116 protein-coding genes and 4 tRNA genes (2 of these 120 cut by a window edge) are annotated in these 115,343 nt (G+C 34.1%); 39 read left to right on the top strand and 81 right to left on the bottom strand.

The features are described from left to right. From H611_RS0111105 to H611_RS0111095, 3 genes are all read right to left on the bottom strand, one after another. Positions 1-32, bottom strand: partial view of a SprT-like domain-containing protein gene (locus H611_RS0111105; protein WP_027138445.1) — the 5' portion only. Its footprint begins 577 nt before the window's first position; the window shows 32 of its 609 coding nt (coding positions 1-32); it begins with the start codon at positions 30-32; the stop codon falls past the left edge of the window. Positions 33-133: 101 nt separating this feature from the next. Next, a complete protein-coding gene (locus H611_RS0111100; RefSeq protein WP_027138444.1) occupies positions 134-769 on the bottom strand; it encodes an HAD family hydrolase in 636 nt (211 codons plus the stop codon). 2 nt (positions 770-771) lie between these two features. Further along, positions 772-1,455, bottom strand: coding sequence for an SDR family NAD(P)-dependent oxidoreductase (locus H611_RS0111095; RefSeq protein WP_027138443.1), 684 nt, complete (start codon positions 1,453-1,455; stop codon positions 772-774). A gap of 138 nt (positions 1,456-1,593) precedes the next feature. Here H611_RS0111095 and H611_RS0111090 point away from each other — a divergent pair, with 138 nt between their 5' ends. From H611_RS0111090 to H611_RS0111075, 4 genes are all read left to right on the top strand, one after another. Then, entirely contained in the window at positions 1,594-2,697 is a 1,104-nt protein-coding gene (locus H611_RS0111090) for a nickel-binding protein (protein ID WP_027138442.1), read from the top strand. 116 nt (positions 2,698-2,813) lie between these two features. Continuing rightward, positions 2,814-3,203 carry a DUF4242 domain-containing protein gene (locus tag H611_RS0111085; protein ID WP_245574792.1) on the top strand — a complete coding sequence of 130 codons (390 nt, stop codon included), beginning with the start codon at positions 2,814-2,816 and terminating at the stop codon, positions 3,201-3,203. Positions 3,204-3,317: 114 nt separating this feature from the next. Then, complete coding sequence (locus H611_RS0111080; protein ID WP_027138440.1) at positions 3,318-3,692, top strand: group I truncated hemoglobin; 375 nt, start codon at positions 3,318-3,320, stop codon at positions 3,690-3,692. Between the two features lie 19 nt (positions 3,693-3,711). Continuing rightward, entirely contained in the window at positions 3,712-3,984 is a 273-nt protein-coding gene (locus tag H611_RS0111075; RefSeq protein WP_027138439.1) for a DUF4242 domain-containing protein, read from the top strand. Between the two features lie 79 nt (positions 3,985-4,063). On the opposite strand, the gene H611_RS0111070 is transcribed toward H611_RS0111075, so the two are convergent. The 5 genes from H611_RS0111070 to porU all read right to left on the bottom strand — a co-directional run bounded on the left by H611_RS0111070 (position 4,064) and on the right by porU (position 12,619). Continuing rightward, positions 4,064-5,686 (bottom strand): pyruvate dehydrogenase complex dihydrolipoamide acetyltransferase, encoded by a 1,623-nt coding sequence (locus tag H611_RS0111070; protein WP_027138438.1) that lies wholly within the window; start codon positions 5,684-5,686, stop codon positions 4,064-4,066. A 3-nt stretch (positions 5,687-5,689) separates the two neighbouring features. Beyond that, positions 5,690-6,688 (bottom strand): pyruvate dehydrogenase (acetyl-transferring) E1 component subunit alpha, encoded by a 999-nt coding sequence (pdhA, locus tag H611_RS0111065; RefSeq protein WP_027138437.1) that lies wholly within the window; start codon positions 6,686-6,688, stop codon positions 5,690-5,692. Positions 6,689-6,906: 218 nt separating this feature from the next. After that, positions 6,907-7,389: a cytidine deaminase gene (gene cdd / locus H611_RS0111060; protein ID WP_027138436.1), complete on the bottom strand. Its 483-nt coding sequence runs from the start codon at positions 7,387-7,389 to the stop codon at positions 6,907-6,909. A 105-nt stretch (positions 7,390-7,494) separates the two neighbouring features. Beyond that, positions 7,495-8,697 carry a type IX secretion system outer membrane channel protein PorV gene (porV, locus tag H611_RS0111055; RefSeq protein ID WP_027138435.1) on the bottom strand — a complete coding sequence of 401 codons (1,203 nt, stop codon included), beginning with the start codon at positions 8,695-8,697 and terminating at the stop codon, positions 7,495-7,497. Positions 8,698-8,731: 34 nt separating this feature from the next. Next, positions 8,732-12,619, bottom strand: coding sequence for a type IX secretion system sortase PorU (gene porU, locus H611_RS0111050; protein WP_027138434.1), 3,888 nt, complete (start codon positions 12,617-12,619; stop codon positions 8,732-8,734). A 263-nt stretch (positions 12,620-12,882) separates the two neighbouring features. Between porU and gldJ the strand changes: the two genes are divergently transcribed. Then, entirely contained in the window at positions 12,883-14,577 is a 1,695-nt protein-coding gene (gene gldJ, locus H611_RS0111045; protein ID WP_027138433.1) for a gliding motility lipoprotein GldJ, read from the top strand. Positions 14,578-14,667: 90 nt separating this feature from the next. After that, entirely contained in the window at positions 14,668-15,939 is a 1,272-nt protein-coding gene (locus H611_RS0111040; RefSeq protein WP_027138432.1) for a UDP-N-acetylmuramoyl-tripeptide--D-alanyl-D-alanine ligase, read from the top strand. Between the two features lie 212 nt (positions 15,940-16,151). On the opposite strand, the gene H611_RS0111035 is transcribed toward H611_RS0111040, so the two are convergent. The 10 genes from H611_RS0111035 to H611_RS0110990 form a co-directional block, all read right to left on the bottom strand. Continuing rightward, complete coding sequence (locus H611_RS0111035) at positions 16,152-16,925, bottom strand: LuxR C-terminal-related transcriptional regulator (protein ID WP_027138431.1); 774 nt, start codon at positions 16,923-16,925, stop codon at positions 16,152-16,154. Between the two features lie 175 nt (positions 16,926-17,100). Beyond that, a tRNA-Val gene (locus H611_RS0111030) sits at positions 17,101-17,175 on the bottom strand. Between the two features lie 94 nt (positions 17,176-17,269). Then, positions 17,270-17,344, bottom strand: a tRNA-Val gene (locus H611_RS0111025). A gap of 63 nt (positions 17,345-17,407) precedes the next feature. Then, the gene (locus H611_RS0111020; RefSeq protein WP_027138430.1) at positions 17,408-18,625 is read right to left on the bottom strand and encodes a bifunctional folylpolyglutamate synthase/dihydrofolate synthase; all 1,218 of its coding nucleotides are present in this window, start codon (positions 18,623-18,625) and stop codon (positions 17,408-17,410) included. A 4-nt stretch (positions 18,626-18,629) separates the two neighbouring features. Then, complete coding sequence (locus H611_RS0111015) at positions 18,630-19,478, bottom strand: hypothetical protein (RefSeq protein WP_027138429.1); 849 nt, start codon at positions 19,476-19,478, stop codon at positions 18,630-18,632. A gap of 33 nt (positions 19,479-19,511) precedes the next feature. Next, complete coding sequence (locus H611_RS0111010) at positions 19,512-19,907, bottom strand: ExbD/TolR family protein (RefSeq protein WP_027138428.1); 396 nt, start codon at positions 19,905-19,907, stop codon at positions 19,512-19,514. A 2-nt stretch (positions 19,908-19,909) separates the two neighbouring features. Further along, positions 19,910-20,608, bottom strand: a complete 699-nt coding sequence (locus H611_RS0111005; protein WP_027138427.1) for a MotA/TolQ/ExbB proton channel family protein — start codon at positions 20,606-20,608, stop codon at positions 19,910-19,912. 52 nt (positions 20,609-20,660) lie between these two features. Further along, positions 20,661-22,052: a sodium:proton antiporter NhaD gene (gene nhaD / locus H611_RS0111000; RefSeq protein ID WP_027138426.1), complete on the bottom strand. Its 1,392-nt coding sequence runs from the start codon at positions 22,050-22,052 to the stop codon at positions 20,661-20,663. Between the two features lie 9 nt (positions 22,053-22,061). Next, positions 22,062-23,288, bottom strand: a complete 1,227-nt coding sequence (locus H611_RS0110995; protein WP_027138425.1) for a Glu/Leu/Phe/Val dehydrogenase dimerization domain-containing protein — start codon at positions 23,286-23,288, stop codon at positions 22,062-22,064. 168 nt (positions 23,289-23,456) lie between these two features. Then, positions 23,457-24,521: an anhydro-N-acetylmuramic acid kinase gene (locus tag H611_RS0110990; RefSeq protein ID WP_027138424.1), complete on the bottom strand. Its 1,065-nt coding sequence runs from the start codon at positions 24,519-24,521 to the stop codon at positions 23,457-23,459. Between the two features lie 95 nt (positions 24,522-24,616). On the opposite strand from H611_RS0110990, the gene H611_RS0110985 reads away from it, so the two are divergent. Together H611_RS0110985 and H611_RS0110980 are read left to right on the top strand one after the other, a co-directional pair. After that, on the top strand, positions 24,617-25,759 hold the full coding sequence (locus H611_RS0110985) for an acyl-CoA dehydrogenase (protein WP_027138423.1): 1,143 nt from the start codon (positions 24,617-24,619) through the stop codon (positions 25,757-25,759). A gap of 229 nt (positions 25,760-25,988) precedes the next feature. Beyond that, the gene (locus H611_RS0110980; protein WP_027138422.1) at positions 25,989-26,801 is read left to right on the top strand and encodes a purine-nucleoside phosphorylase; all 813 of its coding nucleotides are present in this window, start codon (positions 25,989-25,991) and stop codon (positions 26,799-26,801) included. 55 nt (positions 26,802-26,856) lie between these two features. Here the strand turns inward: H611_RS0110980 and H611_RS14240 are convergent, their stop codons facing one another. From H611_RS14240 to H611_RS0110960, 3 genes are all read right to left on the bottom strand, one after another. After that, positions 26,857-27,495, bottom strand: coding sequence for a hypothetical protein (locus tag H611_RS14240; protein WP_051238789.1), 639 nt, complete (start codon positions 27,493-27,495; stop codon positions 26,857-26,859). A 390-nt stretch (positions 27,496-27,885) separates the two neighbouring features. Continuing rightward, on the bottom strand, positions 27,886-28,371 hold the full coding sequence (locus H611_RS0110965; RefSeq protein WP_027138421.1) for an Mpo1 family 2-hydroxy fatty acid dioxygenase: 486 nt from the start codon (positions 28,369-28,371) through the stop codon (positions 27,886-27,888). Positions 28,372-28,441: 70 nt separating this feature from the next. Further along, positions 28,442-29,173, bottom strand: a complete 732-nt coding sequence (locus H611_RS0110960; protein WP_027138420.1) for a metallophosphoesterase family protein — start codon at positions 29,171-29,173, stop codon at positions 28,442-28,444. Positions 29,174-29,510: 337 nt separating this feature from the next. Here H611_RS0110960 and H611_RS0110955 point away from each other — a divergent pair, with 337 nt between their 5' ends. Together H611_RS0110955 and H611_RS0110950 are read left to right on the top strand one after the other, a co-directional pair. Further along, entirely contained in the window at positions 29,511-30,116 is a 606-nt protein-coding gene (locus tag H611_RS0110955; protein WP_027138419.1) for a hypothetical protein, read from the top strand. Next, entirely contained in the window at positions 30,113-31,603 is a 1,491-nt protein-coding gene (locus H611_RS0110950; protein WP_027138418.1) for a cellulose synthase family protein, read from the top strand. Before H611_RS0110955 ends, H611_RS0110950 begins: the two co-directional genes overlap by 4 nt. A 224-nt stretch (positions 31,604-31,827) precedes the next feature. On the opposite strand, the gene H611_RS0110945 is transcribed toward H611_RS0110950, so the two are convergent. The 19 genes from H611_RS0110945 to H611_RS0110855 form a co-directional block, all read right to left on the bottom strand. Next, positions 31,828-32,049 (bottom strand): hypothetical protein, encoded by a 222-nt coding sequence (locus H611_RS0110945; protein WP_027138417.1) that lies wholly within the window; start codon positions 32,047-32,049, stop codon positions 31,828-31,830. An 11-nt stretch (positions 32,050-32,060) separates the two neighbouring features. Further along, on the bottom strand, positions 32,061-32,387 hold the full coding sequence (locus H611_RS0110940) for a hypothetical protein (RefSeq protein ID WP_027138416.1): 327 nt from the start codon (positions 32,385-32,387) through the stop codon (positions 32,061-32,063). Between the two features lie 30 nt (positions 32,388-32,417). Continuing rightward, the gene (locus H611_RS0110935) at positions 32,418-33,392 is read right to left on the bottom strand and encodes a deoxyhypusine synthase family protein (RefSeq protein ID WP_027138415.1); all 975 of its coding nucleotides are present in this window, start codon (positions 33,390-33,392) and stop codon (positions 32,418-32,420) included. After that, positions 33,382-34,320: an agmatinase gene (speB, locus tag H611_RS0110930; RefSeq protein WP_027138414.1), complete on the bottom strand. Its 939-nt coding sequence runs from the start codon at positions 34,318-34,320 to the stop codon at positions 33,382-33,384. Before speB ends, H611_RS0110935 begins: the two co-directional genes overlap by 11 nt. Beyond that, a complete protein-coding gene (locus H611_RS0110925; protein ID WP_027138413.1) occupies positions 34,310-35,707 on the bottom strand; it encodes a type III PLP-dependent enzyme domain-containing protein in 1,398 nt (465 codons plus the stop codon). Before H611_RS0110925 ends, speB begins: the two co-directional genes overlap by 11 nt. A 476-nt stretch (positions 35,708-36,183) precedes the next feature. Beyond that, a complete protein-coding gene (locus H611_RS0110920) occupies positions 36,184-37,062 on the bottom strand; it encodes a pseudouridine synthase (RefSeq protein WP_027138412.1) in 879 nt (292 codons plus the stop codon). A gap of 58 nt (positions 37,063-37,120) precedes the next feature. Next, positions 37,121-38,026, bottom strand: coding sequence for a geranylgeranylglycerol-phosphate geranylgeranyltransferase (locus H611_RS0110915; RefSeq protein WP_027138411.1), 906 nt, complete (start codon positions 38,024-38,026; stop codon positions 37,121-37,123). A gap of 53 nt (positions 38,027-38,079) precedes the next feature. Continuing rightward, positions 38,080-39,009, bottom strand: coding sequence for a mevalonate kinase family protein (locus H611_RS0110910; RefSeq protein WP_027138410.1), 930 nt, complete (start codon positions 39,007-39,009; stop codon positions 38,080-38,082). 37 nt (positions 39,010-39,046) lie between these two features. Beyond that, positions 39,047-40,129 (bottom strand): diphosphomevalonate decarboxylase, encoded by a 1,083-nt coding sequence (mvaD, locus tag H611_RS0110905; protein ID WP_027138409.1) that lies wholly within the window; start codon positions 40,127-40,129, stop codon positions 39,047-39,049. A gap of 3 nt (positions 40,130-40,132) precedes the next feature. Further along, on the bottom strand, positions 40,133-40,669 hold the full coding sequence (locus tag H611_RS0110900) for a DUF1697 domain-containing protein (protein WP_027138408.1): 537 nt from the start codon (positions 40,667-40,669) through the stop codon (positions 40,133-40,135). Next, positions 40,670-41,902: a BaiN/RdsA family NAD(P)/FAD-dependent oxidoreductase gene (locus H611_RS0110895; protein ID WP_027138407.1), complete on the bottom strand. Its 1,233-nt coding sequence runs from the start codon at positions 41,900-41,902 to the stop codon at positions 40,670-40,672. After that, entirely contained in the window at positions 41,899-42,588 is a 690-nt protein-coding gene (locus tag H611_RS0110890) for a glycerophosphodiester phosphodiesterase (protein WP_027138406.1), read from the bottom strand. The genes H611_RS0110895 and H611_RS0110890 overlap by 4 nt, the downstream gene beginning before the upstream one ends. Then, positions 42,589-43,458, bottom strand: a complete 870-nt coding sequence (locus tag H611_RS0110885) for an acyl-CoA thioesterase (RefSeq protein ID WP_027138405.1) — start codon at positions 43,456-43,458, stop codon at positions 42,589-42,591. 309 nt (positions 43,459-43,767) lie between these two features. After that, the gene (locus tag H611_RS0110880) at positions 43,768-45,330 is read right to left on the bottom strand and encodes a protein adenylyltransferase SelO (RefSeq protein ID WP_027138404.1); all 1,563 of its coding nucleotides are present in this window, start codon (positions 45,328-45,330) and stop codon (positions 43,768-43,770) included. Then, entirely contained in the window at positions 45,330-45,869 is a 540-nt protein-coding gene (msrA, locus tag H611_RS0110875) for a peptide-methionine (S)-S-oxide reductase MsrA (RefSeq protein WP_027138403.1), read from the bottom strand. The genes H611_RS0110880 and msrA overlap by 1 nt, the downstream gene beginning before the upstream one ends. Beyond that, on the bottom strand, positions 45,859-46,320 hold the full coding sequence (gene msrB / locus H611_RS0110870) for a peptide-methionine (R)-S-oxide reductase MsrB (RefSeq protein WP_027138402.1): 462 nt from the start codon (positions 46,318-46,320) through the stop codon (positions 45,859-45,861). Before msrB ends, msrA begins: the two co-directional genes overlap by 11 nt. A 168-nt stretch (positions 46,321-46,488) precedes the next feature. After that, positions 46,489-47,145 (bottom strand): fructose-6-phosphate aldolase, encoded by a 657-nt coding sequence (gene fsa, locus H611_RS0110865; protein WP_027138401.1) that lies wholly within the window; start codon positions 47,143-47,145, stop codon positions 46,489-46,491. Between the two features lie 12 nt (positions 47,146-47,157). Continuing rightward, positions 47,158-49,200, bottom strand: coding sequence for a transketolase family protein (locus H611_RS0110860; RefSeq protein WP_027138400.1), 2,043 nt, complete (start codon positions 49,198-49,200; stop codon positions 47,158-47,160). Positions 49,201-49,617: 417 nt separating this feature from the next. Next, positions 49,618-49,699, bottom strand: a tRNA-Leu gene (locus tag H611_RS0110855). Positions 49,700-49,799: 100 nt separating this feature from the next. Between H611_RS0110855 and H611_RS0110850 the strand changes: the two genes are divergently transcribed. Further along, the gene (locus H611_RS0110850; RefSeq protein WP_027138399.1) at positions 49,800-51,188 is read left to right on the top strand and encodes a dipeptidase; all 1,389 of its coding nucleotides are present in this window, start codon (positions 49,800-49,802) and stop codon (positions 51,186-51,188) included. Positions 51,189-51,304: 116 nt separating this feature from the next. Then, positions 51,305-52,165 carry a DMT family transporter gene (locus tag H611_RS0110845; protein ID WP_027138398.1) on the top strand — a complete coding sequence of 287 codons (861 nt, stop codon included), beginning with the start codon at positions 51,305-51,307 and terminating at the stop codon, positions 52,163-52,165. Between the two features lie 14 nt (positions 52,166-52,179). Here H611_RS0110845 and H611_RS0110840 read toward each other — a convergent pair whose 3' ends face one another. Beyond that, positions 52,180-53,382 carry an NAD(P)/FAD-dependent oxidoreductase gene (locus H611_RS0110840; protein ID WP_027138397.1) on the bottom strand — a complete coding sequence of 401 codons (1,203 nt, stop codon included), beginning with the start codon at positions 53,380-53,382 and terminating at the stop codon, positions 52,180-52,182. Positions 53,383-53,548: 166 nt separating this feature from the next. Between H611_RS0110840 and H611_RS0110835 the strand changes: the two genes are divergently transcribed. Together H611_RS0110835 and H611_RS0110830 are read left to right on the top strand one after the other, a co-directional pair. Next, entirely contained in the window at positions 53,549-54,649 is a 1,101-nt protein-coding gene (locus H611_RS0110835; RefSeq protein ID WP_027138396.1) for a DUF4407 domain-containing protein, read from the top strand. Positions 54,650-54,699: 50 nt separating this feature from the next. Further along, the gene (locus tag H611_RS0110830) at positions 54,700-55,131 is read left to right on the top strand and encodes a YybH family protein (protein ID WP_027138395.1); all 432 of its coding nucleotides are present in this window, start codon (positions 54,700-54,702) and stop codon (positions 55,129-55,131) included. 6 nt (positions 55,132-55,137) lie between these two features. On the opposite strand, the gene H611_RS0110825 is transcribed toward H611_RS0110830, so the two are convergent. The 8 genes from H611_RS0110825 to H611_RS0110790 form a co-directional block, all read right to left on the bottom strand. Next, positions 55,138-55,716 (bottom strand): PhnA domain-containing protein, encoded by a 579-nt coding sequence (locus H611_RS0110825; RefSeq protein ID WP_027138394.1) that lies wholly within the window; start codon positions 55,714-55,716, stop codon positions 55,138-55,140. 111 nt (positions 55,717-55,827) lie between these two features. Beyond that, positions 55,828-56,622 carry a hypothetical protein gene (locus tag H611_RS0110820; protein WP_027138393.1) on the bottom strand — a complete coding sequence of 265 codons (795 nt, stop codon included), beginning with the start codon at positions 56,620-56,622 and terminating at the stop codon, positions 55,828-55,830. A 173-nt stretch (positions 56,623-56,795) separates the two neighbouring features. Continuing rightward, on the bottom strand, positions 56,796-57,158 hold the full coding sequence (locus tag H611_RS0110815; protein ID WP_027138392.1) for an MmcQ/YjbR family DNA-binding protein: 363 nt from the start codon (positions 57,156-57,158) through the stop codon (positions 56,796-56,798). After that, on the bottom strand, positions 57,158-57,766 hold the full coding sequence (locus tag H611_RS0110810; protein WP_027138391.1) for a DUF4230 domain-containing protein: 609 nt from the start codon (positions 57,764-57,766) through the stop codon (positions 57,158-57,160). The genes H611_RS0110815 and H611_RS0110810 overlap by 1 nt, the downstream gene beginning before the upstream one ends. 108 nt (positions 57,767-57,874) lie before the next feature. Then, a complete protein-coding gene (locus tag H611_RS0110805; RefSeq protein WP_027138390.1) occupies positions 57,875-58,624 on the bottom strand; it encodes a cyclase family protein in 750 nt (249 codons plus the stop codon). A gap of 3 nt (positions 58,625-58,627) precedes the next feature. Beyond that, positions 58,628-59,770, bottom strand: coding sequence for a radical SAM family heme chaperone HemW (gene hemW, locus H611_RS0110800; protein WP_027138389.1), 1,143 nt, complete (start codon positions 59,768-59,770; stop codon positions 58,628-58,630). Next, on the bottom strand, positions 59,770-60,324 hold the full coding sequence (gene ruvC / locus H611_RS0110795) for a crossover junction endodeoxyribonuclease RuvC (RefSeq protein ID WP_027138388.1): 555 nt from the start codon (positions 60,322-60,324) through the stop codon (positions 59,770-59,772). The genes hemW and ruvC overlap by 1 nt, the downstream gene beginning before the upstream one ends. A gap of 3 nt (positions 60,325-60,327) precedes the next feature. Continuing rightward, a complete protein-coding gene (locus tag H611_RS0110790) occupies positions 60,328-60,963 on the bottom strand; it encodes an outer membrane beta-barrel protein (RefSeq protein ID WP_027138387.1) in 636 nt (211 codons plus the stop codon). 35 nt (positions 60,964-60,998) lie between these two features. Here H611_RS0110790 and H611_RS0110785 point away from each other — a divergent pair, with 35 nt between their 5' ends. The 3 genes from H611_RS0110785 to H611_RS0110775 are packed head-to-tail and all read left to right on the top strand — an operon-like array spanning position 60,999 to position 64,021. Further along, positions 60,999-61,961 carry a lysylphosphatidylglycerol synthase domain-containing protein gene (locus H611_RS0110785; RefSeq protein WP_027138386.1) on the top strand — a complete coding sequence of 321 codons (963 nt, stop codon included), beginning with the start codon at positions 60,999-61,001 and terminating at the stop codon, positions 61,959-61,961. 2 nt (positions 61,962-61,963) lie between these two features. Beyond that, on the top strand, positions 61,964-63,088 hold the full coding sequence (locus H611_RS0110780; protein WP_027138385.1) for a glycosyltransferase: 1,125 nt from the start codon (positions 61,964-61,966) through the stop codon (positions 63,086-63,088). 51 nt (positions 63,089-63,139) lie between these two features. Beyond that, positions 63,140-64,021 (top strand): hypothetical protein, encoded by an 882-nt coding sequence (locus H611_RS0110775; RefSeq protein ID WP_027138384.1) that lies wholly within the window; start codon positions 63,140-63,142, stop codon positions 64,019-64,021. A gap of 2 nt (positions 64,022-64,023) precedes the next feature. Here H611_RS0110775 and H611_RS0110770 read toward each other — a convergent pair whose 3' ends face one another. Continuing rightward, a complete protein-coding gene (locus tag H611_RS0110770; RefSeq protein ID WP_027138383.1) occupies positions 64,024-64,500 on the bottom strand; it encodes a hypothetical protein in 477 nt (158 codons plus the stop codon). Positions 64,501-64,572: 72 nt separating this feature from the next. Further along, positions 64,573-64,908, bottom strand: a complete 336-nt coding sequence (locus H611_RS0110765; RefSeq protein WP_027138382.1) for a BlaI/MecI/CopY family transcriptional regulator — start codon at positions 64,906-64,908, stop codon at positions 64,573-64,575. 133 nt (positions 64,909-65,041) lie between these two features. Between H611_RS0110765 and H611_RS0110760 the strand changes: the two genes are divergently transcribed. Further along, the gene (locus H611_RS0110760) at positions 65,042-65,545 is read left to right on the top strand and encodes a DUF456 domain-containing protein (protein ID WP_027138381.1); all 504 of its coding nucleotides are present in this window, start codon (positions 65,042-65,044) and stop codon (positions 65,543-65,545) included. Positions 65,546-65,804: 259 nt separating this feature from the next. Here the strand turns inward: H611_RS0110760 and H611_RS0110755 are convergent, their stop codons facing one another. The 4 genes from H611_RS0110755 to H611_RS0110740 all read right to left on the bottom strand — a co-directional run bounded on the left by H611_RS0110755 (position 65,805) and on the right by H611_RS0110740 (position 70,104). Further along, on the bottom strand, positions 65,805-66,479 hold the full coding sequence (locus H611_RS0110755; protein WP_027138380.1) for a response regulator: 675 nt from the start codon (positions 66,477-66,479) through the stop codon (positions 65,805-65,807). A gap of 8 nt (positions 66,480-66,487) precedes the next feature. Then, positions 66,488-68,500: a tetratricopeptide repeat-containing sensor histidine kinase gene (locus tag H611_RS0110750; protein WP_027138379.1), complete on the bottom strand. Its 2,013-nt coding sequence runs from the start codon at positions 68,498-68,500 to the stop codon at positions 66,488-66,490. A gap of 108 nt (positions 68,501-68,608) precedes the next feature. Then, positions 68,609-68,755 (bottom strand): hypothetical protein, encoded by a 147-nt coding sequence (locus tag H611_RS14765; RefSeq protein WP_157515077.1) that lies wholly within the window; start codon positions 68,753-68,755, stop codon positions 68,609-68,611. A 350-nt stretch (positions 68,756-69,105) separates the two neighbouring features. Next, the gene (locus H611_RS0110740) at positions 69,106-70,104 is read right to left on the bottom strand and encodes a LacI family DNA-binding transcriptional regulator (protein WP_084158177.1); all 999 of its coding nucleotides are present in this window, start codon (positions 70,102-70,104) and stop codon (positions 69,106-69,108) included. Positions 70,105-70,246: 142 nt separating this feature from the next. On the opposite strand from H611_RS0110740, the gene H611_RS0110735 reads away from it, so the two are divergent. The 4 genes from H611_RS0110735 (at position 70,247) to H611_RS0110720 (ending at position 72,612) form a co-directional block, all read left to right on the top strand. Beyond that, positions 70,247-71,074, top strand: coding sequence for a Cof-type HAD-IIB family hydrolase (locus H611_RS0110735; protein WP_316928853.1), 828 nt, complete (start codon positions 70,247-70,249; stop codon positions 71,072-71,074). 304 nt (positions 71,075-71,378) lie between these two features. Next, positions 71,379-71,747 carry a DsrE family protein gene (locus H611_RS0110730; protein ID WP_035483767.1) on the top strand — a complete coding sequence of 123 codons (369 nt, stop codon included), beginning with the start codon at positions 71,379-71,381 and terminating at the stop codon, positions 71,745-71,747. Between the two features lie 22 nt (positions 71,748-71,769). Next, positions 71,770-72,138 carry a rhodanese-like domain-containing protein gene (locus H611_RS0110725; RefSeq protein WP_027138375.1) on the top strand — a complete coding sequence of 123 codons (369 nt, stop codon included), beginning with the start codon at positions 71,770-71,772 and terminating at the stop codon, positions 72,136-72,138. 84 nt (positions 72,139-72,222) lie between these two features. After that, on the top strand, positions 72,223-72,612 hold the full coding sequence (locus tag H611_RS0110720; protein WP_027138374.1) for a hypothetical protein: 390 nt from the start codon (positions 72,223-72,225) through the stop codon (positions 72,610-72,612). Between the two features lie 7 nt (positions 72,613-72,619). On the opposite strand, the gene H611_RS0110715 is transcribed toward H611_RS0110720, so the two are convergent. Then, on the bottom strand, positions 72,620-73,504 hold the full coding sequence (locus H611_RS0110715) for a helix-turn-helix domain-containing protein (RefSeq protein ID WP_027138373.1): 885 nt from the start codon (positions 73,502-73,504) through the stop codon (positions 72,620-72,622). Between the two features lie 286 nt (positions 73,505-73,790). On the opposite strand from H611_RS0110715, the gene H611_RS0110710 reads away from it, so the two are divergent. Beyond that, positions 73,791-75,272: a pyridoxal phosphate-dependent decarboxylase family protein gene (locus tag H611_RS0110710; RefSeq protein ID WP_027138372.1), complete on the top strand. Its 1,482-nt coding sequence runs from the start codon at positions 73,791-73,793 to the stop codon at positions 75,270-75,272. A gap of 258 nt (positions 75,273-75,530) precedes the next feature. On the opposite strand, the gene H611_RS14235 is transcribed toward H611_RS0110710, so the two are convergent. Then, positions 75,531-75,983, bottom strand: coding sequence for a hypothetical protein (locus tag H611_RS14235; RefSeq protein ID WP_157515076.1), 453 nt, complete (start codon positions 75,981-75,983; stop codon positions 75,531-75,533). Positions 75,984-76,254: 271 nt separating this feature from the next. Here H611_RS14235 and H611_RS0110700 point away from each other — a divergent pair, with 271 nt between their 5' ends. Together H611_RS0110700 and H611_RS0110695 are read left to right on the top strand one after the other, a co-directional pair. Further along, entirely contained in the window at positions 76,255-76,536 is a 282-nt protein-coding gene (locus tag H611_RS0110700) for a hypothetical protein (RefSeq protein ID WP_027138371.1), read from the top strand. Between the two features lie 413 nt (positions 76,537-76,949). Next, on the top strand, positions 76,950-78,815 hold the full coding sequence (locus H611_RS0110695) for a mucoidy inhibitor MuiA family protein (RefSeq protein ID WP_027138370.1): 1,866 nt from the start codon (positions 76,950-76,952) through the stop codon (positions 78,813-78,815). Positions 78,816-79,107: 292 nt separating this feature from the next. On the opposite strand, the gene H611_RS0110690 is transcribed toward H611_RS0110695, so the two are convergent. From H611_RS0110690 to dnaE, 8 genes are all read right to left on the bottom strand, one after another. Then, a complete protein-coding gene (locus H611_RS0110690) occupies positions 79,108-80,193 on the bottom strand; it encodes a hypothetical protein (protein WP_027138369.1) in 1,086 nt (361 codons plus the stop codon). 23 nt (positions 80,194-80,216) lie between these two features. Continuing rightward, positions 80,217-80,840, bottom strand: coding sequence for a porin family protein (locus H611_RS0110685; protein ID WP_027138368.1), 624 nt, complete (start codon positions 80,838-80,840; stop codon positions 80,217-80,219). 8 nt (positions 80,841-80,848) lie between these two features. Next, positions 80,849-81,370 (bottom strand): T9SS type A sorting domain-containing protein, encoded by a 522-nt coding sequence (locus H611_RS0110680; protein WP_169515997.1) that lies wholly within the window; start codon positions 81,368-81,370, stop codon positions 80,849-80,851. A 480-nt stretch (positions 81,371-81,850) separates the two neighbouring features. Next, positions 81,851-81,924 (bottom strand) — tRNA-Asp (locus H611_RS0110675). Positions 81,925-82,001: 77 nt separating this feature from the next. Further along, positions 82,002-82,931, bottom strand: a complete 930-nt coding sequence (locus H611_RS0110670) for a DUF58 domain-containing protein (protein WP_027138366.1) — start codon at positions 82,929-82,931, stop codon at positions 82,002-82,004. An 11-nt stretch (positions 82,932-82,942) separates the two neighbouring features. Then, positions 82,943-83,485 (bottom strand): ClpP family protease, encoded by a 543-nt coding sequence (locus tag H611_RS0110665; RefSeq protein WP_027138365.1) that lies wholly within the window; start codon positions 83,483-83,485, stop codon positions 82,943-82,945. 78 nt (positions 83,486-83,563) lie between these two features. Continuing rightward, positions 83,564-83,881, bottom strand: a complete 318-nt coding sequence (trxA, locus tag H611_RS0110660) for a thioredoxin (protein WP_027138364.1) — start codon at positions 83,879-83,881, stop codon at positions 83,564-83,566. 272 nt (positions 83,882-84,153) lie between these two features. Further along, a complete protein-coding gene (dnaE, locus tag H611_RS0110655) occupies positions 84,154-88,542 on the bottom strand; it encodes a DNA polymerase III subunit alpha (RefSeq protein WP_027138363.1) in 4,389 nt (1,462 codons plus the stop codon). A gap of 194 nt (positions 88,543-88,736) precedes the next feature. Here dnaE and H611_RS0110650 point away from each other — a divergent pair, with 194 nt between their 5' ends. The 3 genes from H611_RS0110650 (at position 88,737) to rimM (ending at position 91,099) form a co-directional block, all read left to right on the top strand. Continuing rightward, on the top strand, positions 88,737-89,801 hold the full coding sequence (locus tag H611_RS0110650; RefSeq protein WP_027138362.1) for a lactonase family protein: 1,065 nt from the start codon (positions 88,737-88,739) through the stop codon (positions 89,799-89,801). 116 nt (positions 89,802-89,917) lie between these two features. After that, entirely contained in the window at positions 89,918-90,418 is a 501-nt protein-coding gene (locus H611_RS0110645) for a 30S ribosomal protein S16 (RefSeq protein WP_027138361.1), read from the top strand. Between the two features lie 156 nt (positions 90,419-90,574). Beyond that, on the top strand, positions 90,575-91,099 hold the full coding sequence (gene rimM, locus H611_RS0110640; RefSeq protein WP_027138360.1) for a ribosome maturation factor RimM: 525 nt from the start codon (positions 90,575-90,577) through the stop codon (positions 91,097-91,099). Positions 91,100-91,153: 54 nt separating this feature from the next. Here the strand turns inward: rimM and H611_RS0110635 are convergent, their stop codons facing one another. Beyond that, positions 91,154-91,606: a hypothetical protein gene (locus H611_RS0110635; RefSeq protein WP_035483764.1), complete on the bottom strand. Its 453-nt coding sequence runs from the start codon at positions 91,604-91,606 to the stop codon at positions 91,154-91,156. A 240-nt stretch (positions 91,607-91,846) separates the two neighbouring features. Here H611_RS0110635 and H611_RS0110630 point away from each other — a divergent pair, with 240 nt between their 5' ends. The 3 genes from H611_RS0110630 to H611_RS0110620 all read left to right on the top strand — a co-directional run bounded on the left by H611_RS0110630 (position 91,847) and on the right by H611_RS0110620 (position 94,513). Beyond that, a complete protein-coding gene (locus H611_RS0110630; protein ID WP_051238830.1) occupies positions 91,847-92,506 on the top strand; it encodes a tRNA1(Val) (adenine(37)-N6)-methyltransferase in 660 nt (219 codons plus the stop codon). A gap of 106 nt (positions 92,507-92,612) precedes the next feature. Continuing rightward, positions 92,613-93,791 carry an acyl-CoA dehydrogenase family protein gene (locus H611_RS0110625; RefSeq protein WP_027138357.1) on the top strand — a complete coding sequence of 393 codons (1,179 nt, stop codon included), beginning with the start codon at positions 92,613-92,615 and terminating at the stop codon, positions 93,789-93,791. A 131-nt stretch (positions 93,792-93,922) separates the two neighbouring features. Further along, a complete protein-coding gene (locus H611_RS0110620; protein ID WP_027138356.1) occupies positions 93,923-94,513 on the top strand; it encodes a c-type cytochrome in 591 nt (196 codons plus the stop codon). Between the two features lie 63 nt (positions 94,514-94,576). Here the strand turns inward: H611_RS0110620 and H611_RS0110615 are convergent, their stop codons facing one another. From H611_RS0110615 to trmB, 6 genes are all read right to left on the bottom strand, one after another. After that, a complete protein-coding gene (locus tag H611_RS0110615; RefSeq protein ID WP_027138355.1) occupies positions 94,577-94,906 on the bottom strand; it encodes a 2Fe-2S iron-sulfur cluster-binding protein in 330 nt (109 codons plus the stop codon). A gap of 192 nt (positions 94,907-95,098) precedes the next feature. Then, positions 95,099-95,344: a NifU family protein gene (locus H611_RS0110610; protein ID WP_027138354.1), complete on the bottom strand. Its 246-nt coding sequence runs from the start codon at positions 95,342-95,344 to the stop codon at positions 95,099-95,101. After that, positions 95,345-96,484 (bottom strand): Mrp/NBP35 family ATP-binding protein, encoded by a 1,140-nt coding sequence (locus tag H611_RS0110605; protein WP_027138353.1) that lies wholly within the window; start codon positions 96,482-96,484, stop codon positions 95,345-95,347. A gap of 97 nt (positions 96,485-96,581) precedes the next feature. Continuing rightward, positions 96,582-96,914: an MGMT family protein gene (locus tag H611_RS0110600; RefSeq protein WP_027138352.1), complete on the bottom strand. Its 333-nt coding sequence runs from the start codon at positions 96,912-96,914 to the stop codon at positions 96,582-96,584. Position 96,915: 1 nt separating this feature from the next. Continuing rightward, positions 96,916-97,545, bottom strand: coding sequence for a LysE family transporter (locus H611_RS0110595; RefSeq protein ID WP_027138351.1), 630 nt, complete (start codon positions 97,543-97,545; stop codon positions 96,916-96,918). A 2-nt stretch (positions 97,546-97,547) separates the two neighbouring features. Beyond that, positions 97,548-98,222, bottom strand: coding sequence for a tRNA (guanosine(46)-N7)-methyltransferase TrmB (gene trmB, locus H611_RS0110590; protein WP_027138350.1), 675 nt, complete (start codon positions 98,220-98,222; stop codon positions 97,548-97,550). A 136-nt stretch (positions 98,223-98,358) separates the two neighbouring features. Between trmB and H611_RS0110585 the strand changes: the two genes are divergently transcribed. Continuing rightward, on the top strand, positions 98,359-99,417 hold the full coding sequence (locus tag H611_RS0110585) for a glycosyltransferase (RefSeq protein ID WP_027138349.1): 1,059 nt from the start codon (positions 98,359-98,361) through the stop codon (positions 99,415-99,417). On the opposite strand, the gene H611_RS0110580 is transcribed toward H611_RS0110585, so the two are convergent. Together H611_RS0110580 and H611_RS0110575 are read right to left on the bottom strand one after the other, a co-directional pair. Beyond that, positions 99,391-100,434 carry a sensor histidine kinase gene (locus H611_RS0110580; protein ID WP_027138348.1) on the bottom strand — a complete coding sequence of 348 codons (1,044 nt, stop codon included), beginning with the start codon at positions 100,432-100,434 and terminating at the stop codon, positions 99,391-99,393. The genes H611_RS0110585 and H611_RS0110580 overlap by 27 nt on opposite strands. After that, positions 100,434-101,114 (bottom strand): response regulator transcription factor, encoded by a 681-nt coding sequence (locus H611_RS0110575; RefSeq protein WP_027138347.1) that lies wholly within the window; start codon positions 101,112-101,114, stop codon positions 100,434-100,436. The genes H611_RS0110580 and H611_RS0110575 overlap by 1 nt, the downstream gene beginning before the upstream one ends. A 198-nt stretch (positions 101,115-101,312) precedes the next feature. Here H611_RS0110575 and H611_RS0110570 point away from each other — a divergent pair, with 198 nt between their 5' ends. The 3 genes from H611_RS0110570 (at position 101,313) to H611_RS0110560 (ending at position 104,829) form a co-directional block, all read left to right on the top strand. Then, positions 101,313-101,657 (top strand): T9SS type A sorting domain-containing protein, encoded by a 345-nt coding sequence (locus H611_RS0110570; protein ID WP_027138346.1) that lies wholly within the window; start codon positions 101,313-101,315, stop codon positions 101,655-101,657. A 109-nt stretch (positions 101,658-101,766) separates the two neighbouring features. Then, positions 101,767-103,767 carry a lamin tail domain-containing protein gene (locus tag H611_RS14540; protein ID WP_051238786.1) on the top strand — a complete coding sequence of 667 codons (2,001 nt, stop codon included), beginning with the start codon at positions 101,767-101,769 and terminating at the stop codon, positions 103,765-103,767. 81 nt (positions 103,768-103,848) lie between these two features. After that, complete coding sequence (locus H611_RS0110560; RefSeq protein ID WP_027138345.1) at positions 103,849-104,829, top strand: LuxE/PaaK family acyltransferase; 981 nt, start codon at positions 103,849-103,851, stop codon at positions 104,827-104,829. A 159-nt stretch (positions 104,830-104,988) separates the two neighbouring features. Here the strand turns inward: H611_RS0110560 and tyrS are convergent, their stop codons facing one another. Beyond that, positions 104,989-106,284 (bottom strand): tyrosine--tRNA ligase, encoded by a 1,296-nt coding sequence (gene tyrS / locus H611_RS0110555; protein WP_027138344.1) that lies wholly within the window; start codon positions 106,282-106,284, stop codon positions 104,989-104,991. 86 nt (positions 106,285-106,370) lie between these two features. On the opposite strand from tyrS, the gene H611_RS0110550 reads away from it, so the two are divergent. Further along, positions 106,371-107,381 (top strand): NAD-dependent epimerase/dehydratase family protein, encoded by a 1,011-nt coding sequence (locus tag H611_RS0110550; protein WP_027138343.1) that lies wholly within the window; start codon positions 106,371-106,373, stop codon positions 107,379-107,381. Here H611_RS0110550 and H611_RS0110545 read toward each other — a convergent pair. The 3 genes from H611_RS0110545 to H611_RS0110535 are packed head-to-tail and all read right to left on the bottom strand — an operon-like array spanning position 107,347 to position 109,941. After that, the gene (locus H611_RS0110545; protein ID WP_027138342.1) at positions 107,347-107,862 is read right to left on the bottom strand and encodes a DUF4296 domain-containing protein; all 516 of its coding nucleotides are present in this window, start codon (positions 107,860-107,862) and stop codon (positions 107,347-107,349) included. The genes H611_RS0110550 and H611_RS0110545 overlap by 35 nt on opposite strands. Before the next feature lies 1 nt (position 107,863). Beyond that, the gene (locus H611_RS0110540; protein ID WP_027138341.1) at positions 107,864-109,210 is read right to left on the bottom strand and encodes a dihydroorotase; all 1,347 of its coding nucleotides are present in this window, start codon (positions 109,208-109,210) and stop codon (positions 107,864-107,866) included. Positions 109,211-109,215: 5 nt separating this feature from the next. Next, positions 109,216-109,941 carry a polyprenol monophosphomannose synthase gene (locus H611_RS0110535; protein ID WP_027138340.1) on the bottom strand — a complete coding sequence of 242 codons (726 nt, stop codon included), beginning with the start codon at positions 109,939-109,941 and terminating at the stop codon, positions 109,216-109,218. A gap of 121 nt (positions 109,942-110,062) precedes the next feature. Here H611_RS0110535 and H611_RS0110530 point away from each other — a divergent pair, with 121 nt between their 5' ends. Continuing rightward, positions 110,063-110,710, top strand: coding sequence for a DUF4271 domain-containing protein (locus H611_RS0110530; RefSeq protein ID WP_027138339.1), 648 nt, complete (start codon positions 110,063-110,065; stop codon positions 110,708-110,710). Between the two features lie 29 nt (positions 110,711-110,739). After that, positions 110,740-111,489 (top strand): uroporphyrinogen-III synthase, encoded by a 750-nt coding sequence (locus tag H611_RS0110525; protein WP_027138338.1) that lies wholly within the window; start codon positions 110,740-110,742, stop codon positions 111,487-111,489. Between the two features lie 84 nt (positions 111,490-111,573). Here the strand turns inward: H611_RS0110525 and pckA are convergent, their stop codons facing one another. Further along, the gene (pckA, locus tag H611_RS0110520; RefSeq protein WP_027138337.1) at positions 111,574-113,190 is read right to left on the bottom strand and encodes a phosphoenolpyruvate carboxykinase (ATP); all 1,617 of its coding nucleotides are present in this window, start codon (positions 113,188-113,190) and stop codon (positions 111,574-111,576) included. Positions 113,191-113,262: 72 nt separating this feature from the next. Continuing rightward, positions 113,263-113,649: a DUF423 domain-containing protein gene (locus H611_RS0110515; RefSeq protein ID WP_027138336.1), complete on the bottom strand. Its 387-nt coding sequence runs from the start codon at positions 113,647-113,649 to the stop codon at positions 113,263-113,265. Between the two features lie 78 nt (positions 113,650-113,727). Between H611_RS0110515 and H611_RS0110510 the strand changes: the two genes are divergently transcribed. Next, positions 113,728-115,092, top strand: coding sequence for a saccharopine dehydrogenase family protein (locus tag H611_RS0110510; RefSeq protein WP_027138335.1), 1,365 nt, complete (start codon positions 113,728-113,730; stop codon positions 115,090-115,092). Between the two features lie 19 nt (positions 115,093-115,111). On the opposite strand, the gene H611_RS14225 is transcribed toward H611_RS0110510, so the two are convergent. Next, on the bottom strand, positions 115,112-115,343 hold the 3' portion of the coding sequence (locus tag H611_RS14225) for a S28 family serine protease (protein WP_051238785.1). 1,061 nt of this gene lie beyond the right edge of the window; only the last 232 of its 1,293 coding nucleotides appear in the window; its start codon lies off the right edge, out of view — the gene reads right to left on this strand; it ends in the stop codon at positions 115,112-115,114.

The following is a 115,343-nucleotide window of genomic DNA, read 5'->3' as shown; positions in this document are numbered from 1 at the left end:
TCAGAAATATATCCCTGCAGTTTTTGATGCATATACTCAAATTTAAAAGAATTACCCGATTATTAAAAGCTTTCGACATAGAAAACCACAATAATTACATTCTCGAAACTATTTTTGTTCTTTTTTAGAAAATCTAAAGTATTTCAATTAAATCTTCCATTTTCGAAAACGTTTTTGTTGCCAGGCCTTCCAATTCATTGTAATAATCGTGTTCGGTATAACCATATACATCAAACCCTCCATTTAAAGCACCTTGAACTCCAAGTTTACTATCCTCTACAACCAAACAATTCTCAGGACTATAGCCCATGGTTTTTGCAGCCAATAAAAAAATGTCTGGATCAGGTTTCCATTTCTGAATAGTATAACAACTGAATATCTTACCTTCAAAAGCATCTAAGAGACCTACCAGTCCTAAATTAAGTCGAATTTTTTCATCAGTACCACTAGAAGCCACACAAAAAGATACATCCAACTTTTCAATAACATTCTTAATACCTTTTATTGGTTTCACAGTGTCTTTAAACCGCTTATCCAATTCAGTTCTATAATCTTGTTCAAACGTTTCTGAAACTGACTTAGTGACTAAGGTCTTTATTAATTTCAAACAATCTCTAAAATGACTACCTTTAAAATGCTTCATAGCATAATCAAGATCGATGTTAGCCCCGTAGTCATTCGCCATTTCTACTAACAACTGATTACTTGTAACTTCGGTATCTACCAATACACCATCACAATCGAATATAATACACTTGTATTTCTTCATAATTAAGGCGTAGAATTAGAAACCTGTAACAATTTGCCGTTGTAATATTTATTCCCGTTTAAAGCAAAATCAGAAATATATTCTGCCATTTCCAATGCAGTAGTTGGTGCCTGGTAGCCGGGAAAAGCTTCCTCTAACATCTCTGTTTGAACAGCCCCTAACGCGAGCACATTAAATGAAATGCCACTTTCTTTATATTCTTCAGCCCATAACTCGGTTAAAGTTATAACAGCGCCTTTACTAGAGCTATAAGCGGCTAGGCCTGGAAATTTCATACTACCCTGTACACCACCCATAGAGCTTATAGTTACTACATGACTATTTTGTTTCATAAAAGGTAAAACTACTCGCGTAAGTTCTGCTACTCCAAATACATTGGTTTTATATACGGCTTCAAAATCGGCCATAGTAATTTCAGAGAATGGTTTGTTAACCAACATACCGGCATTGTTTATCAACACATCTACCTGCTCCCAATTTGCATTTATAAAATCCTCAACTTTAGAATAGGCATTCTCATCACTTAAATCGAAAGAAAATGTGGTTACATTACTTAAATTTAAATCATTAATAGGCCGCTCATTTCTGGAAAGCGCCAGAATTCGATGCCCTGCCTTTGCAAATAATTGTACTAATTCAAAACCTATTCCTCGACTTGTTCCGGTAATGATTATATTTTTCTGCATGGGTTTTTATTTGTGCTAAAGATAAAAAAGTTCAATACCCTAGTAAAACTATTAACAGATAATTTAAAATGAAGTCGGTCACCGATTAAAATTGCGTAAACCGCTATAAATCATTAATTTGTATGAAAATTTTGAATCATGCCTATATTTATGGATCGTCACGATGTCTCGGAAGGTGTTTCGGCTGAAGTGTTGGCAGAGATACATCAAGAAGACTTAAAAATTGAACACGAGTATGGTTGCCGTGGTTTTACCTATTGGTTCGACCAAAAGCGTAAAAATGTGTTTTGCCTTATTGAAGCTCCAAACAAAGAAGCTATTACACGCATGCACAAACACGCTCATGGCGATGTACCAAACACTATTATAGAGGTAGAACCTACCATTGTAGAATCTTTTTTGGGCAGAATTTCAGATCCTGAGAAAGACCAAAGTAAAGAACTCAATATTATTAACGACTCGGCTTATCGCATTTTAATGGCCATTAACTCTAATCGAATAATATACAAGCAAAATTCTACCGTTTCTAAATCGATTTCAAAAAACTTTGATACCGAAATTGTAAAATTAATTGAAAAACATCACGGTAATATTGTCAAAAGAAACACGAGCTTTTATTTAATTTCATTTAAATCTGCTGTAAACGCCATTAAGACCGCTTTAAAAATAGAATCGGACTTAAAGCCTAAATATTCAACCCCATCAACCCACATTAAAATAGCGATTGCCTCAGGAGAACCTGTAACGAATAAACCTCAAATTTTTGAAGATACTATTTCTTTAATTTCTCGAATGTGTGAAATAGTGGATGCCGATATAACTATTTCATACGAGGTGAAAACTCTCTTTAAAAGTGAACAGAGAAGTCTGATTTCTGATAATAGTCAAATTCGGGTGCTATCTCCTTCCGAAGAAACATTCCTTATTCAGTTAATGGATGAAGTTGAAATCTCCTGGCAAAATTCAGAATTTAATATCGATAATTTTAGTGAAAATCTTGGTTATAGCAAATCCCAGCTCTACAGAAAACTTACAACTTTAACAGGAAAATCTCCCAACGCTTTTATTAGAGATTACCGTTTAACTCAAGCTTTAAATTTACTAAACCTTGAAAAAGGCAATATATCCGAAATTGCCTTTGAAACTGGATTTAATAGTTTAGCATATTTTTCTAAATGCTTTAAAAATAAATTTAAAATACTTCCTTCAGATTACATTTCTAAGCACAAACACACTAACTAATTTATTTTCAATGCATTAAAACTTATAATATTTGAATTATTTGTGTAACTTCAATCAGAAATTAGAATATAATTTTAAAGTGCTATTAAATTTTTTAATCACTAAAATCAAACAGTATGAAAACTTTAAAATCATTCTTAATTTTAATCTTAATCAATATTTCAGCAATTACATTTGGTCAAGACAAATCTATTGCCGACTTATTACGAGATGAGGCGGCCACACCAAACCAACATATGTATGTTATAGAACGTGAAATGCCAGAAGTCGGTAAATTAACGAAAATAGAATTAAAACAAGCTAGTCTTAATTCTTGTAAAGTATTGCATAATTTAGGACCTGATATTAAATGGGTAAACAGCTTTATTACTGGCAATAAAATTTACTGTGTATATCTAGCAGCTAATAAAGATTTAGTAATTAAACATGCTAAGGATGCCGGTATTCCTGCTAATTCTGTATCTGAGGTGGTCAATATTATAGACCCAAGCACAGCTGAAATGTAAATAATCTATACCCAGCCCCAATATTAAGATTAAATAAAATTGAATTTAACATCTTATTAGCCTAAGTCCACCTACTCTTGGAGATATTTACGTGAAATTTAAAACAATTAACATATGGAAAAATCACTTTTTGAAAGATTAGGTGGAGACGAAGGCATCTCAACCATTGTAAAAAGAGCTATTAGTCTTCACATGGAAAACCCACATATCAACGCACGATTCCTTCCATACAAAGAAAGGCCTGAATATTTCAACACGGTAATACAGCATAGTATTAATTTCTTTAATTCAGGTAGCGGAGGTCCTGCTGTTTACTCAGGAAGAGATATGGAAACCACTCACAGGGGTATGAATATTAATCCTGAAGAATATATGCATGTGATAGATGATATTTTCATAGCATTGGATGAAAATGCTATTGATGAAAACACTAAAAAAGACGTCCTGGCCATTTTATGGTCACTTAAAGGAATGATCATTGCTAAATAAATAATTAAACTTTAAAATCATGCCAAAATATGTTATTGAAAGGGAGATTCCTGGAGCAGGAGAACTTTCTCCCGAGGAATTAAAATCGATCTCTATAACATCATGTGATGTGTTAAAAAATTTAGGCCCCGAAATAAATTGGGTACACAGTTATGTAACCGACAATAAAATATATTGTGTTTACATAGCGCCTAACAAAGAAATGGTACTGGAGCATGCCAAACAAGGTGGCTTTCCAGCTAATTTAGTAACAGAAGTATCAGCAATTATAGACCCTGTTACCTCAGAATAAAAAAAGCCGCAATTATTTGTAAATAATTGCGGCTTATAAAATTTATATATAAGTCTGAATTACCTATTCAGACTAAATATTATACAACCATTGTTAAAGGATTTTCAATATATCCTTTTAAGGTTTGAAGGAATTGCGCTCCAGTTGCCCCATCAATAGTTCTATGGTCACAAGCCAAAGATACTTTCATTGTATTTCCAACGACAATCTGCCCATTTTTCACAACAGGTTTTTGCACAATATTCCCAACTGATAAAATTGCCGAATTTGGTTGATTAATGATCGATGTAAATGTATCTATACCAAACATACCTAAATTAGACACGGTAAACGTACTGCCTTCCATATCGGCTGGCGTTAATTTTTTGTTACGTGCTTTTCCAGCCAATTCTTTAACTTCTGCCCCTATCTGCGGTAAAGATTGTTCGTTAGCAAACTTAACTACAGGCACTACCAATCCATCCGGTACTGCTACAGCAACACCAATATGCACATGGTTATTTAAACGCATTTTATCTGCAAACCATTGTGAGTTTACTTGTGGATGCTGCTTTAAAGCCAACGCACAAGCCTTCACCACCATGTCGTTATACGAGATTTTCGTATCTGGAATCGAGTTAAACTGTGCACGGAATGCTATAGCATTCTCCATATCGAACTCAACATTTAAGTAATAATGTGGCGCGGAGAACTTAGAATTTGTTAATGCCTTAGCTATCGCTTTACGCATTTGTGAGTTAGGCACATCTTCAAAATCTTCCTGTCCAGCTGGCACAAACTTACCAACTGAAGCAGCACCTTGAGCCGGCTCATAATTCTCAACGTCGTATTTTACAATACGTCCATTCTCACCTGTACCTTGAATTTTAGCTAAGTTAATACCCTTCTCTTCAGCTAATTTCTTTGCTAGAGGCGAAACAAATATTCTTCCACTTTCATTTTTGACAGGTTTTCTCTTTGGAGTTTCTTGTTTAGGAGCCTCCGTCTTTGGAGCCTCAGTTGCTTTTGAAGCTACTGACTTCGGTACAGATTCCTCTTTTACTGTGGCTACCGTTGATGACGCATTAAAATTAGCTGCCACACCAGAAACATCTGTTCCCGCTGGGCCTATAATAGCTAATAATGAATCCACTTTTGCCGACTCTCCTTCTTGTAATCCTATTTCTAAAAGTGTTCCTGACTGGAATGATTCAAATTCCATGGTGGCCTTATCTGTTTCAATCTCTGCCAAGATATCACCTTCTTCAACAGTATCTCCAACTTTTTTCAACCAGGTAGCAACCGTACCCTCTTCCATAGTATCACTTAAACGAGGCATCGTTACTACGATAACTCCCTCAGGCAATGAAACGGCTTCAGAAGTAGTTTCTGTTACTTCATTTGCCACTTCTTCAGTAGCTGCAGGCACTTCTTCATTAACTGAAGCCGAGCTCCCCCCACTTAGTAGAGCAGAAATATCTTCTCCTTCGTCTCCTATTATAGCTAAAAGCTCATCAACTTTTGTTGTTTCACCTTCCTGAACACCAATATGAAGCAAAGTTCCTTCATTAAAAGATTCGAACTCCATGGTGGCTTTATCAGTTTCAATTTCTGCTAAAATATCACCTTCTTCTATCTTATCTCCTACTTTTTTCAACCACGTTGCTACGGTACCTTCTTCCATAGTATCGCTTAAACGCGGCATATTTACTACTATTGCCATATTTTATAATTTGTGTTGGATAAATGGATAATCTTCTTGTTCATATACGACATCGTACATAACATTCTTTTCTGGCCATGGAGACTCTTCAGCAAACTTCTCACATTCAGAAACAAGATCCTTCACGCGTTTATCAATAACTTTAATATCTTCCTCTGAAGCATAATTATTTTCAAGAATAACATCCTTTACTTGAGTAATAGGGTCAATTTTCTTGTATTCTTCTACTTCGTCCTTTGTTCTGTAATGTTGCGCATCACTCATAGAATGTCCTCTATACCTATAGGTCTTTAGCTCTAAGAACGTTGGACCTCCACCTTTACGCGCGCGCTGAATAGCTTCATCGAACGCTTCGGCCACTTTAACCGGATTCATTCCGTCTACTGGCCCACATGGCATATCATAACCTAAACCTAATTTCCAGATTTCAGTGTGATTTGCAGTACGCTCTACAGACGTTCCCATAGCATAACCATTATTCTCACACACAAAAACTACCGGAAGATTCCATAACATGGCTAAGTTAAAAGTCTCATGCAAAGATCCCTGACGGGCAGCACCATCACCAAAACAGCATAAAGTTACTGCATCACTACCATGATATTTATCCCCAAAGGCAATACCTGCTCCTAAAGGAATCTGCCCTCCTACAATACCGTGACCACCATAAAAACGGTGCTCCTTAGAAAAGATATGCATAGAACCACCTAAACCTTGAGAGGTTCCTGTACCTTTTCCATATAATTCTGCCATAACACGTTTTGGATCAACACCCATACCTATTGGCTGAACGTGATTTCTATACGCAGTAATCATTTTATCTTTTGTCAAGTCCATAGCGTGCAGCGCTCCTGCTAACACTGCTTCTTGACCATTATATAAGTGAAGAAATCCTCTTACTTTTTGCTGTATGTAAACTGCAGCTAGTTTATCTTCAAACTTTCTCCAGAACAACATATCTTCATACCATTTGAGGTAAACCTCTTTTGTGATTTTTTGCATCGACTATAATTAGGTTTTACTTAAGCGAAATACAAAAGTAATACATTGAAAGCTATTGGGAAAACCTAAATTAATGAAAGTAAAAAAAATATTAAAAATTTGGTTTGAATTTGATAAATCTAACAATATTTTATCAAACCACAATACACGTTTCAATATTTGAAATAAACTTACTGATTAAAGATTATACTTTATTATCTAAAAATTGAAACGATAAGTTACAACAGTGAATTATTAAATGTCCAAGGTAACAAATTACTTAAAGAATTCGATTTCATCACCTTACCACTGTCGCCCATAAAATATATTTCAATATCGTAATTCTGACGAATTTCATATTCAGAAATCGCTTGTCGGCAGGCACCACAAGGTGGAATGGGCTCTATCGTTTTCTTTTTATTTGAAGCAGCCGAAATAACTATTTGAATAATTTTAGCTTCTGGAAATTTAGCGCCTGCATAATAAATTGCAGTACGTTCGGCACATAAGCCCGATGGATAGGAGGCATTTTCCTGGTTACTACCTATTATTACTTCACCATTATCTAATAAGCAAGCTGCACCAACTTGAAAATTAGAATATGGAGCGTAAGCCTGTTTTCTTGCTTCAATAGCCTTTTCCATTAAGTCTTGAACTGCCTTAGGAAGCTCACTTAAGGCTTCATACTCATACAGTACTAATACTTTTTTTAACTCCTTCATTCTTACGAAATAATCTTATGTTATTAAAAGTAAGAAAATATTAAACAAAAAAAACTATTGCATTTGGCAATAGTTTTTTTAATCTATCATTGTGAATAAATTTTTCTAATACTCGTAATAGGTTCCTTCTCCAATATTGAAGGTAAGCGAAAAACGTAATGTATTCTCTAAAGGACTTTGCACCTTCGATGCTGAAAATAGATAAGACAAGTCAATATTTACAATATTAGCTTTAAATCCTGCTCCCAATGCCAAAAATTTTCTAGCACCTTTTTCTTCACTCTCATTAAAATACCCCATTCTAAATGCAAATGAATCTTGATAAGAATACTCTGCTCCTAACGCCCATGTAAACTCTTTCATTTCTTCGCTAAATCCATCCGGAGCATCGGCCCAAGACTGAAACATACCTGTTAAAAAACTAACATCCGGATCTTTACCTTTTACAATAATTGTTGGCTCCTCACTACCTTGTTCACCATCTCCATCAGTATCTACAAAACCATAAATAGGTGGTGTTGGCACTAATAATTTTGTTACTTCGGCCGTTAAAGATACCGTGTTATAATTATCAAGAATAAAATCGAACCCTCCCCCTAAGCGCAAATTAGTAGGCTGAAAATTATCTTGTCCTCCTTGATCATACTTAAATTTAGGTCCTATATTTTGAATAGCAAATCCACCTCTCCAACGACCGTTAAAATCGGCATATGCTTCTTCTTCACTTTGATAATACCCTGAAATATCCACACCAAAAGTATTAGCAGGCGTAGCATCACCATCAACACCGTCTAAACGCAAATCGGAACGCAAATAACGCATACCTACCGACATGGCGAACTGATCTGATAATCTCAAAGCATAAGAGGCATCAATAGTTAATTCGTTAGGTCGTTGAATTAATGCTTCAGAAAATTCATCATTCACAAATTCAATATCACCTAAAGAAAAGTATCTGAAACTGGCTGCAAAAGAACTACGTTCATCCAGACGATTGAAATAGGTTACATTCCCAAGAAAAATATCATTAACTAATTTACTTAAATACGGAGTGTAACTTACTCCAATACCTGATTTAGTTTCTGAAAACACATATTTTGAAGAATTCCATTGTTGTGAGAAGGCATCTACCGACGTTGCAACCCCCATGTCTCCCATTGAAGCAGCACGTGCATCAGAAGCAATTAAAACGAAAGGCACTCCTGTTGTAATAACACGCCTCTCCTGATTTGGAAATATTATAGTTTCTTGAGCACTTAGTTTACAAACAAAAGCAAGCGCTAATAATAGCAATAGCTGGTTTTTCATGTATTAATTTTTAGTTAGCAAATATAATTTTTAATTAAAGGATTACAAGTTTTTCTATTTTTTCAACCTTTTTATTTAGACGAGTGGACTCTACTATTAGTTTATAAACGTAAACTCCTTTACCTATTTTATCTCCGAAATCATCGCGTCCGTCCCAAATAATATCTCTAGACAAAGAACTAGTTTCAACTCCTCCGCCTAAGGTTTCACCATTTAGGGTTCGTACTAATTTACCAGAAACGGTGAATATCTGTATAGAAACGTTTAAAGGTTCCGAACTATTGTGATTGAACCAAAATTCTGTATAATTAACAAAGGGATTCGGATAGTTAAGCACATTATTAATAACGAGTTCTTGGTCCTGATCGTAAACTATAAACTGTATTTCAGCAATGGATGAATTGTTATATACATCCCAGGCTTTAAGAGTTAATGTATGTAATCCTGGTTCCAAATCTCTAAACGGAAAACTTAAAACGCCTTTTTGGTAATCGTCTACTTCTGTTTGATAATAGTCATTTAAAATATACGGATTAGTCTCATCACCATCCAATATAGCCACTATATCATGACCTATTCCACTAGCCGTATTTATTCCATTAGCATCTTCTAACTTAGCTAAAAGTGTGGGTGATTCATTAGTAATGCCACCTGAAACAAAATTTTCATCATTCATATATAACGTGATAACAGGACCTATGTTATCCTCTGCAGCATCCTCATTCACTCCTCCAATTTTCACAGTATTGATATTAGCACCTGTTTGATCCTGAGTTAAATTGGTATCATTAGCATAAAAACTAACTTTACCAAAACCAACGGGAATACCAATATCTTTTGGTACTACAAAATCGAATTCGAACTGCCCATTTTCTATAGATGCCTGGCCTCTAAAAATAATTTCCCCTAATGTTTTAAAATCTAATTTCACCAATTCACCATTGAGCCGGGTTCCATCATTGGCTAAGGTTTGTCTTTCAATCTCCTTATCATAAATCGTTGTAGTAAGTGTCCCTTTATAATCAGTCAACAAATTACCATTTACATCGGTCACTTCACCAGCTAACTTAACATAACTCAGTGCTTTTAAAGTATCTGTAGATTGTCCAATAGGCACATCATTTATTTTTGTTAACCGAATATTAGGTTTTGCAAAAGCCAATTTCATAGCCGGATCACCAATAAAAAATATCAATCTTCGTTGACTCTGAAAAGAAATAGGGGACGTATTTTTTGTAAGGCGAAGTGCTTCTGCCATAGACGGATATTCATAATCGGAAAAATTATCGTCATCACTATACGAAAACAAATACTGCCCTAGTAAATTATTAAATGAGATAGCAAAATTAACAAAAATTTGTCTCGTTGTTGTAATTAATCCAATGGCTCCTGCTTGCTTATTCCAAAACATAAATTCACCAGCTGTTACCCTAAATGGGTTATCGAATTTTGTAAACTCACAAGTTACTGTCACAAAACAACTGAGCTTATTATAATTTCTAAAACTTTCTATGTCCGGCTTAGACAAAATACGTTCTTCTGCCAAACCATCCTCGCCACCATGACCAAAATAATTAATCACTATAGCTCCTTTATCAATAGCATTTACAAATTGCGTATTTACCTGGGGATATCTTTCTCCACCTGCCGACACTTCTTGCTTATAAGCATCAGAATGTATTTTTACGACATTCATAAAATGTTTCGAATCGGTCACTAAATTCCCAATATTATCAGTGGTTTCCTGTAAAATCCCCTCCCAGTCCTTATCGACATCATCAGAGACTACAACAAATTTATTACGCCAGGCTCCATGCGATTCCTTATTATAGTAGGATTCTATTTTATCCACCATTTCTTTTGCCCGCTGTGGCGTATCTGCCAAAATTCGTCCTACTGCCACATCAAGCATGTCGCTTGTCACCATGGTTCCTTCATTATCATCCATCATTCCATAAAAATCATCGGACACATAAGAACTGGTTAAGTTAAAACTTGCATAAGAATACCATGAAGGAACCACATTAGTATTATTAGGTATTCTATTCTTATAATCGAATGAAGTATCTCCAAAAAGACACAAATATTTTAATCTTTTATCTGGAGCACTGGCATTGTCATAAACATATTTCACCAAATTTCTTATGGCTGCCACATCCTTATTGCCCGTACTAAATTCATTATATATCTCACCTAAACTATAAACTTTGACATTATAGCCATATTGATTCCTGTTTATTTGTGCCATACGTTCGGCTTGATTTAACATATTCGTAGGTGTTACAATTAAATAATCGACATCTTGAAATTCACCTTGATTATTCTTAAAAACAGTACCTTTTATGTTTTGATTTACAACTATAGTTACACCATCAAATTTGGGTTCATAATAATCTGCTGAAGTAACCGCTTGATAGTTCTTAAGACTACCCATGTTTGTTTTAAAACTGAAATTTGGAATCTCCGTTTCATTAATATAAGAAAACACGTTATACTTATCTGTAACATCCCAAATCTCCTGTAAATTTGATGCATTCTGAATTATGTATTCTGCCACACCTGAGTTTATCGCTACAGCATTATTTTTAAATTGAAATTGTCTACCATTAAATTTCAATGCTCGAACGGCCTCAATCGATATATAATCTAAATAGCCTATAGCACTCGGATTACCTTGATTACTATATTTTAATTTCACAGCAATGTTTGACGAATTCACATTAACCGTATTATTATAACTTGCTTCACTAGCAAGTGTACTTCCTGATGTTCCTGATATTGATAAATTAGCAACTACGGCATTATTTACCGACACTTCCATATTTGTTGTATTCGAAGCGCTTGCAGCTGCATATACTTTCAGTTTAATGGGTTCCGAAACGACTAAATCTGGAAACTCAAATTGAAAAGTTTTTGAATTCTGAATATTAAACCGGTCACCAAACCATCGCCTTCCTAAAGAGGCAATATTATAGTCGTCGTTTTCATGAAACTGATAATCTTCAAACGTATTTATAGATAAATCTACAGGGCCCGTTGGCTGCGTCATAGTTTGTATGCGTTTACCCTGACCTGCACTCACATTAATATAATAATACGTTTTATCTGTATAACAATTTATGTTGGTATTACTTTCGGCATTGTACCCCTTTGGCCCCACAGCATAAAATAATATATGGTCATCATTATTAAATTGCCCATCAGATTCCCCTACAAATTTTATGGCATTTTCTTGAACATCATAAGCTTGTGATGCACTATTAGCATAAGGAATCATTTCACCGCCATTCCCATAGAGTTTTATAGTTCTTGGATCTACATTATTAACATCTACCCCCAAACGCTGCAAAAAACTCTTCGTTAATTTGTAAACTCCGGTGGTGTCAACATAAAAACGATACCACTGACCAGAACTTAAAACTGAATTTGAAATACTTTTTGCTCCGACAACTTTATTTAAACGATTTGCTTTACTGGCAATAGTTTCAAAAGTATAATTGATTCTAAAAGAAATCACCTTCTTATAACTTCCATTAGCATCTTTTACAATTGGTGATATTTGAAAATAGGCATATTTATTCTCTCGAGCGATAGAATTTCTTAAAACATATTTCAGCTCACTTGGAATAGTGGTCACATTTAAATCATGTAATTCGCGAGTAGAAACACCCTCGTATACTACATTGGTAACTTGTATAGAATTTTCATTCACCTCCTGATTTACACCCCATTGACTCACAAAACTAATTCCTTCTTCAAAGCTAAAACTATAGTTTATTTTATTAAATCCAGGTAAAACGATTGTTTCATTTGCAACTGTAATATGCTTTTCTGATTCCCAAATAAGACTAAAATCTTTTTGTTGAGAAAAACCTAATACGCTAAAAACAAACAAGGTAATAAGTAGTAATTTTTCTTTCATCGCTTAATAAACGGTTTTAACCAGCTGATATTATCAAATATCGAACAATTTTAAAAACTGAGTCAAAAATACAATAATAAATTAGTAAAAGACACGTTATTACAACACAAAAGAGAGTCAGAAAAAGCTAAAATCATCGACGAAATGCACAATAAATAGGGTGAAACGCTCGATTTTTTAGTCAAAATTAACAATTTAGCTTGCGATGTTGGGTTTAATTCTTATATTGCAGGACCAAAAATATTATTAGCTTACTTAAACGTATGGATATGAAAAAAGTATTAGCATTCAAGGTTTTATTAGTTTTAGCAGTCTCCATGGCTATAACTAGTTGTAAAAAATCTTCGAGTTCAAAGAACAGTTCTCGAGCTACAGGCTGGCAAATTAACTCGCGAGAAGGTGGGTTCCAATACAATACAGATTTTAAAGAACAGGAAACTGCTCCTGGTTTAGTATTCATTGAAGGAGGAACCTTTACTAAAGGTCGTGTTCAGGATGACGTGATGCACGATTGGAATAATACCCCGAACCAACAACACGTACAATCGTTCTATATGGACGAAACCGAAGTTACCAATGCTATGTATATGGAATACTTAGATTGGATTAAACGTGTATATCCGCCGTCGGACGAAAATTTTAGAGCTATTTATAATGGTGCTTTACCAGACACTTTAGTTTGGAGAAATCGTTTAGGCTACAATGAAGTCATGACAGAAAATTATTTACGTCACCCGGGATATGGTGAATATCCAGTTGTTGGTGTTAGCTGGATTCAGGCAGTTGAATTTGCTAACTGGAGAACAGATCGTGTTAACGAATATAAATTGGAACAAGCTGGATATTTAAAGCGTGATGCAAAAATCACTGACGTTAATGCCGATGCTACCTTTAATACAGACACTTATATTAATGCTCCTACTTTAACCTACGGTGGTAACGAAGAAATAATTAATGGTGACGGACGTAACCGCAGAAATGTTAGAACTGATGCCGATGGTAATGAAACTAACATCTATGCTACTAGAGAAACAGGACTTATTTCTCCAAAATACAGACTCCCTACAGAAACTGAATGGGAATATGCAGCCTTAGGCTTAAGTGAAATTAGAAGTTATAACCTGTATCGTGGTCGTAAAAAATATCCATGGGATGGACAATACACCCGTAATGGTAAACGTAAGTACAGAGGAGATCAATTAGCTAACTTTAAACAAGGAAAAGGTGATTACGGCGGAATTGCTGGATGGTCTGATGATGGAGCTGACATTACTAATGCCGTAAAATCATACGAACCGAACGACTACGGACTCTACGATATGGCAGGAAATGTTGCCGAATGGGTTGCTGATGTATACAGACCAATCATCGATGATCAATTTAACGACTTTAACTACTACCGTGGTAACGTTTACACTAAAAACGCTATCGATGAAGACGGTAATGTAAAAGTTGTTACCATAGACGATATTGTATACGACACCTTATCTAACGGAAAAGTAATAGCACGTAATCTTCCTGGAGAAATTTTACAGGTTCCTGTGGATGAAAATGAAACATACTTACGTACAAACTTTGACAAAAGTAATGAAATAAATTTCCGTGATGGCGACAGACGTTCATCTCGTTACTTTGATAATTTTGGTGATGAAGACAATGCAACAACGACAGCAGAAGCTGAAACGAGAAAAATGTATAACTCTCCTAAACATTCTATATCTAGGGACTCATTAGGTAATATCATTAGAGAATATGACAAGTCTAATAATAGAACTTCTCTAATTAACGATGAAGTTCGCGTATATAAAGGAGGATCTTGGAAAGACAGAGAGTACTGGTTAGATCCAGCTCAACGTCGTTACTTCCCACAAGATATGGCAACAGATTATATCGGATTTAGATGCGCCATGTCTCGTGTAGGCTCAAAAACTAAAGCAAAGCATAAAACAAAAAATTAAATAGAACATTTAATAAAAAAGCAAAAGTCCTAACAACTACGTTAGGACTTTTTTTGTTACTTTTAATTCCAAAATTAATATTCATTTCTTTTGACTATAGCCGAACTTCACACCGTTTTTTTAGAATGCAATTCAGTTTGTACCGACACCAGAAAACTGAATAAAAATGATATTTTTTTCGCTCTTAAAGGCGATACTTTTAACGGAAACACATATGCAGAACAAGCATTAAACACTGGAGCAAAGTATGCCATTATTGATGAACCTGAATACAACATATCATCGAATACCATATTAGTTAACAATGTACTCGAGACGCTTCAAAACTTAGCTTCTTATCACAGAAACTATTTAAACCTCCCGATAATCGCTTTAACTGGTAGTAATGGAAAGACAACCACAAAAGAACTCATAAACACAGTCCTTGCTAAGAAATACAATACCACAGCCACTATTGGTAATTTAAACAATCACATTGGTGTACCTTTAACCTTGCTATCCATGACAAAATCTACCGAAATAGGCATTGTAGAAATGGGTGCAAATCATTTAAAAGAAATTGAATTTCTATGTAAAATTGCTCAGCCTGATTTTGGCTATATCACTAATTTTGGAAAGGCACATTTAGAAGGATTTGGAGGTGTTGAAGGTGTTATAAAAGGTAAAAGCGAAATGTATGATTACCTTATTAAGAACAATAAGACCATTTTTGTAAATGGTAATGATGCCATTCAGCTAGAAAAAACACAGAATACAAATCCTTCTATCTTTAATTCAAAAGCAGGAGATATATCTATTAAATTCATAAGTGCACAACCTTTTGTTAGCTGTCAATATCAATCACAAAAAATAGAAAGTCATTTAATTGGTGAATACAACTTTAACAATATTAGTGCAGCCATAGCCATAGGACATTACTTTAAAGTAAAAGCAACTGATATTAAAGCGGCCATTGAAAATTATATTCCTTCAAATAACCGATCGCAAATACTAAATATAGGCACAAATAAAGTTATTTTAGATGCTTACAATGCCAACCCCACAAGCATGCAGGCTGCTCTACAAAATTTTGAAAACCAAGGTGGCAATAAAATTGCAATCTTAGGAGATATGTTTGAATTAGGGGCTGCCGCTAAAGAAGAGCATCAAATTATTCACGATTTATGTAATAACCTGAACATAAATAAGGTTTATTTAGTTGGTGAGAACTTCTATAAAACTAAAATTAATGATGACAAAATCAAACGCTACAAGACCTTTTCCGATTTTCAGGCGAATTTTAATATACACGAAATTAATAATACTACCCTACTTATTAAAGGCTCAAGAGGGATGGCATTAGAACGAATTTTAGACAACTGACAAACCTATATAACCAAAAAGTGCCTGTTCTAAAAAATAAAACAGACACTTGATGTAAATTCTCCCTAAGAACTAATTAATAGCAGTGTAAAATTGCAACATAATTAGTTTGTATGCAATACTCATTTTGAGTATTTTTAATAGTTTCATTATATAGAATACGTAATACATTCATAATTAATTACATAACTCTAATTATTTTTTGTTTAAAATTAAACAATTAAGTATTTATTAGACCTTAACATACCTATAAGCTCTCCAGTTGAAGATATATTCAGCTTTTTTAAAATATTTCGCCTATGTGTATCGACCGTATTAGCACTGATATTAAGTTTATCAGCAATGTCTTTACTCGAATTATTTAATAACAACAAGCGTATAATATCTCGTTCTCTATTGGTTATACCATCGGCAAGCAACTTTTGAGAAAAATTATTAAAATAAACCGTTTCATATTCATTGTTATCTTTCAATAATTTAGCCGAAGCACAAACTTGAAGCTCTATTTCAGGACTTAGCACCGTATAATGGGCAAGACCAATAATTGGCTTATCGCAATCATCAAAAACAAGGGGAGTGGTATTTTGAATAATATTAACATAATCACCAGCAGCATTCTTCAGCCTGTAATTCCAGGTATAACTCATTCGATCCCGATGTTCTAAATCAATCTCATTTAAAGTAAAAACCATTAACTCATTTAATGCTTGCAGCCATAACTCAACATCGTCAGGATGCATTCTACTCCAAAAATAACGCATACCATCTTTTTCAAAATCTTCCTTTTTTAAACCCAAACAAGCAAACATATTCTTACTGATATATTCGAATTTCAGATCCTGAGTATTGGTTACACAAAAAAAAGTAGAACTATAAGGCAAGTAAACATCTAGTTCAATAATCTTCCGCACATGTTCTTCCAGTGATGGATGATTATATGACTGGAACACATCCTTATAAACATCTCTAATTTCACTTATATTCATATTCAAAAGCAACAATTAATCAAACTACTTAAATAATAAGAACTTACAATTTACAGCTAATAATATTCAATTGATGAATATTTAGTTAAAAAGCAAAAAAAATAGAGCAAATTTGAATTTTAATATAAAAGTCTGGAAATAAAAAAACCCGATAGTATCTATCAGGTTTTCTCTGTGGGCGCGAAGGGATTCGAACCCCTGACCCCTTGGGTGTAAACCAAGTGCTCTGAACCAACTGAGCTACGCGCCCGAAAATTTTCGGGATTGTGCCTAATTTCTAATTGAAATAAGCCTCACAACATGTCACTAAAAAACCTGATTTTTAATCAGGCTCTAAATTGTTGTGGGCGCGAAGGGATTCGAACCCCTGACCCCTTGGGTGTAAACCAAGTGCTCTGAACCAACTGAGCTACGCGCCCTGCAATTAGGTGTGCAAATATAAGCTAGTTTTTCATTCTACAAAAACATTTTTTGTAAAAAATTTAAATTATTTCTGCCACCACAAACGTACTTCCTCCTACAAATACAAAATCATTTTCGGAGGCCTCGACTAAAGCCGATTTATACGCCTCATAAACAGAATCATAAACCATACCCACCAATCCATACGGCAATAAATTCGTCTGTAAAACATCTGCTTCTAAGCCTCGAGGTATATCCGGTTTACAGAAATAATAAGTTGCATTTTTTGGTAGTAGGTCTGCTATACTACTTAAATCTTTGTCATTAACAACACCAAATACCACATGCAATCTATCAAAATTTTCATTTTGAATTTGATTTATAACATATAGAAGTCCTTCTCTATTATGTCCAGTATCACAAACTACCTTCGGTTTGGCATTTAAAACTTGCCACCTGCCCAATAAACCAGTATTTTGAATAACGTGTAGCAATCCTTGTTCTATATGATTTGCTACTATTTTATATCCTAAAGCACTCAATTGTTTTATTGCTTGAACAACAGTAACGATGTTTTTCTTTTGGTAACTACCAATTAAATCGGATCTATATACCTGTGTTTCTTCTTGATCTGCAAAAATTATCCTAGAGTTATTCTGATTAGCAATACTATTAAAAACCTCTTTAGTTTCATTTTGAGTTTCACCAATAATTACAGGAATATTTGGTTTAATAATGCCTGCCTTTTCACGAGCCACAGCTTCTAATGTTGTTCCCAAAAACTGTGTATGATCTAATCCTATATTAGTAATTACCGAAACTTCAGGCGTAATAACATTCGTTGAGTCTAAACGACCACCTAAACCTACTTCGATAACCGCGATATCTACTTGTTCTTTTGAGAAGTATTCGAAAGCCATGCCAACTGTCATTTCAAAAAATGATAATGCATGAGTCTCAAAGAATAATTTGTTCTTTTCAATAAAATCGACAACAAAATCTTCTGAAACTTCCTTACCATTAATTTTTATGCGCTCCCTAAAATCTTTCAAGTGAGGCGAGGTGTACAATCCTACTTTATACCCAGCCTCCTGTAAAATCGATGCGAGCATATGACTTGTAGATCCTTTACCATTGGTGCCAGCTACGTGTATTGACTTAAATTGGAGATGCGGAAATTTTAAATGCTCGACAAGCTTTATAGTATTGGATAAATCTGACTTAAATGCTGTATTTCCTTGGCGTTGATACATTGGTAGTTGAGAAAACATCCAATCGAGCGTATCCTTATATGTCATAATGTTACTGACCTAATTCAAAGTTTACTCTTACAAATCCTTTTTGTCTAGCTGGTGCATTTGGGTCTGCCCGCCATTTATGAGATAAAGCTATTTTTTTTGCTGTATCTAACAAACATAAAGCCTTATTTGTAGTATATTTTACTCCTGGTGTCGCTTCAATAACATTGCCATTTTGGTTTACAACAATTTCAACGATGACCATTCCATATTCATTACATTCTTGAGTATAAGTAGTGAATTTAGCTTTACCTCTACCGTTTAGTCCGTAGCCTACACCTCCGCTTCCTGAACCACCAGATCCAAAATAGCTAGGAGCATAAGGATTTCCATCTAACTGACCTTTGTCTCCTGCACGAGTATCATCACCTTCACCCCCCGTTTGGTCTCCTTCAGATTTGCTCACACCACCTATTAGAGCATCTAATTTACGCTTCTTTTCCTCAAGTTCACGCTGTTCTTTAGCAATGCGGTCTGCTTCTGCTTTAGCTTTGGCTTCCGCAATAGCCTTTGCTTTTGCCTCAGCTTCCTTTTGCTTTTTAATCGCAATTGCTTCAGAATTGTCCTCCGTCAACACTTCCTCTTTAGCCTCTACCGCCTTTGTAGGTTCAACCTTTGTTACTTCAGGTTCGGTAGGTTTTTCGATGTCTCGCGGTTCAGATTTTATAGGTTTCATTGGCTGTACATCACCACTTCCAAAATTTGAAGTTCCAAAATTAACAGCTACACCATATTCCACAGGAGGATCCATATAAGTGGTTCCAACAACAAACAACAAAAGCAGCAAGATTACAGCTATTAAAGCCGTTAATTTTGCTGAATTTCTTTCATGCTTTGTTTTGAAATATTTCATTATAAAATTAATGATGTATTTTATTTTATTATGCTAATTATTAGGCCTTACTGCAAGAATGACCTTAAACTTATTTCTATTAGCGATATCCATTACTTTTACAACATTCTCCACAGGCACGGACTTTTCCGCTCGCAACACAATAGTTGGCTTATCGTGAGAAGACAATGCCGCCAGTAATTCGTTTTCTAAAACACTCTCTACCACGCGCTTTTGATCGATATAATACGTTAAGTTTTTCTTGATACTTACAGATACCGATTTTTTATTTTCTGTTTTACCACTTGCTTTAGGCAACAAAATATCTATGGCATTTGTTGTCACTAAAGTTGAAGCCAACATGAAAAATATCAATAACAGAAATACAATATCTGTCATCGATGCCATGCTAAATTCGGGGGTAATCTTATTTCTTCCTTTTAAATTCATCCTTATGTCGGCTCGTTTAAATGATCTAGGAATTCAACAGAATTCGCCTCCATTTGATAAACCACTTTATCTGTTTTTACAACCAAGTGATTATACGCCATATAAGCTACAATACCTACTATTAATCCGGCAACCGTAGTTGTCATTGCGGTATACAAGCCATCAGCCAATAATTTTATATCGATTTGTCCACCAGAATTCGCTATTTCAAATATCGATAAGATCATTCCAATAACCGTACCAAGAAACCCAATCATAGGAGCCGCCCCAGAAATGGTTGCAAGAATACTCACATTTTTCTCTAGTCCATACACTTCTAGTCTACCTGCATTTTCAATGGCGGTATTTATATCTGCCAATGGTTTACCTATACGAGATAACCCCTTTGTTATTAAACGGGATACCGGAGAATTTACCTGAGCACATAATAATTGCGCTGAATCAATTTTACCATGAGACACATGATCTTTAATTTGATTCATAAAATTAGCATCGATTTGGGATGCGGCCTTAATAGCAAACAATCGCTCAAAATAAATATAAATAGCCCCCATAAGTAATACGAATAACAAAATTATGATCACCTGACCGGCTACCCCACCACTACTTATAAGTTCTATAATTGAGAGTGTTTTTTCAACAGACTCACCATCGGGTAATTCTGCTTGTTCTAGTGTATCTTGTAAAACTGTGCTTAACATATAAATAATTTCTCTTACCGTTGTATAACGTTTCTTTCTTTACTAAAGTATTTTAAAATAAAGTTCTTGTAACCATAAATGCGGCTGAACCCGCCAAAAAGCCTAATAATGCTAGCCATGAAATCTTTTTTAAATACCAAAAGAAATCTATTTTCTCCATTCCCATTGCAACAACTCCAGCAGCAGACCCAATGATTAACATACTTCCTCCTGTTCCAGCAGAAAAGGCAATAAAATGCCAAAGTTCATTATCTAAAGGTTCTGAGAACATTCCTAAACTTGCTGCAACTAAGGGAACATTATCAATAACAGCAGAGCCTACACCCAATAATAGTACCACTAAATCTGAAACACCTGCATGATGTAATTCTGTTCCTAATAGCGGCATTGAATCCTGAAGAGAGTTGGCAAAACCAAATAATATACCTAACGACTCTAAACCTGCTACAGCCATTAATATTCCTAAGAAGAATAAAATACTAGGTAATTCTATTTTAGATAACGAATAATGTACTGGGCTATGGTGTGCATGTGCATCACTTTCTTCCGCATCATAAACCGTCAAACTAAACTTAGAGCTACTATAAATTTCAGCAAAAATTGCAACTACCCCTAAAGATAACATCATTCCGACATAAGGAGGCAAATGCGTTACCATTTTAAATACTGGTACAAATACAATAGCCCCTAACCCTAAATACAACATGGTTGAACCAAATTTAGATTTCTTTTTATCTACAGTTTCTTCAATGTCCAGGTTTCCTTTAAATATTGGTAAAAAGGATGCTATAAAAGAAGGAAGAGCCATACAGATTAAAGAAGGAATAAATAAATAAAGAAATAATTTCTCAGAAGAAACTTTTTTACCTATCCAAAGCATCGTTGTGGTAACATCACCTATTGGAGACCAAGCTCCACCCGCATTAGCGGCAATAATAATTAAACCTGCGTACCAGATACGCATATTTCTATCTTTCACAATTTTCTGTAAAATAGAAATCAGTACGATAGTGGCGGTTAGGTTATCGATAATAGCTGAAAGAATAAAAGCCAAAATTGAAAAAATCCATAGAATTTTGGTCTTCTTTTTTGTTTTCACGAAATCCTTTATAGTGGAAAAACCATCGAAGTAATCAATGATTTCAACGATGGTCATAGCTCCTAACAGGAACACTAAAATTTCAGCGGTCTTTCCTAAGTGATGCAATAAGGTTTCTTCCATTATATGCATTTTTTCTTCATGCTCTAACAGACCAAAACTTTCTAATAAATTATGATTGGCCGAATCAAACCAATTTGGAAAACTATCAATCCCAAAAGATATTAATGCCCAACTAATAGCCATCATAACCAACGCCGGGACGAGCTTATCAATTTTTAAGTTATGCTCGAGTGTTATGGCTAAATAGCCAATTATAAATACTAAGATGATTGCTGTTTCCATAAATTAAAATTAAATAAGTTGATTCAGTGCTATTTCGAATGCTGTTGCACTTAAACCCGTTTTTTGTTGGTTTTTATTATGTACGTTTATTATTGCTTCCTTTATTTTATTAGATGTATCATTAAAAATAGCTTCATCAGTCATCTGCACACGTCGCTCCATGAAATAAGCAAAAACACGTGCCATACCACAATTTGAGATAAAATCTGGAATTAAACTCACTCTACTATCAGTAGCTTCCATGATAGGTCCGAAAAATATTTCTTTGTCTGCAAACGGAACATTTGCACCACATGAAATTACTTCTAAACCATTATTTATCATCTGATTTATTTGATTATCAGTTATTAATCTTGATGCCGCGCAAGGTGCAAAAATCTCTGTATTAATAGACCAAATTTTTTCATTTATTTCATCAAAAGGAATTAAATTATCACTTTCTAAAGTATTTCCTTTTTTTGCTAAGAATAATGCTTTTATTTCTTCAAAACTAAAGCCCTCTTCTTTTATTAAGCCGCCGGCAATATCAATAATTCCAACTACTTTCGCTCCCATTTGAGCTAAGTAATAAGCTGCCGCTGCCCCAACATTTCCAAACCCTTGTACCACGGCTCTTTTCCCTACTACTGAACCATCATAAATGTCATAAAAATGTTTTACTGCTTCTGCCACACCAAACCCAGTAATCATATCGGCTACGGTATATTTTCTCTGCACACTTGGCGAGTAAATCGGATTTTCAAGAACTTTTATAACCCCTTGTCTTAATTGACCAATTCGATTAATTTTATCGGCTTCTGTAGGTTTAAAATGTCCGTTAAAAACGCCTTCCTGAGGATGCCAAACACCACTTTCTTCAGTAATTGGAATAACTTCATGAATTTCATCAACATTTAAATCACCTCCCGTACCATAGTAACTTTTTAATAAAGGAGAAACCGCTTTATACCAACGTTCTAAAACGCCTTTTTTTCTTGGATCTTTCGGATCAAAATTAATTCCTGACTTCGCGCCTCCTATGGCAGGACCTGACACAGTAAACTTAATCTCCATCGTTTTTGCTAATGACAACACCTCATTGACATCTAACCCTTTACGCATACGCGTTCCTCCACCAGCAGCACCCCCTCTTAAGGAGTTAATAACTACCCAACCTTCGGCTTCTGTATCAGAATCTTTCCAGTTAAATACTATTTCAGGTGCTTTGTTTTCATACTTCTTTAATAATTCTTTCATTGTTCTTTTTTAAAAATGTTAGTTGTAGCTTATTGGTAATAATCTTAATGTTTGTTAGTAATGGTTATTAAGCGTAGCTATAACTGTGTCATGATTATAAAAGTGATTAAATTATTAATTCAACAAATCTAAAAAATTATATTATAAATGATTAAAATTATGATACTTTTAAGGAAGATATATTTCTCCAGAACTATGGTTTTTTGTAGCTCCAGTAACACTCTTTAAACAATTTACCTGATTTTCAATTTTTAAGACACCTAAGAAAGCAAAAATTAAAGCCTCTTTAAATTCGACAATCTGCTCTGAGGGAGTAATTATATTATGAATAGCATATTTTTTTAACAGATTTATAAGAAACTTATTATAAGCGCCTCCACCTGTTACTAACACGGTACTAATTTCAGTTTTATTAATTTCTGAACTTATTTGAATAGCAATATGCTCTACAAATGTTCTTAAAACATCTTTCACTTCAAGATGATACGAATCTATTAAAGGCAACACCTCTTTCTTAACCCATTCTAGACCCAGTGATTTTGGAGGCTCCTCACAATAAAACCTTAACGCATTTAATTTTTCGAGTAAGGATTTATTTATCACGCCTGCCGCAGCTACACTACCTCCATCATCAAAATCAAATCCAATTGTCCTCACATAATGATTCAAAACAACATTTACCGGACAAATATCATATGCGATGCGCTCATTATCTATCTCATAAGAAATATTAGCAAAACCTCCAAGATTTAAACAGTACTGATAATCAGAAAACAACAGCCTGTCACCTATCGGAACCAATGGCGCCCCCTGCCCCCCTAAAGCAACATCCTGAACTCTAAAATCACAAACGACTTTTTGTTTTAATAATTTCGCCAAAACAGGTAAATTTCCTATTTGATAAGTAAATCCATTCTCAGGTTGATGCATAGCTGTATGCCCATGTGTGCAGATTGCATCAATTTCAACAATATTATATTTATCGATAAAATCCTGTATGACTTTGGATAAATATAAAGTATATGATTTATCAATCTCTTTCAATTCCTGAATCGAACATGATACAAGGTCTTTTAAAATTATAATCCAATCAGAATTATAAGCAAACGTTTCAGCATACAAAATTTCAAATCCCCATTCAGATTTAAGGCTAAAGTCCACATAAACTATGTCGACACCATCCAAAGAGGTCCCAGACATAACACCTATAACCTTATATCTTGATTTTATCATATTGTGCAAAAATAACAATAACCATTGAAAATTTATCATTAAAACACTATATTTGATGACAATTTTTATTAAATCAATATTTTAACATCATTGCTATGGATTTTAATCTTTCAGAAGAGCATATCATGATTCGTGAAGCTGCTCGCAATTTTGCTCAAACAGAATTGCTGCCCGGAGTTATAGAACGTGATGAAAAACAACAATTTCCAGATACCCTAGTAAAAAAAATGGGAGAACTAGGATTCCTAGGGGTAATGGTCGATCCCAAATACGGTGGTAGCGGCATGGATGCCATATCCTATGTTATAATCATGGAAGAATTATCTAAAATCGACGCATCAGCATCAGTTATTGTTTCTGTAAATAACTCCTTGGTTTGCTATGGTATGGAAGCCTTTGGATCTGAAGCTCAAAAAGAAAAATACCTCACAAAATTAGCAACAGGAGAATATATAGGCGCTTTTTGTCTAAGCGAACCCGAAGCAGGCAGCGATGCCACTTCACAAAAAACTACCGCCATCGATAAAGGCGATTATTACTTATTAAATGGCACAAAAAACTGGATTACCAATGGTGGACGTGCCGATGTATATTTAGTTATTGCACAAACCGATAGAGATAAAGGCTCACACGGGATTAACGCTTTTATTATTGAAAAAGGCATGGAAGGATTCCATATAGGTCCCAAAGAAAATAAACTTGGTATTAGGGGAAGCGATACACATACTCTACAATTTAATGACGTAAAGGTTCCAAAAGAAAACCGTATAGGCGATGATGGCTCAGGTTTCCGATTTGCTATGAAAACCCTTGCTGGTGGACGCATCGGTATTGCTGCTCAAGCTCTTGGTATCGCATCTGGAGCCTATGAATTAGCTCTCAAATACTCTAAAGAGCGTAAAGCCTTTGGCACCGAAATTTGCAATCATCAGGCTATTGCTTTCAAACTAGCCGATATGCATACCGAAATTGAAGCTGCCCGACATTTAGTAATGAAAGCCGCTTGGGATAAAGATCAAGGAAACGACTACAACGTATCCAGTGCTACTGCTAAACTTTTTGCTTCTACTGTAGCCATGAGACACACAACCGAAGCCGTACAAATTCATGGTGGTAATGGTTTTGTTAAAGAATATCATGTAGAGCGACTGATGAGAGATGCCAAAATAACTCAGATTTATGAAGGTACTTCAGAAATTCAAAAAATAGTCATTTCCAGAACTCTAACTCGAGATTAATTTTTTCTACCAATTAAGACATAAACATATTCAGTCTAGTTATAAAGTCGCAAGCTTCTTTGCGACTTTATTTAATCTATATTTTATCTTTACAAAAAATAAACACGCTGCTAAAAACATGTATCTTTCAGCCTACTTATGTTAATTAATGATGTTTAACTTTGAGCTAAAGAACTTCATATTTCTAATAGGCACAACATTGTTATAAAACAAATCGTAAGACAATATCATGATTAAATATATAGAACAAACCACATCTTACTTACAAGATAAAGGATTCGACAAACCAGAAATTGGCATTATTTTAGGAACAGGACTTGGTCTGTTCCTTAATGAAATTGAAATTATTCACGAAGTAAGCTACAATCACATTCCTAATTTCCCAACAGCCACAGTTGAATTTCATAGAGGTAAATTAATTTATGGTTTACTTGAAGGTAAAAAGGTCATCATTATGCAAGGACGTTTTCACCTCTATGAAGGCTACAGCCTACAAGATGTTACTTACCCTGTACGCATCATGCAAAAATTAGGTATTAAAACCCTACTGGTATCAAATGCTGCAGGCGCCATCAACCTGAACTTTAAAAAAGGGGAACTTATGCTTATTGAGGACCATATTAATTTACAGGGCAGCTCGCCATTGGCATTTAAAGGTGTTGAACAATTAGGAACACGATTCACAGATATGAGCGCCCCTTATAATGCCGACATTAATTCAACATTTAAGGCAATTGCTAAAACTAATAACATAGTGCTCCATGAAGGTGTTTACGCGAGCGTAGTTGGACCTCAATTGGAAACCCGAGCTGAATACCGTATGCTTCGAACCATAGGCGCTGATGCGGTGGGCATGAGTACAGTTCCTGAAATTATTGTTGCCAATCACCTTAATTTGAAAGCGGCTGCCATTTCAGTTTTAACAGATGAGTGCGATCCCGATAATCTAAAGCCAGTAGATATTACTGAAATTATCGATATGGCCTCTAAAGCTGAACCTTATATGATTACTCTATTTAAAGAACTCATTAAAGTTCTTTAGTATTAAAAAGGCTTAGAATATTAATCTAAGCCTTGTTCTATCTATACTATATAATTTAATAACAAAGACATTGTTCTATTTTAAAGACAACGCCAAGACTGTGCTGCCAATGCTTTGTTAAATAAGCCTCAAAGGAATGCTTATATGTTGTTTCCCAACTAACGCCAATAGTTTCGGATAACCAGTATTTTAATCCGATAGCCGCATTCACGGTGGCAGCTCCCACTAGTTCACCGCCAGTTTCGGAAAGCGTATTGTAAGTTCCCTCCTCAATCCAAGTATATCCTAAACCCACTCCGGCAAATGGTTCTGCCTTTTCCGATTTAAATAAGTTATTAATATTTGTGTTAATCATAGCATCAAAACCAAGATATGTAAGCTTATCTACTTTTACTCGAGGTACATCGGGAAATTCTCCCCATTTTGATATCTTATTAAAAGATGCTCTTACACTTAAGAACATATCTTCATTTAAATACCTCGCCACTTTTAAGGTTGGAAGTCCTATATTCCAATGATCGCTTGCATTAAAAAATTCATCAAAAAATGGACCTTGAGGAGCATCTTCCCCAACAGAATAAACGTTTACTGCATTAATTCCAGCTTCAAACACCCATGGGCTCTCACCAATACTTTGAGCAATCATAGGTAATCCAACTAGAATGGAAAATAAACTCACTAAAACTTTTTTCATACTTTTTCGGTTAAATATTAATAAATTCAGGGCTAATCGAACATGTCTTTAAAAAATTAAATTGATTTTATAACTCCATTCAATTCCTAAAAATTAATGTCGACTCATTATTTACGAATTGTTTCTCAAAAAAGATGTTTCATAAGCAAAATGTGAATTAACGAAGTCAAATGGACCATGTAATATTGCCTCCCTATTCAATTTGGATTACCAGGATTAAAAATTCCAAAAAGCATGTGAAATACAGATTCTAGCTGAAGAGTTTCCTTCATGTCTCCGATATACCTAACCAACCTAAAAATAAATGTTGTTGGTTTTGAAGGCAGCATGCAACGATTACAATTTACATACTTCAATCATATAAAAATGAAGTTATCAAGGTTGACGTTATTAATATTTAATTTTAAAATAAGCTAGTAAATGACTCAACGTCCAAGCTGGACCAATAAGTAAAAATTGTAAATCTTTTAAAAATGATGGTTTTTTACCTTCATGGTTATGCCCAATAAATTGTCCAATCCATGCAACCACAAAAATACCAAGCATAAATTTCCAAGATGACACCTTAGTTAAACCGTTAATAAAATGGACACCATATAAAATCATTATGGAAAAAATCAGCATACCAAAAAACAACACATACGATAATCGTAAATAATATAATAAACCAAAAAATAACACTATAACACCCAAATTGAGATAAGGATACAAAACCGATGGCAAAACACCACCGAAAACACCCACCAAAGAAACTTGAGAAAGCAATCCTATCAAACTAAAAAATATAGCAGGCACACATATGTAATGTATCCTAATATTAATTATTGTTTGATGACTTTCAGCATATTCATTTAATAATTTATCAATTTTTCGCATAGTTCATCTTTTATATTAGTAATACTTTTTAACTTTCAATATTAGAGCTACACCAAATAAAACTCTGAGATTAACTTTTATTTCGTCCTGTTTCATCAGGGTAGAAAGTTCTAACCACATTACTTTGAAATATTTCTTTAGTTTCCACATTCATTCCTGAAAGAGGACCAAAAAATGCTGCCCCGGTATCTATATTCCAAACATTAGCCGCGTTCATAGGCTCATAACAATTGTAATTAATGGTAGGCGTATGCCCAATAAAAATTTCATTGTAATGCTTCAATCGGTTTGGATATAACTCTGAGGTTTCTTCCATATCTTTATCTAAAGCCAAGGCCATTTCCCACAAGGTTCTATCATAATAAAATGTTACTGCAGACACTTCCTTTTCAACCCCGTGCATTGAAGTAAACCCTGCATGTAAAAACAGCCTATTATTAACGTCAATATGATATAGGCTCATACTATGAAAAAATTCAAAATGTCGTAATTTATCGTCTGTAGAAACATTCTCGTAACTCTGTATGGTTTCCTTACCACCATGCATGTACCATATGGGATCAACATAATTATTTTTTAACCACGCTTCACACCATACATCATGATTTCCTTTTATAAAGACACAATTGAATGTTTCCGAAAGCTCTATTAAAAATTGCACTAACTGAGCAGATTCACTCCAACCGTCAACATAATCACCTAAAAAAATAAGTTTATCTCCCTGTTTTATTTCTATTTTATTGAGCAACTGAACCAGCGCCTTTAGTCCGCCGTGAATGTCTCCTATTACAAATGTCTTCATACAACTATTTTATAACAAAACTAAGGAAGAGATTTTAATTTTACTTAAATACATAAAATACGTTATCTTCAAAAGTAATTCCTTTGATTATATTGATTTGTCTGTCTACCCTATTCTTAATTGAAAGTACATCACAAATATAAGTTGTATTAATTCAAAAGACATTTTACTTAGTAACACGATCAATTTAATGAATCACAACAACAATTCCTACAAGAAAAAAACCACATCAACATCATTGATTTACAGTACATAACACTTAAAAATAACTAAAAATAATTTTTCAAAATGAATTAAAAAATACCTTACCTTCGCGTCTTTAATTTAACCCAAATAAATGTCAACAAACAAGGTAACAATACCTGCTTTTTTTGAATCCAACACTATCTCTAAAGTAGTTGAAGCAATATGGGTTATTATTAACGAGGCTGGATTTTTTCTTTACAATTTCATAGAAATTATTGTGGAAAGCACAAAAAAAATTGAGCCCACTACATTATTCAAAAAATATGGTAAAGCATATTTAAAAGCTTCAGATTGCATCACCCATTCGAACCAAAATCCAAATATTATCGTATTTTTAGATAAAGACCATAGTGATTACCCCAAAGAATCAACCAACATTGTGAATCATCTAATTTCAAATAATATCGATATGGTTATCAGTACACGTATACCTAAATTACGTGAACCTAAAAATATAACTCCTCAGAAAAATTTTAAAAACTTGTCCGCAATCCGACTTAGGCCTTTTCTTTTTCAAGTGAAACATATAAGTTTAGGTTCTTTTCCATATATAAAAAACACATTATCATATCCCGAAACCCCTGTGATTTACAGAAATCGCATTGGAGTTTCGAAAGTATCCAATACCATTAAATGGAGTTTTTTAGCAGAGGTTAAAATCTTAAGTTCGATTTTTAAATACAGTATTAAAAAATGATATTACAAACAGCAATTATTGTTATTTACACCATTGCGCTACTACTTATATTCATGTATGCGCTTGCTCAATTAAATCTACTTTTGAATTATTTATCTTCAAAAAGAAAAAATGACGATTGTGAGCCCTTAGAGTTTTCAAATCCAGAGGAGGTACCATTCGTTACCATACAGCTACCTGTTTATAATGAAATGTATGTAATGGAACGTTTATTAAACAATATCTCTCAAATAGATTATCCGAAAGATAAATTAGAAATTCAAGTTCTAGACGACTCTACCGATGAGACCGTAAAATCTACCAAAGCACATATTGAAGCGTTAAAAATAGACGGTTTAAACATACAACATATTACAAGAACTGATAGAAAAGGCTATAAAGCTGGAGCTCTAAAAGAAGGATTAAAAATTGCCAAAGGGGATTTTATTGCCATTTTCGATTCGGACTTTTTACCAGAAAAGGATTGGCTTAAACGCACCATCCCACATTTCACAGATGATAATATTGGGGTTGTACAGACTCGTTGGGGACATATAAACCGAAACTACTCTCTTTTAACCAGAATTCAAGCATTTGCTTTAGATGCCCATTTTACTTTAGAACAGGTAGGAAGAAATAGCAAAGGGCACTTCATAAATTTTAATGGAACGGCTGGTGTTTGGCGTAAAGCTTGCATTTTAGATGCCGGTAACTGGGAAGGTGATACACTCACCGAAGATTTAGATTTAAGTTACCGTGCCCAATTAAAAAACTGGAAATTTAAATACTTAGAAGATGTTGAAACACCTGCAGAATTACCAGTTGTAATTAGCGCGGCGCGATCTCAACAATTTAGATGGAATAAAGGTGGTGCCGAGAACTTCAGAAAAATGATGTGGCGCGTTTTAAAAAACGAAAACATTTCTGCCAAAACAAAAGTACATGGCTTACTACATCTTTTAAATAGTACCATGTTCCTAAATGTATTAATCGTAGGTATATTGAGTATTCCTATGTTGTACATCAAAAACGAATACACCCATTTGAAACCATACTTTTATGTGATGAGCTTCTTTGTGGTTAGTACGGTTATATTCTTTATTTGCTACTGGTATATGTATAAAAATATTTATGGTAGCGGACTTAAAAACTTCATTAGATATATTGGTATGTTCTTCATGTTCTTTAGTATCGCAATGGGCTTTTCCTTACATAATTCTATTGCTGTATTAGAAGGCCACCTTGGCAAGAAAAGTGAATTTGTGAGAACCCCAAAATTCAATATTAATAACTTAAAAGACAGCTGGAAGAAAAACAAATACTTAAGCAAATCTATTTCAATTCACGTTATTTTTGAAGGCTTATTAATGCTGTATTTTGCTTTTGGAATGTTTAGCGCTTTCATAGTAGGCAACCAAGGTGGTGATTTTGGGTTATTTCCTTTTCACCTCATGCTGTGTTTAGGGTTTGGTTATGTATTTTTTAAATCTATCCGATCTAAAGCCTAAATTATAAAGATGAATTAAAAAAATAACCTGTGTTGATCAACACAGGTTATTTTTTTACAATTAATTTTCACTTTGTAAAACTATAAATTCTAGGAGTTACTAAAAACTGTTTAATCCTATTTTGTAAATAAAACAGACTTTTCTCCTTCACAAAAAGACAACTAAAACAACCTCACCCTATAATTAGGCAAGGTTATTTTAGCTATAAAAATCACTCTATTGCCCTAAAGTGGTTTTAAACTTTCTACTCTATAGATAACATCATCTTCGTCTTCATCTTCGACAAAGGTGATTCTAAAGTCTTTATCAATAAGACTCTTATCATTTTTTAAATCAAATTGCTTTAAAACACGGGGATGCACTTCTTCAAAAGCTAATTCCTCCCCATTTTCAAACCAAAAATTGTAATAACCGTTTTTGTAGGACTTAAAAACAGCAGTTCTCATGGTAATATTTGTTAGTCGTTATCGTCGTCTGAATCTTCATCAACCATATCCGGTTCTTGAATCGCCTCGGGATCATTGCCTTCAAAATTCTCATAATCGTCCTCGTCGTAATTCTCCATGGTTATGGCTAATTTAGAGCTTACCTTTACAAGGTATTTAGTATCTTCTGTAGTTACCTCTACGGCTTCTATAATTTCATTATGACTATTTCTAAATGATATGATTTGATCATCATCATAACCATCTGGATATTTCTCAACTAAAAGCGCTAAAATTTCGGGTGTTAGTTTTTTGAAATCTACTATAACACGCTTTAAATTATCTTTTCTACTTTTCATATAGGGTTCTTTTTTTTGATTGGTTAATGGTTACATATCCAAAAGATAAGCAAAAATCAAAGGAGCCACAATAGTAGCATCACTTTCAATAATGAACTTAGGTGTATCGATATCTAATTTACCCCAGGTAATTTTTTCGTTTGGAACGGCTCCTGAATACGAACCGTAACTGGTTGTTGAGTCGCTAATTTGACAAAAATAACTCCAAAATGGCGTATCTGTGCGTTCCATATCCTGATATAACATAGGCACCACACATATTGGAAAATCACCAGCAATTCCTCCTCCTATTTGAAAAAATCCGATACCGTTTTCTGAATTGTCGGTATACCAGTCAGCTAAGAAGGTCATATATTCAATTCCAGATTTCATAGTACTAGCCTTAAGCTCTCCTTTTAAAACATAGCTAGCAAAGATATTCCCCATGGTACTATCTTCCCATCCCGGACACACAATAGGTAAATTCTTTTCGGCAGCAGCATACATCCAGGAATCTTTTAAATCGATTTCATAGTATTGCTCTAACACTCCAGAAAGCAACATTTTATACATATACTCGTGCGGTAAATAGCGCTCTCCTTTATTGTCAGCTTCCTTCCATATTTGAAATATATGCGCTTGTAAGCGTCTGAAAGCTTCTTCTTCTGGAATACAAGTATCTGTTACTCGATTTAATCCCTTTTCAAGTAAATCCCACTCTTCTTTAGGAGTTAAATCGCGATAATTAGGCACGCGCTTATAATGCGAATGCGCTACTAAATTCATGATATCTTCTTCCAAATTCGCTCCTGTACATGAAATGATTTGTACTTTATCCTGACGAATCATTTCAGCAAAACTTTTCCCTAACTCCGCAGTACTCATAGCTCCCGCTAACGACACCAACATTTTAGCGCCAGAAGCTAATTGTGCTTCGTAACCTTTTGCAGCATCAACCAATGCAGCAGCGTTAAAATGCAAGTAGTGTTTTTCTATAAATTGTGATATTGGTCCTTTAGTACTCATCGTCGTCATTAAATTTTGAAGCGTTATTTTTTTGTTTTGAATTGTCGTATGTATTATCGTATTCGTCATCTACGGCTTCATCCATAAATTTATAACTTAACATTTTATAATACAATTTTGCTGCTAAAAAATCTGAAGATTTTTCTTGACTATTAGGACAAAGCTCTACAATATCGAAGCCTACAACATTTCTCTCAGCAAATACCTGTTTTAAAAACTCAAGGGTTTCGTACCATAACAAGCCACCAGGTTCAGGTGTTCCTGTACTCGGCATAATTGAAGGATCGAAGGCATCTAAATCGAAAGTAATAAATACATTATCGGTCATTTGATCGATAGCTGAATCCATCCAAGTATCATCAACCGCCATATCATGCGCAAAATACGTTTTATCCTCATCCATTACGGTTTTCTCCATAATGTCCATAGAACGAATACCTACTTGAATCAAATTGGTTGTCTGACTTGCTTCATACACAGCGCAGGCATGATTACAAGAAGTTCCTTCGTAAATTTTACGCAAATCGGCATGTGCATCAATATGCAATACCGTTAAGCTTGGATACATTTCATTAAAAGCACGAATGGTTCCAATTGAGATAGAGTGTTCACCACCAAAGATTGTTACGAATTTGTTTTTCTTAATATACTTCTTTGTTGCCTGATGCACGGCTTCAACCATACTTTCCGGTGATTCGTTTTCCGTTACAGCATCAGCTAAATATACACCTTGTTGATATACCTCTGTTCCGGTTTCTATATCATAAAGCTCCATATTAGCGGATGCATCCAAAAACGCATCAGGTCCTTTATCGGCTCCTTTTTGCCATGTACTTGTGCCATCGTAAGGCACAGGAATTAATACAATTTTTGCACGTTCTAGTTTCCCAAATTCTTCTGGAATACCAGCATAGGTATTAGTTTTCATAACCTAAAATTTTAAGTAAGTCTTCACTTTTTTGTTGTTCACTAAATAATTTTGTTGTAAAAGTTCCTTCGGCATCTTTATCTATTAAAATATGCTTCGGACTGGGTATTAAACAGTGTTGCAAGCCTCCAAAACCGCCAATGGTTTCCTGATAAGCACCTGTATTAAAAAAGCCAATATATAAAGGTTTTTCTTTGTTATATTTTGGTAAGTAAATGGCATTCATATGCTGTTCACTATTATAATAATCGTCACTATCACAGGTTAAACCGCCCAATAAAACACGCTCGTAACCTTCATGCCAACGGTTTATTGGCAACAAAATAAATCGCTTATTAATCGCCCAAGTATCCGGTAATGTAGTTATGAATGATGAATTAATCATATTCCACTTTTCACGATCGTTTTGTTGCTTTTGATACAATACTTCATAAACTGCACCACCACTTTCTCCAACTGTGAAACTACCGAATTCTGTAAAAATATTAGGCACATCGACACCTTCTTCTTCACAGGTTACTTTAATTTGATTAATAATCTCATCGACCATATATTCATAATCGAATTCAAAAGCCAACGAATTTTTTATTGGAAAACCACCACCAATATTTAAACTATCAAGACTCGGACATATTTTTTTCAGATTGGTATACACCTTTAAACACTTGTGCAGTTCATTCCAATAATAGGCATTATCACGAATGCCTGTATTAATGAAAAAGTGTAGCATTTTAAGATTTACCTTTTTATTTTCTTTAATCTGATTTTTATAAAATGGCACAATGTTTTTATAACCAATACCTAATCGTGAAGTATAAAATTCAAATTTGGGTTCTTCTTCCGAAGCAATGCGTATCCCTACATTAAATTCGCCTTTAATTTCTGCCGATAACAGGTCAATCTCCTCGTAATTATCTATAATGGGTATGGCATTTTTATGACCTTCATTAATTAAACGGGCTATATTAGTAACGTACTGAGCCCGCTTAAACCCATTACTTAATACAAAAGTCTCATCGGTAATTTTACCTTGTTTTTTTAAATTTTCAACAATATCAATATCGAATGCCGACGAGGTTTCTATATGTATATCGTTCTTTAAAGCTTCGTTTAATACATGATTAAAATGTGAGCTTTTAGTACAATAACAATAATTGTATTCGCCTTGATAATCGTGCTTCTCAATAGCGTCTGTAAACCATTTTTTAGCACGCTTAATATTATTAGATATTTGTGGTAAATATGTAAATTTCAATGGTGCCCCATAGGTTTCAACCAATTCCATAAGGTTAATACCATGAAACTCTAATGTCTTATTTTCTAAGTTAAATTCCTCTTGAGGAAAATCAAAAGTCTGATTAATTAAATCAATATATTTAGTATTCATTTATTTTTTAAAAATGTTAAAAAAGCAATTTATAGTTTAACTACAGGTTAAGGTAATAAAAAATAAAGAATATCAAATCTGTATCTGACTTTGAGTTGTAGGCACAAATCCATACTGATGCTGACTAGCATAGATGGGTAAAACGGAAGTTAGCTTTAAAATTCGGTTACTTATCTTATAAGTTGCTTTTGAATATGACTTCCTATTTTTCAAAAGCCCGAACGTATAAACAGAGTTCAATTTGTTCAGCTAAAAAGAGAAGCAAATGTAATTTATTTTTAAACACAGTAATGTGTTTTGATCTTTTTTTTAATAAAAATTTATAAGCTCTAAAACGACTGTCACCACAAGGGCCAGGCCATATATTACAGGTCCTGTTGACACCTCATTTTAAACGTTTCACGTCTGTTCCAAATACAAAAAAGTCAACTTATTAGTCGACTTCTTTTAGTATATAAATGATCCGTTTATATGGACTATAACATTTTTAAATTATTCAATTCCTGCTCTGTAAGATGTTTCCAGTGACCGCGCGGAATATCTTTCTTAGTTAGGTGGGCAATTGCTACACAATCTAAACTCACAATATCGTATTTTAAATAATCGAAAATGCTGCGAATAATGGTATTTCCAGTATTTTTAATTTTTAATCCTATTTCCTTTTTAGAAGCACCGTCAATATAGCTTATCTCTTCTACCTCAATAAATTTATCATCAATTTTAAAACCAGCCTGAATCTTTTTTAAATCTTCCAGTTTTAAATTTTTATCTAATTCTATATGAAATAAGCGTGGCACTCCATTTTTAGAATTGGTAAATTTCTCTACGATACTATCATCGTTCGTGAAAAGTAATAGCCCTTTAGAGTTTCTTCCTAAACGCCCTATAGGTTTAATTCTAGAACTTGTAGCATTAGCCACTAAATCCATAACCGTTCTACCTTTACCCTCACTTGTTGTGGTAGCAAACCCCTTAGGCTTATTCAATAACACATAAGCTTTCTGCTCTGGGTTAATACGTGCCCCATCATAACGTACCTCATCGTCGGGTTTTACCTTATAACCCATTTCGGTAATTACTTTGCCATTTACAGATACTAATCCAGTAGCAATATGCACATCCGCCTCCCTACGTGAACAAACACCCGCGTTTGCCACGTATTTATTTAATCTAATTTCATTTGAATTAGATACTTTTTGAGGCGCAGAACTCACTTTCTTAACAGGCGCATTTCCTCTCGCAAAACTTTTGGTTTTCCCAGTGCCATGCGTTCTGCTATAGCTCTTGTTTTTACCTCCCTGCTGCCCTCTTCCCGATGGCTTACCTTTTCCGCTTGTTCCTTGATTTCTGCTCATTACTTTATTTTTGTGCAAAGATATATTATAAATAACGATTATTATCTTTTCTAATAAACTAAAATAATCGGTTCATTACCACATTAATATCTATCAGTAAAATACTAAAAACACCACAAACAATGATGAATTTTAAGATATTATGAAGAACAATATAATGCAATTTCGACTTAGACCAATACAATACCAAATTAAATACTGCTAGTAAGGCTACACATAAATAAAAATATAAATACATATAACCCAGTTCGAAATAAAATAACAGTAAGTAAATTGGAATTAGCGCTAATAGAGACAGCACTAACAACATAGCCTTCGAAACTCTTTCTCCATAGACCACCGGTATTGTTTTATAATTCAAAACCAAATCCCCTTTTAAATTTTCAAGATCTTTAGTAAGTTCTCGCATGGATATTATTAAAAACAGGAAAATAGCATGAACAAAAATAACATGCTCGAAATTCTTGTAATACATAAAAATGGCAAAGAACGGTGTAATAGTAAGAATCGCAGAAGTCAGGTTACCAATAAACGGACGTTTTTTAAGCTTATGAGAATAAAACCAGATTCCAAAAATATATAATGAAAAGAACAGCACAGCCTTAAACGACACATAGCTAGCCATAACAACGGCTAAAAAATTAAGCACAAAATAAAGCGACAATTTTGTGTTTTGGCTTACCAATCGATCTAACCTCGATTTTATAGGCCTGTTAATTAAATCTTTTTCCGAATCGTAAAAATTATTAATTATATACCCACCCGCTATGGTAACGGCCGAGGCTAGTACTAACATAAGTAAATTAGGATCGAAAACCACTTCCCTAACTGTTTTATCATGAGCCAGAATATAAATGGAGGTTAAATATTGGGCTACAATAATGACCATGATATTATAGCCACGCACCACAGAAAACATACTTAAAAACTTAAATAGAATATGTTTTTGTCTTCTGGATATCATGAAAAATATTTTGGCAGCTTATACCTAAAGGTAAGAAAGCGAAAAAAAAGAGCTTAGAAACTGTATACCAACTCTAACTTGTAATCTTTAAGAGATTGCTTAACTTTATCAAAATCTTCAGTAAACCCTAAGATATAACCGCCCCCGCCAGAACCACAAAGTTTAAGATAATACTCGTTAGTTTCAAGACCATTTTGCCACAGCTCATGAAATTGTTTTGGAATCATGGGTTTAAAATGATTTAACACCACTTTAGATAGGCTTTTAGTATTTTTGAATAGTGATTTTATATCTCCTTTCAAAAAATCTTCAACACAGGCATCGGTATGTTTTATAAACTGATTTTTAAGCATATTACGGAAGCCTTCATTTTTCATGTTTTCCATAAACAAGCTCACCATAGGAGCCGTTTCCCCTATAATACCACTGTCAATTAAAAATACAGCCCCTTTTCCATCCGCCTTCTGAGAAGGAATCCCGGTTGCTTCTATATTATCTTTTGAATTGATTAAAATTGGAATACTTAAATAGCTGTTTAGAGGATCTAAGCCAGAGGACTTTCCATGGAAAAACGATTCCATTTCAGAAAAAATACTTTTAAGCTTTAAAAGCTTTTCACGGGTTAAATTCTCTAAAACTGTTATTTTATCTTGAGCATACTTATCGTAAATAGCCGCTACTAAAGCCCCGCTACTCCCAACTCCATAGCCTTGTGGTATAGAAGAGTCGAAATACATGCCAGATGTCACATCATTTTTTAAAGCATCAATATCAAAAACCACTAATTGAGGATCGATATTTTCCAAATAGGAAGCAAAACGTTGCAAACTTTCATTAGAAGCCTTAGCCTCATCCGAAGGATGCTCACTTCGTTTTAAACCACCATTATAAAAGCTGTATGGTATCGACAAACCCTTGGAATCTTTAATAATTCCATATTCTCCGAAGAGTAAAATTTTTGAGTAAAATAAAGGTCCTTTCATGTATTTATAGCTCTTAGCTTTATAAATATACGTATTATTAATTAATTTGGATGGCTCCAAAGCCAATTTGATCGCAAATATACTGCCCGTTTTGACAATATACAACTAATTCATTCTTAATGAATTCCAAAACTTTTGTAGTTTCGTTTTCAGGGTATAACACATGTACATTAGCCCCAGCGTCGAGCGTAAAACACACTTTAGATCCTGTACTTTGTCTGTAAGCCCATATTTTATTAATAATTTCCAGCGTGTTCGGCTTCATAAGTATAAAATATGGCATACTAGTCATCATCATAGCATGAAGCGTAAGAGCCTCACTTTCCACCAAAGCAATAAACTCATTAAGATTCCCAGTTTCTAGAATGGTTTTAATTTTTGAAATATTGGTATTTGCCTGCTCAAAGCGTTGTTCGGCAAAAGGATGTCCATACATTAAATTATGCCCCAGCGTACTACTTACCTGCTTCTCTCCTTTATCAACCAACAGAATCGTATCCTGATAATTTTTGAAATTTTCATGTACCTCACCAGGGTATTTCACTCCAAATAAATCGGAGCTTCCCACCACATCGCTGTGATTTCCCCAAACTACCAAATCACCCTCTAAACTTCTACAAGCACTACCTGAACCTAATCGTGCAAGAAAGGATGCTTTTTTAATAAAATAAACCTCATCCATACCATCATTTAACAATTTCTCAATACTCATTAAACAAAGGGCTAAAGCACTCATTCCTGAGGCCGATGAAGCGATCCCTGAACTATGCGGAAAGGTGTTTTCTGTTTCAATTTTAAAATAATAATCTTTTAAAAATGGAAAATAACTATAGATTCGTTCGAAGAAAGTTTCAATTTTTGATTTAAAACTATCTTTCTTTTCGCCGTCTAAAAACACATCAAATTCAAAAGTTTTATTACTAGCTTTCTTTGAAAAAGATAAGGCCGTAATGGTCTTGCAATTATTAAGTGTAAAACTAATTGACGGATTTTCAGGAATTTGATTTTTCTTTTTTCCCCAATATTTCACTAATGCAATATTACTGGGGGATTCCCAGGTAAACTGACCACTTTCAACAGTTTTTGAATAGGATGCTGGTATAAAATCTTGCGCTGTCATTTACTAATTTTCTGCGCACAAAGATAAGAGTTTTAGCATTGTTTTATGGTTTCTTGTCGTTGCGATTATTTTTAATTTTCTTTCAAAGAAGTTATTAGTGCATTTGGCCCGACCATACCCTTTTTCACAAAATAAATACACACAAGAACTGGTGATATGAAATGTTTCATTAGGATATGATTCTTTTGAAAGCGAAATCAGCTTTTCCTCTTCAGGTTTTGTATAAAACAACACATAATAACTCGAATCCTTTTGTTCTTCTGAAAACGGGCAATCTGTAATTATACGCTCTATTTCGGCTTGAGTTTTTACAAGAACCGGAATTTCAAACCCGAAATGACTTTCAATAGTATTTTGAATTGTTATTGATAGTTTTTTAACATCAGTTTTTAGCGTTTCGAAAACAACATTTCCACTTTGTATATAGGTTGTTACGTTTTTAAGTCCTAATTGGTTTAATACATTTCTAAGCTCTAACATCTGGACTTTTTTCTGTCCACTAACATTAATCCCTCTTAAAAACGCTGTATATCGTATCATTTAATTTGAAATAGCCTTGGCTACAATATAAGCACCTGTCCAGGCATTTTGAAAATTAAACCCTCCTGTAATGGCATCGACATTAATCACTTCGCCGGCAAAGTATAAATCTTTTATAATTTTACTTTCGAAAGTCTTAAAATGAATTTCTTTTAAATCAACACCACCTGCTGTTACAAACTCATCTTTAAAAGTACTCTTCCCGGTTACCTTAAAAACAGCTTGCGTAAGTTGATTTGCCAGATCCTCTAATTGCTTTTTATTCATATCCGCCCAGCGAGTTGTTTCAGTCATATTGGACGCCAACACCAATTTTTGCCACAAACGTTTTGGCATTTCAAATTGTGATGATTTAAAAACAGATTTCTTAGCTAAATCTTGCTTAAACACCTTTAGCCGCTCTAGGCAATCTTTGGTAGACTGCTTAATAAAGTTAACTTCTATATCAAAGTTATAATTCCGCTCTGCCAACTCCAAAGCACCAAAAGCCGATAATTTTAAAATTGAAGGTGCACTCATACCTACATGTGTAATTAACAAAGGCCCTTCACTAAATAAATCCGTACCAAGCACACGTACTTCAACATTTTGCGCAACCACCCCGGGAATTTCTGCAATACGTTCATCTTTTATATCGAAAGTAAACAACGACGGCACCGGAGATTCAACTTTATGCCCCAATGACTCTATAAGCTTCCATATTTTAGGGCTGCTTCCTGTTGCTATAATAAGTTTATTGCAAGCATACTGGTTAGATGAAGTAGATATCTCAAAATGATTAGAATAATCATCTCCTACTTCTGAAAGCACCTTAATTTCATTTACACCCTGATTGTATAAAACCTCAACACCATACTTGTTAGCTTCAGTTAAAAAACAGTCTATAATTGTTTGAGACGAATTAGATGCGGGAAACATGCGCCCATCTTCTTCAATCTTTAATTCTACTCCTCTATCTTCAAACCATTGGATGGTATCACCTGTCATAAACTGGTGAAAGGGCCCCAATAATTCCTTTTCCCCTCTAGGATAGTTTTTAACTAATTCCTGCGGAATAAACTCAGCATGAGTTACATTGCAACGACCACCACCTGAAATCTTTACTTTTTGCAGACCTTCTTTTGCCTTTTCCAGAATAGCAACTTTTAAATCAGGATTTTGTTCCGCTATATTAATGGCTGCAAAAAATCCGGCAGCACCTCCACCAACTATAATTACATCGTATTGTTTCATATTCTATCGGGATAGTCCGAAATGATGCCATCTACACCATAGCTTTTCATTCTCGCTATGGTTTCTTCATCGTTCACCGTCCACGTATTTACTTTATATCCTTGTTGTTGCGCGAAATTAACGTTCTCGCGGGTTAATAAAGCAAAATTGGGATGAATAATTTTAGCATCAATCGTTTCAGCAAACTCTATGGCTTCAGCTACATTGGCTTTAGTTAATACCGCCAGCGGAATGTTTTTATTTAGTTTATAAACATCTTCCAATTCGTGATGCTGAAAACTAGACACAATAAAATCGGTATACCGCCAACCCTTCTCTTTGACATACCTATCAATAATCTCACAGGTTTTTGCTGCTGTATGCTTTCCTTTTAATTCAATATTCAATAGGCAGGTTTTATCTATCAAATTCATAACTTCCGCTAATATCGGAATTTGGTAATGCTCATTCACTTTAAGCGCTTTAAGTTCTTTTAAAGTATGCTTACCAATTTCACCTGTTCCATTGGTCATTCTATCCAATGTAAAATCATGAAACACTACCAACTCCCCGGAAGCACATTCGTGCACATCAATTTCAATACCATCCACATTAAAACGCAATGCTTCTTGAATTGATTCCATAGTATTTTCTGCTACATACGCCTTTGCTCCTCGATGCCCCATTTTTAACCCTTTATAATTCACTTATTTCTTTTTAATCGGTCGCATTAAACCTTCTTGGGTTACCGAAGCAATAAGCTTACCATCCCTTGTAAAAATATTGCCCCGAGCAAAACCGCGTGCATTAGATGTATTAGGAGACTCGATAGAATAAAGCATCCAATCGTCGAAATCGAAATCCCTAAAATACCACATTGAATGATCTAAGCTAGCCGTTTGTGTATTTCCATAATGCGCTTTGCTCGCATGTCGATTCATAGCCGCTGCCAGAATATTATAATCCGAAATATAAGTTAAGATTTGCTGTTTGGTTGCATGATCTAATGTTTCAACCTCCCCCTTAAGTTTAAACCAAACATGAGTAAATGACGGTAAATCTTCTGTATTAAATGGATTCACCACTTCTACCGGTTTAAATTCTAAAGGACGCTCTACCTCAATAAAACTTTTAGTTCGGGATGGAATGGCATCTCCGAACTCGCTTAGCATATCTGTCCAGCTTAACAATTCTTCTGGTTGCTTAATATGCTTAGGCATGTCAATTTGATGATTATAGCCTTGCTCCTCTTTATGAAACGAAGCCGACAAGATAAATATAGTAGTTCCGTTTTGAGCAGCCGTTACACGCCGCACCGAAAAACTCCCCCCATCACGAACAATACTCACTTTATATTCAATAGGCGTCTCTAAATCTCCGGATTCCAGAAAATAAGCATGCATAGAATGTAAAATACGATTCTTCACATCCGTCCTACTCGCGGCATTAATAGCTTGTGCCAAAACCTGTCCTCCAAACACGTTGGGACTGCCGATAGTGATGCTATTCCCTATAAAAGTAGTATCATCTATTCTTTTTAAAGTTATGAGGTCTACTAACTGATTAACCGTTGTCATACGCTTCTTTTTACAATGAACCTATAAATCTAATAAATGATAATAAGCTAACCATAATCTTTAAATGTATAATTTTATTAAAAACAAACATTTATGCCCCAAACATCCAGTACTCTTTATCTAATTTGCCAAAAAAAATGCGATTGCTAAAGCTTAAACTTTGGATGGTTTAGAAGGAATAAAATCATTTTCACTTATTGATAAGTACTCCTAGTTATAGATAAGTTTGTTAAAACTTACCCTTAAGTTGAAAGTTTAACGTATATTTTAAATAATATCTAAGCTTTATAGACACATAAAAATAACGATTTAAGAACTACAGGATAACATAGAACAGCCTACCTTATGTCTGGCCCATTCTGGGCGTTTAGCAAACCATTTTTCATATTCTGGTTGTTCATCGTATGGTTTTTTTAGCATCTGGAATAACTCATCAATCAAATGGTAATTTCCTTTATCCGCTTCATTAATAGCAAGCTGAGCCATATAATTTCTCAAAACATATTTGGGATTTACCCGATTCATTTCCATGGCTCGTTCTGAATCTGAAAGTCTTTCAGTTTGTAATCGTTCTGCATATTGCTCAAACCAGGATTGCCATTTTAACTTTATAGTCTCAATAAAATCGTCTTGATTATAGAACGCATCTTTTATAAAATCCTCCCAAGAGTTACGAGATAGCTTTTTAAAGCTACTTAAATTTCTAAAAAATATGTTCATATCCGTTTCAATAAGCAATAAGTTGTCCTCCAAAGTTTGAATTAAAACTTTATCTCCTTCATTCTCTTGTTTTAATCCTAATTTTGAACGCATCATTGCTAGAGATTCGCTTTCAAAATCTGTTTTATACTGATTTAATATTTTTTCTAAAGGCTTAGCATCTTTAATTAAAGGATATAATGCATTGGCCAATTGATAAAGATTCCATAATCCAATATTAGGCTGATTGCCGTAACGGTATCGCTTATGTTGTCTATCGGTAGTATTAGGGGTCCAGCCATAATCAAAGCCTTCCAACCAACCATATGGTCCGTAATCGATAGTTAACCCCAAAATAGACATATTATCCGTATTCATTACACCATGTACAAAACCAACACGCTGCCAATGAACAATCATTTTTAAAGTACGCTGAGCTACTTCATTAAAGAATGCCACATAGGTTTCTTTTGAAGGACCTCCTAAATGATTAAAATGATGCTTAATAGTATAATCTACTAATATTTTTAAATTATCATGGTCCTGACGTGCGGCAAAAATTTCATAATTTCCGAATCGTAAAAATGACGTTGAAACCCGACAAACTACGGCACCTTTCTCGTAAGCAGGATTACCATCATACATGACATCTCTAAGCACTTTATCACCAGTTAAAGCTAACGACAAAGCTCTTGTTGTTGGCACTCCTAAATGATGCATAGCTTCACTACAAAGATATTCTCTGATGGATGAACGCAATACTGCAAGTCCGTCTGCAGAACGAGAATAGGGCGTTTCACCAGCCCCTTTCAACTGAAGCGTCCAGTGTTTATTCTCATAATCAATTCCTACCAAATTTATAGCACGTCCATCACCTAATTGCCCCGCCCAATTACCAAACTGATGCCCTCCATAACACATAGCATATGGTTGTGTATTGGGTAAAATATCGTTTCCTGTAAATACATTCAAAAACTCCTTCGAATCTGCTTGCTGCTTCGTTATGCCCAAATTTTGAAGCATTTCTGGAGACACATGTAATAACTCAGGATTAGATGTTTTTTTAGGATTGACATAGGAAAAGCAAGCGCCCTCAACCTGTCTTCTTGAATTCTCTAAAACAGAATCGGCAGGCAATTCTTCTATAAATCGATTATTTATTTTAAAATTCATTATTTTAATTTATCGGTATGCAATTCCCTAAGTTTTGCAAGCTTCGGAGTAATTACAAAATTACAATAGCCCTGACTTTCATTATTTCTATAATAGTCCTGATGATAATCTTCCGCTTCATAAAATATTTTTAAAGGTGACACTTCGGTTACAATAGGATTATCGTAAACTTCAGATAATTGCGCAATCACTTCATCTGCTATCGATCTTTGCTCAATATTCTCATAAAAAATCACAGAACGGTATTGCGTCCCCACATCAGCACCCTGCCGATTTAAGGTTGTTGGATCATGAGTTGTCATAAACACCACTAAAATATCCATATAGGAAATGACATTGGCATCAAAAGTAACCTGAATGACTTCAGCATGCCCTGTTAATCCCGAACATACTTCTCTATAGGTTGGTTTACCTGGAGCATTACCCCCTGAATATCCGGATACGACTTTTTCAACACCCCTTATTTCTTGGAAAATAGCCTCTGTACACCAGAAACAGCCACCTCCAAAAGTAGCTTTCTGTATATTTTTAGTTATCATTCTTGTTAGACTTTTTCAAAATTAAAGATTCAGAATTCACACAATAACGCAATCCACTGGGCTCGGGTCCATCTGGAAATACATGCCCCAAATGAGCATCGCAGGTGTTACACATAATTTCTACGCGTACCATCCCAAATGAATCGTCCTTTTCATATTTTACCGCATTCTCTGAAATTGGCTGAGTAAAACTTGGCCACCCAGTACCTGAACTAAATTTTATCGTAGAATCGAAAAGTGGTGTATGGCAACATACACATTTATATTTCCCTGACTCAAAAGCATTACAAAGCGCACCCGTACCAGGTGCTTCCGTACCTTTTTTACGCGTAATTTTATATTGTTCGGGAGACAAAATTTCTTTCCATTCGGCTTCAGATTTATTCACGCGATTATCTGGTCCTGGATTTCCATTAACTGCAAATCCAATAACATCTTTCCATGTAAGCATAACTGTATTTTTTTAACAATTGATCAAATCAATTCAGAATGTAAAATAGTCTTTATTTTTTAAAAACCTTACAATACAAAGGTATCATCAAAATATTAAAACATCTATATAACAAAAAAGCAACTTAAAATTAAGTTGCTTTTTTGTTACAAATTTTAGAATTACTTATTACTCGTTTCCTTTTTTGTAATCTGCTAAAAACTTAGCTAATCCTATATCTGTTAAAGGGTGTTTTAACAATCCCGTTATTGATGATAAAGGCCCGGTCATAACATCACTTCCAATTTTAGCACAGTCGATAACGTGCATGGTGTGACGAATTGAAGCTGCTAAGATTTGCGTATCGAAAGCGTAGTTATCATAAATCTGTCTGATTTCAGCAATTAAGTTTAAACCGTCGGTAGAAATATCATCTAAACGTCCTAAGAAAGGTGACACGTAAGTCGCTCCAGCCTTAGCCGCTAATAACGCCTGACCAGCTGAGAATACTAAGGTTACATTTGTTCTGATACCCTTATCTGAAAAATATTTACAGGCTTTTATACCATCGGCAATTAATGGTAATTTTACCACGATTTGTGGGTGAAGCGCTGCTAAAGCCTCGCCTTCTTTTACCATACCTTCAAAGTCTGTAGAAATCACCTCGGCACTTACATCTCCTTCAACGATATCACATATTTTTTTGTAGTGGGCTAAAATATTAGCTTCACCCGTAATACCTTCTTTCGCCATTAACGATGGGTTTGTTGTAACACCATCTAATACCCCTAAAGCCTGTGCTTCTGCAATTTCTTCTAGGTTAGCTGTATCAATAAAAAATTTCATCTTCCTAATTTATTAATTGTTATATGCTTTTAAATACTCTAAAACCTGGTTACTCACTTGCGGTCCAGTGAAACCGAATTTCTCATCAAGAACACCTGCAGGCGCAGAATATCCGAAGTGATCTAATCCAAACACTTTACCATTATCTCCTACTAAACCTTCTAAGTTTACTGGCAACCCTGCCGTTAATCCAAATAATGGTTTATCTTTAGGAATCACGCTATTTTGGTATGCTTTAGATTGAAGCCTGAATACACCTTCTGAAATTACTGAAGCAATATTTACCTTTAACCCGTTTTCGTTTTCTAAGATCTCAGCAGCAGCAACCAAGGTTGACACTTCCGATCCATTAGCGATTAACACCACGTCTGGATTTTCAACTTCTTTTACTAAATACCCTCCTTTTTCTGCCCCTAAAGCTTCATTATATCTAGAATCACCTTGCGCAGGAACATCCTTAATACCTTGTCTAGACAAGATTAATCCTGAAGGAGTTGATGTGTTTTCTAAAGCCATTTTCCAGGCTACAGATGTTTCTGCAGCATCAGCAGGACGTAACGCTAAGAAGCTTGACTTTCCACTATGGTTTTTTAGCTTTTCTAATAAACGTATTTGAGCTTCCTGCTCGATTGGTTGGTGTGTTGGTCCATCTTCCCCTACGCGGAATGCATCGTGTGTCCAAACATACTTCACTGGTAATTCCTGGATACCACTTAAACGAATCGCAGGTTTCATATAATCTGAGAATACGAAGAAAGTTGCAACCACCGGTATAATTCCACCGTGTAATGCAATACCATTAGCAATAGCAGCCATGGTTAACTCGGCAACACCTGCTTGTAAGAACCCTCCTGAGAAATCACCCTTTTTAAGTGCGTGTGATTTTTTCAAGAAGCCGTCTGTTTTATCGGAGTTCGATAAATCGGCCGATGATACAATCATATTCTCAACATTTTCAGCCAAATAACCTAAAACTGTTGAAGATGCTACTCTTGAAGCCACACCAGATTTTTGCTCTATGGCAGAAAAATCTAATTCTGGTAATTGCCCAGATAAAAAGAAATCTAATTTTTCCGCTAACGCAGGGTTTGCAGCTTTCCAAACGTCGATTTCAGCTTTTTTCTCTGCAGCCTGAGCTGTTTTTGTTTTTATTATATCAGCGTAAAATGTTTCAACTTCCGAATAAATATCAAAAGGATTGTTAATATCTGCTCCTAAGTTCTCCATGGTTTTAGCGTAATCGGCTCCTGTAGCCCCAATTGGCTGACCATGTAATTCACAATACCCTTCGAACATACTTCCATCGGCAGTAACACAACCTTTACCCATAATCGTTTTACCGATAATTAAGGTTGGTTTTTCAGTTTCGGCATTGGCATCTTTTAGTGCTTGGCGAATTTCTTCATGATTATGTCCATCAATCGTTACCACTTTCCATCCCCAAGCTTCGTACTTCATTGCCGTGTCCTCAGTAGTTACTTCATCGGTAGAAGTTGATAACTGGATATCGTTAGAATCGAAGAACATGATGAAGTTACTTAATCCTAAATGACCAGCAATACGACCTGCTCCTTGAGAAATCTCTTCCTGAATACCTCCATCTGAAATGAATCCATAGACCTTGTGATTCATCCAGTCTCCAAAACGCGCTTGTAAAAATTTAGCAGCAATCGCTGCTCCCACACCCATGGTATGTCCCTGACCTAATGGGCCAGAGGTGTTTTCTATACCTCGTTTAACATCTACCTCAGGGTGACCAGGCGTAATGGAACCCCATTGTCTAAAATTAGCAACATCATCCTTTTCATAATTTCCTAAGAGATAATACTGAGCATACATTAATGTAGATAAATGTCCTGCATCCATAAAAAAGCGGTCTCTAAAAGGCCACTCCATATCTGTAGGGTCATAATTAAAGAACTCTGAATAAAGGATATGCATAAAATCTGCTCCTCCCATGGGTCCTCCGGGGTGTCCTGAATTTGCTTTTTCTACCATCGCCACAGCCAATGCTCTGATATTATCTGCTGCTTGTTGATCTAATTTTTTGTTCATTTTAATTGTGATTAATTTTAATCATTTACAACCTTTTTGGGGTTGATTTTTAAGTATGTTTTAAATCGATGTGCAAAACTAAACATTTTCTGCAAACCAACTCCTCAAAACATATGATTTGCATACATTTAACATGCAAAAATCAATTTTAAACAAAAAAAGAATAATTATTTAATAAGTGTACTTAAGAAATTTATTTTTTAATGAACAGACATGCGTAGATATAAAAAATAAACTAAAGGATAAAATTTACATTATAACACTACTAATCAATCGTTTGAATAGTATTTCATAAAAAAATGTTTAATAATTAATTTATAAAGTCTTCTTTAACTAAATTAAGTAAGCGTTTAAAGAAAACATTAAGGCATAAAAAAAGGCTTTACAAATGCAAAGCCTTTTTTACTCCTTATTTCGTGCGGGCGGGGAGACTCGAACTCCCACACCTCGCGGCACTAGATCCTAAGTCTAGCGTGTCTACCAATTCCACCACGCCCGCTAAAGGTGTGCAAATATAAACAAGATTTTTAAAACGCAAAATGCTAAAAGCAAAAAAAGATTCTTTTTTTATACTTTTGAATAAAAATTTAAAACGCTGAATGGAAAATATTCAACTTTACATTAAAGAAAACAAACCAAGATTTTTAACAGAACTTATCGATTTACTCAAAATTCCATCGATTAGCGCAGACTCTGCCTATAAAGATGATGTTTTAAAAACCGCCGAAGCCGTAAAAATAAGCTTAGAAAAAGCAGGCTGCGATCAGGTTGAAGTATGTAATACCGATGGATACCCAATTGTTTATGGTGAAAAAATTATAGACCCAAATTTACCAACCGTTTTAGTTTACGGGCATTACGATGTACAACCACCAGACCCGATAAATTTATGGAATTCACCTCCATTTGAACCTATAATCAAATCGACAGATGCTCATCCTGAAGGAGCCATATTTGCCCGAGGAGCCTGCGATGATAAAGGACAGATGTATATGCACGTGAAGGCTCTGGAATTTATGACATCTACCAATCAATTACCGTGTAATGTAAAATTCATGATTGAAGGAGAAGAAGAAGTTGGAAGTCCGAATCTGGCTATTTTTGTAAAAAACAATCAGGAAAAATTAAAGAACGATGTTATTTTAATTTCAGACACAGGAATGATTGCCAACGATGTACCTTCTATAACCACTGGACTTCGTGGATTAAGTTATGTTGAAGTTGAAGTTACCGGCCCCAACCGGGACTTGCATTCCGGACTTTATGGTGGTGCCGTAGCAAACCCTATAAATGTTTTAACCAAAATGATCGCTTCGCTCCACGATGAAAACAATCATATAACCATTCCTGGATTTTATGATAACGTAGAAGAGTTATCAACCGAAGAACGTGCTCAAATGGCAAAAGCACCCTTTAGTTTAGAAGCTTATAAAAAAGCTCTTAATATAAATGCCGTTTACGGTGAAGCAGGCTATACCACAAATGAACGCAACTCTATTCGTCCAACCCTGGATGTTAACGGCATTTGGGGTGGTTATACGGGTGAAGGCGCTAAAACGGTTATCCCTAGTAAAGCATTTGCTAAAATATCCATGCGCTTAGTACCTCATCAAGACTGGGAAACGATTACAGAACTATTTACCACGCATTTTAACAACATTGCACCTGAAGGAGTTAGCATAAAAGTAACGCCTCACCATGGAGGTCAAGGCTACGTTACACCTATCGACAACATTGGTTACCAAGCCGCCTCAAAGGCATATCAGGATACTTTTGGTAAAACACCCATTCCTCAGCGAAGTGGTGGCAGTATCCCAATTGTTTCCCTATTCGAACAGGAATTAAACAGTAAAAGTATTTTAATGGGCTTTGGTTTAGATAGTGATGCTATTCACTCTCCAAACGAGCATTTTGGTGTATTCAACTACTTAAAAGGAATCGAAACCATTCCTTTATTTTACAAGTATTTTACAGAATTATCTAAATAGTATTTTTGGATGTTACCACCTATTGCAAGTAAAAGACAATAGGTGGTCGCACTTTCCTTTTTAATCTTTGGTATTACAAAAGGATTTTCTCTCCAATCGCTAACACATAACTTCTGATGAAAAACCAGTACGCTACCAATCTCATTTTAATTACTCTTGCTACTTTTTTAATAAGTACTTCGGGCGCATTGGGAAAACATATTTCCTTATCACCTCCGGTTACCATTTGGTGGCGATCCATTCTAGGGAGCTTATTTATATACTTATTCTGCAGATATAAAGGCTACAAACTTAAAATTTACAGAAAAAGCGATTATAAACCAATTATTATTAGTGGTGCCTTACTTGGTTTGCATTGGATTACTTATTTCTATGCCTTAAAACTATCCAATGTAGCTATAGGGATGCTATCATTGTTCACCTACCCTATTTGGACGGCATTTTTAGAGCCTATTTTTATAAAAATAAAATTCGACCCAGTATATATTTTATTAGGAATTATGGTTATTACCGGTCTTTATATTTTAGCTCCTGAAATTAGTTTTAAAAACACTTACGCTCTAGGCATCCTTTTGGGTATATTTTCGGCATTATGTTATGCTCTTCGAAATATTATTTCAAAGAAATTAACCGACAGTTATAATGCTTCAACCATCATGTTTTATCAAGCAAGCCTTATTTCTCTAATATTATTACCTGTTTTATTTTCGATGGACCATACCAAATTAATCCCCAATATACCATTCATATTAATTCTGGCATTAGTAACAACTACAATAGGCCATACCCTACTAGTAAATAGTCTGAGACATTTTTCAGTAAGCACAGCCAGTATAATAAGCAGCACACAACCTATTTTTGGAATAATAATAGCTTACCTATTTCTGAACGAGATACCTCAATTAAATACTTTTTTGGGTGGGTCACTCATAATAGCAACCGTTATTATTGAAAGTATCAGGTCGAGAAATAAATAAGCTATCGTGACAACCTAGGGTAGATAGGAATACCCTTTTCGTGTTTTCCAAAGGAAATATTTTTCGAAAATGACTTTGAATACGTCATAAAAAATATTCGGAATCATAATCGCAAAATTTCTTGGTTTAAATAGTTTATCACTTAAAATTATTACTTCCTTTTTACCAGCATCCATGATGCAGACTCCAGGAATTTTACCCCACGCTTTTTTCTTAAGTTCCGTCTCACCTTTAGAAACTCTGATAATATTTTCTGCCACAATTTTACCAGTCTCATCCGATGGATATCCCGTTTTCGGTCCTGAGAAAGGCACTTTTCCGGGAGTAAAAGGCAACTTTACATCAACGGCTATACCTGCTGCCCAAACATTTGGTAATGTCACATGGCGGTAATCGTCGGTTACAGGTATATAACCTGCAGCCGTTGCTTCTAATCCAGGTGAGTTCTTCACGAAATCAACCCCAATAAATGGTGGCATTAACATAGTAAAACTACTTGGCAGCTCTTCATCTGATGTTAATATAACCTTATCTTCTTGAACTTCTTTTACACCAACTTCTGTTCTAAAATGTATATTGAACATTTTCATAAACGATTTAAGCATGGTTTCGCCACCAGTCATACCATCTATTCCAAAATGCCCCAAGAATGTTTCAGGAGTAATCCAATATAAATCAACTTTCTTTCTTATATTTTGTTCACGCAGCCATTTTTCAATATTGAATAAGAATTCATAGGCAGCACCCATACAGCCAGCATTCTGAGTCGCACCAATAACAATTGGCCCTGGATTTTTCTTAAACTCTTCTAAGGCTGTTCTAATTTTCATTGCTCCATTAGGTGTTCCTACATAATGTGCATATTCCTGCACCCCAGGAGCTACGTCGTATTTTACTTTTGGCCCAGTGGCAATGACTAAATGATTGTAACTTACCTCCTCCTTATCGGTAACAACAACTTGTCTTTCTGTATCAACCCTTAAAGCTTCAGCTAATAAAAACTCCACCCCTTTTTTATGAAGAATTTCATCCTTCCTAAAAGAAATATCTTTTATTTCACGTCTATTAAAAGGAACCCAGATTAAAGATGGAATAAATAAAAACAAAGGTGATTTATCTATCATAATTACCTTGTGTTTATCTTTACCTTTACGCTTAATTTCGAGGGCTGCAGTCATCCCTGCAAAATTCCCTCCTACTACTACTGTGGTTGTCATAACTCTATTAATTTATAGATGTAAATTTAACTCTAACTTAGATAACCCACAGCAACTTATGTTACAATACGACTATGAATTTCAACCAAATTAATTAGTAAAACATGTAACATATTATCATAATTATCGTTCTATTAATCAATCATCAATCAAAATCAATCAAATCATGTTAAAACGATTCTTTATAATCTGTTCGGGTGCAGACACCCAAATTTTAAACTCATGTGCTTCAGGTGAACAAAATAAGTATGCTGGCATTGGTGCCACCGTCTTTTTCACAGCTATTATGGCCTTTATTGCTGCAAGTTATGCCCTATACACTGTTTTTGATAATTTATTCACTTCTATATTTTTTGGACTAATATGGGGTTTACTCATTTTTAATTTAGACCGCTATATTGTTTCGACCATAAAAAAGTCAGACGGTTTTCTAAATGAATTACTTCAGGCAGCTCCACGAATTATACTAGCTATTATTATTGCCATCGTTATTGCCAAACCGTTGGAATTAAAAATATTTGAAAAAGAAATTAATAGGGTATTGTTAGAAAAAAAGAACCAGCTAACCCTTTTAAATCAACATCAAATTTCAGAACAGTTCCAACCTAAAACGGATAATTTGAAACAGCAAATTTCAAAACTAAAATCTGAAATAACTACAAAAGAACAAGAAGTAAATGCGCTTTACGACATTTATATCTCTGAAGCGGAAGGAACGGCAGGCACCAAATTATTAGGAAAAGGACCTGTTTACAAAGAAAAACGAGAAAAGCACGACGAAGCCTTAGTTGACTTACAACAACTTAAATTAACTAACGGTACTAAAATTGAATCTTTAGAGAAAACCATAGCTATTACAGAAGCTTCAAAAGAAAAACAAATTGCAAATTCGCAACCCATAATTGATCATTTCGATGGTTTTTTGGCTCGCATAAATGCTTTAGATAAATTACCCTGGCTTCCCTCTTTCTTTATCTTTTTACTGTTTTTAGCTATTGAAACAGCCCCAATATTCACGAAACTATTAGCAGCTAAAGGCAGCTACGATCTTAAACTGGAAGACCACGAAGCAATTATAAAAACTCAAATACTTCTGAACAAAAATCAAAGAGAAAAATTACTTAAGGCCGAGTTTACTCTAAATGATCATGTTTATAAAACAATTGTAAACGACGAAGAGCTAATAAATGATAAACAGGCCAAAGCAAAAGAGCTTTTACAATTTCAAGCGGATACTTTTTTAAAAAATCAAAAGAATATATTCTAGTATTTTATCTATTTTTAGACCGAATTCATAAAAGAAACACTAAATAAACTATGAAAAAATTTATTCTCTATATTTTCCTTTTTGGAACTTTTACAGTTTTTTCCCAAAATAGCTCTCAAAAAGACAAAAAAGCCATATTAGCTGTTTTAAACAACCAAAGTACAGCGTGGTCAAATAATGACATTGAAGCATTTATGAGTGGCTATTGGAAACATGATTCACTTAAATTTTATGGATCTAATGGCGTTACTTACGGATGGAAAAACACATTAGAACGCTACAAAAAAACGTATCCTGATAAGAATCACACCGGTAAACTAAACTTTAAGGTGAATGCCATTTCAAAAATTAATAAAGGTGCTTATTATGTCTTAGGTGAATATCACTTACAACGCAAAGTAGGAAACGCCAGTGGTTTCTTTATGGTTATCTTTAAAAGAATACATGGTGAATGGAAAATTATTGCTGATACCTCAGCTTAAAATAATCTAGGTTTTCTTTACGTATTTCGTAATAATTACGATGTTCTGACCGTCTACTTTTCCTTCAATATATTCGGCATTCTCTCTATCTAATCGAATATTTCGAACGGCCGTTCCTTGTTTTGCTACCATGCTACTACCTTTTACTTTTAGGTCTTTTACTAACACTACCGAATCTCCAGTCTCTAGTATGACACCATTAACATCACGGTGAACAATTTTATTAGCTTCATCTTCATGCTCACCAGTGGCTCTCGCCAAAGCTAGAGCTTCATCATCCAGATACATCATATCTAATAAATCTTTAGGCCAGCCTTCATTACGTAATCGTTGTAACATACGCCATGCCATAATTTGAACAGGAATAAACTCGCTCCACATACTCTCATTTAAACAACGCCAATGGTTGGCATCCATTTCCTGATTACCTTCTATTTGATTTAAACAAGTACTACAAATCAATACACTATTATCTACATTTTCATTTAAAGATGGCGGAATAAGGTATTGTGCTAAATTTGAATTAGAACCACAAAGTTCGCAGGTATTATTACTTCTTTCTTGTAATGTATGTAGAACGCTCATTGAATTTATTTTAATGCTGCAAAAATACATTAAAACGAGATGTTTCCCTAAAGATTAGGAAATAAAAAAGGATGCTTAAAAGCATCCTTTTTAAAACAATTAAAATTAAACTTAAAGAACAACGACACTATATACATAATCGCCATGTCCCTCAAAATATTTACCCATAGTTTTGCCTTCTTCTTCGGTAAATTCCTCTTTCATTAATTCTTGATTTTTATCAAACATTTTTTCCATATCGTCCATAGAGTCTAAATAAAAAGCCTGAATAAAATCTCGTTTATCCGATCCCCAGGCATGCATATTAGGATAATAAGCTTTTATAAATTCGTTTTTATGAATAACATTTTGCTCCATGCGCTCGGCTAACCCTTTTAGTTCATCCCAAGATCCGTCCTGTGGAAATGCTCTTTTATTTTTACGTACATAAAGAATCATTCCATCTGTCACTTCACTTTCTAACACTTTAGCTCCAGGCAACGTAGCATAAATCTCATCGGAATGCATAGGAGCATATGCTGAATTCATTTTTTTCAAAAAGGCTTTTCTGGCGTCGGCATCTGGCCAAGCCTCTTTTTCTAATTCTGAATTTCTTTCCGCAGCTTTTTCAATGGCAGCCCAATCCTTATAAGACTGCACATATAATACTTCATTGCTATTATCTGTCATTAAATGCATGTAATAACGTGCAGAATTGACATATTCATTTTTACTCGTAACTTTATCCATATATTCCTTTTCAATGGCCTTCCATTCTTTCGCGTTCATGTCACTATCCTGATTCCAGTACATAGTAGTTACTGTTACATAGGCGGGACGCTCATTTTCCTGAGCAAAAGACATGGTATTTAATAAAAATAAAATTGCAATGAGGATACTGGTAATAATTCGATTGGTTGTTTTCATAATCTGTAAAAATTTAAGTTAGTATATGAGTTAATCTGTTACTAATCCAAGATTATGGGGCTAACATCGAATTTGGGGGTAATACTGCTATGTAATCTAAATGCTATTAAGGAGTGTTTTATCAAATATACAAAAAAAGAGATTAGTTTTACAGAATCGTAAGTATTTTCAATTCATAATAATTTCTCTTTCAGTTTCTTAGACATATTCAAGACTACCATATCATAGGAATGACTGATTAAATCCAAAATTAATGATAATTCCAACTCGCCTTCATGTAGATAAAGTGTGTTCCAATGGGTCTTATTCATATGAAATGCAGGACGAATGCTGTGATATTCGGCACGTAATTCCTGACTGTATTCGGAATCGGCTTTTAAACTAATGGAAGCTTCTCCCTGCTCCCACCTCTCTAAAGGTATTAAAGCAAACATTTTACCCAAAACTTTAAACACTAAGGTGTCGGCATCAAAAGGAAACTCCTCTGTTACCCCTTTCTTTTTCAAACAATAATCTCGAAACTGTTCAATATCCATTATTTGAGATTTTTTATCGTATTCTCATCAATTTTAAGTTCTGAATAGTTCAATCGCCAACCAATGGTCTCAACCATACTTTCAATTAACAGAATCGATTCCAAAGCTTCACGCTTAGCAACTTCAAACAATCCACTCTCGGGCACCTTATTCCGAATATGAAGTTTAGCCTCGCTATGTAATTCGGTTAAATCGGAAGCTTCAAACTTATTAAACATACCATCTTTTTTGTCGTAATAATTTAAATCACTTTCAATACTAAGCACCTCGGGTTCCGGAAAACTTTTAAATACAATGGTTTTTGTTTTTACATTGGCTTCCATTTTAATTTTCGATAAGTCGAAACCAACGTGTGCCTTAGCGTTTATAACAATCAAAGCCTTTTTTCTACTCGAAATTAATTTCAAAAAACGTTCTTTAACATTTTCATAATGGTATATTTCGGCAAAATCGCCTTCAATAGTAATAAACTTACACACCTTTTTTATTTTATCTAAGAGTACTACCGCTTGCGACTGGGTTTTCTGATTTACCGCATAATACTTATACAAAACAACAAAGAAAAGCGTAACCAGAATGGTTAATATAATTACGAAGAATATATCCATAGTAAGAGTATCATTATTTATTCAGGGTTTTTAGTTAAAACAAAAACTCCCTTGAACTCATTTAACTACTTAAATATAAGTAATTAAACCGAAGTTACAGACACCCTACTATTCTATTATTTTATACAATATGGGTTTACTCGGTGTAGCATCATTTTCGAAAGGAGCAATTTGAAGGTTGAGAAAATAAGTACCATCATCAACCTTATTTGACACATAAATAAACTCCGTTATGGTAGCATCCATCCGCATTTCCCCACTAGTATTCCAAAAGGCATTGTGAGCCAACAACAGACCATCGTCTTGTTCCCTGTCTATACTTGGTAAATCAATTAATAGATGCTTCACATGTTTTTCTTTTAAATACAGAGCAGCTTCTTCCAACATATATGGCGGATTGGTTTTAGAATATTGTCTGGTAAGCTTACTTCTGGTATTGGGCAGGGTTCTAATAATAACCGCATCACGCTTTTTATTACCCAAGGCATATTGCAATTGCTTTTTTGAAATTACAAAATCGCCGTTTGTTTTCTCTGGCGGAATGGTAATAACCTCAGCTAAAAAGAAAAACTGTTTTAAATGCTTGTTTACAGAATGTACCTTTTCTGTAATATGCCCAACACATTCTGTGTGCGTGCCATGTGAATGTGGATTAAAATAAATATTATTAAAGTTAACAGCCGAATTCTCTTTAACGCTCCCGATCCAGTCTTCCATAGCAACCGGTTCGATCTTGGGCTCTCCAATATACCAAGCATTTACATTTTTTTTGGACCCACTAATTGGAATGGAAATGTCTAATGGTTGTGCTAAGTCGATTTGATATTTTCTTGAATTGCAATGAATGGTTGCGAGCATATATTATATTTTAAAAAGATCGGAGGCGATACCATCACTCAAAAATTTACCTTCATTAGTTACTAAAAGGGTATCATTTTCAATATACAACAATTGCTGTTCTATATGCTTTTGAGCTTGCCTTAAAATATAATTTTTAAAGTGCATACCAAAATCCTCAGCCACTTTTTCTAAAGAAACCCCCCAAATAGTACGCAATCCTGTCATAACATACTCATTATATTTATCGGTAACGGTTAGGGTTTCTATCTCGATTGGCAATTCTTTATTCTGAAGCGCCTTAATGTATTTTGAATTATTTCTAACATTCCACCCACGTTGATGCCCATTAAATGAATGCGCTGATGGACCAATACCCAGATAAGGTCTCCCTAGCCAATATGCCGAATTATTCTTACTGAAATATGCAGGCTTACCAAAATTAGATAGTTCGTAATGCACGTACCCATTTGCCTTTAATTTCTCGATTAGCATATGAAATTGGTCTTGTGCCAGTTCGTCGTCTACATTTTTAACTAGGCCCTTTTTTATAAAACTATCTAAAGCCGTTTTGGGTTCTACTGTAAGCGCATAACTTGATATATGCGGTATATTAAATTCTAGTACCGTTTCTATATTAGCTTCCCATTCGGCATTCGTTAAACCTGGAATTCCATAAATTAAATCGATTGATATATTATCAAAATATTTAGTTGCCTCTTGTAAACAGCATTTTGCTTCTTCAGCGTTGTGAGCGCGATTCATTAATTTTAAATCTTTTTCAAAAAAAGATTGCACTCCAATGGAAAGGCGATTAATCCCTATTTCTCTATAAGACTCAAATACCGACTTCTCACTTGAAGATTTTACATTTAAATCGTCCGGATTGGCTTCTAGTGTAATTTCAGGATTAGAAACCACATGATAATTTTCATAAACTGCATCTATTAAAAACTTCAATTCATCAACATGAAGCAAACTAGGAGTTCCGCCTCCAAAATAAATAGTTTCCACTGGAATAGTTTCAAACTCATGAGCTCGTAATTGTAATTCTGAAACCAAAGCCTGAACTAATTCATCTTTCTTTTTTAGTGAGGTTGAAAAATGAAAATCACAATAATGACAAGCTTGCTTGCAAAAGGGAATATGAATATAGATACCTGCCATTATTTTTTTACTCTATCGCCATTTTGATTCACAAAAGCACTCCAGCCGGTATAACTTTTTCCAATATCAACACGACCTTCATTATAAAAATGACAAACCGCAGCCGCCAATCCATCTGTAGCATCCAGGTTTTTAGGCAATGTTTTCAAATTAAGTAAACTTTGAAGCATTTTAGCTACCTGTTCTTTACTGGCATTACCATTACCGGTAATGGCCATTTTAATTTTTTTAGGGGAATATTCGGTAATAGGTACTTCTCTACTTAAACCTGCTGCCATGGCGACTCCTTGTGCTCGACCAAGTTTTAGCATACTTTGTACATTTTTTCCAAAAAACGGTGCTTCAATTGCAATTTCATCGGGATGATGGGTATCAATTAATTCAACCGTACGTTCAAAAATGAGTTTTAACTTTAAATAATGATCGTCATATTTTTTTAAATCTAACTCATTTAACTGTAGAAACGACATCGTTTTCCCCACCACCTTTATGAGTCCGAAACCCATTATAGTTGTTCCTGGATCTATACCTAAAATAATTTTTTCTTTCGCCATTTTTTAAAAACAATAATTACAACCACTAATAGAAATGGATACCCCTAAAGTTAAGGTTAACAAATCTCCGTTAAAACTCCCGTAACCCTCGGTAATAGGATTAAAATCATCTGCAAACCCCAGAATATAGGAACCATCAACAAAAAGTGATAACTTATCTGAAACCGCATAATGTAACTCCAGACCTCCCATAACATTAAAATTTGTAGATTTATTATTCTTATAATCGGCTAAAGGCTGCAACATAGAAACCCCAGGACCCGTATGTAAATATATTCCCAATCGGTTTGGTACAAATCTAAAACTGGAAGCATCATATACCAATTGCAGATTAATACGCGAATAATTTAGTTTAAAATAGTTTGCCTGATCTTGATTCGAAATCCGATTAAATCCATAATCTAGTTTCACTCCTATTTTAGACCAAAACATGTACTGTACTCCTAAATTTACTGTTGGAAAATTGAATGACTTACCTTCATAATCTGCTACAAATCCATCGCTAGACGGACTATTAACTCCTAAAGACAACTGTCCTTTTAATGTACTGGTATCCCACTGAGAAAAACCGCTATAACCAATAAAAAATAGAATTAATGCAAGGAATTTACATTTATTAATTTTTAAATTGGCTATCATACTCTAATATTGATTTAATTTGCAGAAGGAAGTTAATGACCGAATCGTTACCATACAAAACTAAACAATTCTTTTTAGTGCTTATTAAAATAAGCCTAGTTATTACTGCCTTCTATTATATTTATGAGAAGCTAAACACATCCTATTTAGACTTATCATTTTTATTTAATAGAATAGAAAATCATCTTATATCTTTTTTTCTTATAGGGTTATCACTTTTAATTTTAACCAGTCTTAATTGGTTCTTTGACATATTAAAGTGGCAACACCTAGTAAGTTCGATAAAACATTTGACTCTAACTGAAGTAAGTAAACAATGCTTAGCATCTTTAACAGTTTCTATATTTACACCGAATAAAATTGGTGAATACGGAGCCAAAGCACTATTTTTTAGTCGTGAATACAGAAAACAAATTCTGATTTTAAATTTAATTTCGAACTTAACTCAAATGAGCATTACCCTAATTTTGGGTGTTATTGGTCTCTCCTTTTTTTCTTTGAAATATTCTATTCAACTAAACTTTCACAACCATATTGTTGGGTTTATCCTTTTAATTATGATTGCATTGCTAATCATAATTACCTTCAAAAGAACGAATTATTCAAAATTTAAATTAATTAAATTGGATAATTTATTTAAGCATTACAATACCAAACAACGGCTTTTACGTATACTCGTATTATCCTTAATTCGCTATTTAATATTTTCGTTTCAGTTTTATTATTTATTACATCTTTTTAATGTGGATATCTACTATTTTGATGCCATGGTGATTATAAGCTCTATGTATTTACTAAGCTCCATTATTCCATCGATTGCCATTTTCGATGTTGCAATTAAGGGCAGTATAGCAGCGTTTTTATTTTCATACTTAAGTATTTCCCCCACAATAATTTTAAGCATTACCACCATCATGTGGATTTTTAATTTTGTACTACCAACTCTAATAGGTAGTCATTTCGTTCTTAATTATAAATACCCAAACAGTACAATTTAATTATGGTGTGGATAGGTTTAATTATCACGATAGGGTATCTTGTTTTAATTACCAGTTTCATTATAGGTTTTAAAAGAATTTCGCCTTATAAGCTGAAGTTAACCCAGAGCAAGACAAACTTCTCGGTGGTTATCCCTTTTAGAAATGAAGCCGAAAATTTACCGCTTCTATTACAATCATTAGAGCAATTATCCTACCCAAAAAAACTTTTCGAAATTATCCTTGTTAACGATGCTTCTGAAGACAAGTCATTAGACATTATTTCAAACTTCATACTGAATTCAAAACTTAACATTACCGTACTCGAAAACGACCGACAATCGAAATCTCCTAAAAAAGATGCTATTAGCACGGCTGTAAAAAAATCAAAATATGACTGGATTATTACAACGGATGCCGATTGTGAATTTCCAAGATATTGGCTAAATAGTTTTGATGAGATCATAATTAAAACCAACGCCAAATGTATTTCAGGCCCTGTAAGTTACCTTAATCGCCCCTCATTTCTTCACAAGTTTCAGATTTTAGATTTACATAGTTTGCAGGGCGCAACTATAGGTGGTTTTGGAATAAACCAACCATTTTTATGTAACGGAGCGAATTTCGCATATCAAAAATACCTATTTATTGAATTAGATGGTTTTGAAGGCAACAATCAAACAGCGAGTGGCGACGATATTTTTTTATTAGAAAAAATTGCAAAAAACTACCCAAAAACCTTAACATATTTGAAATGTGAAGATGCCATAGTTAGCACTAAGACACAACCTTCCTGGAGACAACTTATCAATCAACGGATTAGATGGGCCGCCAAAACAAGTCGGTATAAAAATGCCTTTGGTAAACTCACGGGAATTGCAGTATTATTAATGAATATACTAGTAATTAGTTTGCTCCTCCTCACATGGATTCACTATACTTCTACCTTCTACTTTTTAGCTATTTTGCTTTCAAAATTTATGGTAGATTACGTAATCATTTCTAAAGCAGCCTTATTTTTTAAACAAAAACAGGTTTTAAAAACCTTCCCCTTGGCGTTTATTTTTTATCCTTTTTTTAGTGTGTATGTTGCTATCAAATCCATATTTTCAGAATATACCTGGAAGGGACGTCAATTTAAAAAATAACCCATTCTATTTTTTACTAGATTTACATTTAACCTCCAAGTGGTGTACTTTATGAAAAACGGTTGGCTAAGCATTATACTTATTCTATTGGGTTCTTTTTTCGTATTTGCTCAAGAGACATACACCTACAATGGAGAGGTTCTAATCTTGAAAATGGAAATAGAAGGTGATTTAGATTTTTTAGTTCTGAAAACTGAATTACCCAATCGCTACTTTATTAAAGACCAAAACGATACACTCTACGAGCTGATTAATACACAAAATTCTGATAATAGTTACAATAAAGAATACAAAGCAACTTTAAATCAACTTACCATTGGATCGAATGTGTCGGCTAGGCGTGTAGGCTTTGGAAGATACAGCATAAAAGAATTTATTCGAGCCTATAATTCTAAAGGCACAAAACGATTTGAATATACGGGAGAAAGAGCTAGTTTAAGTTCTAGGATAGCCTTTTTTGCAGGTATAACCAATCACCCATTTATAGAATTTGTAGATAATCGGTCTAATACTTTAACCACTTTTTTAAGTTCTGAATTTGAATTTTTCGGTCATGTTGAAAAACCAAAACAGGCAGGATTTTTTAGTATTGAGCATGCGATTAAAACTTCTAAACTAAAATTCAGTGCAACTCAGATAACCGTCGGGTATCGGTATCGATTTATTAATCAGTCAAAATTTAATGTTTTCGGAAATTTACGTTGTGCCACCTATACGTTTACCAAAGAAACTTTCGAATTGCAAAATGATGCCTCAAAAGTTGTTAAAGAATCTCTATTTCATACACCTTTAAGTTTTGGTATAGGTGCAGATATTAAATTAACTAATAAGAGCTATCTGAGTTTTAATTATAATGAACTTTTCGCCATTTTTATGACGCACTCCAAAAACTTCCCTGTAGATATTGCATTTGGATACAAACTGAATCTGTAATATTATTGAACGTTAATAATAATTGGTAAATTGAACTCCGTTCTTACTTGTTGACCACGTTTAATTGCTGGATAAATTTTTGGCAAGGCCTCCAGACTTTCTTTAATTAATCGCTCGATAGTCGGAATTTCCACCTTTACAATACTGTCAATTTCAGAATGTAGCAGCATTAATTCCCCTTTTTCTGACACTTGAAAATCAAGATTAATAGTATCGTTTATATCCTGACTTACTATAATTTGTTCTTGCTGCAAATAATTTAGAATATGGTTTGTTAGTAATTCTGAAAAACACAAACTTTTTTCTTCGTTGGTTTCTAAAGAATCACATTTAGAAAATGAAGGATAGGCATCAACCTCCTGCCAATTAAAGGTTTGTAATTCCTCCTTTAAAATTGCTTCTGAAGATGTTTTTTTTATCTTAAATTGCTCACAAGAGCACAATATTAAAACAATAATTAAAACGTAGAGCTGCTTCATTAATAGAACTGAAAACCGAAAAGTACGAATTTTTTGTTTTTTAAGCACTTAAAACTAAAAAAACCGAAGCTTTCACTCCGGTTTTATGTCTTTTTTACTCATATCATTTTTCTTCATAAAAAATGATACCATATTTTTAAAAGATCCTTGAAAATAATTATCCACCAACTTATTTATAGACTGGTAGCTATAATCTTGTTTATCCACTATTGGAAAGTACACATGACCTTTTCCTTGCTTTTCATACCCAACAAATCCTTTAGTTTCTAAAATTCTAACAATTGTTGACACCGTATTATAAGCAGGCTTTGGCTCTGAAATCTCTTCGATAATTGCTTTAACGTTAGCCTTTTTTAATTGCCAAAGTATTTGCATAATATCTTCTTCTGCCTTAGTAAGTTGTTTCATTTTACTCGAGTTTTATTTATTCAACTAAAAACTTAGTTACATAAATTTAACTAAATATTTAGTTTAAACTAATTTTTTAGTTAAAAATGTAACATTTCAATAACCTTAGCGTCTAATTCATTAAAAAGGCAGCATGGATTTAATTTTAGTGCTTATTGCGGCAATTCTAATGCTTTTAGGGCTTATTGGAAGTTTTCTTCCAGTAATTCCAGGCCCGTTATCGAGTTGGGCCGGATTTCTAACACTATACTTTAGCAAGTCTGTTGAGTTAAGCAAAACCTTTTTATTAATAACCTTTTTAGTTGCTTTCCTAATTTGGATATTAGATTACATCATTCCAGCTCTGGGTACTAAACACTTTGGAGGAAGCAAATATGGGATGATAGGAACCAGTATTGGATTGGTAGTTGGTTTATTAGCACCCATTCCTGGCGGTATTATTATAGGCCCTTTTATAGGCGCCTTAATTGGTGAATTGTATCATAAAAATGACACAAAAATAGCTTTAAAAGCAGCCTTTGGTTCGTTTATAGGTTTTTTAGGATCTACATTAATTAAGTTTATAACCTGTGTTGCTTACTTAATCATGTTTATAGGAATTATTTGGAATAGCCGAGAACTGGTTTTCTCTTTTTAAAAAAGAAAAGCCCTATGGGTCTCTCACCTCCATAGGGCATGTAAATTGCTATTATCAACAAAAAAATTGAGGGATTAATTAATTTTGTAGTGTTGATTTTACAAATTTAAGCATTAGTATGTTTGTTTAACTGCGGTAAACCCGTAATAATATTGCGGTTTATATGTAAAAACCAGCTATATCCATGATTTACAGCTAATAACAAATTATTAATTATTATTTTTTTAACACAAATAACAAGAAATCACTTACCTAAACATTAAACAAACCCCCTATTTCGAGCTTCTTTAAGTAACGTTTCGTCTTGTCCATCATGCACTTCGAATATTTCTCTCAATTGCTTTTTTCGCTTTTCAATAGCACTTAAAGAAATATCTAAATGGGAGGCTAAGTTTTTAGTTTTAACACCTTGTGATAGTAAATGAAGAATTTTACGATTTTTTTCGTCAATTACAATATCACTACTAATAACTTTTCGAATATAACTATTAACAGTTCCACTATAAAATGGCGGATTATTTAGCACCGCTTGAAAAGCACTTGCCAATTCACTAGACGTTAAATCACTTTTTATTAAGAACCCTTCAGGGTCTATAGTTTTTATAATATTATGAATCCTAAAAGATTCATTAAACATAGTAAGAATAATAATTTTTGCCTGAGGCAATGTTTCACGTGCATATCCGGCTAAATCTTCACCCGACGTCATTCGACCATCGGTTGAAGCAGGCAAGCTAATATCTACAAATAAAATATCATACGGCACTTCCCTCTCGACAGATTTATCCATTAATTTTACAGCCTCGTCACAATTATTTGCAATATCAATAAATAATTCTTGATTCTCTTTCTTAGTAAACTGTAATGTATTTTGATAACCCTCAATAATCATGGGATGGTCATCAATCATAAGTATTTTTATTTTCTGTGTCATAATTAGTATTATGCTATTGGGGCTTCTATAGTGAGTGTTGTTCCTTCATTTTTACTCGATACGATACTTAAGGTTCCGTTTATATCTTTAATTCTGGAGTTCATATTCTTTATACCTATACCTGACTTTGCCTTATTTACATCGAATCCGGTACCATCATCACTAATGGCCAAGCAAATTACATTATTTTTTAATTTAAAACTAATATCAACACGTGTAGCATTGGCATGTTTATAAATATTATGCAAAGTCTCTTGTATAATACGATAAATATGAATTTTCATCTTATTATTTACATCATCCCAGTTTATAATTTCTTCGTAATCTAAATGATAGTCAATTTCATAAGCTAACGTTTGTGTTTCTACAAGTGTTTTTATTATATCTATAAAACCAGAACCAGAAACAAAATCGGTATTTAATTCATGTGATACTTTTCGAATATCATTTTCTATAGTTTTTAAACCATCTATGTATTCACTTCTTGTTTTAATAGCCTCTGGGCTATTATTCATATTTAAGCTATCTAAACTCAATCTGGTTCCAAACAAACGTCCTAAAACACCGTCATGCAATTCCTCGGAAATACGTTTTTTTTCTAATACCCGAGCTTCTTCTATTCGTTCATTTTGAGACAGCATTAGATTGTAGATTTCTTCGTTTGCTTGTTGCTGCTGCTGAATAAGTTTCAGCTCCTTATTTTTATTGCGCTGCGTGATTACCAGATATAATAGAATAGAAGCAATAATTAATACTACCGAAATAATAAGCAGCCACAAACGCTCTTTAGCTATTTGCCTGTTTTCACGCTCTATTTGCTCCGTTTCATAATGAATTCTGGCATATTTATTACGTGTAGCCCGCTCATTTTTCAAGAGGCTATCACTTAGTTTTATATAGGCATCATAGTATTTTACAGCCACACTATCTGATTCTAATTCCGATAATAACAATAAAGACCTAAGTAAATCATCCTTTGAATATTTCTCGGAAATTGTCTTAGCTTGATAAGCATAATATTTCGCAGAATCCATATTACCATATTTCTGATAATACTTAGCTAAATGCTGTTTAGTTATGATGGTATAAACATCGTTATCTATACTGTCACAAATTTTTAAAGATCTATGATATAGATTGGGTAATTGCTCTGTATTATCAGCCAACTGTAACGCATGTGCATAGTTATCTAGTACGACAGCATAAAAGTCAGGTCTCGTTTTTAGTAAATTTTTGTCTGCTAAAATCTCCTCAAGTAACTTGATGGCCAAATTATATTTACCGGCATCTTTGTAAGCAACTGCCAAATTGTTTTGGAGATTATTAACCATACCCATATTATCGGCATTAAGTGCTAGTTGCCCATCTAAAGCCCGCTCAAAATAAATTATTTCTTCATCGTGTTGTTCTAAAATTTTAAAAACTTGGCCAAGATTGTTGTATAGATATATTTGATATGCCTTAACTGTATCATTATTTGGATCGAGCTTATCAAGCAATGACAGGGCTTCAACCGAGGTTAATTCACTACCGGTGAGATCTTTTTCCTGTTTTTGTAATAAAGCAATATCTAAAAGTACAATAGCCCTATTGAGATTATCATTAAGGTGCCTGTAAAGTTTTTCAGCCTTATCATTATAGTAATAGGCACTATCCGGGATTTTATCGTAATAATAATAGCCCAAATTTTTGTTTACTAAGGCTAATGAGGTGGTATCCTTTAAACGTTTAGCCAACTTATAAGCCTCATGACTGTAAAACAAAAAGAGATTGTAATCTTCCTGATTATTGTAAATAGCAGCTAAATTTACATTCGCATCAACGATTAAAGAATCCAACTGATAATTTTCTGCCAGTATTTTAGCTCTATTAGCTTGTTTTAATCGAATATATTTATCTAATTTCTTAGAAGAAGATGTATTTATATAATATTCTATACTATCTACAATAGGCCCGAGACTCTTCTGAGAATGAGAGAGGGCAGTTAATAAGCATAGTAAAAACCAAAATTTATATTTCAACGGATTAACATATCGAGTTTATCAAATGTATCTATATTTTTTAATTTATAAAAAGATAAGGCCTTTATCGTACGATAAAGGCCTTTATTAATTATATTTTTACTAATACTATCTCAATTCTATAGTACCATCACCAACAATTAAAGTTGTATCTGGAGCATTTAATACATCATCTTCATTTAAATCTTGCTTGGTACAAGAAGTTAATGCTGTTAAAACTACTGCTAAAACTAATACGATCTTTAGGGCCTTCATAATGATTTGATTTTAAGGTTAATTATTTTATTTTTCTCTAATTATTTAAACAATATGATAACTAAGACTTTTAACAAAAATCTTGTTAGAGGGAAAAATGGATAATTAATTTTAAAACCAAACGCATACAAAAGCGTCTAGAATTATAAATATTATTTTGAGGGAATATTGACTTTTAAGTCAACAATAAAATGGATTAATAAGTTAACTGAAATCTGAGGGGAATGTATAATTTCCGATAACTTGTATCAAATGTAGGTTAAACAGTATAACTAATTTAAGTTAATCGATGAAATGCGTATTTTATCGTCAAAATACGTTTATAGCAATAATTACTTACAAAAAACAGCCTAACGTGTTGATTTTGCCTGCACTAAACTAGTTTTAACAATAATGGTCTTAACATCTTCTTGAACCCCATTATTTTCTAATCTATTAATTAGCATTTTTGCAGCATTCGCACCTATATCCTTGGCATGCTGCCTAATAGTTGTTAATTTAGGAATGGCATGATTGGAATCTGCCTTACTGGCGAAACCAATGACTGAAATATTTTTAGGCACTTTTAGTCCATATTGCATCGCCGCATTCACCGCAATAATACCCGATGAACTATCGGCCGCTATAACGCCGTCAACATGCTTATTTTTCTTTAGAAAGCTGAGAATTTTCTTTTGTTGGTCTTCTTTCTTTTTAATCTTTAGCAAAATTGGTTCTGAACCGGATTCAAAAATAGCCTTGGCATAGCCACGCTCTCTAAGCTTACCAACACTTAAATTATCAAGATTAGTTATAAATGCAATATGTTTTCTGTTATCGGCAATCAAGTTCATCGTGGCATTATAGGTTGCATCAAAATCATCAACAATAACTTTGTCGCACAACAAATCATGCGCAACCCTATCAAACATTACAATAGGGGTTTTCTGTATTATGGTCTTTTTAAAATGTTCCATATCATCCTTAAGCTGTGTCTCTTCAGACAAGGATAAAATAAAACCATCCACACTCCCCGTTAAAAGGTTGATCGCTTCCTTTTCTTTATCCAGGGACTCATTGGATATGCACGTCATAATATTATACCCATATTTTGACGCCTCACGTTCAATTCCAAAAAGTACTTTTGATAAAAAATGATTTAATATGTCAGGGATGATAACACCAATTGTTTTGGTTCTATTCGATTTTAAACTTAAAGCAACTTTATTAGGCTTATAATTATATAATTCTGCTAGCTCCTTTACACGCTTCACAGTTTCTTCTCCAATTTCTTCACTATTATTAAGCGCTTTAGAGACTGTAGATATTGAAACATTTAATTCTTTAGCCAGTTGCTTTAATGTAACCATTCTTTGGATTATATATCTTTATTAAAATCGCAATTTACAAAATTCCTAAATGAAAAATATTCAATCGAACATAAGTCTACTCTTTTTTCAACAAACTTTTAAGAATTGACTTTTGTTTAACGTCGCAATAACAGTTAGATAATTGGATAATAGTATTTTTGCACCTATGAATTTATCACAGGTAAAATTAGTTGTATCAGATATGGACGGGACATTACTTAATAACGACAGTAATGTAAGCCCTCGTTTTTTTAACCAGTTTAATATACTAAAAAAGCAAAACATCCATTTTGTTGCCGCTAGTGGGCGCCAATATCAGAGTATTTTAGATAAGTTAGATCTTATAAAAGATGATATTTCTATTATCGCCGAAAACGGTGGCATCATGAAATTTCGAAATAAAGAACATATCTTATTACAATTAACACCAGATGATATTAATACTTCTGTTAATTTATTACGCCAGATTCCTGGTGCTTATATAGTGTTATGCGGTAGAAAATCAGCTTATATCGAAACCTCAAATTTAGATTTTGTTTCAAAGTTCAGAAACTATTATTCGGAATATCAAATTGTTGAGAATCTAACAACCGTTAACGACGACGTTTTCTTAAAAATTGCTGTGTTTCATTTCGAATCATCCGAAGCCCATATTTTACCTACTGCACAAGTCTTAAGCAACAAACTACAGGTTATCGTATCGGGACAAAACTGGTTAGACATTTCACATGCCGAGGCAAACAAAGCTTATGCCTTAAAAATTCTTCAAAAAGAATTAGGAGTTTCAAAATCGGAAACCATGATTTTCGGCGATTATAATAACGATTTACAAATGCTGAATTTAGGATACTTTAGTTATGCCATGCAAAACGCCCATGCGGAAGTAAAGAAAGTGGCCAGATTTGAAACCAAAAGTAATTCGGAAGAAGGAGTGGAAACCATTTTAGACGAATTAATAAATTACAAATAAAAGGTTCAAACCATTTATATTCATAAAGTATTCCCAAGTAATAAAAGAACTAAAAATATTAGTTTAAAACTTTTGCTATCCCATTCTGTAAGATTCTGCAAAAAATAATGGCCTAATACAACTATATGACGTATCATCTTTATCCTAATTAATATCTTTTTATTCTTCTTCTTATTCAAAAATTAAATAAAATATCTCTTTGATACTGGGAGTCTATTTTTTGAACTTTTCAATCAATTCTATCCTGTCATCCTCTGTTAATTTTGTGATGTAATCAATTATTAATCACATAAATACAACCATCATGAGTGCAAAGCAAAAATTAGTAGTATTAATAAGCTATGGATTAGACGACGAAAGAGCATCGGTAGCATGGAGTATCGCAAACGGAGGTATTAAATCAGGTTTAGACGTTAGTATTTTCCTAGTAAGTTCCGGAGTAGACTGGGTAAGAAAAGGAGCCGCAGACCATGCTCATTTAAACCCCAAAGACCCAACCATGAAAGAAATGATTGATGCCGTAATTTACAATAAATGTAGAATTATGGTATGCCCACCTTGTGCTGCAGTAAGAGGCTACTCGGTAGAGAATTTAATAGACGGCATCGAGCTAATAGGCTCTGGAGCCTTACACCAACTTATATTAGAAGGTGCTGAAGTCATTTCAATTTAAATCAAATAAAAATCTAAGTATTATGAAAACTCAACATTCAACTAACGACATTATACCTCAAATTAAAGCACAACAATTAGATGCCATTATAAGTGAAAATCAATTTAAAATTATTGATGTTAGAAACCCAAAAGGCATCGAGACTCAAGGCGCCATTCCTAATGCTATTAATATTCCTTTTGAAACGGTTGACAATGCATTAAATCCAAACGATCCAAATTTCAATAAAGTATTTAACAGCGAAGGTCCATTTTTATTCTGCTGCACTGGTGGCGTGATGTCTTACATGTCTGCCATTAAAGCTCAGGAAAAAGGTATAAGAAATGTAAATAATCTCGAAGGAGGTCATTCCGCATGGCTGAAGTTAAAACAAGAGGCAAATGTCATCTAAATTACAACACAGAAATGCAAGCTTTCAAAAAGACACATGCTAAGCAGTGGAAAGCTTGCATACCTTCTTAAACTTTAAAACACAATGAAAATTTTATTACTAATATTAACCGTTTATGGTATTTCAGCCATTATAACTCTAGGCAAAATTTTTGAACCTCTTAGAGATATGGCAGAAAAACATAGTCCAAACTTTTGGAAACATCTCACCAGCTGTATGCAGTGCTTACCATTTTGGGTTGGAATATTTATCTCCCTCACCATGGGGTCGCCAATATATGTTACAAATACTATATTACCGGAATATATAAACCTATTTTTATCCTACCTGTATGCAGGAGCATTTTTTAGTGGCACTACCATGCTTATTCACACTGTTTTTGTTAGACTTAAGGGATCGGAATGGACTAAATTGCAAGAAAGTGAAAGGAATCGAAAAATAAAGAAAGGAATCTTAAGAGATTCTATAAAGTAATTATAAACTAAACCTGATTGGTTTGCATAACCTTTTTAGAGTTTCGCCATTGTTTTGGGGTTAGTCCGAATTTATTTTTAAAACTTCTAACAAAATGAGAATCACTTTCAAATCCGCAGTCGTAGCATATTTGCTGCACAGTAAAATCGGTACTTAACATCAAACTACTAGCCAGATTCAATCGCTTAGTTAGCAACCATTTTCCAGGCGTTGTATTGTAAATCTTTTTAAATTCACGTTTAAATGAAGAACTACTTTTTCCACATAATCGAGCAAATTCATCGATTTTCAAATTATAAATAAACTGTTCTTCCATGATTTCCTCTATAGAACCATCTGCGTTTTGAGAGAGCGTATAAAACACATTCTTTATTTCTGAATTACCTTGATTAGAACAAATATTAAGCAGCATTTCTCTAAATTTTAACTCTACAATTTTCTGAGAAATCTTCTTGCCTTCTTTAAGATATGAAAAAAAGGAATGATACAAAGTCTTTAAGCTTTCTGAAATATTGATTCTGTAAATAAATTCCGGATGATTAACTCTCTTTAATGTTGTTAATTCGGCACTAATATCTTCCTTTACACAGCGACGTATAAAATCATCTTTCATAAAAAACATTAAAACACAAAAACCGTCTTCAAAATACTGCTGATTTTTAAAGGCTCCTTTTCTAACAAAAATGGACTGATCTTCTTTTACTAGATATTCATTAGTTGGTGTTATCCATTTTTTCTGACCACTTAAAACATATACTACACTATGACATTCCGACCAGGCAGTGAAAAGTTCCTCCTTTATCGGGCATTTAAACTCAACAATTAAATAATCTTCACCAATTATTTTATTATAACCTGGAGTCTCTAGAAAATGTTTATACGAATCAAACATAGCTTAATCGATAACTTTAAACAAATAGTAATCAACAAATTAACAGTATTAAATTTAAGAAAATATTTTTTAACCAGCATTTTATAACCTTCCATTCAATAGTAATAAACGAAATCTTATAACACCTGAACGATTAAATATCAATTTACCCTATTGAATTCCTCGCTTTAATAATTCATTTTTCACCGAAGCACTCAATAACTAATACGAAATCATTACTTTTATTAATGACCCTTTTATAAAATTGACATGTCCAAGCTAATAATCAACTAAAATCAAACACATTATGAATTCTGCAGATAAAAATCCTATTGAAGAATCTTTAGATCCGACCGATTGGGAAGCAACAAGACAATTAATGCATCAAATGGTCGATGACGCTATTGATTATACAGCTAACCTTCGTACAAACCACGTTTGGAATAAACCTCCGGACTCGATTTTAAATAAACTTAAAACTCCAGTTCCCATTGAACCAAGTGAAGCAACTAAGGTTTATGATGAATTTAAAGCATGTATACTCCCTTATCCCATGGGAAACATTCACCCGCGATTTTGGGCTTGGTATATGGGTAATGGTACTGTATCTGGTTTTATAGGTGATTTTTGGGCATCGGTAATGAATCCGAATTTAGGTGGGGGTAACCATTCGGCACATCACGTAGAAGCGCAAGTTATAAACTGGATGAAAGAAATCATGGAATTCCCTATAAATTCTAGCGGATTATTAGTTAGTGGTGGTTCGATGGCTAACTTTACCGCTCTAACCGTTGCCAGAAATGTGAAATTAAATTATGATGTTCGCACCGAAGGAATTACTTCAAAAATGGCTGGTAAATGTATCGTTTATGCCTCATCCGAAGTTCATAGCTGCAATCAGAAGGCTATGGAAATTCTGGGTCTGGGTGGAAATAGTTTAAAAAAAATTACCGTAAACATCGATTATACCATAAATATAAACGCTCTTAAAACCCAAATAAAAACCGATCGTGAAAATGGATTATTCCCTTTTGCGGTTATTGGAACTTCGGGTACCGTAAATACCGGAGCTATAGACGATTTAAATGCCTTGTCTGAAATATGTAAAGAAGAAGATCTGTGGTTTCATGTTGATGGTGCTATTGGAGCTATAGCCGTAATTGCAGAAGATATAAAACCCCAATTAACTGGCATAGAAAAAGCCGATTCTATTGCTCTGGATTTGCACAAATGGCTACATATGCCTTTTGAAGCAGGCTGTGTGCTCATTAAAGATCCTGAAGCTCATAAAAGCACCTTTTCAATGATTCCCGAATATTTAGAAAAACATGAACGAGGCATTGCTTCCGGTTCAAATTGGTTCAGCGAATATGGCCTACAACTTTCACGCCGATTTAACGCTTTAAAAGTATGGATGTCTATAAAAGAACACGGCATCCATAAATTTGGCAGAATGATTTCTAAAAATGTAAAGCAGGCAAAATATTTAGGTCAACTCATTGAAAACCACAAGGATTTGGAACTGTTAGCTCCAATAGGCCTGGACATTGTTTGTTTTCGATATAATCCCGGAAATTTACCAATTAAACTATTAAACGAATTAAATAGAGAAATTAAATTAAAAATTGAAGAAGCCGGCATTGCTGTCATAGGATACACAACACTTAACAGCCTGTATTGTCTCCGAATCGCCATTGCCAATCACCGTACCATTAATGAAGATTTAGATTTAGTAATAGATGCTATTTTAAAATTTGGTCATCAAGAAATAACCAAATTAAAACAATAAAAAAGGTGGACTTGCGTCCACCTTTTTTGCCCCAAATCTACCATGAACTTAACCTACTTATGTTATGGTAAGGTGAATATAAATGAGTTTTTAATTATTCTATTTTTTATTAGATTAAATACCTAATAAATAGCTGAAATGCAGATTCTTAATCCATATAAAACTACACACTTTACGACTCCATAACCAAAATAGCATGCAGCCAAAATCAACTCTAAACCGGTTAATTTTGATTATTACTTATACAAATAAGTAATATTATGCGCGCCAATTCTTCCCTTTTTTTAATTTTTTCCCTTGGCCTTTACTATTAGTTTTTTTGTTACTCGCATTGTTTTTTAACCTATGAAATGCTGGAGATCCAGGTTTAATGCCTAACTCCTTAGCAATAAAGCCCCATCCTTTTGATTTATGGGTTTTATAAACATTAATCACTCGATCTAAGGATACCCTCGCCTCTCTTGAAAACTCGAGAGACAGATACATATCGCCAGGAATCATTTTTAAATTCGCATACATATAATTTAGTTTTCCTTCGGACACATTATAGGATAAACTCAAATCCCTCATAAATAAATTTATATCAGTTCGAGCATCTCTGTTAATGGTATTCAAATCTGCATCTAGTTGAACGCTTCCTGTTTTAAAACTAATTTGTGCAGATAGCAATGAAAATTTTAATACAAAAACTAACAATAATAGATATTTCATAACATGACATTTTTGGGGTTCTTTATAATGTACGTTTTTCTTACAATTATAGACTATATAAAACTAAACTTCCTTTATTAAAATTCTCCAATATAAGATAACCCATATTAAATTATTACTTACATTATAATAAACACAATACTTTCAGATACTTTAAACAAAACCTAAAGGCCAATCCTTAAATAACACTACCCTTTGGAATTATTCTCACTTATTATAACTACCTTACTATTAGCTCCGCAGTTAATATTTTCACTTCAACTATCTCTATATGAAAAATGCAGTCTGTATTATTTTAGGAGCCCTTTTTACCCTCGTATGTACTAGTCAGGAATATATCGCTAATCGAGGACTGTCATTTTCTTATTCTTCAAACAATACCTGGGGAATTGATATGTTTGGGATCCTAGGAAATAACCGATTTCATCTAGGCTATGGCCATCAATTTAATGGTCAAGAAATTAAAACTGTTAGAAATCATAAGTTAGTTGAAGAGATTACTGAAAATGGGGATGGAGAATATTTTTGGGTAATTGATCTAGGCTATAGCTGACTATTTAAAAATAGAATCACAGCGCATTCTGAACTTAGTATTGGTGGGAAAAAGAAATTTACAAACTATCTAAGCAACACAAATTACGTAGATAACTATTCATTAATTACAGACTCAAAGGCCACAATGGGAATGGGACTAAAAGTAGGCTATTTCTTAAAAAATGGTCTTGAACCGTTTATAGGAATACACACCCTTAAAAAATTAGATTTTGGATTAAGATTATCCTGGTAACCATAGAATGCTAGAGGATCCTTAGAGCCTCACATTTTATTATTTTGAGAGATACAAAATCAACGTAAAAGATAAAATTCAACAAAGCCTTTTTTAAGAATTCTCTTATTAATAACCTAAATGTATTCAATATAGTTTATATTAACCCCTTATTTCAAATAACTCAAAATCATCTAGAAATGAAGACATTTGTATTTATTCTTTTATTTCTTAGCTTTTACAATGGCTTTTCACAAGAAATTCAAGAAAAGAATATCACAACAAAAGTTAACGAGGTAACAGTATTTATTAAAGATGCCCAAATCACGCGTAAAAAAACAATCAATATTTCTTCGGGAGAAACGATCTTAAAATTTATTAATCTGTCTCCCTTCATTAATGCTAAAAGCATTCAGATAAAGGCAAATGCTAATATAACAGTGCTTTCAGTAAATCATCAACAGAATTTTCTAGACAAATTAGAAAAACCGCAAGAATTAGTTGATATAGAAAATAAATTAAAAGGAATTGAGGATAAGATCCAGCTAGAAAATACATATTTAAGCATTTTAAATGAAGAAATTTCCTTCTTACAAGATAACAGAACTATTGGAGGGAAAAATGAAGAATTAAGCGTAAATACACTTAGGGAAGCCTCAAATTATTACGGAACAAAACTTACAGATTTAAAGCTTAAACAAATAGATCGATTAAAAAACATAGAAAATCTAAAGGATTCCCAGACTGATTTAATAAACCAACAAAATACACTTACAAGCAAAAAAAAATTTCCGAATGGCGAAATTTTAGTAAAAGTAAAATCTAAAAATGCCACAACATCTGATTTTGAATTATCTTATATGGTTAGTAATGCAGGCTGGCTTCCTAATTATGATATAAGAGCAAAAAATGTAAATGATCCAATAGTAATCACATACAAGGCAAGTGTAAAACAAGACACCAAAGTTGATTGGGACAATGTAAAACTAAACTTATCTTCCGCAAATCCCAATCTTTCAGGTGTCGCTCCTGAATTAAAGACCTATTATTTAGATTACAATTCAATTCCACCTAGATATAATATTTTAGATTCTAATGAAATCACAGGAATAGTAATGGATAAAAGTAACACTCCTCTACCGGGAGCGTCTGTCATGATTAAAGGTACTACTATTGGGACACAAACTGATTTTGACGGGAGATTTTCACTTGCAACACCTAATTTTTCAAGTCCGTTGGTATTCTCTTACTTAGGATATAAAACTAAGGAGTTACCAATAAGCAACAACATAACAGTAATGTTAGAAGAGGATGTTTCGATGTTAGAAGAAGTTGTTATTGTAGGATATGGAACAAATCAAAAAAGAGCCGTTACAGGCAAGTTAGAAGGTAAATTTCAAGGAATAAAAATTAAAAAAGCAACAAACTCTATAATTCCATCCTTACAAATTGCAAAACAAACTACTGTAGATTTTAATATCAAAATTCCATACACTGTTAAATCAAACAATAAAAATTACTCTGTAGATATTGTTAATCATGAGTTGCCGGCAGAATACACCTACTATTCGGTACCTAAAATTGATAAAGATGCTTTTTTAATAGCCGGTATTTCAGATTGGGAAAAGTATAACTTTCTTGAAGGAGAAGCTAATATTTTCTTTGAAGACACCTATGTTGGAAAAACCATATTAGATATTAGGTATGCTTCAGATACTTTAAATATATCTCTTGGTAGAGATAAAAATGTAGTTATAAAAAGAGAGAAAATTAAAGACTTTACTACAAAACAATTTATTGGAAGTAAAAAAGAAGAATTCAGAGGATGGGACATTTCAATAAAAAATAACAAATCAGAACCCATTAATCTTTTGGTTTTTGATCAAATTCCAGTTTCTACCTTAGAAGAAATAGAAGTAAAACCACTTGAACTTACTAAAGGCATTCATAACACAGAAACAGGAGAAATAAAGTGGGATTTCAATTTAAAACCTAGGGAAACAAAAAAAATAAATCTGCAATACTCCGTTAGATACCCAAAACACAAAAGTCTAATTATCGAATAAAGTTCAAATATCATTAAAATATAATACATATAAAAAACTAGGCATACCTCCTTATTCCGGAAGGACATCCATTTAAAACAAAAAAGCATCCCAATCTTCAATTAAGAAAAAAGGAACCCTTACCCCTTGTCTTAACTATTTAGACCATTGATAAACACTTTGTGGTTAACCAAATAGTACAACTACTTTATAGTACCAAAAAAAGCCCTAATCTCTTAGAGCTTTTTTAGATTACTGCTATTTGCTAAAGATTTTTATTTTTAACAATACAAGCTTATAATTTATCCGGAGTTTATTTAACGAGCAGGAATTTAAATGTTACCGGAGTCTGTAGTGTTACGGAGTTGTTTTGTGGATTATATAATATTACTTGAACATTCGCTTGTCCATTACCATCAATACTTTGTAAATAAACCGACAAAATACATCCTTTTAAATCAACATTAGCGGAAGCAAGAAAAATATCTCCCATTTCAAATGGCTTACCCTCTGGAGGGTCTACTTTCAGACTATTTGGAGAATACCACGGGCTATTTCCACTAATGGTACCATTACTTCCAACAGGAATGGTAAAAGAACCATCTGCACTAGTAGAAACAGGAGGCGAACTTATGGTAATAGCGCCTGGTGTGTTATCAATTACAACACCTTCTCCCGCTGTAATGGTAGATAATTTAAAATCGTTCGTGGTACTATCACCAATTAAAATCTGACCATCTGTAACGGATGATGCGTCAAGACCCGTACCTCCATTTTCAACAGGTAGAATATCTGTCACCTTAGTTGATAAGTTGATGGTATTATCGGCAATATCTTCATTTAAAATTGTTCCGTTTAAAATCTCAGAAGTTTCTACAGCGCCCTCTTGAATATCCTCCGCAAGAATTTCTTCATTTAATATTTTTTCTGTAGTAATGGCATCATCAGCAATATCATCGGTATAAAACGCATAAGGTACAGCCATAAACTTTTGATTACTTACCAATGCATAATTACCATCATTCTTAGTAGATATTTCAACTTTTAAAAACTGGTCTGCATCAATCCAAGGAATATCCAGTAAGCGTGCATAGCTAGTACTCGATACATCACCTTTCCCTATAACCAGACTAAACAAACCATGTGCATCTGTTGTAGTAATATGAGTTTCTTCCCATTGAATCCCCCCATCAAGTCCTTTTGTAATAGTAAATCGAACTCCAATTTCTCTATTATAAAGGGGTTTCTCTTCTATATCCAGCCCAACAATTTCCTGTGTTTCATCGTTAAGGGCAACAGCCTGATAATAAATACCGTCCAAATCACCTATTCTCTGTGCTGAAACTAAATTAACAGCTATTATAAAAGTTACTATAAAAATATATTTAAGTTTTTTCATTATAATCAAATTAAAAGTTATTACTAATCAGCTAAATTAAAAGAAAGGCCTAATGTGATACCGTAGCTCCTGTTGGCCGATTTCTGTCCTGAATCTACTTCGATATTACTCAACCCATATAGGTATAAGGCTTCGGCATATGCCGATACAAAATGGGAAATATTAAAATTCACTCCAATATTCCCAATAATTCCAAAATCTGATTTCTTCAGGATTTCAGACTTGGTAATATTGAACTCCTCATTGTTTAAAATCTGAGTACCTCTCATTAAATAACCATAATATCCATTTAAAATGGCATAAGGACTGAAAACTCTCCTTTTTAAAATGTAACCACCTCCTAATTTGGCCTCTGCATACTCTAAACGCCAGGAATAATTCATGCCTTCATAAACATAGTTAGCTCCACCATTTCTTTTTCCCAAACCTGCTTTAAAAATTACATTATTTCTAAAAGCATTACGATATCCTATCCCATAGGAACCTGTAAATACGGATTGATAATCAGAATTTTGCTTGACATCATCACTGTTAACAAATTTAAATGTACTTACCAATTGCGAGGCCTCTATGGTAAAACTTGGCTCTTGCGCATGGCTTGAAAATGATATAAGCGTTATGGTTAATACTAGTATAGTTCTTTTCATATTAATGATTATTTAGATATTATTAATTTACTTACGGATTGTTTATTGTTATCTCCTTGAACTTTTATAAGATAGGTTCCCACAGCCCAAGAGCTACAGTTAATAACATGTTCTTTTTCATTTTGGATTTTTTGTTGGTAGATAGTATTTCCCTGTAGATCAAAAACAACAATAAAAGCTTGCTTTAACATCTCTGTGCTTTGAATCGTAATACGGTATTGAGCAGGATTTGGAAATACATTGACCTCTAATGATTCAAAATCCACCTGAACCATCTTTTCAATTTTATAGCTTACAGGTTGAAGAAACCCTTGGGTTACATTGCTATTTTTAACATTTTGAGTACTGTAGACTTGCCCCACCGTTTGAGCATAAGAAAGTCCCTGTTGTGATAATGTCGCGCCATAACTTGAAATACTTTGTCGCGCAATTGATTGTGAGTATCCACTATACGATACCAACATAACAAACACACCCCCCATGTTAAAAAGCCATCGTTTGAATTTATGTTTTTCGAATAATGATTTCATACATGTTTGTTTCATAGATTTAAAATTTAATTTTAAAAAATAGGATAATAGTTTTTCCGGCCATTTACTTGTTGTAACCACTATACTATATAACAAGCTCACTTTTAAATTTCCCACCCCCTATCTCATTTTTTTTTTAATCTATTTATTGAAAACAACCATAAACCACTCTAAACAACCCCTTTAAGCAGGAACCGTATATTAATTAAAAAGTATAATTTTTTGATAATCTGAAGAGGTAATAGAATTACTAAGGAGGCACTTGTATTTATGAATAATAATTGAAATAACATGTTATTGAAGAATTCAATATACCGTTAAAACAAAAAAGCATCCCAATCTTCAATTAAGAAAAAAGGAAAGCTTTCCATTGGTTTAACTACTTAAACCTTTGATAAACCAAAAAAGGTTTATCAACAACACAACTTCTTTATAGTGCCAAAAAAAGCCCTAATCTCTTAGAGCTTCTCTGCAATGTTGCGGTCTGGACGGGACTCGAACCCGCGACCTTCGCCGTGACAGGGCGACATTCTAACCAACTGAACTACCAGACCGTTGCGTTATTGCGGTTGCAAATATACAAGCCTTTTTGAATATCACAAACCTTTTTTGAACTTTTTTTTATTTTTTTCTAAATAAATTTTCTACGTTCTACCATGTAAGTTGTTAGTACTTGATTAAAGTCCTCATTTACATTTGCTTCCACATATTTTATTTTATACTGCAAACATTTTAGACGTAAGGCATCAAAATACAATTTTACTCGATTCTCGTAATTATCTTTAATATTATCGGCATAAAGATTTATAAAATCACCCGTTTCTAAATCAATAAATTTCTTCGGATTATTATCAAAGTCAAATTGCCACTCTTTTTTCTTATCAAAAACATGAAATAAAATAACTTCATGCTTATTGTATTTTAAATGTCGTAAAGCTTCAAACAATTTATCATCATCTTCGACGGTTTGAAACATATCGGTAAAAAGAAAAATCATAGAGCGCCTGTGTATTTTTTCGGCAATCTCATGTAGATACTTATAGGTATCCGTTTGTTTGCTATGTTTTTTTTGAATAACTAATTGACTTAAAGTATTCAGTAACATTTGATGATGACGCTCACTCCCTCTTTCAGGCGCATAATAATCATAAGCATCGCTATATACACTTAATCCAACGGCATCGCGCTGCTTCTTTAAAACTTCCATCAAGGAAGCTGCTGCCAAAACAGAAAAACCAATCTTATTTAAATTATTAATGGATATATCCCCTATTTCAGGATAATGCATCGAACTACTGTTATCGATAATTATATGACACCTTAAATTGGTTTCATCGTCATAACGCTTGGTGTAAAGCTTATCGGTCTTTGCATATAACTTCCAATCAATATGGCGTGTACTTTCACCTTGATTATAAATTTTGTGCTCCGCAAATTCGGCCGAAAATCCATGAAACGGACTTTTATGCATCCCAGCAATAAACCCTTCTACCACCTGCTTCGCCAACAGGTCCAAATTTTTAAAACTTTCTGTTTTATCAAGCGCCTGACGTATATCCATTAAAGTTTTAATTATATTACGGCATCGACAATTCCATAGGCAACAGATTCTTCAGCACCCATCCAGTGATCTCTATTAAAGTCTTTCATGACTTTTTCAAAAGTTTGCCCACAATTATCTGCCAATATTTTAGCACTTAACTCTTTTGTTAAAATAATTTCTTTAGCAGTAATTTCTATATCACTAGCTTGTCCGCGCGCTCCTCCACTTGGCTGATGAATCATCACTCGTGCATGAGGCTGTATGAAACGTTTACCTTTTGAGCCGGCAGACAAAATTATAGACCCCATAGACGCTGCAAATCCAGTACAAATAGTCGACACTTCACTCGTTAAAGACTTCATACAATCATAAATAGCAAAGCCAGCAGTTACATAGCCACCGGGACTATTTATATACAAGTGAATATCTTCACTGCCAAGCGCATCTAAATACATTAATCTATCTACCACATGCTTTGCAGATGTATCGTCTACCTGCCCCCATAAAAAGACCTTACGTTGCTCTAAAAGTTTGCTATCAATAGCATCCTGTACTTTTAATTTATCACCCATATATTTTTAATTTTACCTAAAAATAAAAAAAGGTTTGCCATTACGACAAACCTTTTAATTTTTCTTTTTCTTATTTTATTACAAAAGCGAATCGATCGCCTCAGTATAAGCAGTTTTAGGAGCAACACCTACTTGTCTTCCAACAACCTCTCCGTTTTGGAATACTAATACTGTAGGAATGTTACGAACACCGTATTTTGCAGCAAATTCTTGATTAGCATCAACATCTAATTTACCAACTACAGCTTTACCTTCGTACTCTTCACTAATTTGTTCAATGATTGGTCCAACCATTCTACAAGGTCCACACCAAGCTGCCCAAAAATCTACCAATACAGGTTTATCACTTTTTAATACCGTTTCTTCAAACGTTGCATCTGTTATTTCTAATGCCATAATATTTATATTTAAGTTCTTAATCTATTTTAATAGTACAAAATTAGTTAAAAAAGCACTACTGCTAGCAAACTAACAATTTGTTTTACTTATACCCACATTGTTTAAGGCTATTTTAACATTTTTTTAGCGCATAAACTAAGCTATCTGGAATATCTTTTTTAAAAGTTTTTATTTTTCTTACAGCGATAATAATCAATTATTTAGCCTTCAAAATTACCACAAACTACTTTATAAAAAAGGGTGCCACTTCTATCCTACGCACGAAATTATCAGTTCAATTTAAATTTAACGTCGTAATTTTTTAATTCATTTAATAACTCCTGCGATACTTTAACTTTCTGGCGTCTGCTAGGCATGGTTAGTTTTATTTTCTCCTGCATATCGTAAACTAAAAACTGTAAAGCCTGATTGCCTGGATGCATTTCAAATAAACTTTTAAGGTTTAATATTTTTTCTTCTTTCAAGTCGTTAATATCCACTTGAACTGACAGTTTTTTAGCATAATTTTCCATAACATCATGCAGCAACTGAAAACTATTAAACTGCAATCGCGGATCGCTACGTTTACCTGTATCTTTATTTATCCAGCCTTCGCGAACAAAAGTTTTTACAAATACAAAATTATTATGCATTAAAAAGTGTCTGAATTTTAAATATTCTTCTCCAAATATTCTAAACTCGAAACTATTCTCGTAATCTTCAATGGTAAACATTGCCCAACCTTTTCCTTGCTTACTAACACGATGTTGTACATCGGTAACTACACCTCCAAAAACCAGCTCTCTATTTACATAAGGTTCTAAAATATGGAACATGCTCAAATTTGCATTACAGAAAGTGCTCATTTCAATTTTAAAATCGTCTAGCGGATGACCAGAAATATAAATACCTACAACCTCGCGTTCTTTGGCCAATTTCTCCATAGTTCCCCATTCTTCACAAGGTGGCACCTGAGGTTCCTCAATTTGAACATCACTGGCTTCACCAAACAAACTTACTTGAGCCGAATTTTCATTCTCCTGATGTTTATTTCCATAACGAATGGCTTTCTCTAAAAAGGTAATACCATCGCCTTCATCCTGAAAATACTGAGCACGATGTGTATTTTTGAAACAATCAAATCCGCCAGCTAAGGCTAAGTTCTCGAAAGCTTTTTTATTAGCAGCACGTAAATCTATGCGTTTGGCTAAATCGAATATTGACTTATAATGCCCATCTTTTTTCCTATTCTCCACAATGGTTTTAACGGCTCCATGTCCAACACCCTTGATGGCTCCCATTCCAAACCTTACGGCATAGTCTTTATTTACCGAAAACTTATAAAACGATTCGTTTACATCAGGACCAAGCACATCTAATTTCATACGCTTACATTCTTCCATAAAGAAGGTAACCTGTTTAATATCGTTCATATTATTCGATAGTACAGCCGCCATGTATTCCGCCGGATAATGCGCCTTTAAATAGGCAGTTTGATAAGCAATCCAGGCATAACAGGTCGAATGCGATTTATTAAAGGCATAACTAGCAAAAGCCTCCCAGTCTTTCCAAACCTTTTCTAAAACTTTCGCATCATGTCCATTCGCACTTGCCTGATCGATAAACTTAGGCTTCATTTTATCCAGTACGGCAATTTGTTTTTTACCCATGGCCTTACGAAGCATATCGGCTTCACCCTTGGTAAAATCTGCTAACTTCTGTGATAATAGCATTACCTGCTCTTGATAAACTGTAATACCATAAGTTTCCTTAAGATATTCTTCCATGGCTGGCAAATCGTATTCAATCTCTTCTTCACCGTGCTTTCTGCGAACGAAACTAGGAATATACTCCATAGGTCCCGGACGATATAAGGCGTTCATCGCAATAAGATCTTCGAATACAGTTGGCTTTAAATCACGTAGGTGTTTCTGCATTCCGGGCGATTCATATTGGAACACCCCCACTGTTTCACCTCGCTGGAATAAAGCATACGTTTCTTCGTCATCTAAAGGAAAAGACTCTGGATCTAACTGAATGCCATGCTTGGCTTTTACAATTTTTACAGTATCCTTAATTAAGGTTAAAGTTTTTAACCCTAAAAAGTCCATTTTTAGCAACCCGGCTTCTTCCACAACCGAGTTATCAAACTGCGTAACATATAAATCGGAATCTTTCGCTACCGACACTGGAACGAACTTGGTAATATCATCGGGTGTTATAATCACCCCACAGGCATGAATTCCCGTATTACGAACCGATCCCTCCAGTACTCGTGCCAAATTAACGGTTTCAGATTCAAGACCTTCACCTTCAGAAATGTTTAAAAGTTCGTTTACTTTTTCTAATTCTTCGGCACGAAACTTATCAGCTAATCCTTTTTCATCTAAAGCAAAAATCTTATTTAGCTTAGACATATTAGGAATTAACTTAGCTATTCTATCGGCATCAAAAAGTGGCAAATCCAGTACGCGGGCGGTATCACGAATAGATGATTTCGCAGCCATAGTACCATAGGTAATAATCTGTGCCACCTGATTAGCACCATACTTATCTATGACATAATCCATCACTCGACTTCGACCTTCATCATCGAAGTCAATATCGATATCGGGCATACTAATACGATCCGGATTCAAGAAACGCTCAAAAAGCAAATCGTACTTCATCGGGTCGATATTGGTAATCCAAAGACAGTAAGCTACCACCGAACCAGCAGCGGAACCTCGCCCTGGTCCTACCGATACATCCATATTTCTGGCTTCGCGAATAAAATCTTCAACAATTAAGAAATATCCAGGATACCCTGTATTTTCAATAACACCCAATTCGAAATCCAGGCGCTCTATAACTTCCTCACTTAAAGGATCGCCGTAACGCTTTTTGGCCCCTTCAAAAGTTAAATGCCTCAAATAAGCATTCTCACCGCGCTTGCCACCATCAATTAAATCTTCTTCATGTTTAAATTCATCAGGGATACCAAAAGCAGGTAAGAGCACATCGCGAGCCAACTCGAAAGGCTCCACCTTATCAATAACCTCCTGAATATTACTAATGGCCTCGGGAATATCTTTAAACAGAGATTTCATCTCTTCGGAAGACTTAAAATAATATTCCTGATTCGGCATTCCGTAACGATATCCGCGACCACGACCAATGGGTGTCGCTTGTTTTTCACCATCTTTTACACACAATAAGATATCGTGTGCATTGGCATCTTCTTTAGATTGATAGTAAGTGTTATTCGTGGCTACCAGCTTGACATCATGTTTTTTAGCAAACTCGACCAATACAGTATTAACACGATTTTCATCTTCCTGATTATGTCGCATTAATTCGATATATAGATCATCACCAAACTGCTCTTTCCACCACAGCAAAGCTTCTTCCGCCTGATTTTCACCTATATTCAACACCTTACTAGGCACCTCACCATAGAGGTTACCTGTAAGCACTATAATATCTTCTTTATAACGCTCAATGAGCTTTTTATCAATTCTAGGTAAATAATAAAATCCGTCGACAAAGGCGTGCGACGATAATTTGGCCATATTGTGATAACCATTTTTATTCTTGGCTAAAAATACCACCTGATAACCGTTATCCTTTCGAGTCTTATCAAGATGATCTTCACAAACAAAAAACTCACAACCAATAATAGGTTTAATCTCCTTAACGGTTGGCGTTTCACCTTTCTCTAAAGCCTCCTCAATTTTTGCTTTAGCTGTTTTATTATGTGCTGAAACCGCCTTTACGAAATGAAAGGCTCCCATCATATTTCCGTGATCGGTAAGTGCTACTGCTGGCATATTATAACTAGCAGCTGCACCAACAAGTGCAGGAATACTCATGGTTGATTGCAAAATGGAAAACTGAGAATGGTTATGTAGATGTGCAAACTCAACTTCCTTTAATTCTGATATATTTTGCTTAATTTCTTCTGAAGAAATCTGACTTCCTTCAGCTTTTTTTAGGCGTTCCCGGATTTTAGCGCTTTCCTTTTTAAGGTTGATATGCTTTAATCCGATAAGCTCAATTTCCTTTGGATTAGATTCTTTAAAGTTTTTAAAGTAATCCGCTTCAACATCCAGCTGCTCTTGAGTATATTGTTCTAATCGAATTAACTCTAAAAAACAACGCGTGGTGGCCTCCACATCGGCTGTCGCATTATGAGCTTCAGCAAACGGTTCGTTAAATAAATATTCATGTAATTCGGTTAGTGTTGGCAACTTAAATTTTCCACCACGTCCACCAGGAATTTGACAAAGCTGTGCTGTATCTTCGGTACAGGTATCTAAAACCGGCAAGTCTTGTAATACATTATCTAATGCACCGCGAACAAATTCGGCTCCCATAATATTAAGGTCGAACTTTACATTTTGTCCTACAATAAACTTAGCTCTACCCAGTACCTCATTAAATTTCTCCAACACTTCAGCTAGAGGAATCCCCTCTTCTTGAGCAAGCTCGGTTGAAATACCATGTATTTTTTCGGCGTCATAAGGAATATTAAATCCGTCCGGCTGCACCAAATAATCTTGATGATCGATACAATTTCCCATAGCATCATGCAATTGCCATGCTATTTGTATACATCTAGGCCAGTTATCGGTATCTGTTATTGGGGCATCCCAACGCTTAGGTAATCCGGTGGTTTCCGTATCGAAAATTAAGTACATAAATTTTGTTTCTTCTTAAGAATTAAGGTTTCGTTTAGAGCAAAAACGAAGTGTATAAAAGTACGGAGAAAATCAACTCAATAAATAACAAGTTTTCAAGAGTTTTAAACAAGTAAAAATCATCACAATTGATACTTCAGAAACAAAAGAACATTTAAATAATTTACTGTACTTTTGATTTTCACATTAAAATTATGAAATACATATCTTTATTTTTTATTATAAGCATTTTTCTTTTTAGCTGCAAAGAACCATCTTATACACTTTATATAGGCACATACACCAAAGGCGATAGTGAAGGCATTTATAGGGCAGAGTTTAATCCAGAAAGTGGCAAACTTACAAACCTAACTTTAGCCATACCAACCGAAAACCCTTCTTTCTTAAGTTATTCTCCCAACAAAAAATATATCTATGCTGTTGGGGAAGAAAACGACGGAACGGTTGCTGCCTTTGAAATTGAAAAAAACAAACAACTTAAATTACTTAACCGTGTTAAAAGTTTTGGAGGAGCACCTTGTCATATTTCAGTAAACAACGAAGGCACTCTAGTTGTCGCTTCTAATTATGTTGGAGGAAATGTTGCTTTATACAATATTAAACCTGACGGAAGTTTAAATGAAGCTTCTCAGATTTTCGATCATAACACTGAAATTGAAAAGTCGCATGCCCACTCAGCTCAATTTGTAAATAATCAGCTTTACGTTGCCGATTTAGGAAGAAACGCCATGTATCTTTATGAAAGTGAAAATTTAAAACCGTTCACCTTGTCTTCATCATCAATGATTACATTTACTGAGAATGCCGGCCCCAGACATTTCACATTTACAAAAGACAAACAGTTCCTATACATTATTAACGAATATGCCAGCACCATTACCACAGCTAAAAAACAAGGAAACACTTATTTAACATTAAACCACACGAACACGCTTTCCGAGAATTACGACGGACAAAACTCATGTGCCGACATACATTTAAGTAAAGACGAACGGTTTCTTTACGGATCTAACCGTGGTGAAAATACTATAGCAGTTTTTAAACGAGATACCAGCACCGGAAAACTTCAAAAAATTCAGAATATGAGCGTTCATGGTGACTGGCCAAGAAATTTCACCATAGATCCAACGGGCAAATTCCTGTTAGTTGCTAACAAAAAAAGCAATAACATTAGTGTATTTAAAATAGACTCTAATTCTGGTAAACTGGAATTTACTAATGATTTCCATGCACCTACACCTGTGTGCTTACTATTTTAAAAAAACCTTTATTTACCATCTATTAAAAACAAATAAACTACTGAATATTAAAAAAATATAGTATCTTTGCGCCCTCATTAATAACCGAGGTCGAGAACCTCAAATAATTAATTATTATGCCTGTAAAAATTAGATTACAAAGACACGGTAAAAAAGGAAAACCATTTTACTGGATTGTAGCTGCAGACTCACGTGCAAAAAGAGATGGTAAATACCTAGAAAAATTAGGAATTTACAATCCAAACACGAATCCTGCAACTGTAGAATTAAACGTTGACGGTGCTGTAACATGGTTACAAAATGGAGCTCAACCAACTGACACTGCTAAAGCAATTTTATCTTATAAAGGAGCTTTATTAAAAAACCACTTAGCTGGAGGTGTTAGAAAAGGTGCTTTAACTGAAGAGCAAGCTGAAGAAAAATTCAACGCTTGGTTAGAAGCTAAAGAAAACAAAGTAGGTTCAAAAACTGAAGATTTAGCTAAAGCTCAAGCTGATGCTAAAGCCAAAGCTTTAGAAGCTGAAAAAGCTGTAAACGAAGCTCGTATTGCTGCTGCAACACCAGCTGTTGAAGAAGCTCCTGCTGAAGAAACTGAAGCTTCAAACGAAGAAGAATAAAAATTTATTTTTATACTTTTAAACTCCGGTAATTCGTTATCGGAGTTTTTTTATGGCGTTTGTTAACCCTAATACACCAACTTGGTTAAATAAAATATCTCAATATCTGTTGCATCGCTCTTAGCATGTTGTATAGAAAAGATCGCTTAAGACAAAATGAAAAAAGAAGATTGCTTTTACTTAGGAAAAATTGTAAAGAAGTACAGTTTTAAAGGCGAATTATTAATAAAATTAGATACCGACCAACCAGAATTGTACGAACATCTGGATGCGGTATTTATAGAATTAAATAATAGCTTTATACCTTTTTTTATAGAAAGTTCACAATTACACCGTTCAAATTTACTACGTGTACAATTTGAAGACGTAACTAGCGAAGCCGATGCTGACGCTCTTATTAAAAGTGAAGTTTATTTACCATTAGATTTACTTCCAAAATTAGAAGGCAATAAGTTTTATTTCCATGAAATTATAGGTTTCAAAATGGAGGACAAGAATTACGGTACTGTAGGCACTATCGTTGGCGTTAACGACACAACTGCTCAAGCGTTGTTTGAAGTAGAAAACAATGGTAAACAAATTTTAATTCCGATGAACGACGAATTCATATTGGAGGTTAATCGGGACAAAAAAACTGTTACCGTTGACACACCAGAAGGCCTCATCGACCTGTACCTATAATATAAAAAAAGGCGAATTATTTAATTCGCCTTTTTCATCTATTAATCTAACCATCTAGTTTTCAACTAACTCTTCGTACCTTTTAACACCATTAAGTTTTTCCTGAATGGCATCTCGCTGCTTCATCAATTTTTTACATAACGCTAATGGTAAACTTATCTCTCTAAGCAAATCATCATACATATAAACACTAAATGTTTTTATAAGACGTACTTCGTTAGCTAATGCTGTTACATTTTTTGAAGCCATAGCTTTCCTAATTCCAAGAAGGTTCATTTCAATTCCGGAATTTATAGCTCTTATCGATTTATGATCACTTTCTAATTTATCCAGCTCCTTTTTCAATTCAACATAAAAAGCTTTTCTATTCTTACTTACTTCACCAAAAAAAGCTTTTATCACATCATCAAAATCACCCTTGCTAATATCCATATAAATATCTGCCAGCTTCTGATTTAAAATCATAAGTCCACGCAAACTATCCATAATTTTTCTTGTATGCTTCATTTAAATAAATTGTCTTTAATTTGTTCCTAGAATCAACTCTAACATGAAGAGGACTTAAACAATTACCTACTAAGGTACACACTAAATTAAGGTCTCTATATATTTTTAACAGAGTTTAGGACAATTTAGTATTTTTTAACCATACAAACTACACATTTTTATCAATATTTTAACAATTGTATCGTGTCAACAAAACCATTTTCCTTCAAAAAATTTAGTGTAAACCAAGATCGCTGTGCCATGAAAATAGGCACTGACAGTGTATTATTAGGTGCGTGGGCCAATATAAATCCTCATCCGTATTCCACACTCGACATAGGCGCTGGTACAGGCATACTATCTTTAATGCTTGCCCAGCGAACACATGCCGAGATCATTGATGCTCTTGAAATAGATGACGAAGCTTATGAACAATGTGTTGAAAATTTCGAGCAATCAGACTGGGGAGATCGTCTATTTTGTTACCATGCCTCTCTGGAAGAATTTGCAGAGGAAATTGAAGACACCTATGATTTAATAATATGTAACCCGCCATTTTACAAAGAAGATTATAAAACCGAAAATTCACAACGGGATTTAGCGAGATTCAGTGATGCCATGCCTTTTGATCATCTTATTAAAAGCGTTGTAAAATTACTTTCTGATAACGGGAAATTTAATGTTATTATTCCTTTTAAAGAAGAGTCGGATTTTATCGAAATAGCCAAAAATCATCATTTATTTCCAAACCGTATTTTACAGGTTAAGGGTAGTCCTAAATCGGAATTTAAAAGAAGTCTTTTAGAATTCTCATTTGAAGAAAACTCACCTCAAATCGATACGTTAATTATTGAAACCGCCCGCCATGAATATACAGAAGACTACATAAATCTCACAAAAGATTTCTATATAAAAATGTAAAAGACCAATAAGAATTATTTAAATTTGAGAAAATAAAATATCAAATTCACAATAAAAAGTCGAATTTGCTAATTATTTTCATCAATACTATTTAATTCTAGCCTCTATGAAAACGGATTTATTTGAAGCTCCTGACTATTATAATCTCGATGAGTTACTTACTGAAGAACATAAATTAGTTAGAAGTGCGGCCCGAGAATGGGTTAAACGCGACGTTTCTCCTATTATTGAAGAGTATGCGCAAAAGGCTGAATTCCCGATGCAAATAATTAAAGGGCTTGCAGATATTGGGGCATTTGGCCCATATATACCCGAAACTTATGGTGGTGCCGGTTTAGATCAAATTTCATATGGTTTAATCATGCAGGAGATAGAACGCGGAGACTCTGGCATTCGATCTACGGCCTCAGTACAATCCTCTTTAGTAATGTATCCTATCTGGAAATATGGTTCTGAATCTCAACGCCAAAAATACCTTCCAAAATTAGCCAATGGTGAATGGATAGGTTGTTTTGGATTAACCGAACCCGACCATGGCAGCAATCCAGGAGGAATGGTAACGAACTTTAAAGATATGGGCGACTACTATCTTTTAAATGGTGCCAAAATGTGGATAAGCAATGCTCCGTTCGCACAAATTGCTATTGTATGGGCGAAAGATGAATCTGGTAGAATACACGGATTAATTGTTGAACGAGGCATGGAAGGCTTTTCTACTCCAGAAACTCATAATAAATGGTCGTTACGAGCCAGCGCAACAGGTGAACTTATTTTTGATAATGTAAAAATTCCTAAAGAAAATTTATTACCCAATAAATCAGGTCTTGGCGCTCCCCTTGGATGTTTAGATTCAGCAAGATATGGCATTGCCTGGGGTGCTATTGGGGCCGCCATGGACTGTTATGATACCGCATTAAGATACAGCAAAGAACGTAGACAATTTGGTAAGCCTATAGGTCAATTTCAATTGCAACAAAAAAAATTAGCAGAAATGATAACTGAAATCACCAAAGCGCAGTTATTAACTTGGCGATTAGGTGTACTACGCAATGAGAACAAAGCAACATCAGCACAAATATCGATGGCAAAACGAAATAATGTGGATATGGCTATAAACATTGCTCGAGAAGCGAGGCAGATACTTGGTGGAATGGGCATTACAGGAGAATACTCTATAATGCGTCATGCTATGAATTTGGAAAGTGTAATAACCTATGAAGGCACCCATGATATACACCTTTTAATTACCGGTTTAGATATTACCGGTCTAAATGCTTTTAAATAGAAAGTCTTATAACGCTAATACAGAAAAATTTTAAAACTCTAACATTAACCTATATTAATTATCTAATTAATTGAGTACGTATTTATTTATTAACTTTACTCAAATACTAACTAATTAAATATTAATATATTATGAAAACCAACTTTTCATTTTTAATGCTAGCATGTCTTTTTTTCTATGCCTGTATTTCAAATCAGAAAAAAACAGATACTACTGTAGATAAACCAGAAGTAAAAGAAGAGCCTACGATAAACCTAGTAGAACGGGGAGAATACTTAGTCGACTTAGGTGGTTGCCACCACTGTCATTCACCAAAAATCATGACTGAACAAGGTCCTATCCCAGATCCAAAACGTCTACTATCGGGGCATCCTGCAGATGAAGTCTTAGCGCCATTTGACAAAGAAACAGCCAAACATTATATGTTATTCACACCAGGCTTAACTTCATTTACCGGTCCATGGGGCACATCCTTTGCTGCAAACTTAACACCTGATGCTACAGGTATAGGTACTTGGACAGAAGAACAATTTTTTAAATCACTTCGAGAGGGAAAACACAAAGGTTTAGAGGGTAGTAGAATGGTACTACCACCAATGCCTTGGCAAGACTTTGCAAAACTTACCGACGAAGATATTAAATCTATTTTCGCCTATTTAAAAACTCAGAAACCTATAGAAAATGTTGTTAGCGCTCCCCTACCCCCTATAATGCAAGAATAACAAAAAAAATCCCGTTCCATTTTTTAAATTATGGAACGGGATATATTGTTTATTTTAATTATCTTATTCTTCTGGTGCTAATACCACCTCTAAACCTTCTAATTCCGGTGTCATTTGTATCTGACATCCCAAGCGACTATTCGGTTTTACATTAAAAGCTTCAGATAACATCGCTTCTTCATCATCACTCATATCAGGTAGCTCAGTATCGCTTAATATATAACATTGGCAAGACGCGCACATGGCCATACCTCCACAAATACCAATAGTTCCTTCTTCAGCAAGTTCATAAGAACGAACCACTTCCATAAGATTCATAGCCATATCTGTTGGAGCCACTACCTCATGAGTAACGCCATCTCTATCTGTTATTTTTATATTAATATCTTCCATTCTTTTAATTTATTTTACCAAAACACCGATTTAAAATCGTTCGGCAAATTTAATGTTTGTCATTTAATTTTTAAGCTATTCAATTGACAATCTGTGCCTATAACACAAAAAAATAAGGAATTATCAAAATTCCTTATTTTTATAAATTCATTTTTACTTAGAGACTATTTTTATTGATAGTTTAGAATTTATTTAAACTTCAATATTTATAACCTTTTCTATCTGCGGAACATACTTTTTAATAGTCATTTCCACACCAGATTTAAGTGTCATTTGATTGACACTACATCCAACACAAGCGCCTTGTAATTGAACTTTAACAAGCGTATCATTATCTTCAATAGACAACAAAGAAATATCGCCGCCGTCACTTTGTAAAAAAGGGCGAATTTCATCAAGGGCTTTCTCTACATTTAGTTTAATTTCTTCTGAGGTCATCTATTTTTTATTAACGGCTGAGCATCCTGCCATAGTTGTTATTTTAATTGCTTCTGTCGGAGGTAAATCCTCATTACGCTTTACTACTTCCTGAACAATATTTTGAGTAAGTGTCTCGAAAGCTTTTTCCAATGGAGTTGCTGTTTGTAGGGCCGCCGGTCTCCCAACATCACCTGCCTCCCTAATACTTTGAATCAAAGGAATATCCCCTAAGAAAGGTACATTCAAATCTTCTGCTAAATGTTTAGCTCCCTCTTTTCCAAAAATATAATACTTATTATCAGGTAATTCTGCAGGTGTAAAATAAGCCATATTTTCTACAATCCCTAATACTGGTACGCTTATGCTATCCTGCTGAAACATGGCAACACCCTTCTTCGCGTCTGCTAAAGCTACATTTTGAGGTGTGCTCACAACTACAGCTCCTGTAATTGGAAGTGCCTGCATTATACTTAAGTGAATATCACCAGTTCCTGGAGGTAAATCTATAAGTAAGAAATCTAATTCTCCCCAATGTGCATCAAAAATCATTTGATTTAAGGCCTTCGCAGCCATCGGTCCACGCCAAACTACCGCTTGATTAGGTTGCGTAAAGAACCCAATGGACAATACTTTTACTCCGTAATTTTCAATTGGTTTCATTTTTGACTTTCCTTCAACATTAACCGCTAAAGGTTTCTCTGCTTCAACATCAAACATAATGGGAATAGAAGGCCCATAAATATCGGCATCAAGCACTCCAACTTTGAATCCCATTTTAGAAAGCGTTACGGCCAAGTTAGCAGTAACAGTAGACTTTCCAACGCCTCCCTTTCCAGATGCCACCGCCACAATATTCTGAATTCCTGGAACAGGCTTTCCTTTAATGACATTGGCCTTTGGCTGAGCGGGTGCATCTACTTTTACATTCACCTTTATCTTTGCTTTTTCGTAAACCTGCTCGTGAATGGCTTTTAGTATTTCAACTTCGGTACGTTTTTTTGCCTGCAGGCTAGGATTTTTTATGGTTAGATCTACAACAACCTCATCTCCAAAAGTTACAACATTGGTTACCGCTCCACTTTCAACCATGTTTTGTCCTTCTCCGGGTACTGTTATAGTTTCTAATGCTTTAAGTATATCTTGTTTATTAAGCTTCATGCGTTATTTAGATTTATTCTAAGACACAAAGATACAGTGAATTATTTTAATAATAAAGCTTGATATTATTCAATTAAACAATCACCAAAATAGGTATTTAGGATAAATGCTTAGAAGGATCCCAAAAGACCACTTCGAAATTCTGAATTTGATTTTCTATAACCTCAACACCTTCACTTTCCAATAGTTGCTGCATTAAATTTGTACCATCGAAATGATGTTTCCCCGTCAATACGCCCTTACGGTTAACAACTCTGTGAGCAGGCACGTCCTTACCATGCGAACCATTCATAGCATAACCAACCATACGAGCACTTCTAGCGGCTCCTAAATACTTAGCTATTGCACCATAACTGGTAACACGGCCATAAGGTATTTGCTTTGCAACTTCATAAACCTTGTCGAAAAAGCTTAATGTGTCTAGCTGCATTTTACATTTCATTAATAATATTAATAAGCGTCACGATGGAAATTATTCCCGTGATACCCCCAATAATATAATTCATACTTTTTTGTGAAGCTATCGATCGATCTTTAATCTTATGAAAAAAAAATATATATACATAAAGCATTACAAAAGTTCCCATAGCCGCACCTGAGATATATGAAAATATACTCGTATGACTAAAATCTAACCATCCAAAAGACGCCAGGGTAATCGTCATATATGCCTGATAAGGAATTGGAAATACATTGATTGCCGACATAAACATACCCTGAAAAAAACGACTGTGCTTACTACGCATCTCAAGCTCCTCATGCTGGGTAGGTTCTTTCTTTGCCACTAATAAAAAGTACACCGTGATTAAAACGAAAATAACAAAAGCTACCCGCTGAAGAATATCAATAACCTCCTGATGTTTACTTAAATATCTTGCAAAAATAGCAGCCACATAGGTTTGAATTAACACCACAACGCAAACCCCAATAGCAAACATAACTCCTCTCACATACCCTTCTTTTAAACTTATTTTGGCAGCGGTCATATTCAATAATCCTGGAGGTATAACACCAACCATTGCCAGAAATAAACCTAAAAAAAAGATAAACGTTATATTCAAAACTATTTAATTTTAAACTTAATATATGTAATAGGTTTATTTTGCTCTAAATACTGGGATTCGTAAAACGTTTGAATGCTTGTAACTTCTTCCGGACTTCCCTCTTGTTTATAAACATTATGATTTGCATAAAGTACCTCGTGACCTGCGCCATGTAATAACCCTAAGGTATAACCATGCATGAACTCACTATCGGTTTTTAAATTCACCTCACCATCTGGCTTCAAAATGGTTTTATATCGATGCAGAAAAGCCTCATTGGTTAAACGATGCTTTGTACGTTTGTATTTAATTTGTGGATCTGGGAAGGTAATCCATATTTCATCAACTTCTCCCTCAGCAAAAGCATATTCTATTAATTCAATCTGCGTTCTCAAGAATGCTACATTCGAAATATTTTCTTCAATGGCCGTTTTAGCGCCTCGCCAAAAACGAGCACCTTTTATATCTATTCCAACAAAATTTTTATCCGGGTAACGTTTAGCTAAAGCAACCGAGTACTCACCTTTGCCACAACCTAGCTCCAATACTAGTGGATTATCATTTTTAAAAACGGCTTTATTCCAATTTCCCTTTAATTCGTATACACTATTTACTAATTCGTCGCGTGACGGTTGAAAGACGTTATTAAAAGTTTCATTCTCCTTAAAGCGTCTTAGTTTATTCTTACTTCCCACAGATTATTTCCGTTTTTAATTATTCCTAATATTTACCGTTAACATAAATATTTGGTAAAATTAAGGAAATATACGAGAGTGTATATATGTGTATCTTTGATTTTTAAAGAATCTTAACAGACTGGTATCATTACAAATGAAAAACCGAATTTTAGTTGCACCTTTAAACTGGGGATTAGGCCATGCGACCAGATGCATTCCTATAATCAATGCGCTAATCGCTAACAATTACAATCCGATTATAGCTAGCGATGGTACCGCCTTAGACCTGTTAAGAAAAGAATTCCCCAATTTAGTATATACCGAATTACCTTCATACGATGTCACCTATGCTAAAAAAGGCAAATATTTCAAATTAAAGCTATTAAAAGACTTGCCAAAACTCTTAAAAGCCATTAAAAAAGAAAAGATAGTAACGAATGAGATTATGGATGTTTTTCATATAGACGGTATTATTTCAGATAACCGACTAGGTGTTTACAGCAAACATGTACCAACAGCTTTTATTACACATCAACTTAATGTACTAAGTGGAATTACCACTTGGTTTAGCACAAAAATACATGAAAAATTTATCCAAAAATTTGATGAATGCTGGGTTCCCGACTTGGAAGGAGCGATTAATTTGAGCGGTAAATTAGGCCATGCAGCACACTATGAAATACCAACAAAATACATCGGTCCACAAAGTCGTTTTGAAAAACAGGACGTAGAAATTAAAAACAGACTCATGGTTTTACTCTCTGGCCCAGAACCGCAGCGTGGCATCTTAGAACAAAAACTATTACAGCAACTTGAAAATTATAAAAATGGTCAAGTTGTGTTTGTAAAGGGTATAATGGAAGAAAAACAACGTATTGAAATAAAAGATAATATCAGTATCTATAATTTTATGACCTCCACTTTATTAGAACAAACCATTAATGAAAGCGAAGTTATAATATCCCGATCTGGTTATACTACGGTTATGGATTTAGCTAAATTGAATAAAAAAGCATTCTTTATTCCTACGCCGGGACAAACGGAACAGGAATATCTGGCCAAACGATTAAGTGAATTAAAATTAGTTCCTAGTTGCGACCAAGATAATTTCCATTTAGGCATGCTAAATTCGATAGAAGATTTTAAAGGCCTATCAGGCTTTCATTTTAATAGTAATTTTAAAGAATTATTTAGCCTTTTCGAGCGTGAATGAAAATTCACTACCTACTCCATATTCACTCTCTACGTAAATCTTCTCTTTATGAGCTTCTATAATATGCTTAACTATAGACAACCCTAAACCAGAACCACCTTCCTTTCTAGACCCTGTTTTACTCACACGATAAAAACGTTCAAACAAACGTGGTAAATGTGATTTCTCTATGCCTTCCCCATTATCGGTAACGCGAACGATAACTTTATTTTTAATAAGATTTTCTATACTAACTTCGGTAGTTCCTTTTTCTCTTCCGTATTTAATAGAATTAACAACTAAATTTATTAATACTTGCTGAATGCGCTCTTTATCTGCCTTAACAAGTATTGGCTTATTATAATTTAAATCGAACGTTAAAGTGATTTTCTTCTTTAAAGCTTTCATTTCCAGCATATCAAATACGCTCTTCACCAATTGGACAATATCGAAGGCTTCAATTTCTAAACTTAAATCCCCCACCTCTAACTTTGTTATCATATCTAAATCCTGAATGATATAACTTAAACGTTCTACTCCCTTATTAGCGCGTTCTAAATATTTTTCACGTAAATTTTTATCATTCATCGCACCATCCAGTAAAGTGAGAATATAACCCTGAACTGTAAAAAGTGGTGTTTTTAACTCGTGAGACACATTTCCTAGAAACTCTTTCCTATATTGTTCTCGTACTTTAAGAGTTTCAATTTCTATTTTTTTATCACGAGCAAACTTATCAATCTCTCGAGTTAGCGTCTGCATATCGGTAGTAATGGTACCTTTAGTAAGACTCGTGGATTCTAAAAGTGTTAAATCGTCGTAAATCTTTTTTACCCTTCGATAAATAAACCGTTCTACCCGATATTGAATAATAGCAAAAGAGAAGGCATAAATACTTACGGCCAAAGCCAGTAAAAACCAAATTTTAAGCTCGAAAAAAGCATATAAAAAAACACCCGTTAAGAGCGTTATAAAGGCGGTTAGGTAAAATGATGTTTTTACCGCAAACCTATAAGATTTCTTAAATTTTGACTGCATTAATCTACAAACTTATAGCCTACTCCTTTTATCGTTTTAAAACTATCGTCTCCAATTTTTTCGCGAAGTTTACGAATATGTACATCAATAGTTCTGCCACCCACGACTACCTCGTTACCCCATACGGCATCTAAAATTTCGTCTCGCTTAAAAACTTTTCCAGGCTTTGATGCCAATAAAGATAATAATTCAAATTCTTTCCTTGGCAATACAATCTCTTTTCCTTTTGAAGTAATTTTGTATTCGTCTCTATTTATCTCGAGACTTCCTATTTTAACACTATCGGCGACATCCTCTTCCCTAAAACGACGTAATAAAGCCTTTACTTTACTGACCAAAACTTTTGGCTTAATAGGTTTGGTAATATAATCATCGGCTCCAGCATCAAAACCAGCTACCTGAGAGTAATCCTCTCCTCTAGCAGTTAGGAAAACAATAAGTGTATTTTGTAAATCTGGATTTTTACGTATTAATTCACATGCTTCGATACCATCCATTTCCGGCATCATAACATCTAAAATTATTAGTTGAGGTTTTTCCTTTTTGGCTTTCTTCACTCCTTCCTGACCATTTTCGGCTGTAATCACCTGATAACCTTCACTTGACAAATTGTAACCAACAATTTCCAAAATATCAGGCTCATCATCAACTAATAGGATTTTAATATCGCTCTTTTTCATTTTCTTTAATTATAAAATAATTACAGAGTAAAGATAAAATTATTAAGATTAAATAATCTTAAGTACTAAATTAATAACATTAACGTAACAAACAAGTTACATGAAATTAATCTTTCGACCAATGTTTAAAATCTTTAACATTTTTTGGTATAAATTTTGCAATTGATTGATTAACTTTAAAGTAACTAAAATAACCCTATGAAAAAACTCTACTTTATTTTTTCATTTTTTATATTAACCTTCTTTTTAAGCCATAACGGATATGGGCAATCTATAAAGAAAGGCAGTAATTCTATGCCACAAAAAATCGAAAATTTTTCTATTTATCCAAATCCTGTGACCAACGGCAGAAGCTATTTATATATTACCACCAAACATAACTTTACCAAGAAAATTGAAATCTTCGATGTCTTAGGCAAAACACTTTTATCTACAAACCTATCGAATAACGAGTTAAATATTTCTGAATTAAGCAAGGGAGTATATATTTTAAAAATCACAGAAAACAACATTAGCGAGACCAGAAAATTAGTTATTAAGTAAATAAATTGTTATTTCGATGTGAATAAACAGCTAAATAACTGATCATAATATTTTGTTAGATTTTTTTTACTAATTTTATAGGAATAAACTTATAATTTCTGTAAATATTATGAAAAATCTTTACTTTTTATTTCTCTACTTTATTATTTCAACATTTTCTTTTGGCCAAGCATCTGAATTATATTTTAGCATGTATGGAGAAGGTTCTTCCAACAATAAGTTTTTAGAAATATATAATGGTACCGGCAGTAGTGTTGATTTAAGTAATTATGCTATTGATATTTATTTTAATGGATCAAACTCAGTATCTAACACCTTAATTTTAAGTGGAATTCTTAGCAACAATGATGTTTATGTTATTTATAACTCTAGTGCAGATGTCGTAATTGTTAATAATGGAGACATAGCAGGTGGCAGTATTACAAACTTCAATGGAGATGACGCCATAGCATTAACCAAATCGAATACAATTATTGATTTAATAGGCGAAATTGGAATAGACCCAGGAAGCGGATGGAGTGTAGGTCTATCAGGAAACACTGCAAATCACACTTTAATTAGAAAAGAATCAATATGTGACCCTAACCCAAATCCCACTGGTTCTTTTACTTCAGAATGGTATACATTTCCAACTGATGACCAATGGGATAAAATTGGATCTCATGCAGGTTGTATTGCATCCAATACACCAACCATTGATGCTACATCATCGGTTACAGGATTTTTCTATTACCAAAACAATGGTCCTTCTGGAGAGGATACATTTTCGGTTAGCGCCTCTAACTTAACAACAGATGTTGTTATTACTGCCCCAACAAATTTCGAAATATCATTAAATAGCGGAACTAACTATACCAATTCATTAAACCTCACGCCATCAAATGGCACAGTGAGTCTAACTACCATATATGTACGAATGGTTTCTGGATTAACAACCAATAATTATAGTGGAAACATAACACTTACATCTACAGGAGCTACAGATGTTACGGTATCTTTAAGTGGCAATGTCGCACCAGATGATCCGATAATTTTCATTAATGGATCCATTAGTAACTTAGAATACAGCTTAGGCAATGGACCATCTGCAGAAGATTCTTTCACCGTAGAAGGACTGTTTCTAACAGACAATATAACAGTAACCGCTCCCAGTGATTTTGAAGTGTCACTTACCAATGGAAGCAACTTTGCTTCTTCCGTAACGGTAAACCAAACTGGAGGAACGGCAGCCGAAACAACCATATATATTAGAATGATTGCCGGTCTTAGCGAAAATACCTATTCAGGAAATGTAACAGCTTCTTCAACTAATGCCGCAAATAAAACGATTAGTGTATCGGGAACAGTAAATCCAGCCGCTATTTGCAGTTCTGTTGGAGATATTATTATTACTGAAATTATGAAAAACCCAGATATTGTAACAGATGCTAATGGTGAATATTTCGAAATTTATAATAAAACTGAATCTGCAATAAACTTAAAAGGCTGGACTATTTCAGATGCAGATGGAGAATCTTATACAATACCCGCAGATTTAATAATAAACTCAACATCCTATGCTATTTTGGGTATTAATAGTGATTATGGAACTAATGGAGGAGTTACCGTTGATCATGAATATACAGGGTTGAATCTTGCAAACAGCGCTGATGAAGTGATAATCTCCTGCTCTAGTACAATCATTGATGAAGTCTATTATAACGACTCTGACTTTCCCGACACACCAGGAGTAAGCATGCAACTTTCAACAACAACATTGAACCACACAGACAATGATACTGGAATAAACTGGGGGGAAGGAACTTCTACTTTTGGAGCTGGCGACCTCGGCACCCCTGGAACAGCTAACGATTTCACCCTATCAAACCAAAAAATAGCTATAGAAGGTTTTAAATTATTCCCTAATCCAACTTCATTAGGTTATGTAAACATAACAGCCAAAAGTACAGCAACTATGAATGTTTCAATCTATAATTTGTTAGGCAAACAAATCATGAAACAGACTGTAGCTAATAACACCTTAGATATTTCTAAATTAAATACCGGTATTTATATATTGAAAGTATCTCAAGATAAAGCCATTGCTACACAAAAACTTATTATTAAATAGATTTTCTGCCTATATAAATTTTAAAGCGTTGCCATCTGGTGGCGCTTTTTTATTTTATCTACTTTTGCTAAACGATAACTTATGATAGATAGCAACGCCATTTTTAACATTAAAAACCAAGGGGAGTTTGAGACTATAGCCTTGGAAGTATATAAATATCAGTTTGTAAACAATCCGGTATATCGATCGTTCTGCGATTTATTATATGTACACCCTAGTGACGTAAAATCCACCAAAGACATCCCCTATTTACCCATTCAGTTTTTTAAATCGAAAGACATTCTAAGCTCTAAAGATTCCGTACAAACAACTTTTAGCAGTTCGGGAACCACGGGAATAACTACAAGTAAACATTTAGTTACCGACTTAAAAATCTACGAACAAAGTTTTACTAAAGGTTTCAAACAGTTTTATGGTGATGTAGAAGACTACGTGGTGTTGGCCCTTTTACCTTCATACCTGGAGCGCGAAGGTTCTTCATTAATCTATATGGCAAATGCCTTTATCAAACAATCCAAGCACCAAGAAAGCGGGTTTTATCTAAATAATTTAAAGGAACTCACAGACACCCTCATAAAGCTAGAATCAGAAAACAAAAAAACACTCCTTATCGGGGTTTCTTTTGCATTATTAGACCTGGTAGAAACTTATCAGTTTAAATTAAAAAATACTATCATTATGGAAACTGGAGGCATGAAAGGTCGTAGAAAAGAATTGATTCGTGAAGAGCTTCATAAACAATTAAAAGCGGGGTTTGGTGTCGATGCTATTCATAGCGAATATGGCATGACAGAACTTTTAAGTCAGGGGTACTCTCAAGGGCATGGCATATTTAATTGTCCGAAATGGATGAAAATTTTAACACGTGACACCGAAGATCCATTAAGTATTCAGGAAACAGGTAAAACTGGAGGTATTAACGTTATCGATCTTGCTAACATAAACTCTTGCGCATTTATCGCAACGCAGGATCTAGGTAGAACTTATAAAGATGGTTCTTTTGAAGTCATCGGACGTTTTGATAATTCTGATATTCGAGGCTGTAACCTCATGGTTTTGTAGTCTAAATTTTATGTTTTAAATAGTCTGAAAAATATTTCCACCATTTGTAAGGAAACAAAAGAATAAACGTCTAACAACCTAGCTAAGAAAAAGAATGATTATTTTTTTAGTTGGTTGGTTAGTTGATAAAGCCTGATTGTACAATCAGGCTTTATTTTTCTATGCTACAGTAAGAACAAAATAGTTTTTCTTACCGCGTTGTAGCAGTACGAACTTATCGTTTATTAAATCGGAAACACTGACGCTATATTCAGCGGTTACCTTTTCTTTATTTACAGATATCGAATTTTCTTTTAAGGCACGACGGGCTTCTCCATTAGACTTCAAAAAGCCTCCCTTTTCGGCAAGAGCAGCAATAATATCTAAACCTTCCTCAATATCTTCTCTCGACACTTCCGTTTGAGGAACACCTTCAAAAATATCTAAGAATGTCTTTTCATTAAGTTGTTTTAAATCGTCACTAGTCGATTTTCCAAAAAGAATTTCACTGGCTTTAATGGCATTCTCTAACTCTTCTTTGGAGTGCACCATCGTGGTAATCTCTTCAGCCAGGCGTTTTTGTAAGACACGTAAATGCGGCGCCTCATTATGTTCAGCAATTAAATTTTCTATTTCCTCCCGTGATAAAAAGGTGAAAATTTTAATGTACTTTTCAGCATCAACATCACTAGTATTTAACCAGTACTGATAGAATTTATATGGAGATGTACGCTCAGCGTCTAACCAAATATTACCGCCTTCAGTTTTTCCAAATTTAGTTCCATCGGCTTTAGTAATTAATGGCCAAGTGAGTGCATACCCTTTTCCGCCCTCAATACGACGAATCATTTCAGTACCCGTAGTAATATTTCCCCATTGATCGCTACCTCCCATTTGCAAAGTACATTGATGGCTTTTAAAAAGATGTAGAAAATCGTAACCTTGAACTAACTGATAGGTGAATTCGGTAAAACTCATCCCAACTGACGATTCTGATGACAATCGTTTCTTAACTGAATCCTTTGCCATCATATAATTAACAGTAATATGCTTACCAACATCACGAATAAAATCTAAAAACGAGAATTCCTTCATCCAATCGTAATTGTTTACCATCAATGCCGCATTTTCAGCATTACTATCGAAATCTAAAAATCGAGATAACTGCTCTTTGATAGCATTTTGGTTGTGACGAAGTGTTTCTTCATTAAGCAAATTACGCTCGGCCGATTTCCCTGAAGGATCACCAATCATACCCGTAGCTCCACCAACAAGCGCAATAGGTTTGTGTCCTGATAACTGAAAATGTTTAAGCCCCATAACACCTACCAAATGTCCAATATGCAAGGAATCGGCTGTAGGATCAATTCCAACATAAGCTAAACGCATGGCCTCTAATAAATGTTCTTCGGTCCCTGGCATACTATCTTGAATCATACCACGCCAAGTTAATTCTTCTACAAAATTCTTTATCATTTTTTATATTTTTGGAAAACTACGACAAAGATAAAAATCAATGTATAATTACTCATGTATTATGAATAATTCTTTACTTTAGTTCCATGATTTTAGTTACAGGAGGAACAGGCTTAGTTGGTGCGCATTTACTTTATAATCTTGTAAATAGTGGAGAAAAAACAAGAGCCATTTATAGAAACGAAAAGAAGTTAAGGCAAACCAAAGACGTCTTTGCTTGCTATACCAACAATTACCAACTTCTTTTTGATAAAATTGAATGGGTTCAGGCCGACATACAAGACATTCCTTCTCTTGAAGCCGCTTTCAATCAAGTAACCCATGTTTACCATTGCGCAGCATTTGTTTCTTTCGAGCCAGATAAATATGCTCTGTTACGTAAAATTAACATCGAAGGCACTGCCAACATCGTTAATATGTGCTTAGAGAAAAACATACAAAAGCTATGCTATGTAAGCTCTATTTCTACTTTAGGCAAACCTATCAATAATGAACTCATTACCGAAGACACGCATTGGAATCCAGAAAATGAAAATACGGTATACGCGATTACTAAATACGGTGCAGAAATGGAGGTTTGGCGCGCAACGCAAGAAGGATTAAATGCTGTTATTGTAAATCCCGGCGTTATACTAGGATCCGGTATCTGGAAATATGGAACTGGTAGTCTTTTTAAAAAAGCAAAAAAAGGTATTAAATACTATACACAAGGAAAAATCGCTTTAATAGACGTAAAAGACGTAATTGATATTATGACTCGTTTAATGGCAAGCTCTATTACGAACCAGCGTTTTATATTGGTTGCAGAAAACTGGAGTTACAAAAAATTTCTTCAAAATTTAGCAGAGTCAGTAAAAGGTGCTATTCCCAATAAACTAGCTTCAAAGGGGTTATTGAGTATTTTATGGCGACTTGATTGGTTAGCACATAAACTTATTGGAAAGCGCAGACAACTAACCAAACATTTATGCGTTTCATTATCTGCCGAAAAAAATTACAGTAGCGATAAAATAATAGAAGCCTTAAATTATAAATTTACCCCTATCGAAGGGAGCTTAAAGTCTATTTCTGATCAATTTCTGAAACAGGATCAATAAGAATACCTTCCTCCAATTCCTTCTTATCCAATAATTGCTTTTTTAAAGAATCCTTACTAAAAAGTTTCATAACGGAATCGTGTTCCTTAATTACGTTAAGTGAATCTAAACGCTTTTTCTCCGCTTCCTCTTGCTCCTCAAATTCTTTTAATGTGTTTTTTAAACCCTCTAGGCTATCTACAATCTTTTCGTAAATCTCTTCGTAATCGTCAATATAATAAGCATAATATTCATTACTCTGAGCAAATTGCAAACTATCGATACCGTATTTTTCTAAAACATACTTATCCACATCGATACCAGCTTCGCGCATTTTTCTTTTATTAATACCACTGGACGACCCTATTAATCGCGCGTCGATTAAAATGTTAATCATGTCTTTTTTAGAGATTAGATTATCTGGCTTTTCGGGCTTCCCTGAATTGTTACAGGAAAGGACTAACGCCAATAATACACCTCCTACTATAAATCGTTTTAACATATTACCGATTAAATGTTAAGCGTTTTGCTGCCTTGGTTTTACTAAATTTAGCATTTTGGTAAACCAAACTACCATTTACAAAAGTATGAGTAATTCTCGATTTAAAGGTGGTTCCCTCAAAAGGCGACCATCCACATTTATATAAAATATTATCTTTATTAACCGTCCAAGGATTATTTAAATCAACCAGTACTAAATCGGCAAAATAACCCTCTTTAATATAACCGCGCTTTTCAATTTCGAATAAAATTGCTGGGTTATGACACATTTTTTCAACCACCTTTTCTATTGAAATTTTACCACGATGGTACATTTCTAACATAGCGGGCAAAGCGTGCTGCACTAGAGGTCCTCCTGAAGGTGCATTGGTATAAACATTTTTTTTCTCATCGATAGTATGAGGTGCATGATCGGTAGCGATAACATCGATACGATCGTCTAACAAGGCCTCCCATAATTGATCTCTATCTTTCTTGGTTTTTACTGCAGGGTTCCACTTGATTAAAGTCCCCTTTTTATCGTAATCTTCATCCGAAAACCACAAGTGATGTATACAAACTTCGGCCGTTATCTTTTTATCTTTAAGCGGGATTTTATTACTAAATAATTTAGTTTCTTTCCCTGTAGACAGATGAAATACATGTAACCTCGCTCCTGTTTTCTTTGCTAATTCAATAGCTTTTGAAGAAGAAATATAACAAGCATCTTCACTTCTAATTATAGGATGACATTTAATTGGAATGTCCTCACCATACTCATCTAAATGCTCCTGAAAATTCTTTTTTATAGTTGCCTCGTCTTCGCAATGTACTGAAATAACCATGTTCGTACTTTTGAAAATCTTCTCAAGAACCTCCGGATTATCCACTAACATATTTCCTGTTGATGAACCTAAAAATAATTTTAATCCAGCTACCGATTTAGGATCAACCTTTAAAATTTCGTCCAAATTATCGTTAGTTCCACCAAACATAAACGAATAATTAGCAGAGGATGTTTTTGCGGCAATATCAAACTTAGCCTCTAACTTTTCAATAGTAGTGGTCTGCGGATTGGTATTTGGCATTTCAATAAAAGAGGTAATACCTCCCGCAATGGCAGCTTTCGACTCGGTTTCGATATTAGCTTTATGTGTCAAGCCTGGTTCTCTAAAATGTACCTGATCATCTATTGCTCCAGGTAATAAGTATTTACCTTCTGCATCAATAACATGTACATCTGCAGACTTCGCACTAATAGTTTCATTTATTTCTTTTATGGTGTCGCCTTCTATTAACAAATCACCATTAAAGACCAATCCTTCATTAACAATTTTAGCGTTTTTTATCAACACCAATTTATCTTTCATACCCATTACTTTTTTACTAATAAACTATTTATTTTCATCGATATTACTCCAAAAATAGCTTCTGAAATAATACTTGAACTTAGCTTGGATTCTCCCCGTGTTCTGTCGGTAAAAATAACAGGAACTTCGGTAATTTTAAATTTTTCCAAATAAGCTTTAAATTTCATCTCAATTTGAAAGGCGTAGCCTATAAATTTTATCTTATCTAAATTAATAGTTTCAAGCACCTTGCGTTTATAACAAACAAAACCTGCAGTCGTATCATGAATTTTCATACCCGTTATAAAACGTACGTAGCGCGACGCTAAATAAGATAATAACACTCTGCTCATTGGCCAGTTTACCACATTTACTCCAGTAACATAACGCGATCCAATAGCTAAATCAGCCCCTTCAGCATGACAAGCATGATAAAGTTTAGGCAAATCATTTGGGTTATGGGAAAAATCTGCGTCCATTTCAAAAATATATTGATACGCTCTGGCTAATGCCCATTTGAAACCATGAATATAAGCCGTACCTAGTCCAGCCTTTTCCTGACGTACCTCAAGAAATAAGCGGTTCTTATATTCAGTTTGAAGTGCTTTTACTTTATCTCCTGTTAAATCTGGCGAATTATCATCGACTACCAAAACATGCACGTCATCCGATTGGGAAAATACTGCCTTAATGATAGCCTCTATATTTTCAATCTCGTTATAAGTTGGAATGATTACGATAGTATTTGTCATTCTTTTGTTTAAAATGATACCAGATTATTTTTAGCAAATGTAAACTATTCAGACTTGAAATATTTTAAATATTCCTTAATAATTAAGCCATTTAGTGAAATTTTTATAATAATTTTACAACATGCTTAGAGATATTGTATCGAACGAATTATTTACGATTTTTATCATGCTAGGGCTTGTAAATGTGGCTATTACAAAATTAATAGCCCCGCACAGGTTTAACGATTTTGTCGTGATTATTGGCAATTCGAAGTACTTAAAAATATATTCTAGAGACCAGAAATTCTTCGATAAATTTGATGCTTTATTATTTTTCAATCTTATTTTATCGACTTCAATTTTTATACTTCTGCTAAACAAACAATTAACAGGTATTGTAGATTATTCACTAAATCAGGTTCTTAAATTACCCATAGGCATAGCAGTTATTATTTTAATAAAAGTATTTATAGAACGCCTTATTGGTAGCTTATTCGAAATCGACAAACTCATAGACCAATACTTATTTCAAAAAATAACTTATAAAAATTATTTAGGCATTTTACTTATTCCAATTAATGCCATTTTACTCTACAGTTTTACCCCTTCGTTAATTTTTATTTACAGCATAATTATCTTTTTGCTCATTATAAATATACTGGGCATTATTGGAACAATTAAGAACCATGAAAGTTTAATAAAGGGTAACTTTTTTTATTTTATTTTGTATCTTTGCACTCTTGAAATTGCACCTTATATTTTCTTATTTAAGATGTCCTTTTCTAAATAAATTGATGAACTAACACACTACTTTAACACATGAAAGTAAAAACCATTTTAGTATCTCAACCAGAACCTAAAATAGAGAACTCGCCCTATTTCGACCTCATTGAAAAACAAAAAGTAAAAATAGATTTTAGACCATTCATTCATGTTGAAGGAGTGTCCGCTAAGGAAATTCGGGTTCAAAAGGTAGATTTAAGCAAATACACAGCAATTATATTAACAAGTAGAAATGCCGTAGATCACTTTTTTAGAGTAGCTGATGAAATGCGTTTTAAGGTTCCTGACACCATGAAATATTTCTGTCAGTCTGAAGCCGTTGCCTATTATCTTCAAAAGTATGTGGTTTATAGAAAGCGCAAAATATATGTTGGAAAGCGTACTTTCGCAGAGCTTTCCCCATTAATTAAAAAATATAAGGACGAAAAATTCCTATTGCCTACTACAGATAAGGTTAAGGATGAAGTACCTGAAACTTTAAACAAGTTAGGTATTGACTGGAAGCAAGCTACCTTTTACAAAACGGTAATAAGTGATCTATCCGATTTAGCCGATGTGTTATATGATGTATTAGTATTCTTTAGCCCTTCTGGTATTGAGTCCTTGTTCCATAATTTCCCAGACTTCAAACAAAACAATACACGTATTGCAGTATTTGGCAATACAACTATAAAAGCGGTTGAAGAAAAAGGATTACGTGTAGATATCGCTGCACCAACTCCTGAAACACCTTCAATGACCATGGCTTTAGAAAAATACATTGAAAAAGTAAATAAAGGCAAATAACCTTTATTTCTACCATAAATAAAAAAGGATGATCAAAATGATCATCCTTTTTTTTGGTCTAATTTAGTTTAGTATTATGCTCATTTAAAAAGCATAACGTTGTGGTCCGCCGCGACGAATTTCTTCACTAGCAGAAGCTTCGTACTTTTTAAAATTCTCGCGGAAAGCGTTACTTAATTTAAAAGCTGTGGTGTAATATGCCTCGTCATCATTCCATGTAGCTCGAGGACTTAGCACTTTTGTTGGCACTCCCGGACATTGACGAGGTTGCGCAACTCCAAACACAGAATGTATATGATAATCATCGTAATTATATAAACCTAAATCGCCATTCAATACGGCATTAATCATAGCACGGGTATATTTTAATTTCATTCGCGTACCAACACCGTATGGACCACCCGTCCACCCAGTATTTACTAACCAAACATTTACGCCCGAATCTTTCATTTTTTTGCTTAACATTTCCGCATATTTTGTTGGATGTAATGGCATAAATGGCGCTCCAAAACAAGCCGAAAATGACGGTTGTGGCTCCACAACTCCTGCTTCGGTCCCAGCTACTTTAGCGGTATATCCCGATATAAAATGATAAGCTGCCTGACTTGGTGTTAGCTTAGAAATTGGAGGTAATACTCCAAAGGCATCAGCCGTTAAAAAGAATATATTTTTGGGATTCTTACCTATTGATGGCGTTTGAATATTTTCAATATGATCAATTGGATAACTTACACGCGTGTTTTGAGTTATTGACGTATCAGCGAAATTCACATGTCCGTTTTCATCTAAGATAACGTTTTCAAGAATTGCTCCTTTTTTAATAGCATCGAAAATTTCAGGCTCATTATCACGTGATAAGTTAATTACTTTGGCATAGCATCCACCTTCAAAATTAAATACGGTATCTCTGGAAGTCCAACCATGTTCATCATCACCAATCAAACTTCTATTAGGGTCGGTAGACAGTGTTGTTTTACCAGTACCCGATAACCCAAAGAAAATAGCCGTATCACCATCTTTACCAACATTTGCACTACAATGCATTGGTAAGGTTTCTTTAAATACTGGTAAAATAAAGTTCAATGCAGAGAAAATGCCCTTTTTAATTTCTCCTGTATATCCTGTTCCTCCGATAAGGGCTATTTTTCTGGTAAAATTCAAAATTGCAAAGTTATGCTGACGTGTACCATCAACTTCTGGGTTGGCCATAAAACCCGGTGCATTTACCACAGTCCACTCCGCATCAAAAGTTTTCAATTCTTCTTCCGTAGGCCTTAAAAACATATTATAAGCAAATTGATTACTCCACGGAAATTCATTAATTACACGAATGTTCAATTTATAATCTGGGTCGGCACAAGCATAACTATCTCTTACAAAAACCTCTTTATTAGATAGGTAATCTGTTACTTTATTATAAAGCGCATCAAATTTTTCTGGGTCGAAAGGAATATTAATATCTCCCCACCAAACACGATCTTTTGTAACATCATCTTTAACAATAAATCGATCCTTAGGAGAACGTCCTGTAAATTCTCCAGTATTTACAGCTAAAGCACCTGATGAAGCTTCTACCGCCTGTCCTTTTTCAATAGCGATAGCATGTAAATCATCTGGCGATAATTGATACCTTACTTCGGCATTTTTTATACCATAAGTTTCTAACGAAATCGTTTTCGTAACCTGTTTGTAATTTTCCATAATTCGGATTAAAATTATTTACTCCGCAAAATTAATAGTTTAATTTTTAATAATCTATAATCAAACCCTATTTTAAGATTTAATTCTTAAAAAATTAACAACCAATAAGCCCCAAGAGCCTATTAAAAGCAGCCCTCCAATTGGTGTAATAAATCCAATGGTTTTGAAGTCGAAATTTGTTAACTCATTGGTAGCCAAAAAATAAATTGATCCTGAAAAGAAAACCACTCCCAACATAATAAGATAAAACAGTGTGTTTTTTAATTTATCAGTTAAAAATGGTACATATCCAACAAAAAGTAACAATATCGCATGATACATTTGATAACGCACACCCGTTTCAAACGTTTGCTGTGCCTCCAGACTAATCAATGCTTTTAATGCGTGTGCTCCAAAGGCACCTAGTATGATACTCAAGGCTCCTAAAACACCACCCGCTAATAATACTGTTCTGTTCATATCTAAATATTATTATATAAGTAAATACATAAAGTATTTACTAAATTAGTACAACAAAATTACTCAACTAAACCCATTATGCGAAAGATTTTAGTAATTGGTTCCGGAAAATCGACAGCTTTTCTATTAAAATATTTTTTAGATAAATCGTCCACAGAAAATTTATTCATAACCGTTGGTGATTTAAATATAAATAACGCGAAAGTGCTTTTTAAAACCTATTCCAATATCGAATTTATTACCTTGGATATTTTCAATGAAGTCGAGAAAACTAAGGCTATTAAAAACTCAGATATTGTAGTGTCTATGCTACCAGCCCGATTCCATATTGAAGTAGCCAAAACTTGTTTAACTCTAAATAAAAATTTAGTTACAGCCTCTTATGTTAGCTCCGAAATGCAGTCTTTAGATACAGAAGTAAAACAGCAAGGACTTGTTTTTATGAATGAAATTGGGGTTGACCCCGGAATAGACCACATGAGTGCCATGCAAGTTATCGACCGTATTCGTGATGATGGTGGAGAAATGATTCTATTTGAATCGTTTACCGGAGGCTTGGTGGCTCCCGAAAGCGATAACAATCTTTGGAACTATAAATTTACCTGGAATCCCAGAAATGTTGTAACAGCCGGACAAGGGGGTACTGCCAAATTTTTACAAGAGAACACATATAAATACATTCCCTACAACAGATTATTTAGAAGAACGGAATTCTTAGAAATTGAAGGTTATGGTCGTTTTGAAGTCTATGCGAATCGTGATTCCTTAAAATACCAAAGTAGCTATGGTTTAGACCATATACAAACCTTGTATAGAGGCACCATGCGACGTGTCGGTTTTAGTCGCGCATGGAACATCTTTGTTACTTTAGGCATGACCGATGACAGCTATATTATTGAGGATAGCGAATACATGAGCTATCGCGATTTTGTAAACGCCTTTCTCCCATACAGTCATACCGATTCTGTTGAATTAAAACTACGACATCAACTTAAAATTGAGCAGGATGATATTGTTTGGGACAAATTAGTAGAACTCGATATTTTCAATCCGAATAAACGCGTAGATTTGAAAAAAGCAACTCCCGCCCAAATCTTACAAAAAATCCTCATGGATAGCTGGACCTTAGCTCCTAATGATAAAGACATGATTGTCATGTACCATAAATTTGGTTTTGAAAAAGACGGTGAGAAATATCAAATTGACGCGAACATGGTTGTTATTGGAGAAAACCAAACCTATACAGCCATGGCCAAAACCGTTGGTTTACCAGTTGCTATAGCGACCTTAGCAATACTAAACGGAAAAATTACTACTCCAGGCGTGCAAATTCCTGTAACAAAAGAAATTTATGAACCTGTTTTAAAAGAATTACAATCTTACGGTATTGTATTTAAAGAACATAACGAACCGTATCTAGGTTATAACCCTTTAAACTCATAAATTTCTTTCGATCTATTTATTACTCTAACTCAAGCCCTAACCAGTCATTTATGGTTTTATTAAATCGAGCTCGCTCTGAATCGGTAAAATTTTTAATGCGCGCATTCCCGTGATGTTTCCCTTTTAAAACAAACCACTGAGAATCTACCGATTTACTTTTAGGAACTCCCGTTGCCGACCAGGTATCGTTTCCTCCATAGATATAAATAAAATGATCTCCTTTTTTCTTTAACCATTTACTAACATCCGAT

This window comes from Gaetbulibacter saemankumensis DSM 17032 (assembly GCF_000425645.1).
Classification (GTDB): domain Bacteria; phylum Bacteroidota; class Bacteroidia; order Flavobacteriales; family Flavobacteriaceae; genus Gaetbulibacter; species Gaetbulibacter saemankumensis.
The sequence above is the reverse complement of the archived record's forward strand: the minus strand, read 5'-3'. Positions and strand labels throughout refer to the sequence as shown.

What these genes read in the sequence shown, in the direction of transcription:
- H611_RS0110600 (WP_027138352.1), bottom strand. Translation starts at nt 96,914, where the DNA reads ATGCAGCTAGACACATTAAGCTTTTTCGACAAGGTTTATGAAGTTGCA.
- H611_RS0110980 (WP_027138422.1), top strand. Translation starts at nt 25,989, where the DNA reads ATGATTAAATATATAGAACAAACCACATCTTACTTACAAGATAAAGGA.
- rimM (WP_027138360.1), top strand. Translation starts at nt 90,575, where the DNA reads ATGAAAAAAGAAGATTGCTTTTACTTAGGAAAAATTGTAAAGAAGTAC.
- H611_RS0110515 (WP_027138336.1), bottom strand. Translation starts at nt 113,649, where the DNA reads ATGAACAGAACAGTATTATTAGCGGGTGGTGTTTTAGGAGCCTTGAGT.
- H611_RS0111035 (WP_027138431.1), bottom strand. Translation starts at nt 16,925, where the DNA reads ATGAATATAAGTGAAATTAGAGATGTTTATAAGGATGTGTTCCAGTCA.
- H611_RS0110725 (WP_027138375.1), top strand. Translation starts at nt 71,770, where the DNA reads ATGAAAACTCAACATTCAACTAACGACATTATACCTCAAATTAAAGCA.
- H611_RS0110765 (WP_027138382.1), bottom strand. Translation starts at nt 64,908, where the DNA reads ATGAAACAACTTACTAAGGCAGAAGAAGATATTATGCAAATACTTTGG.
- tyrS (WP_027138344.1), bottom strand. Translation starts at nt 106,284, where the DNA reads ATGATAAAGAATTTTGTAGAAGAATTAACTTGGCGTGGTATGATTCAA.
- trxA (WP_027138364.1), bottom strand. Translation starts at nt 83,881, where the DNA reads ATGGCATTAGAAATAACAGATGCAACGTTTGAAGAAACGGTATTAAAA.
- H611_RS0111015 (WP_027138429.1), bottom strand. Translation starts at nt 19,478, where the DNA reads ATGAAATATTTCAAAACAAAGCATGAAAGAAATTCAGCAAAATTAACG.
- H611_RS0110540 (WP_027138341.1), bottom strand. Translation starts at nt 109,210, where the DNA reads ATGAAAGATAAATTGGTGTTGATAAAAAACGCTAAAATTGTTAATGAA.
- H611_RS0110785 (WP_027138386.1), top strand. Translation starts at nt 60,999, where the DNA reads ATGACCGAATCGTTACCATACAAAACTAAACAATTCTTTTTAGTGCTT.
- H611_RS0110945 (WP_027138417.1), bottom strand. Translation starts at nt 32,049, where the DNA reads ATGAGAACTGCTGTTTTTAAGTCCTACAAAAACGGTTATTACAATTTT.
- H611_RS0110550 (WP_027138343.1), top strand. Translation starts at nt 106,371, where the DNA reads ATGATTTTAGTTACAGGAGGAACAGGCTTAGTTGGTGCGCATTTACTT.
- H611_RS0110605 (WP_027138353.1), bottom strand. Translation starts at nt 96,484, where the DNA reads ATGAAGCTTAATAAACAAGATATACTTAAAGCATTAGAAACTATAACA.
- H611_RS0110960 (WP_027138420.1), bottom strand. Translation starts at nt 29,173, where the DNA reads ATGAAGACATTTGTAATAGGAGACATTCACGGCGGACTAAAGGCGCTG.
- H611_RS0110570 (WP_027138346.1), top strand. Translation starts at nt 101,313, where the DNA reads ATGAAAAAACTCTACTTTATTTTTTCATTTTTTATATTAACCTTCTTT.
- H611_RS0110840 (WP_027138397.1), bottom strand. Translation starts at nt 53,382, where the DNA reads ATGACAACCACAGTAGTAGTAGGAGGGAATTTTGCAGGGATGACTGCA.
- H611_RS0110925 (WP_027138413.1), bottom strand. Translation starts at nt 35,707, where the DNA reads ATGAATACTAAATATATTGATTTAATTAATCAGACTTTTGATTTTCCT.
- fsa (WP_027138401.1), bottom strand. Translation starts at nt 47,145, where the DNA reads ATGAAATTTTTTATTGATACAGCTAACCTAGAAGAAATTGCAGAAGCA.
- H611_RS0110630 (WP_051238830.1), top strand. Translation starts at nt 91,847, where the DNA reads ATGAAAATAGGCACTGACAGTGTATTATTAGGTGCGTGGGCCAATATA.
- msrA (WP_027138403.1), bottom strand. Translation starts at nt 45,869, where the DNA reads ATGATAACTAAAAATATACAGAAAGCTACTTTTGGAGGTGGCTGTTTC.
- H611_RS0110805 (WP_027138390.1), bottom strand. Translation starts at nt 58,624, where the DNA reads ATGCTCGCAACCATTCATTGCAATTCAAGAAAATATCAAATCGACTTA.
- H611_RS0111010 (WP_027138428.1), bottom strand. Translation starts at nt 19,907, where the DNA reads ATGAATTTAAAAGGAAGAAATAAGATTACCCCCGAATTTAGCATGGCA.
- H611_RS0110895 (WP_027138407.1), bottom strand. Translation starts at nt 41,902, where the DNA reads ATGAAACAATACGATGTAATTATAGTTGGTGGAGGTGCTGCCGGATTT.
- gldJ (WP_027138433.1), top strand. Translation starts at nt 12,883, where the DNA reads ATGGATATGAAAAAAGTATTAGCATTCAAGGTTTTATTAGTTTTAGCA.
- H611_RS0110510 (WP_027138335.1), top strand. Translation starts at nt 113,728, where the DNA reads ATGCGAAAGATTTTAGTAATTGGTTCCGGAAAATCGACAGCTTTTCTA.
- H611_RS0110810 (WP_027138391.1), bottom strand. Translation starts at nt 57,766, where the DNA reads ATGGATATATTCTTCGTAATTATATTAACCATTCTGGTTACGCTTTTC.
- cdd (WP_027138436.1), bottom strand. Translation starts at nt 7,389, where the DNA reads ATGAAGGAGTTAAAAAAAGTATTAGTACTGTATGAGTATGAAGCCTTA.
- H611_RS0110545 (WP_027138342.1), bottom strand. Translation starts at nt 107,862, where the DNA reads ATGTTAAAACGATTTATAGTAGGAGGTGTATTATTGGCGTTAGTCCTT.
- H611_RS0110585 (WP_027138349.1), top strand. Translation starts at nt 98,359, where the DNA reads ATGAAAAACCGAATTTTAGTTGCACCTTTAAACTGGGGATTAGGCCAT.
- H611_RS0111095 (WP_027138443.1), bottom strand. Translation starts at nt 1,455, where the DNA reads ATGCAGAAAAATATAATCATTACCGGAACAAGTCGAGGAATAGGTTTT.
- H611_RS14540 (WP_051238786.1), top strand. Translation starts at nt 101,767, where the DNA reads ATGAAAAATCTTTACTTTTTATTTCTCTACTTTATTATTTCAACATTT.
- H611_RS0110635 (WP_035483764.1), bottom strand. Translation starts at nt 91,606, where the DNA reads ATGAAGCATACAAGAAAAATTATGGATAGTTTGCGTGGACTTATGATT.
- H611_RS0110755 (WP_027138380.1), bottom strand. Translation starts at nt 66,479, where the DNA reads ATGACACAGAAAATAAAAATACTTATGATTGATGACCATCCCATGATT.
- H611_RS0110815 (WP_027138392.1), bottom strand. Translation starts at nt 57,158, where the DNA reads ATGGATATTGAACAGTTTCGAGATTATTGTTTGAAAAAGAAAGGGGTA.
- H611_RS0111075 (WP_027138439.1), top strand. Translation starts at nt 3,712, where the DNA reads ATGCCAAAATATGTTATTGAAAGGGAGATTCCTGGAGCAGGAGAACTT.
- H611_RS0110850 (WP_027138399.1), top strand. Translation starts at nt 49,800, where the DNA reads ATGGAAAATATTCAACTTTACATTAAAGAAAACAAACCAAGATTTTTA.
- H611_RS0110770 (WP_027138383.1), bottom strand. Translation starts at nt 64,500, where the DNA reads ATGAAGCAGCTCTACGTTTTAATTATTGTTTTAATATTGTGCTCTTGT.
- H611_RS0110560 (WP_027138345.1), top strand. Translation starts at nt 103,849, where the DNA reads ATGATAGATAGCAACGCCATTTTTAACATTAAAAACCAAGGGGAGTTT.
- H611_RS0110860 (WP_027138400.1), bottom strand. Translation starts at nt 49,200, where the DNA reads ATGAACAAAAAATTAGATCAACAAGCAGCAGATAATATCAGAGCATTG.
- hemW (WP_027138389.1), bottom strand. Translation starts at nt 59,770, where the DNA reads ATGGCAGGTATCTATATTCATATTCCCTTTTGCAAGCAAGCTTGTCAT.
- speB (WP_027138414.1), bottom strand. Translation starts at nt 34,320, where the DNA reads ATGAAAACTAATACCTATGCTGGTATTCCAGAAGAATTTGGGAAACTA.
- H611_RS0110820 (WP_027138393.1), bottom strand. Translation starts at nt 56,622, where the DNA reads ATGAAAACAACCAATCGAATTATTACCAGTATCCTCATTGCAATTTTA.
- H611_RS0111080 (WP_027138440.1), top strand. Translation starts at nt 3,318, where the DNA reads ATGGAAAAATCACTTTTTGAAAGATTAGGTGGAGACGAAGGCATCTCA.
- H611_RS0110780 (WP_027138385.1), top strand. Translation starts at nt 61,964, where the DNA reads ATGGTGTGGATAGGTTTAATTATCACGATAGGGTATCTTGTTTTAATT.
- H611_RS0111005 (WP_027138427.1), bottom strand. Translation starts at nt 20,608, where the DNA reads ATGTTAAGCACAGTTTTACAAGATACACTAGAACAAGCAGAATTACCC.
- H611_RS0110955 (WP_027138419.1), top strand. Translation starts at nt 29,511, where the DNA reads ATGTCAACAAACAAGGTAACAATACCTGCTTTTTTTGAATCCAACACT.
- H611_RS0110910 (WP_027138410.1), bottom strand. Translation starts at nt 39,009, where the DNA reads ATGAAAGGACCTTTATTTTACTCAAAAATTTTACTCTTCGGAGAATAT.
- H611_RS0110685 (WP_027138368.1), bottom strand. Translation starts at nt 80,840, where the DNA reads ATGAAAAGAACTATACTAGTATTAACCATAACGCTTATATCATTTTCA.
- H611_RS0110885 (WP_027138405.1), bottom strand. Translation starts at nt 43,458, where the DNA reads ATGACAACGGTTAATCAGTTAGTAGACCTCATAACTTTAAAAAGAATA.
- H611_RS0110920 (WP_027138412.1), bottom strand. Translation starts at nt 37,062, where the DNA reads ATGAGCAGAAATCAAGGAACAAGCGGAAAAGGTAAGCCATCGGGAAGA.
- porV (WP_027138435.1), bottom strand. Translation starts at nt 8,697, where the DNA reads ATGAAAAACCAGCTATTGCTATTATTAGCGCTTGCTTTTGTTTGTAAA.
- porU (WP_027138434.1), bottom strand. Translation starts at nt 12,619, where the DNA reads ATGAAAGAAAAATTACTACTTATTACCTTGTTTGTTTTTAGCGTATTA.
- H611_RS0110880 (WP_027138404.1), bottom strand. Translation starts at nt 45,330, where the DNA reads ATGAATTTTAAAATAAATAATCGATTTATAGAAGAATTGCCTGCCGAT.
- H611_RS0110830 (WP_027138395.1), top strand. Translation starts at nt 54,700, where the DNA reads ATGAAAAAATTTATTCTCTATATTTTCCTTTTTGGAACTTTTACAGTT.
- H611_RS0110615 (WP_027138355.1), bottom strand. Translation starts at nt 94,906, where the DNA reads ATGGAAGATATTAATATAAAAATAACAGATAGAGATGGCGTTACTCAT.
- H611_RS14240 (WP_051238789.1), bottom strand. Translation starts at nt 27,495, where the DNA reads ATGAAAAAAGTTTTAGTGAGTTTATTTTCCATTCTAGTTGGATTACCT.
- H611_RS0111090 (WP_027138442.1), top strand. Translation starts at nt 1,594, where the DNA reads ATGCCTATATTTATGGATCGTCACGATGTCTCGGAAGGTGTTTCGGCT.
- H611_RS0110620 (WP_027138356.1), top strand. Translation starts at nt 93,923, where the DNA reads ATGAAAACCAACTTTTCATTTTTAATGCTAGCATGTCTTTTTTTCTAT.
- H611_RS0110950 (WP_027138418.1), top strand. Translation starts at nt 30,113, where the DNA reads ATGATATTACAAACAGCAATTATTGTTATTTACACCATTGCGCTACTA.
- msrB (WP_027138402.1), bottom strand. Translation starts at nt 46,320, where the DNA reads ATGCTTACATGGAAAGATGTTATTGGATTTGCAGTTAATGGAAATCCA.
- H611_RS0110700 (WP_027138371.1), top strand. Translation starts at nt 76,255, where the DNA reads ATGAAAAATGCAGTCTGTATTATTTTAGGAGCCCTTTTTACCCTCGTA.
- H611_RS0110525 (WP_027138338.1), top strand. Translation starts at nt 110,740, where the DNA reads ATGAAAGTAAAAACCATTTTAGTATCTCAACCAGAACCTAAAATAGAG.
- H611_RS0110845 (WP_027138398.1), top strand. Translation starts at nt 51,305, where the DNA reads ATGAAAAACCAGTACGCTACCAATCTCATTTTAATTACTCTTGCTACT.
- H611_RS0110650 (WP_027138362.1), top strand. Translation starts at nt 88,737, where the DNA reads ATGAAATACATATCTTTATTTTTTATTATAAGCATTTTTCTTTTTAGC.
- H611_RS0110835 (WP_027138396.1), top strand. Translation starts at nt 53,549, where the DNA reads ATGTTAAAACGATTCTTTATAATCTGTTCGGGTGCAGACACCCAAATT.
- H611_RS0110580 (WP_027138348.1), bottom strand. Translation starts at nt 100,434, where the DNA reads ATGCAGTCAAAATTTAAGAAATCTTATAGGTTTGCGGTAAAAACATCA.
- H611_RS0110530 (WP_027138339.1), top strand. Translation starts at nt 110,063, where the DNA reads ATGCTTAGAGATATTGTATCGAACGAATTATTTACGATTTTTATCATG.
- H611_RS0110680 (WP_169515997.1), bottom strand. Translation starts at nt 81,370, where the DNA reads ATGAAATCATTATTCGAAAAACATAAATTCAAACGATGGCTTTTTAAC.
- H611_RS0110740 (WP_084158177.1), bottom strand. Translation starts at nt 70,104, where the DNA reads ATGGTTACATTAAAGCAACTGGCTAAAGAATTAAATGTTTCAATATCT.
- H611_RS0110610 (WP_027138354.1), bottom strand. Translation starts at nt 95,344, where the DNA reads ATGACCTCAGAAGAAATTAAACTAAATGTAGAGAAAGCCCTTGATGAA.
- H611_RS0110670 (WP_027138366.1), bottom strand. Translation starts at nt 82,931, where the DNA reads ATGGATATACGTCAGGCGCTTGATAAAACAGAAAGTTTTAAAAATTTG.
- H611_RS0110760 (WP_027138381.1), top strand. Translation starts at nt 65,042, where the DNA reads ATGGATTTAATTTTAGTGCTTATTGCGGCAATTCTAATGCTTTTAGGG.
- H611_RS0110790 (WP_027138387.1), bottom strand. Translation starts at nt 60,963, where the DNA reads ATGATAGCCAATTTAAAAATTAATAAATGTAAATTCCTTGCATTAATT.
- H611_RS0110825 (WP_027138394.1), bottom strand. Translation starts at nt 55,716, where the DNA reads ATGAGCGTTCTACATACATTACAAGAAAGAAGTAATAATACCTGCGAA.
- H611_RS0110710 (WP_027138372.1), top strand. Translation starts at nt 73,791, where the DNA reads ATGAATTCTGCAGATAAAAATCCTATTGAAGAATCTTTAGATCCGACC.
- H611_RS0110995 (WP_027138425.1), bottom strand. Translation starts at nt 23,288, where the DNA reads ATGAAAGAATTATTAAAGAAGTATGAAAACAAAGCACCTGAAATAGTA.
- H611_RS0110690 (WP_027138369.1), bottom strand. Translation starts at nt 80,193, where the DNA reads ATGAAAAAACTTAAATATATTTTTATAGTAACTTTTATAATAGCTGTT.
- H611_RS0110730 (WP_035483767.1), top strand. Translation starts at nt 71,379, where the DNA reads ATGAGTGCAAAGCAAAAATTAGTAGTATTAATAAGCTATGGATTAGAC.
- H611_RS0111085 (WP_245574792.1), top strand. Translation starts at nt 2,814, where the DNA reads ATGAAAACTTTAAAATCATTCTTAATTTTAATCTTAATCAATATTTCA.
- H611_RS0111070 (WP_027138438.1), bottom strand. Translation starts at nt 5,686, where the DNA reads ATGGCAATAGTAGTAAATATGCCGCGTTTAAGCGATACTATGGAAGAA.
- H611_RS0110900 (WP_027138408.1), bottom strand. Translation starts at nt 40,669, where the DNA reads ATGATACGATATACAGCGTTTTTAAGAGGGATTAATGTTAGTGGACAG.
- H611_RS0110695 (WP_027138370.1), top strand. Translation starts at nt 76,950, where the DNA reads ATGAAGACATTTGTATTTATTCTTTTATTTCTTAGCTTTTACAATGGC.
- H611_RS0110915 (WP_027138411.1), bottom strand. Translation starts at nt 38,026, where the DNA reads ATGATATCCAGAAGACAAAAACATATTCTATTTAAGTTTTTAAGTATG.
- H611_RS0111020 (WP_027138430.1), bottom strand. Translation starts at nt 18,625, where the DNA reads ATGACATATAAGGATACGCTCGATTGGATGTTTTCTCAACTACCAATG.
- dnaE (WP_027138363.1), bottom strand. Translation starts at nt 88,542, where the DNA reads ATGTACTTAATTTTCGATACGGAAACCACCGGATTACCTAAGCGTTGG.
- H611_RS0110965 (WP_027138421.1), bottom strand. Translation starts at nt 28,371, where the DNA reads ATGCGAAAAATTGATAAATTATTAAATGAATATGCTGAAAGTCATCAA.
- pckA (WP_027138337.1), bottom strand. Translation starts at nt 113,190, where the DNA reads ATGGAAAATTACAAACAGGTTACGAAAACGATTTCGTTAGAAACTTAT.
- H611_RS0111100 (WP_027138444.1), bottom strand. Translation starts at nt 769, where the DNA reads ATGAAGAAATACAAGTGTATTATATTCGATTGTGATGGTGTATTGGTA.
- H611_RS0110720 (WP_027138374.1), top strand. Translation starts at nt 72,223, where the DNA reads ATGAAAATTTTATTACTAATATTAACCGTTTATGGTATTTCAGCCATT.
- H611_RS0110990 (WP_027138424.1), bottom strand. Translation starts at nt 24,521, where the DNA reads ATGATAAAATCAAGATATAAGGTTATAGGTGTTATGTCTGGGACCTCT.
- H611_RS0110775 (WP_027138384.1), top strand. Translation starts at nt 63,140, where the DNA reads ATGAAAAACGGTTGGCTAAGCATTATACTTATTCTATTGGGTTCTTTT.
- H611_RS0110535 (WP_027138340.1), bottom strand. Translation starts at nt 109,941, where the DNA reads ATGACAAATACTATCGTAATCATTCCAACTTATAACGAGATTGAAAAT.
- H611_RS0110625 (WP_027138357.1), top strand. Translation starts at nt 92,613, where the DNA reads ATGAAAACGGATTTATTTGAAGCTCCTGACTATTATAATCTCGATGAG.
- H611_RS0110940 (WP_027138416.1), bottom strand. Translation starts at nt 32,387, where the DNA reads ATGAAAAGTAGAAAAGATAATTTAAAGCGTGTTATAGTAGATTTCAAA.
- nhaD (WP_027138426.1), bottom strand. Translation starts at nt 22,052, where the DNA reads ATGGAAACAGCAATCATCTTAGTATTTATAATTGGCTATTTAGCCATA.
- H611_RS0110575 (WP_027138347.1), bottom strand. Translation starts at nt 101,114, where the DNA reads ATGAAAAAGAGCGATATTAAAATCCTATTAGTTGATGATGAGCCTGAT.
- H611_RS14765 (WP_157515077.1), bottom strand. Translation starts at nt 68,755, where the DNA reads ATGAAGGCCCTAAAGATCGTATTAGTTTTAGCAGTAGTTTTAACAGCA.
- H611_RS0110985 (WP_027138423.1), top strand. Translation starts at nt 24,617, where the DNA reads ATGGATTTTAATCTTTCAGAAGAGCATATCATGATTCGTGAAGCTGCT.
- pdhA (WP_027138437.1), bottom strand. Translation starts at nt 6,688, where the DNA reads ATGCAAAAAATCACAAAAGAGGTTTACCTCAAATGGTATGAAGATATG.
- H611_RS14235 (WP_157515076.1), bottom strand. Translation starts at nt 75,983, where the DNA reads ATGAAATATCTATTATTGTTAGTTTTTGTATTAAAATTTTCATTGCTA.
- H611_RS0110715 (WP_027138373.1), bottom strand. Translation starts at nt 73,504, where the DNA reads ATGTTTGATTCGTATAAACATTTTCTAGAGACTCCAGGTTATAATAAA.
- H611_RS0110935 (WP_027138415.1), bottom strand. Translation starts at nt 33,392, where the DNA reads ATGAGTACTAAAGGACCAATATCACAATTTATAGAAAAACACTACTTG.
- H611_RS0110665 (WP_027138365.1), bottom strand. Translation starts at nt 83,485, where the DNA reads ATGGGTGATAAATTAAAAGTACAGGATGCTATTGATAGCAAACTTTTA.
- ruvC (WP_027138388.1), bottom strand. Translation starts at nt 60,324, where the DNA reads ATGGCGAAAGAAAAAATTATTTTAGGTATAGATCCAGGAACAACTATA.
- mvaD (WP_027138409.1), bottom strand. Translation starts at nt 40,129, where the DNA reads ATGACAGCGCAAGATTTTATACCAGCATCCTATTCAAAAACTGTTGAA.
- H611_RS0110645 (WP_027138361.1), top strand. Translation starts at nt 89,918, where the DNA reads ATGCCTGTAAAAATTAGATTACAAAGACACGGTAAAAAAGGAAAACCA.